Here is a 111,680-nt window from a genome sequence, read left to right on the forward strand (position 1 = left end):
ACCAACTTCTCCATTTCTGTTTTGCGCCGCTGGACGCCATCGGAAATCCGTATTCCGATTTATGTCATGATCATTGCATCGGTGGTCAGCGTCGTGCAAATGCTAATTAACGCCTACGCATTTGGCCTGTACCAGTCGCTCGGGATCTTCATTCCGCTTATCGTGACTAACTGTATTGTCGTGGGACGCGCTGAAGCCTTCGCGGTGAAAAACAACCCGGCAATTTCCGCGCTGGATGGGTTTTCCATCGGCATGGGCGCGACTGCCGCCATGTTCGTCCTCGGCTCTCTGCGTGAAATTCTGGGCAACGGTACGCTCTTCGACGGTGCGGACGCGCTGCTTGGCGGCTGGGCGAAATCGCTGCGTATCGAGGTGTTCCATACGGACACCCCATTCCTGCTGGCCATGCTACCGCCAGGCGCCTTCATTGGCCTTGGGATGATGCTGGCGTTAAAATACCTGATTGATGAAAAACGTAAACGCCGCGCCGCTGAACGCAGCGTACAGGAAGGGATCCCCGAGAAAGCAGTATGAATAAAGAGAAACGCATTGCGATCCTGACGCGCCTGCGCGATGAGAATCCTCATCCAACGACAGAGCTGAATTTTAACTCGCCGTTTGAACTGTTGATCGCGGTGCTGCTCTCTGCGCAGGCCACTGACGTGAGCGTCAACAAAGCCACGGCCCTGCTCTACCCTGTAGCCAATACGCCGCAGGCCATGCTGGGGCTGGGGGTTGAAGGGGTAAAATCCTATATCAAGACCATCGGCCTGTTTAACAGTAAGGCCGAAAACGTCATTAAGACCTGCCGGATCCTGCTTGAGCAGCACGGCGGTGAAGTCCCGGAAGATCGCGCAGCGCTGGAAGCGTTGCCAGGCGTCGGGCGTAAAACGGCAAATGTCGTGCTCAACACGGCGTTTGGCTGGCCGACGATCGCCGTGGACACTCACATCTTCCGCGTTTCTAATCGCACCCGGTTCGCGCCGGGTAAAAACGTGGAAGAGGTGGAAGAAAAGCTATTAAAAGTGGTCCCTGCGGAATTTAAGGTGGATTGCCATCACTGGCTAATCCTTCACGGGCGCTATACCTGTATTGCACGTAAGCCACGCTGCGGCTCCTGCATTATCGAAGATCTCTGTGAATACAAAGAAAAAGTCTATCCCTGAAGGTACATCCACTTGTTACTGTTCAAGCCCTTAGATTAAACAAGGGCTCTGATATCTTCTCCCTTGGCCGTAATTTTCCCTCTCATTGTCCATAAAGTGTTGTCGATTCTGCGGATATTTAACACTCAAACAGGTTAATAGTTTTTTCATCACCAAAAATTTCTATACATCTGTGATCGCGATCACTCTGATAACTTGATGTTGGATTTTTGTTGTTAAAACCCTCTCCACGCCTTTGCCAGACAAGATCTCCTCGTTTACTCACCGCATATAAGACCAGTCATTTTTCAGAATATGGGCTATATCACTGCCTTTCACCCAAAATAGCAGAACATATCGCCATACAGCCATTCATCAGGGTCATTTACAGTGAAAAAAACCACCAATTCTCAACGGATGAAATTTAACGCTACATAACATTTGCGTGAACCGATGATTATACCGCCACAGTTATATGTAACAGATTATTACAAACGTATTGCCAGATGGGGCTGGATAGTGAACATTACCCGCCGTTTCCCCTCCCAATATAACTATAAAGCGGATGGACTACGGTCATCACGCTATGAACACCCCCGTTAATATGGGATGTAAAAAAAGAGGTATATGTGTCTACTGCAAACAATAAACCAACAGATGAGAGCGTAAGTCTTAACGCTTTCAAACAGCCTAAAGCGTTCTATCTCATTTTCTCTATCGAATTATGGGAGCGTTTTGGCTACTACGGCCTGCAAGGGATTATGGCCGTTTACCTGGTTAAGCAACTGGGTATGTCCGAAGCCGATTCCATCACGCTGTTCTCGTCCTTCAGCGCTCTGGTCTATGGCCTGGTCGCCATCGGCGGCTGGTTAGGCGATAAAGTCCTCGGTACGAAACGTGTCATTATGCTGGGCGCCGTGGTTCTGGCGATTGGCTATGGTCTGGTTGCATGGTCCGGGCACGATGCGGGCGTGGTATACATGGGCATGGCTACCATCGCGGTAGGTAACGGCCTCTTTAAGGCTAACCCGTCCTCCCTGCTTTCTACCTGCTACAACAAAGATGATCCGCGTCTGGACGGTGCATTTACCATGTACTACATGTCCATCAACATCGGTTCATTCTTCTCTATGCTGGCAACCCCATGGCTGGCCGCGAAATTCGGCTGGAGCGTAGCGTTTGCGCTGAGCTTCGTGGGTATGCTGATCACCGTTGTGAACTTCCTGTTCTGTCGCAGCTGGGTTAAAGATTATGGTTCTAAACCAGACTTCGAACCCGTGCATATGGGCAAACTGCTGGCAACCATCGTCGGCATTGTGATCCTGGCCGCTGTCGCGACCTGGCTGCTGCACAACCAGGGTATTGCACGTGCCGTACTGGCCGTGGTTGCGCTGGGTATCGTGATTATCTTCGCTAAAGAAGCCTTCGCGATGCAGGGTGCGGCACGTCGTAAGATGATTGTGGCGTTCATCCTGATGCTGGAAGCGATTATCTTCTTCGTCCTGTACAGCCAGATGCCGACGTCTCTGAACTTCTTCGCAATCCGCAACGTTGAGCACTCCATCCTGGGTATCGCGTTCGAGCCGGAGCAGTACCAGGCACTGAACCCGTTCTGGATCATGATTGGTAGCCCGATTCTGGCCGCTATCTATAACAAGATGGGCGACCGTCTGCCGATGCCGCACAAGTTCGCGATCGGTATGGTGCTGTGCTCTGGCGCATTCCTGGTGCTGCCGCTGGGGACGAAATTCGCGACCGACGCGGGTATCGTGTCTGTTAACTGGCTGATCCTGAGCTATGCGCTGCAATCCATCGGTGAACTGATGATCTCCGGTCTGGGCCTGGCGATGGTTGCACAGCTGGTCCCTCAGCGTCTGATGGGCTTCATCATGGGTAGCTGGTTCCTGACGACCGCTGGCGCAGCCATCATTGCAGGTAAGATTGCGAACCTGATGGCGGTACCGGACAACGTTACCGACCCGCTGGTCTCCCTGAACGTCTACGGCACCGTGTTCATGCAAATTGGTATCGCGACAGCCGTAATTGCCGTGCTGATGCTGCTCACCGCACCAAAACTCAATCGTATGACGCAGGACGACGACAAATCCGCTAAAGCGACCAACACCGCGAACGCGTAATGTCATCGGGAAACGACTGAACAGAAGCCGCTAATTGATTAGCGGCTTTTTTTTTATCTGAACGCGCACTAACATAGCGGGAACCTCAGCAAAAAGGAGTTACCGATGAAACTGTTCTATAAACCGGGCGCCTGCTCTCTTGCTTCGCATATCACCCTTCGCGAGAGCGGTAAGGATTTCACGCTGGACGGCGTTGACCTGATGAAAAAGCGCCTGGAAAACGGGGATGACTTTTTTGCGATTAACCCAAAAGGGCAGGTTCCGGCCCTGCTGCTGGATGACGGTACGCTGCTGACCGAAGGCGTGGCGATTATGCAGTACCTGGCCGACAACGTGCCTGATCGTCAGCTGCTGGCACCAACAGGCAGTATCTCTCGCTATAAAACCCTTGAGTGGCTTAACTACATCGCGACCGAGCTGCACAAAGGCTTTACGCCGCTGTTCCGCCCGGATACTCCGGAAGAGTACAAACCGACCGTACGTGCGTTACTTGAGAAAAAGATGCAGTACATTAATGACTCACTGAAAGACGATCAGTGGATCTGCGGTGCGCGTTTCACCATTGCTGATGCGTATCTGTTTACCGTTCTGCGCTGGGCGCGCGCGGTGAAGCTGAACCTGGAAGGATTAGATCATATTGCGTCGTATATGGAACGCGTAGCGGCACGCCCTGCGGTTGCAGCGGCGCTGAAGGCAGAAGGGTTGAATTAATCCGAGCGCGCTGTATTGCCGGGTGGCGCTGCGCTTACCCGGCCTACACTATCCCTGCTCTTACAATTGGGTTGCGCTGAAATAATGCTCGGGCTTCGCGATGCGATCCTGCGCCGCGACCACCTGGAGCTCATATTCCTGCATCGTCTTCGTCGCAATCATGATTTCATAAACGGCTGCGGTGACGTGCTCCAGCGCATCGCGCAGGCTTGCGCCCTGCAATAGCTTCACCAGCAGCAAACCGCTGGTCACATCCCCAACTCCGACAGGCTGACGTGCACCGAAATCCACCAGCGGTCGACTGATGTGCCAGGCTTCGTCCTTGGTCACCAGCAGCATCTCAAAACGGTCCTGGCTCAACCCTGCGCGTGCCAGGTGCTTAACCAGTACAATCTCTGGCCCCTGGGCGATGAGCTCGCGAGAGGCGCGTACAGCCTCTTCTACGCTGTTGACTGGATGCTCGCACAGGATCTCAAGTTCAATCAGGTTGGGCGCAATAATATCGCTGGCAGGCAATGCATGACGGACATGAAACTCCGCAACGCCCGGCGCGACGATGCAGCCTTTTTCCGGATGTCCCATCACCGGATCGCAGAAATATTTCGCCGCGGGGTTTGCCGCTTTCACCTGGCGCACAATGCCGAGGATATGCTCCCCCTGCTCCGCCGAACCCAGATAACCGCTCAGTACGGCATCGCAGCGTTTAAGCTGGTCGATATCCGCAATCCCCTGAACGATCTCCGTCAGATGCGACGGCGGCATCACGCAGCCGGTCCATTTACCGTACTGGGTGTGATTCGAGAACTGAACGGTATTGAGGGGCCAGACGTTGGCCCCGAGGCGGCGCATCGGGAATTCCGCAGCGCTGTTGCCAGCATGTCCAAAAACAACGTGGGACTGAATGGCGAGGATGTTCTTCATGTTGTACTTACCAAACCCTGTCAAAACAAAAGGGGCGTGGTTTCCCACGCCCCTGCGTACTTTTAATTACTTCCAGCAGACCAGGCAGTAATTTTTCTTACCGCGACGCAGCAGCGTGTAGCGACCATAGAGACGGTCGTTCTCGGTAAAGGTGTATTCCGGATCGGCCTGTTTTTCGCCATTAATGGTGATCGCGTTAGAGGCGATGGTTTTACGCGCCTGACCGCGAGACGGCTGGAGCTCGGAGTCCACCAGCGCCTGCATCAGATCGGCGCCTTTTTCCATCTCCACCATCGGCACGCCATCCTGAGCAAGCTGTTCGAAATCCTCTTCGCTTAAATCGCTCAGGGTCCCGTTGAACAGGCTCGCCGTAATGCGTTTCGCCGCTGCCAGACCTTCTTCACCATGAACCAGTTTAGTCACTTCGTCGGCCAGCACATACTGGGCGCGCGGTGCTTTACCGCTGTTCTTGTCTTCTTCTTCCAGCGCATTGATTTCTTCGATATCCATAAAGGTGAAGAATTTCAGGAAGCGATAAACATCGGCATCCGCCGTGTTGATCCAGAACTGGTAGAATTTGTACGGGCTGGTTTTCTTCGGATCAAGCCATACTGCGCCGCCTTCGGTTTTACCAAACTTGGTACCGTCTGCTTTGGTGATCAGCGGCACGGTCAGACCAAACACCTGATTCTGGTGAAGGCGACGGGTCAGATCGATACCGGAGGTGATGTTTCCCCACTGATCAGAACCGCCAATTTGCAGCGACACGCCGTGCAGCTTGTTCAGGCAGGCGAAGTCATACCCCTGCAACAGGTTGTAGGAGAACTCGGTGAAAGAGATACCCTGATCGTCACGGTTAAGACGCTGCTTGACCGCTTCTTTGTTAATCATCTGGTTAACAGAGAAGTGTTTGCCGATGTCACGCAGGAACGTCAGCACGTTCATGCCACCAAACCAGTCGTAGTTGTTCGCCGCAATCGCAGCGTTGTCACCACAGTTGAAATCCAGGAACGGTGCAACCTGTTTACGGATCTTATCCACCCACTCCTGCACGGTGTCTTCGGTATTCAGCTTACGCTCAGCGGCTTTGAAACTTGGGTCGCCAATCAGACCAGTCGCACCGCCAACCAGGGCAACAGGCTTATGACCCGCCATCTGGAAGCGTTTCAGGCATAACAATGGAACAAGATGCCCCAAATGCAAGCTGTCAGCGGTGGGATCGAAGCCGCAATAGAGCGCGATCGGGCCTAGCGCCAGTCGCTCTGCTAACGCTTCCTCGTCCGTCACCTGGGCCACCAGGCCCCGCTCTTGCAATTGTTTAATCAAGTTACTGCTTGCCATCAAATTCTCCATGTATAAACGACTGCACCTTTGCCGGTACACGACTTTTCGCCTGATGCGAAAGGACCATAGAATAAAGCGCCAGCGCGGTGTGCGCTAGCGCTTAAATCAACAAATTTTGGGGATTACGGTGCCAGTCGGTCTATTTTCCAGCCACCGTTGTCGCGCTGGTATAAAAAGCGATCGTGCAGGCGGTGCTCACCGCCCTGCCAGAATTCCATCTGCTCAATGGGGATGCGGAACCCGCCCCAGAAACTCGGCAGCGGCACTTCACCCTGCTGAAACTTCTGTTTGAGTTCGAGGAATTTACTTTCAAGTACGCCGCGGGCCGAGATTCGGCTGGACTGTTTAGAAACCCAGGCGCCAATCTGACTGTCGCGCGGTCGGCTGTGGAAATATTTCACCACTTCGAGCGTAGAGAGGCGCTCTGCCTTGCCGGTAACCATCACCTGGCGCTCAAGCATATGCCACGGGAAGAGCAGGCTAATACGCGGATTATTTTCCAGGTGATGCGCTTTACGACTACCAAGGTTGGTGTAGAACACCAGCCCTTTCTCGTCATAATGCTTAAGAAGAACGATGCGTTGATACGGCTGACCGTTTTCATCAACCGTGGCAACGACCATCGCCGTCGGGTCGGCCAGTTTCGCTTCGCAGGCCTGTTTCAGCCAGCGTTCAAAAAGCACCAGCGGTTCGGCGGGAAGATCCTGGCGGCGCAGACCGCCTTTGGTGTATTCACGGCGCAGATGCGCAATTTGCTGTAGTTCGTCGTTATCTGACATGGCGTTAGCTGAAAGTGAGGTTGGGTGGCGCTATTGTGCGCGCCCCCTTCAAAAATCTCAACGCTTCGGATTTTCCAGCTGACAATTGTTCAGCACAATGCGGTCTCGCTTATAGACGGTGGCGCTGTCACCTTTTGACCAGAAGACGTAGATCCCATCCGTGTAACGCGCCCCGGAGGCGGACATCCCCTGCTTCAGCGTCAACAACTTATTGTCATAAACAAAGCTGGCTTCCTGGCGAGTGTTGTTCAGCTTCACCGTCAGCGGTTTTTCATCACAACGATATTCCAGCTTATCGGTTTGCATACGCTCAACGAACTGGTTATAGACGCTGCATCCGGTCATAAGAAAAGGTACAGCAATGAGAAGAAGTTTTTTCATGGGCAGATTCCGAAGACTATCCTGGTCCTGGAGGGCCTAACCGCCCTCCTGTTTTTCCCTATTTTACGGGTTATGCCTCCCGCTGAATTTCAGTTAACTCTGATTATGGCGCGGATTTGCCGGGAAAATAGCACCGAGGACGCTCGCCTCCCGCGCACCGGTTACGGAGGGTAAATTCCCGGGCAGACCGGCAACCGTACGCCAGGCAAGCCAGGCGAAGGCCAGCGCTTCCATGTCGTCTCCGCTGATCCCGGCTTCGTCAGTGGTCGTGACTTCGGTGCCCGGCAGCAAGGCGGCGAGGCGTGCCATCAGGAGCGGGTTGCGGCTTCCGCCTCCGCATACCAGCAGACGCTCGCACCCGCCGCTGAGCAACACTTGTTCAGAAATCGACACGGCGGTAAGCTCAGTCAGCGTAGCCTGCACATCCTGAGGCGCAAGGCCGGGGAAGCGTGCCAGATGACGTTCAAGCCAGCCGTAGTTGAAATACTCTCGCCCCGTGCTTTTCGGCGCTGGCAGGGCAAAGAATGGATCGCTTAACAGGGCTTGCAGCAAGGGAAGGATCACTTTCCCCTGGCTGGCCCACTGCGCGTCTTTGTCGTAGGGTTTACCGTTCTGACGCCAGATCCAGGCATCCATCAGCATATTACCGGGCCCGGTATCGTATCCACGCACGGGCTGCCCGGGAATGAGCATCGACAGGTTGGCAATCCCGCCAATGTTCAGAACCATTCTGCGCTCCACCGGGTGCGCCAGCAGCGCCTGATGAAATGCCGGAACCAGCGGCGCCCCCTGCCCGCCGAGGGCCATATCGCGACGACGGAAATCCCCCACCACCGTCACGCCGGTTTTTGCCACAATCTGGTTATTATCGCCAATTTGCATCGTGTGCGGCGCCTCGCCGACAGGTTCATGCCAGACGGTCTGTCCATGGCAGCCTATTGCCACGACATCCTGCGGATGAAGTCTTTCTTGCTGCATCAGGGCCAATACCGCATCAGCAAACAGCGCCCCCAGACGCACATCCAGTTGGCCCAGTTGGGAAAGCGTCAGCTGTTGCCCCTGGCAGATGTTCAGGATCTCTTCTTTTAACGAGACCGGAATAGGCCAGGTCAGGCTTGCCTGCTGCGCCACCATGTTTTCATCAATGGCGGCCAGAACGACATCCACACCGTCAAGACTGGTACCAGACATCACACCGATATAGCGACCCGATTTCATGCGCTTTCCTTACGTTACATGGGCTAAGTGCAACCACTCCATCATAAATAACGCTGCTTTGCTATCCGGTGATAATATTTTTTAACAATCTCAGACCTGTAGCACAGACGGTTTTTGTTTATGTCCCGTTAAGCCCCGTTCAGGTAAAATTTATCTATTCGGCATGCAAAGATATGAACTGTGGTCAGGAATGCCATATAATTTAGCCATAACGGATGCCCCAACCGGGCGTTTTTTGGTGAACAGGAGAGTCAAATGATTTTACGTGTACTGGGCGTTTCGCTGATTGGTTTAACACTGGCGGGTTGTGTGAACGACAATTCACTCTCCGGCGACGTATATAGTGCTTCTGAAGCTAAACAGGTACAGAACGTGACCTACGGTACTATCGTTAATGCCCGTCCTGTTCAGATTCAGGGTGGTGATGACACGAACGTCGTGGGCGCAATCGGTGGTGCTGTGCTGGGTGGTTTCCTGGGTAACACCATTGGTGGCGGCACCGGTCGCTCTCTGGCTACCGCAGCAGGCGCAGTTGCAGGCGGCGTAGCGGGTCAGGGCGTTCAGGGTGCGATGAACAAAACTCAGGGCGTTGAGCTGGAAATCCGTAAAGACGATGGCAGCACCATTATGGTTGTGCAGAAACAGGGTAATACTCGCTTCTCTGCAGGCCAGCGTGTTGTACTGGCAAGCAACGGTAGCCATGTCACCGTCTCCCCGCGTTAATATCCCGACGGATGCGGTCCTTTCGGGCCGCATCCATTTACAAAAACTATCATTTTAAAAAATGTATTTAAAAAAATTCATTCACACGGCGTATAATTAATTCCCTCTGATATTGTTCCTGCGCAAAGTATTTTTTATTTCCCTCCTTTAGACTCGTCTGATTCTCTTTTTCCTCTTTTTAATTTTTTAACATTCTATGCTTGCGAACTGTCGATTTGTAATGAACCGCTTTGTGGCCTTTGCACTTGGGTGCATTTTTATCATTGCCGTGTTACAAGGTTGTTTTATAAAACTTGTTGAATGGGTTCCTTCATTCTCTCCGCTATTTTTCCCTACGCTCACTATTTTTCTTCTGGTATTCCATCTGTTTATCGCCTGTTTTATGGCAATGAAATACTGGTGTGATAAAAAACGGCTATATCTCGTTCCGATTGCGTCAGCCTTTGCCGGTTCAGCACTGCTGATGGTGGGTACGCTATCCAGTTTTCCAGGCTGGCTGGATCTCTATCAGTTCAACGAGGCGAACTATAATGACGCGATGATCTTTTATATGTTCCGACACCTCTTAATGGCGGTGCTCATGATGGCCTCAGCCTTACTTTATACGCTTCGCGTTTCCCCCCTTTCACGAAGCACCCACATCGGTATTGTTGTCGGATCGGCTCTCTTTACGGGCTGCATGCTTTGGCTGGCGTGGTTCTATTCCAGCCATTCCACGACGTTAACCCTGGATCTTGTGGATAATGAAACCCGGCAGTTCATGATTCTCTGGAGCCAGACCATCAACATCATTTTGGTCATTCTTTGGGTTGTCACATTAATCACCCTGATGGTCGTGACCCGGATAAAAAATTTGTTCTGGGCGGGCGGCAATTTTTTATGCGTCTGTTATGTCGTCACGCTGTTAATGCTGTTGTTAGGTGGATACGTAGAAGATGTATCATGGTACCGCGCCCGGTTATTCGAAACTGTCGCGACATTAATGATTATTTTCATTTTGCTTTCCGACGTCTTTAATTTGTATCGTGACTCGCACGTCAAATACCAGCAGTCATATCAAAATTCAATCCGCGACCCGCTTACCCGTCTTTATAATCGCAGCTATTTTTATGATTCATTAAACTATGCCCTCAGCTCTGCAACGGAGGCACACCCGGTATCGGTGGTGGTAAGCGACCTTGACCGTTTCAAACGTATCAACGACTGTTACGGGCATTTGCAGGGCGATAAGGTATTACAGTTCGTCTCTAATCTGTTGACGGATTCCGTGCGCCCCCAGGATATCGCGGCCCGAATCGGTGGTGAAGAGTTTGTGTTGATGCTGACAAATACCCCTTCAGACGCCGCGCGGCAGGTGGCCGAGCGCATTCGCCTCAAGCTGAGCGGGTTTGATAAAGCCAGCAGCGGCGGTCATCTGCCGGAACCCATTACCATCAGCATGGGCGTATTCACCGCAACCTCGCCGGAAACCAGTGCGGAAACCTGCGTGGAGAGCGCGGATAAAGCCATGTATGAGGCAAAAGAGACAGGGCGCAACCGGGTGGTGGTGTTCAGATAATAAGAAAGGCCTTGATTTCGCAAGGCCTTTACGTTCGGTCAGTCGCGAGACTGCAGATCGTGGATGTTCTGCTCAAGACGGGCGATGAGTCCTATCAGCATCTCCAGCTCAGCGGGGGAAATACCTTCAAGGATCTCCCCACGCGTTTTACTGATGACAGCTTCCATCTCAGTAATAATCGGGGCCGCTTTTTCCGTCAATTTGATCCGCTTGGCGCGACGGTCGCTGGCGCAGGTTTGTCGGGAGATAAGTCCCTTCTCTTCCAGTTGGTCAAGAGTGCGCACCAGTGACGGCTGCTCAATGCCAATCGCTTTTGCCAGTTGGATCTGTGACTGGTCGGGCGGGAGCTGATGAATGTTATGCAGCGTAACCCAGTGCGTCTGCGTGAGTTCCAGAGGTTTCAGGCGATGGTCAATCAGAGCACGCCAGATGCGTACCAACCTTGCCAGATCAGAACCTAATGGCGATTCCAATTTCATCTCCTTATAATTAGCTTGCTAAGTGATTATAGTGATTTTAGAATAGTTTGCAGTATTTGTATTGCCAAAACAAATGCAATCACGGTATTCATCATTCCTGAAAGGATGATTTACACTGAACGGTAATGCGCCATCGCATTGAAATATGCCATTGTGGCCCTCACCCCACTGCAAAGGATCACTGCTTGTGACGTTCTTTTCCCTCTCCGCAGGGTTGCCCCTCCAGGATCTGATTGTCGGCGCATCGGTCTACTTTCCGCCACTGTTTAAAGCCGTGATGGTCGGTTTTGTGATCTGGCTCATTGCGCATCGTCTGCTGCGCGACTGGATGTATTCCGGTGAAATCTGGCACCCGATGTTAATGGATCTCTCCCTGTTTACCCTTTCCGTCTGTCTTGGCCTTGCCGTGTTAACCGTGTGGTGAGAATAGCATTGAAAACGTTAAAATATTTTTCCACTCTTTTCGTTTTAGCGCTGGCGCTTATGGCCGGCTGGTGGCTCTGGAATTATTACATGCAGTCGCCCTGGACGCGTGACGGCAAGATCCGCGCAGAACAGGTCAGCATCACGCCACAGGTGTCCGGCAGTATCAGCGCGCTGCTGGTGAAGGACAACCAGTTTGTTCATGCGGGCGATGTGTTATTCCGCATCGATGAGACCCCTTTCCACATTGCGGTGCTCAATGCCCAGGCGCAGCTCGCAAAAGCTCAATCAGATCTGGCAAAAGCCAATAACGAAGCCGAACGTCGCCGACATCTGTCGAGGAATTACATCTCTGCGGAAGATCTCGATACCGCCAATATCAATGTAAAAGCCATGCAGGCCAGCCTGAAGGTTGCAGAGGCAACGCTGAAACAGGCCGAGTGGCAACTGACCCAGACCGTGGTCAAAGCTCCGGTGGATGGATGGATCACGAGCCTGTCGACCCGTGTGGGGGATTACGCCACCACAGGCCAGCCGGTCTTTGCCCTGGTAGATAGCCACTCTTTCTATGTTGTAGGTTATTTTGAAGAGACCAAGCTGCGCCATATCCGCGAGGGTGCGCCTGCCCGGATCACGCTTTACAGCGGTGCAGAAAAGTTACAGGGTCACGTTAGTAGCATAGGTCGGGCAATTTACGATCAGAGCGTGGAAACCGATTCTGGTCTGGTGCCTGACATCAAACCCAACGTACCGTGGGTGCGTCTGGCTCAGCGGGTGCCTGTTCGCGTCGAGTTTGAGCAACTGCCGAAAGACATTACTCTGGTCTCTGGCACAACCTGCACCGTCGCCATCGGATCGCGATGATGAACCTGGGGGCTTTCTCCTGGCGCAATACGCCGTGGATAAAAGCGACACGGCCGCAGTGGCGTTACGCGCTGCGTAACGGCATCGCCATGTGCCTTGCGCTTACGGTAGCCTATTATCTGAATCTGGATGAGCCTTACTGGGCGATGACCTCTGCTGCGGTCGTCAGCTTCCCTACCGTCGGGGGCGTTATCAGTAAAAGCCTCGGGCGCGTGGCGGGTAGCCTGCTGGGTGCGACCGCTGCACTGCTTCTTGCCGGCCATACCCTGAACGATCCCTGGCTCTTTCTGTTAAGCATGTCGGCATGGCTGGGGCTGTGCACCTGGGCCTGCGCCCATTTTACCAACAACGTTGCGTACGCGTTTCAACTGGCAGGTTACACCGCAGCCATTATCGCCTTTCCGGTCGTCAACGTGCTGGATACCACCGAGCTATGGGACATCGCCCAGGCACGCGTATGTGAAGTGATGGTCGGCATTCTGTGCGGCGGCGTCATGATGATGATCCTGCCCAGCACCTCGGATGGCACTACGCTTATCACCGCCCTTAAAACGATGCACGCGCGTTTGCTGGAACATGCCAGCCTGCTCTGGCAGCCTGATAGCAGCGATAACATCCGTCTAGCACACGAAAAGGTCATCGGCCAGATCCTGACCATGAACCTGTTACGCATCCAGGCATTCTGGAGCCACTACCGTTTTCGTCGCCAGAACACGCTCCTGAACTATTTACTGCACCAGCAATTGCGGATGACGAGTGCGATCTCGAGCCTTCGCCGGATGTTGCTGAACTGGCCTGCGCCGCCAGCCCATACCCGGGAAGTTATCGAGGCGCTGCTCGCCGCCCTTGCGCGTCCGGATGCCGATATCTATACCGTGGCCCGTATTATCGCGCCGCTCACCCCAACGGATGAATATGATTACCGGCACCGCGCCTTCTGGCAGCGTCTGAACTATTTCTGCCGCCTGTATCTGCGCAGCAGCCGCTGGTTAAAAGCCGTCGAAAATGCCACGCCCGTCACCGAATTTTCCGTTCCCGGTAGCCCAGCTCTGGCGCGCCATACCGACGCAATGGAGGCGCTGTGGAGCGGTTTTCGTACGTTTTGCGCGTTGACGGCCGTGGGCGCATGGGCCATCACCACCCAATGGGATGCGGGCAGTGCAGCCCTGACGCTTGCGGCAATCAGCTGCGTGCTCTATTCCGTCGCAGCTTCCCCGTTTAATTCCCTGACGCTTCTGCTGCGTACGCTGGTACTGCTGTCGCTGTTCAGCTTCGTGGTGAAATTTGGTTTGATGGTGCAGATAACCGACCTCTGGCAATTTCTGCTGTTTCTCTTCCCGCTATTAACCACCATGCAGTTGCTCAAACTGCAAATGCCAAAACTGGCCGGTCTGTGGGGGCAGTTGATTGTTTTTATGGGCTCATTTATCTCTGTAACGAATCCTCCGGTTTACGATTACGCTGATTTTCTCAACGATAACCTGGCGAAGATCCTCGGCGTGGGGCTGGCGTGGCTGGCTTTCGCCGTGCTACGCCCGGGCTCGGATGCGCGTAAAAGCCGCAGGCATATTCGTGAGCTGCGCAGGGGTTTTGTCGATCAACTGAGTCGCAGCCCGCATCTGCGTGAAAGCGAGTATGAATCGCTGGTTTACCATCATGTCAGCCAGCTGAACAACAGCCAGGATTCCCTCTCCCGTCGCTGGCTACTGCGCTGGGGCGTGGTGCTGCTGAACTGTTCGCACGTGGTGTGGCAGCTGCGTGCCTGGGAGACGCGTTCCGACCCGCTTTCGCAGGTCCGCGATAATTGTATTTCCATGCTTCGCGATGTGATGAGCGAGCGCGGAGTTCAGCAACGCCCCCTGAGCGTCACGCTCGCCGAGCTTCAGCGTATTTGCGACGCTCTGGCGCACCACCATCAGCCTGCGGCCCGCGATCTGGCGTCCATTATCTGGCGGCTGCACTGCTCCCTGTCACAGCTTGAACAGGCGCCGCCACCCGGAACAATTGGCGATCAGATCACCCCGCAGGCATAGCGCGCCCCGCCGCCGCCAAGCGGTTTAGGTTGATCGGACATGTTATCGCCGCCCACATGGACCATCAGCGCCTTGCCTTTGACCTCGTCAATCTTTTTCAGCCGGGGCGCAACAACCGGATCGGTGGCTTTACCGTCGTTATTCACCACCAGCACCGGCAGATCGCCGAGGTGCCCCATACCTTCCGGGCCTTCATGCTTACCAGAGTTGTGCGGATCCAGATGCCCCCCAGCGGCCTCAGCGGCTGAAGGTTTCCCCTCTTTCATTGCGGGTTGACAGCTGCCTTTGGCATGAACGTGAAAACCATGTTCACCGGGTGGAAGGGCCTTGAGATCGGGAGCAAATTCCAGCCCTTTATCGGTTTCGGTGATTTTCACCGTCCCGATGGACTGGCCTACCCCCTGAGAAGTGACGAGATTCATTTCAACTTCTTCGCTGGCTGCCTGCGCTCCTGCGCAAACAACCAGCGTGACCACTGCCAGAGCAAAACGCTTCATATGACCTCCACGGGTTATTTTTTGCACCTTAAGTCTATACCAGAGGCGCAGATTTCACCGGAAAGTCAGACTCCACGCACTCAGGGTACGTCGTAGCCCAGAGCCGCCTTGCGGATGCGGAACCACTGCTGACGCGACATATCCAGCTCTTCAGCCACCAGCGCAGCGCGTACGCGCTCAATTTTGCCGGAGCCGATAATTGGCAGCGGTTTAGACGGCAGGCGCAGGATCCAGGCGTAAACCACCTGCTCGATGCTTTCCGCATTCAGTTCGCGGGCCACGGTTTCAAGCTCGTTACGCAGCGGCTGGAAGGCCTCATCGTTAAACAGGCGACCGCCGCCGAGACAAGACCAGGCCATCGGACGAATGCGTAACTGTTGCAGCTGATCGAGCGTTCCGTCCAGCAGCAGCGGCTGGTGAACAGGCGAGATCTCCACCTGATTCGTCGCCAGCGTAAACGGCAGGCGAGACTGCAATAGCGCAAACTGTGCCGGGGTGAAGTTAGACACGCCAAAATGACGCACTTTGCCGCTCTGGTGTAGCGTCAGGAACGCTTCTGCAACCTCGTCCGCATCCATCAATGGATCGGGACGGTGGATAAGTAGCAGGTCGATACGATCGGTGGCCAGGTTGACCAGTGACTGCTCGGCGCTTTTAACGATATGCGCGCTGTCAGTGATGTAATGCCCAAGTGCATGCTCCGGTTTTGCTGTGGTGGCAATACCGCATTTGGTCACAATCTCCATACGTTCACGCAGCGCTGGCGCACGCTTCAGCGCTTCGCCAAAAGCGGCCTCGCACTGATAGCCGCCATAAATATCAGCGTGATCGACGGTGGTGATCCCGAGATCGAGATGCTCTTCTATAAAGTCCGCCAGCTGGACCGGAGACATATTCCAGTCCATAAGGCGCCAGTAGCCCATAACGAATCGGGAGAATTCCGGGCCCTGCGGGGCAAGGGTAATACGCTGAACCATAACATTTTCCTCAAGGAAGTCATGTCACCAGTATACGCAATTACCCTGCTAAAACAGTGAAGGTTGCTGAGGTTCTTCGGTTTCAACCGCTTTGTTTGCACGAATTTTGCGCAGCAGACGTTGTCGGCAGAGCCGTAAGACCTCCTGCTTTTGCGCGTCGCTGAAATTTTGCCAGTTAAAACGTTCATCGCGTGTGCGCATGCAGCCACGGCAGTATCCTCGTTCATCAACCTGGCAAATACCCCGGCACGGGCTCTGGACAGGGAAAAATTCCAGTTGCTCTGCCACACCTACCTCCAGAACGTCATTATTCCCTACAGTGAAGACCCTAAATGGCCTGCATGCAAGGAGTGTCCGTCACAAACAGGGCATTAAGGTTTCGCTAATCTTCCCTTCTTATACTCGCCGCATTGATATAACGAATGGTCTGGTCATCATGTGGCTCACTAAAAAGTTACACTGTAACGATACGAAATTTACCCTCGCCTGTGCGCTTTTCTTCACCGTGTTCAATGTGCTGTTTATCCAGCGCAGCTGGTCAATTATCGCACCTGCCCGTCTGCACGACGTGCTTTTTGCCGCCAGTGTGCCGCTGGTTCTGTTCTGCGGCTGGGTCATTGTTTTTAGCCTGCTGAATATTCCCTTTATTCGCAAGCCGCTCATGATTGCCCTGACCATAGGATGCGCCGCCGCGACCTGGTTTATGTACACCTATGGCGCGGTTATCGATCAAAACATGATTGTGAACGTGTTTGAGACTAACTCCCAGGAAGCGACAGCCCTGGTAACGCCGCAGCTGATCCTGTGGCTGGCCGTCGCGGGTCTGGTCCCTTCCGTCATCTTAGCCCTGACGCGCATTCGAACCGGAAAATGGTGGTATGCCCTGCTAACACGTTTCGCCGCTATACTGGGTGCGCTGCTGGTGATCATTCTCGTCGCGGCAGTGTTCTATAAAGACTATGCTTCGCTGTTCCGCAATAACAAAAGCATCGTCAAAATGGTCACTCCGGCGAACTACGTGAGCGCCGTTGTGAAGTACAGTAAAATGCGCTGGTTTGCCGGCGACCAGACGCTGGTCCGCATTGGCGAGGATGCCCATAAAGGCGCGCTGATTTCCGGCCAGCACAAGAAAACCGTGCTGGTTCTGGTGGTGGGCGAAGCCTCCCGCGCCGCAAATTACTCGTTAAATGGTTACCCGCGTGAAACCAACCCCGAGCTGAAAAAGCGGGATGTCATCAACTTCCCACAGGCCTCTTCCTGTGGCACGGAAACCGCCGTTTCCGTCCCCTGCATGTTCTCCGGCATGACGCGAAAAAAATATGACGCGGACCTCGCCCATCATCAGGAAGGACTGCTCGATGTGCTTAACCACGCCGGGTTCAACCTGCTGTGGCGCGACAATGACGGCGGGTGTAAAGGTGCCTGCGACCGCGTGCCACACACGGACATGACCCAGTGGAAACTGGATCAGTTCTGTAAGGACAAATCCTGTATCGACGACGTCAACCTGTACCGCCTGGACAACGTGCTGGACGGAATAAAGCAGGATACCGTACTGGTGATACACCTGATGGGCAGCCACGGTCCGGCTTATTACAACCGTTACCCGGACCGCTTCCGGAAATTCACCCCAACCTGCGATACCAATGAAATTCAGGATTGCGATCATCAGTCGCTGATCAATACCTATGACAACTCGATTCTGTATACCGATAGCGTGCTCAGCCGAACCATCGACGCGCTAAAAGCCCGGCAGGCCAGTATGAACACAGCGCTCATTTACCTCTCCGATCACGGCGAATCGCTGGGCGAAAGCGGAATTTACCTGCACGGTACGCCGTATATGCTGGCCCCGGAGCAGCAAACGCATATTCCGTTTATGTTCTGGCTCTCCCCGGACTATGCGAAAAACTTCGGCGTAAACACGGATTGCCTGCGTAACCATGCTGCAAAAGAGGCAGTTTCACAGGACAATTTGTTTGCCACGGTTCTGGGCATGATGGACGTGAAATCAGTGGTTTATCAGCCGCAGCTGGATATTTTGTCGCAATGTCGTCGCTAAGCGGGCTTGCATTAGACCGAACGGTCTATTAGAGTAAGAGCATGAGCAGACATACAGAACACGATACACGAGAACATTTGCTGGCTACCGGCGAGCGCCTTTGCATGCATCGCGGGTTTACCGGTATGGGGCTGAGTGAGTTATTAAAAACCGCTGAAGTGCCTAAGGGATCGTTTTATCACTATTTTCGATCCAAAGAGGCGTTTGGCGTAGCCATGCTGGAGCGGCACTACGCCAGCTACCATCAGCGCCTGGCAGCCCACTTCGCCAGCGGCGAAGGTGACTACCGGGATCGTGTTCTGAACTACTATCAGGAAACGCTGACGCAGTTCTGTCAGCAGGGCATCATCAGCGGCTGCCTGACGGTAAAACTGTCTGCCGAAGTGTGCGATCTCTCCGAAGATATGCGCACCGCCATGGATAAAGGGGCCAGCGGCGTAATCGCTCTGCTGGCTCAGGCGCTGGAAAAAGGCCGCGATGAAACAACGCTCTCCTTCTCCGGCGATCCGCTCACGCAGGCACAGGTGCTCTATTCCCTCTGGTTAGGCGCCAACCTGCAGGCAAAAATGTCTCGCAGCGCCGTGCCGCTCGAAAGCGCGCTGGCGCATGTGAAAAACTGTATTACCGCGCCTGGCGTGTAGCCGGCGTTTTTATTTACCCTTTTACTAGTCGACTGGTCTACTCAGGAGCCATTATGTCCGCTGAAAAGCTATTTACCCCACTGAAAGTGGGTGCCGTTACTGCCCCAAACCGCGTGTTTATGGCCCCACTTACCCGTCTGCGCAGCATCGAGCCGGGAGATATCCCAACGCCATTGATGGGTGAGTATTACCGTCAGCGCGCCAGCTCGGGCCTGATTATTTCCGAAGCCACGCAGATTTCTGCCCAGGCTAAAGGCTACGCCGGTGCGCCGGGTCTGCACAGCCCGGAACAGATCGCCGCGTGGAAAAAAATCACCGCAGGCGTTCATGCTGAAGATGGCCGTATTGCGGTTCAGCTGTGGCACACCGGTCGTATCTCGCACAGTAGCATCCAGCCTGGCGGTCAGGCGCCCGTTTCTGCCTCTGCCCTGAATGCGAATACCCGCACTTCCCTGCGCGATGAAAACGGTAATGCTATTCGCGTCGACACCACCACGCCACGCGCGCTTGAGCTGGACGAGATCCCGGGTATCGTGAATGATTTCCGTCAGGCCGTCGCCAACGCCCGTGAAGCGGGCTTCGACCTGGTTGAGCTGCACTCTGCGCACGGCTACCTGCTGCACCAGTTCCTGTCACCGTCTTCCAATCAGCGTACCGACCAGTACGGCGGCAGCGTTGAAAACCGCGCGCGTCTGGTGCTTGAAGTGGTAGATGCCGTGTGTAATGAGTGGAGCGCAGATCGCATTGGTATTCGAGTTTCCCCAATTGGTACCTTCCAGAACGTCGACAACGGTCCGAACGAAGAAGCGGATGCGCTGTATCTGATTGAAGAGCTGGCTAAACGCGGTATCGCGTATCTGCACATGTCCGAGCCGGACTGGGCAGGCGGCAAGCCCTACAGCGAAGCCTTCCGCCAGAAAGTTCGCGAGCGCTTCCACGGCGTGATTATCGGGGCGGGCGCTTATACGGCAGAGAAAGCCGAGGATCTGATCGGTAAAGGTCTGATCGACGCCGTGGCCTTTGGCCGTGATTACATTGCTAACCCGGATCTGGTTGCCCGTTTGCAGAAGAAAGCCGAACTGAACCCGCAGCGCCCTGAAAGCTTCTATGGCGGCGGCGCGGAAGGTTATACCGACTACCCTTCACTGTAATCCCGCTTTGTACATTGATAGCGGCGACCTTTCGCCGCTATACTAAAACATCGTTTCTGTTCAAAAAGATAATCCATTCCACTGTTTAATGAGGAAATTATGCGCCTACTTCACACCATGCTGCGCGTTGGCGACCTGCAACGTTCCATCGATTTCTACACTAACGTTCTGGGCATGAAGCTGCTGCGCACCAGCGAAAATCCGGAATATAAATACTCTCTGGCGTTTGTCGGTTACGGCCCGGAATCTGAAGAAGCGGTCATCGAGCTGACCTACAACTGGGGCGTGGACAGCTACGAGCTGGGTACGGCTTACGGCCACATCGCGCTGGAAGTGGATAATGCGGCTGAAGCCTGCGAACGTATCCGCAGCAATGGCGGTAACGTCACCCGTGAAGCCGGTCCGGTTAAAGGTGGCACCACCGTGATTGCGTTTGTTGAAGATCCGGACGGGTATAAAATCGAACTGATCGAAGCTAAAGACGCTGGTCGCGGTCTGGGCAATTGATCCCGCAGGGCGCACTATGCGCCCGTTGTTTTGCTGCATCCCCTCTCAAAATTTGCCATAATGCGCACTGCTTTTTCCCCCTTGTAAGAGACCCTGATGTCCGATAACGCTCAATTTACCGGTCTGTGCGACCGTTTTCGTGGTTTTTATCCCGTTGTCATTGATGTAGAAACAGCCGGATTTAACGCTAAAACCGATGCGCTGCTTGAGATTGCCGCCATCACGCTGAAGATGGATGAACAGGGCTGGCTTGTACCGGACACCACGCTGCATTTCCACGTTGAACCCTTTGAAGGGGCAAACTTACAGCCAGAGGCGCTGGCCTTTAACGGTATCGATCCGACAAACCCGCTGCGCGGGGCGGTAAGCGAATACGAGGCGCTGCACGCCATTTTCAAAATGGTGCGCAAAGGCATGAAAGAGAATGACTGTAGCCGCGCCATCATGGTGGCCCACAACGCTACGTTCGATCACAGCTTCACCATGGCTGCCGCCGAGCGCGCCTCGCTAAAGCGTAATCCATTCCATCCGTTTGTGACCTTCGACACCGCCGCGCTGAGCGGCCTGGCGCTGGGGCAAACCGTGCTCTCTAAAGCCTGCATCACGGCGGGTATTGCGTTTGACGGCACTCAGGCGCATTCCGCGTTATACGATACCGAGCGTACGGCGGAGCTGTTCTGTGAGATCGTCAACCGCTGGAAACGTCTGGGTGGCTGGCCGCTGCCGATGGGCGACGAGGCCGATCTTCAATCGTAGACTGGGTAATCAACAGCCCCACAGGACAAAAAAAAGCGACCAACATAATGTGGTCGCTTTTTTATATCCGCAGAAAACTTATTCTGCGTCCGGCTCTTCGGTTTTATACTTCGCCGCAGTCTCTTTGATCAGCTGTTGCAGTTCGCCGCGCTGATACATTTCAATCAGAATATCACAGCCGCCAACCAGTTCACCGTCAACCCACAGCTGTGGGAAGGTCGGCCAGTTTGCGTATTTTGGCAGCTCAGCGCGGATGTCCGGGTTTTGCAGGATATCAACGTAAGCAAAACGCTCACCACAGGCGGACAGCGCCTGAACCGCTTGCGCGGAGAAGCCGCAGCTTGGCAGCTTCGGAGAACCTTTCATGTACAGGAGAATCGGGTTTTCAGCGATCTGGCGCTGAATTTTTTCAATAGTGGTGCTCATGTCTTGCTTCCTTTAACTTCTGTTACGGCATCAGTCTGACATTGTAGCGGGTCAGGCCGACATCGGAAAATAACATTTTTGTCACGTCTCATTATTTTATCCGCTATCGCGTAAAGTTGCATTGATAATGACGTTTAAGGCTGCGCGCCGTGCGGTTTTGCTTAAGGAGCGAACAAGAGTGCGACAGTATGGTGAATTTTTTTGCACTTGCTAACGAAACACATTTTTTGAATGAAAAATGCTATTAACTTATTCCGATTTTATGGATTAGAATCGACTGGTTTTGTAAATCTCATGCGGGTATGTATTTTGGCTCGCACTTATCAGGGGACTGCCCAGTGGCGCGGATAACTAAAATCTCGATGACGCTCTGTGCTTTACTGTTTACCACACTCTCATTTACGCCAGCGGCGAACGCCTCCGAACAGGCGCGGCATTCTGCTGTACAAAAAACGCATCTGGCAAAAACCACAGAACGTAAGAAAAAAACCACCAGCAAAACAGTAAAGAAGAAAACCACCGCTCACACCAAAAAGACCGCCTCCAGTAAAACCAAAACTCTCCGTTCCGGCACGCACAAAACCACTCGCACGACCGCCAGCCTGGTGAATGATAAATGCACCGTGCGCAAAGGCCATAAAACGAAATGCGCCAAAGTGACGAAGCTGGCTGACGTGCATAAAGCGCGTATGCAGAAAGCGCAAAAAACGGCGATGAATAAACTGATGGGGCAAATAGGTAAACCATATCGCTGGGGTGGCACCTCTCCGCGCACCGGTTTTGACTGTAGTGGGCTGGTTTATTATGCCTATAAAGATCTGGTGAAGTTTCGCATTCCACGCACCGCCAATGAGATGTACCATCTGCGCGACGCCGCGCCTGTAAACCGTGGCGAACTGCAAAATGGCGACCTGGTGTTCTTCCGCACCCAAGGACGCGGCACGGCCGATCACGTTGGGGTGTATGTGGGTAACGGTAAATTTATCCAGTCACCGCGCAGCGGTCAGGACATTCAGATCACCTCCCTCAGCGAAGATTACTGGGTGCGCCACTATGTGGGTGCGCGCCGAGTGATGACGCCAAAAACCATTCGCTAGACCCTGCCCTGCCGCCTCCGCGGCGGGGTAAGTTCCTCTTTTGCATACCCTTTCAATTTGCTATTCTGTCCTTGTTGTCTGTAGGGTTATTGGCAACGTATAAAACTATAAGGAGAGTAGCAATGTCGTTCGAATTACCTGCACTACCGTATGCAAAAGACGCCCTGGCTCCGCACATTTCTGCGGAAACCCTGGAGTACCATTACGGCAAGCATCACCAGACCTATGTCACCAACCTGAATAACCTGATCAAGGGCACCGATTTTGAAGGCAAAACGCTGGAAGAGATTGTGCGCAGTTCAGACGGTGGCGTATTCAACAACGCCGCTCAGGTGTGGAACCACACCTTCTACTGGCACTGCCTGGCACCGAATGCAGGTGGGGAACCTACCGGTGAGCTGGCCGCAGCGATTAACGCCGCGTTCGGCAGCTTCGCGGATTTCAAAGCGAAGTTTACTGACGCCGCCGTTAAAAACTTTGGCTCCGGCTGGACCTGGCTGGTAAAAGAGGCTGATGGCAAACTGGCTATCGTTTCCACTTCTAATGCGGGTACCCCTCTGACCACCAGCGCAACGCCGCTGATGACCGTGGACGTATGGGAACACGCCTATTACATTGATTACCGTAATGCGCGCCCGAACTACCTGGAACATTTCTGGGCACTGGTTAACTGGGAATTTGTTGCGAAGAACTTCGCCGCATAAGGGACACGCAGAAGGGGCAACCCTTCTGCGTTTTTATTTATTCCGCCGTACACACCGCTTCTGGCTGTTTACGCCCGGACATCAACACCAGCAGCAAGCCGAGTGCGGCAATGATCGCCCCCATCACCGGCACAAAGCTGTAACCCAAACCACTGGAGATCACCGCCCCACCCGCTGCGGCTCCCAGCGCATTTCCCAGGTTAAACGCACCGATATTCACGGATGATGAGAGCCCCGGCGCCTCATGCGCAACACGCATCACGCGCATCTGCAACGGCGGCACCACGGCAAAGGTTGCGGCGCCCCACACCACCATGGCAACCGCGGCGCCCACTTCGTTACGCGCCAGCCACGGGATCGCCACCATGATGACAATCAGCAGCGTTAAAAAACCTTTCAGCGTCCCGCTGACGGAGCGGTCGGCAAATTTCCCGCCGAGATAGTTGCCAATCGAGAACCCGACACCAATTAGCACCAGCATCGCGGTAACAAAGAGTGGCGTTGCGTGGGTTATGTCGTGCAGCACCGGGGAGATATAGGTGTAGAGCGTAAACATCGCCCCTGCCCCCAGCACCGTGGTGAGCAGCGCGGACAACACCTGAGGACGCATCAGTACCGCCAGCTCTTTACGTACTTCCGGACGTTCTCCCGCACTTCCTTTCGGCAGCGAGAAGAACAGCGCGACCATCGCGACCACGCCCAGTCCGGCGGTTGCGAGGAAAGACATACGCCAGCCGATGGCTTCTCCGAGCCAGGTGGCAGCGGGAACGCCGCCGATATTAGCGATAGTGAGGCCCATAAACATAGTGGCTACCGCGCTGGCCTGCTTATGTTTTGGCACTACGCTTGCGGCAACAACCGAGCCCAGCCCGAAGAAAGCGCCGTGGTTCAGGCTGGTCAGAATACGGGAAAGCATCAGCGTGGTATAATCCGGCGAAATCGCGGAAAGCACATTTCCGAGAGTAAAAATTGCCATCAGGAAAATCAGCGCATTGCGTCGCGCGCGGTGCGAAAGCAGCAGCGTCATCAGCGGTGCGCCCACCATCACGCCGATCGCATAGGCGCTAATCAACATACCGGCCGCAGGGATAGAGACGTCCACACCCCGGGCGATAACAGGCAATAACCCCATCGGGGAGAATTCAGTGGTGCCAATCCCAAAGGCGCCAATCGCCAGGGCCAGCAGGGGAAAATTGATTTTCATGAAAAGACTCCGGATACCGTGCCGTTACCCGGCACAGACTAAGAAGGCAAAAGCATGACATCAATCACAAAAAATGAGAAGTTAACATTTTGGCAAAAGATTTTTGCCGGAGAGGTAACAATAGCGGCAAGGGAGGGAGAAGGTTCTCCCCCCTCCTGAATCAGTGCAGCGCAGCGGTTAAACCACCCGCAACAATCAGGGCAAGAACAACAATGGTGGTAAACAGCGAAAACTTCAGATCGGTACTCATCAATTTTTCTCCTTTTATTCACCCTACGAAAAGTGAGCTTGCTCATTTTTACACAGTTCAGGTCAAAAATCTTCCAGGATTTAAACGGATATCCACTTTACCTCTTCCCCTTTTCATCAAGATAGGACAAAATTCCACGCTAAATTTATTAGCGTACCGGCCACTGACCCCCTCCTGACGTCCTGTGTCGTTTTCCCGGCGTGTCGCAACTCATGTTTGCGTAATAAGGGTGAGAGAAGGCAAACGTTTACCTTCATTTTTTTCAGGAGCTTAGGATATGGTCTGGAGTGACATTTAATGGCAACAATTAAAGACGTAGCAAAACGCGCAAACGTTTCCACTACAACCGTATCACATGTTATTAACAAAACGCGTTTCGTCGCAGAAGAGACGCGTAATGCCGTTTGGGCAGCAATCAAAGAACTGCACTACTCGCCAAGTGCGGTCGCCCGTAGCCTGAAGGTTAATCACACCAAATCGATTGGCCTGCTGGCCACCAGCAGTGAAGCGGCTTACTTTGCTGAAATCATCGAAGCCGTTGAAAAAAACTGCTTTCAGAAAGGCTATACCCTGATTCTGGGCAACGCGTGGAACAACATTGAAAAACAGCGCGCTTACCTGTCGATGATGGCGCAAAAGCGCGTCGACGGCCTGCTGGTCATGTGTTCTGAATACCCTGAGTCGGTGCTTTCCATGCTGGAAGAGTATCGCCACATTCCGATGGTAGTGATGGACTGGGGCGAGGCGCGCGCAGACTTCACCGACTCTGTTATTGATAACGCCTTTGAAGGTGGCTACATGGCCGGGCGTTATCTGGTAGAACGCGGGCATCGTGAAATTGGCGTGATCCCGGGCCCGCTGGAGCGTAACACCGGTGCTGGCCGTCTGGCCGGTTTCATGAAAGCGATGGAAGAGGCGCTGATTACCGTGCCAGAAAACTGGATTGTCCAGGGCGATTTCGAGCCGGAGTCGGGCTATCGCGCCATGCAGCAGATCGTCTCCCAGCCGCATCGCCCTACCGCTGTGTTCTGCGGCGGCGATATCATGGCAATGGGCGCGCTCTGCGCGGCGGATGAACTCGGCCTGCGCGTTCCGCAGGACATCTCGGTGATCGGCTATGATAACGTTCGCAACGCCCGTTTCTTTACCCCGGCGCTGACCACCATTCACCAGCCGAAAGATTCGCTGGGTGAAACGGCCTTCAATATGCTGATGGACAGGATCGTCAACAAGCGAGAACAGTCCCAGTCCATTGAGGTCCACCCGCGCCTGATTGAACGCCGTTCCGTTGCCGACGGTCCGTTCCGCGACTACCGACGTTAATCTCTTTACGGGGCCAGCTACGCTGGTCCCCGCAACCACTCCCGGTTCAGCGTTTCGCTGTCTCCCAGATAATCCAGCAGCCAGGCCATGGCGGGCGAGACGTCGTTTTGCTGCCACGTCAGACAGCATGCAGCATCCGGGAAAGGATTTTCCAGCGTCAGAGCCACCCACTCTCCCGCGTCGATGCGCGGGCGCGCAAAATGCACCGGCACCATGCCAACGCACAGCCCCGCGCTCAGACAGGTGGCTGACGACTCCCAGTCCGGCGCAACCACGCGGCGCTGATTATCCAGCAGCCAGGTAATGCGCTTGGGCAGCGAGCGGGAGGTATCTTCCAGCACCAGCGAGGGCCAGTTGCGTAAGGTGTCATCACTCAGCGGCCCGTCCAGCGCCGCCAGCGGGTGATCGCGCGCGACCACGCAGGTCCAGCTCAGCATGCCCATGTCGCGGAACGCGTAGCGCCCGCCAACCGGGATCGCCTGGGTTGCACCAATCGCCATCTCCGCCCTGCCGTCCGCCAGCGCATCCCATACGCCGTTGAACACTTCCTGCGACACACGCAGTTCGACGTCGGAAAAATGACGATAGAAATCGACGATCATCTGCCGGGTCCGTTCCGGCTTAACAATGTTATCCACCGCGATAGCGAGATGCCCGCGCCAGCCGTTGGCGATCTGCTGGCACTGCTCACGGGTGATCTGCATTTTTTTGATAACAGACCGACCTTCCTTCAAAAACCACGCGCCGGCAGGCGTGAGCTCCACGTCGCGATGACGCCGCTCGAACAGCGGGACTGCCAGCCACGCTTCCAGCTGGCGCACCGTATAGCTGATAGCCGAGGGAACGCGGTGCAACTCCTGGGCGGCACCAGTAAAGCTGCCGTTACGCGCCACGGCATCAACCACTTCAAGGGAATAATCTGACCACATCTTTAGCCTGCAAATTTTTTGAATGCACCCACCAAATATTAGCGTTTCACAAGCCGCTTTGCACTCCCTACACTCTGCGCCAACGTACACCTGCCTCCTCAGGAGAAAAAACAGTGCAACCCAGGAAAGGATTTTTAGTCTGGCTCGGCGGCTTAAGCGTGCTGGGCTTTTTGGCGACCGATATGTATCTGCCCGCCTTCGCCGCGATGCAGGAAGATTTGCAAACTCCTGCCGCCGCCATCAGCGCCAGTTTGAGTTTATTCCTTGCAGGTTTTGCTTTTGCGCAACTACTCTGGGGACCGCTCTCTGATCGTTTTGGCCGTAAGCCCGTTCTGTTGCTGGGACTGGCGATTTTTGCCGTAGGCTGTCTGGGCATGCTGTGGGTCCGCGATGCCGCCTGGTTACTGGTGTTGCGCTTTATTCAGGCGGTCGGCGTCTGTGCCGCAGCGGTCACCTGGCAGGCGCTGGTGACCGATTACTACTCCGCCTCACGCACTAACCGCATTTTCGCCACCATCATGCCGCTGGTCGGCCTGTCTCCGGCACTCGCCCCGTTACTGGGCAGCTGGATCCTGGCGCATTTCGACTGGCAGGCCATTTTCGCCACGCTCTTTGCGATCACGCTGGTCCTGATGCTGCCCGCGTTCGGGCTTAAACCTGCGCATAAAAAAGAGACGCATCCGGACGCGAAGCCCATCACCTTTACCTCTTTACTGCGGTCGAAAGCCTATCGCGGTAACGTGCTGATTTATGCCGCCTGCTCTGCCAGCTTCTTTGCCTGGCTGACCGGTTCGCCGTTCATTTTGCATGACATGGGCTACAGCCCGGCGGCTATCGGCCTGAGCTATATACCACAGACCATCGCCTTCCTGGTGGGTGGCTATGGCTGTCGCGCCGCGCTGCAAAAATGGGAAGGCCAGCAGATGCTGCCCTGGCTGCTGGTGCTGTATGCGCTAAGCGTGATTGCGACCTGGGCTGTCGGCTTTATTCCCGGCGCCGGGCTTGCAGAAATTTTGATTCCGTTCTGCGTCATGGCGATCGCTAACGGGGCCATCTACCCTATCGTTGTAGCCCAGGCGCTGCGTCCATTCCCGCAGGCGACAGGCCGCGCTGCCGCGCTGCAAAATACCCTGCAACTTGGCCTGTGCTTCCTGGCAAGTCTCGTGGTCTCTGCGTTGATTGCAACCCCGCTGCTCACCACCACCAGCGTGATGCTGGTCACCGTTGTGCTGGCAGGATTGGGTTATCGCATGCAGTCCTCCGCCCATCGCGAGCAGAGTGAAAACGCGCAGACAGAAACGTCGCACGCCTGATTACGCGGGAAACTATGTTAAAAACCAGTGATTAGGTTGCTAACAATTTTCTGTTGAATCACCAAATTTTGCGGCCTATACTGAATTTGGTTCGATTAAATACGATAAATATTAAGTGTTAACGGGAGCCGGAGCGCTCCCGTTTTACCATGGAAGGCATTTCGGCAAGGGTTATCTCCCTTCCTCTGTTCTACGTCGGATATTAGCCTCGCGGGCATTTACCGTGAGATTTCTCACAAACCAAAAAAGCGTCTACGCTGTTTTAAGGTTCTGATCACAGCAAGGTGATGGAGAAGCTATGAGTTCATCGTGTATAGAAGAAGTCAGCGTTCCGGACGATAACTGGTCCCGGATCGTCAGTGAACTGTTGGGACGTGCGGGCATTACGATTAATGGCTCATCCCCCTCCGATCCCCAGATTAAACATCCCGATTTTTTCAAACGCGTGTTACAGGAGGGATCGTTAGGGCTGGGTGAAAGCTATATGGACGGCTGGTGGGAGTGTGAGCGGCTGGATATGTTCTTCTCCAGCGTTTTACGCGCCGGTCTTGAAAATCAGCTCCCTCGTCATTTCAAAGATACGTTACGTATCGCTTCCGCCCGCCTGTTCAATCTGCAAAGTAAAAAGCGCGCGTGGATCGTCGGTAAAGAGCATTATGACCTGGGCAACGATCTGTTCAGCCGTATGCTCGACCCGTTAATGCAGTACTCCTGCGGATACTGGAAAAAAGCGACAACCCTGGAAGAGGCGCAGCAGGATAAGCTACAGCTGATTTGCGATAAGTTGCAGTTGCAGCCCGGCATGCGCGTGCTGGACATCGGCTGTGGTTGGGGCGGCCTTGCCTGGTTTATGGCGAAACATTACGGTGTCAGCGTAGTCGGCGTCACGATTTCAGCTGAACAGCAGAAGATGGCACAGGAACGGTGTCTGGGTCTGGATGTCGATATTCGGCTTCAGGATTACCGCGACCTGAATGAGCAGTTCGATCGGATTGTTTCCGTGGGTATGTTCGAGCACGTGGGGCCAAAGAACTACAAGACTTATTTCGACGTCGCCGACCATAACCTGAAGCCTGACGGAATTTTCCTGCTACACACCATCGGCTCTAAACGCACCGATAACAATGTGGATCCCTGGATCAACAAATATATCTTCCCGAATGGTTGTTTACCCTCTGTTCGCCAGATAGCGAACGCCAGCGAACCGCATTTTATTGTGGAAGACTGGCATAACTTCGGCGCAGATTACGACACCACGCTGATGGCCTGGCATGAACGTTTCCAGGCTGCATGGCCTGAAATCGCCGACAACTATTCGGAACGATTCAAACGGATGTTTAGCTATTATCTGAATGCCTGCGCGGGTGCGTTCCGCGCGCGGGATATACAGCTGTGGCAGGTGGTGTTTAGTCGTGGGATTGAGCACGGCCTGCGCGTGGCCCGCTGAAAAATAACCCCGGGTAACCGGGGTTATTTTTTATTCTTCTTCCACGGCCTTTATTATCGCCGCCTCTTTCGCCGCCAGCACGCGCTCAACGGTATCCACGACCGCCTGGGTCTGCGGATCAATTTCGATATTTACGCGCTGCCCCAGTTTCTTTGCGCCAAGCGTAGTACGTTGCAGCGTTTCAGGAATTAAATGCACGCAAAAACGCGTCGGCGTCACTTCACCGACGGTCAGACTAATCCCATCGATGCCAATAAATCCTTTATAAAGGATGTATTTCATTAATGACGGATCCTGCACCTTAAACCAGATTTGACGGTTATTTTCCGAGGTCACGATTTTCGCCACTTCTGCGGTGGTCATAATATGGCCCGACATCAGATGCCCGCCAATCTCATCGCTGAATTTCGCCGCGCGTTCAACGTTGACGGTATCCCCCACCACCAGCTCACCCAGGTTAGTGATGCGCAGCGTCTCTTTCATTAAATCAAAGCTTATCTGGTTACCGTTAATTTCGGTCACCGTCAGGCAGCAGCCGTTATGCGCTATCGACGCCCCGGTTTCAATGCCGTCGAGCATATATTCAGGCAGCTCAACTACGTGAGTGCGGAAATTCGGTTTTTCATCAATGGACACCACTTTGGCAGTGCCCTGCACAATACCAGTAAACATGCTTACAGCTCCTGTTCATTCCGAACGGCGATGACACCGTATAATCCCACCACAATAACAGTTGAAAAAACAGGTTGCCAGTGATGCGCAATTTCTGGCGATTTTTTCACTAGATAATTAGTTTAACCCCGCTACAATAGCTGGCATCCCTCTGTTTTTTCTTCTTGCTGCCAGTAACGGCGGCCTTTTTAGTCTCTCAAATAACTACAATACAAAGGTGTTCACGTGCAGAAGTATATGATCGAAGCGCGTCAGTTATTGGCACTGGCCATACCGGTGATCGTCGCGCAGGTAGCCCAAACCGCAATGGGATTTGTGGATACGGTAATGGCCGGTGGTTACAGCGCCACCGATATGGCCGCCGTGGCGATCGGAACCTCAATCTGGCTCCCGGCCATTCTGTTTGGTCACGGCCTGCTGCTGGCGCTGACGCCCGTTATCGCGCAGCTTAACGGCTCCGGTCGACGCGACCGCGTAGCCCATCAGGTGCGCCAGGGCTTCTGGCTGGCCGGGTGTGTCTCCGTCCTGATTATGATCGTCCTGTGGAACGCCGGGTATATTATTCGCGCCATGCATAATATCGACCCGGCGCTGGCAGATAAAGCAGTCGGTTATCTGCGCGCCCTGCTCTGGGGCGCGCCCGGTTATCTCTTCTTCCAGGTGGCTCGTAACCAGTGTGAAGGGCTGGCAAAAACCAAGCCGGGCATGGTGATGGGCTTTATCGGCTTGCTGTTGAACATTCCCGTGAACTACATCTTCATCTACGGTCATTTTGGCATGCCGGAACTCGGCGGCGTGGGTTGTGGCGTGGCGACGGCTGCGGTGTACTGGGTGATGTTCGGCTGTATGCTCACCTACGTTAAACATGCGCGATCCATGCGCGACATTCGTAACGACACCGCCTTTAGCACGCCTGACTGGTCGATGATGAGCCGCCTTACCCAACTGGGTCTGCCCATTGCGCTGGCGCTGTTCTTTGAAGTGACGCTGTTTGCCGTTGTCGCCCTGCTGGTCTCGCCGTTAGGGATTATTGACGTGGCAGGCCACCAGATCGCCCTGAACTTCAGCTCTTTGATGTTCGTCCTGCCGATGTCCCTTGCTGCTGCGGTGACGATTCGCGTGGGGTTCCGTCTGGGGCAAGGCTCGACGCTGGATGCGCAAACGGCAGCCCGCACCGGGCTGGGCGTCGGCGTCTGCATGGCAGTCTGTACCGCGCTCTTTACCGTGCTGTTGCGTGAGCAAATTGCCCTGCTCTATAACGACAACCCGGAAGTAGTGACCCTGGCCTCGCATTTGATGCTGCTTGCGGCCATTTACCAGATCTCTGACTCCATCCAGGTAATTGGCAGCGGCGTGCTGCGTGGGTATAAAGATACGCGTTCCATCTTCTTTATCACCTTTATCGCTTACTGGGTTCTGGGCCTGCCGAGTGGGTATATTCTGGCGCTCACGGATCTGGTGGTGGATCGCATGGGGCCAGCCGGATTCTGGATGGGCTTTATCATCGGCTTAACGTCTGCAGCCATTATGATGATGCTGCGCATGCGCTTCCTGCAACGTCAGTCGTCTGCGGTAATTTTGCAACGCGCTGCGCGTTAATGACCCTGTAGCCGCCGGCTGGCGGCTATTTTCTCTTCACTTTGCGCGGTAATGAAGCAATCGCGTGAAATCAGAGAGAAAAATGCATTTTCCCTCTTGCCACCTTGGGGCTGTGCCGCTAATATTCGTCCCCGTTGTCACCGACAACACAATGCGTTCATAGCTCAGTTGGTTAGAGCACCACCTTGACATGGTGGGGGTCGTTGGTTCGAGTCCAATTGAACGCACCATTCTGCGTCCGTAGCTCAGTTGGTTAGAGCACCACCTTGACATGGTGGGGGTCGGTGGTTCGAGTCCACTCGGACGCACCATTTCAGTCCTGAAATGGTGCAAAAATCCTCTTCTGAACGTCTTAATTTTTCCCTTTATTGAATGACTTAACCTTTCTCCTGCTACGCTTATTCTATGGTTCAGAAACGCAGGAACGCTTTCGATGAAAAAAATCGCCATTATCGGCTCAGGCCCAACAGGGATTTACACCTTCTACTCACTTCTTACCAACGCAGCGCCCCTTTCGATCACCGTGTTTGAGAAAGCAGATCAGCCCGGCGTCGGTATGCCTTACAGCGATGAAGATAACTCCCGACTGATGCTGGCGAATATCGCCAGTATCGAAATCCCGCCCATTTTTATCACCTATCTCGACTGGCTTAAACAGCAAAATGCAGCCCATCTTGCCCGCTATAGCGTCGACAAAGACAAACTGCACGACCGGCAGTTTTTGCCCCGTATTCTGCTGGGTGAATATTTCCACGACCGTTTTCTCGCCGTCGTTGCCGAGGCGAAAAAGGCTGGGTTTCATATCGAGGTTCACCCCAACGCAGAAGTCACTGATATTAAGGCTGATGCAGACGGTGTGGTCCTATCAGTGAACGATGCCCCTTTCTCAAGGCGGTTTGATCTTGCAGTGGTCGCCACCGGTCACGTCTGGCCTGATGAAGATGAATCCACCCGCGACTATTTCCCAAGCCCATGGTCGGGGCTGATGGACGCGGATATCCGAGCCTGTGAGGTGGGGATTATGGGTACCTCCCTCAGCGGACTGGACGCTGCTATGGCGGTAGTAATGCAGCATGGTCGGTTTAGCGGGGAGCAGTTCGTTGTCAATAAAGGTAGTGAGGGGCTAAACATCACGCTGATGTCCCGCTCGGGCGTTCTTCCGGAGGCCGACTTTTACTGCCCTATCCCTTATGAACCGCTGTCGGTGTTAACGGAGTCTGTGGCAGAAAGCGAAATTGCCAAAGGCCCTGACGGGCTGCTTGACCGCATCTTTGCGCTGATGGTGAAAGAGCTTGAGCTGGCCGATCCGCGCTGGTGCCAGGCGATAGCGATCGGCACGCTGAATGCTGACACGCTTCGTGATGTCTGGTTTGAGGATCGTAAAAAGCATGGTCCTTTCACCTGGGCCGAAGCGAATCTGAAAGAAGTGGAGCGCAATAAGTGCGAGAAACGCACCGTTGCCTGGCGCTATACCGTGCTTCGTCTGCATGAAGTAGTTCAGGCCATTGTCCCTTCACTCAATGAACGTGACAGAGAACGGTTTAAATCCGGGCTGGAGCGTGTGTTTATTGATAACTATGCCGCCATTCCACCGCAGTCTATCCGCCGGTTACTGGCACTGCGCGAGGCAGGGAACATTAGCGTAGTCGCACTCGGTGATGATTACGACCTGGATATCGGCAGCGATCAGACCGTCATCACCACGAAAGAAAAGCGTTATCGCTTCGACGTCTTTATCGATGCCCGCGGGCAGAAACCGCTCAGAAATAAGGATATTCCCTTCCCGACGCTGCGCAAACAGCTTGAGGAAACGGGGGATGAAATACCGGACGTGGGGGAAGACTACACGTTGCTGTCACCTGCGTCTCTGCGCGGACGTATCGCTTTTGGGGCGATCCCCTGGCTGATGCACGATCATCCGTTTGTTCAGGGTTTGTCTGAGTGCGCTGAAATTGGTAAAGCGATGGCGAAAGCGGCGGGGAATCCTGCGTCGGGCGTGCGACGAAAATTACCTTTCATGGAGTTTTAACAGGGCTTCCCTGCCCTGCGGTGTCGGATTACTCGAAGAAGACTTCCGGGTTTTCCGACAACGACACGAAGGATTTAGTGTTCTTGTCCAGGGCAAGGATTTTGCCGCTTTCAATATCATACACCCAGCCGTGCAGGCGAATGGCGTTGTTGCGCAGGCCTACCGCCACCGACGGATGGGTCTTGATGTTGCTCAGCTGAGCAAAGACGTTCTCCTGCACCATCGCATTCACTTTATCGATTGGCTGATCCCAGGTTTTCTTCTCAACCACCGCTTTTGCCGCATCAGAATAGCGCAGCCAGTGGGAAACGGCTGGCATCGGCTCCAGATCGGCGTTGTCAGCAATCGCCTTCATCGCGCCGCAGTTGGAGTGGCCGCAAATAACAATATCGGTCACGCCAAGGGCCACTACCGCGTATTCGATGGTTGCAGAGACACCGCCAGGCTCCGGCCCGAACGGTGGCACAATGTTGCCCGCGTTTCGAATGACAAAGAGCTGTCCTGGCTCCTGCTGCGTGACCAGTTCCGGAACCAGACGGCTGTCGGAGCAGGAGATAAACAGCGCTTTGGGATTCTGACTGGACGCTAAACTACGAAAAAGCTCTTTACGTTGCGGGAAAATCTCTTTTTGAAAGCTGAGAAAACCTTCAATGATATGTTGCATAGCCATTTCTCTTTTATCTGTTTTAGTTTAGGTATGATCGCGATCACACTCGTAAAATTTAACCACCGTGCCTTAGCGGAGACAAGCAATATATTTCTGGCCCGACCGCTGCACAATCTCATCTGCGTTCGCCGGGATGTTTTGCCCTTCAAAGGCCCCGTACAGTCGCTGGTACGTTTTCCCGGTCAGTCGACCGATCACCGCCTCAACTGTGCGGGCAGGCAGCGGCAGCATATTCGGATAACTCCACATAAACGACACGGCGTCCTTACCAGGCGTAACCTGCAAAATATCACCGGCCAGCAGCACGCCGTCGCCTGACTGCCAGTGCAGCACCGTGCCGCCTGCAAAATGCCCGCCCAGACGCAGCAGCGTCACCGACGGCATAATCTCCAGGGCGTCCTCCTCCCAGAAGCGTATCGCCGGACTGTCACGCATCACCCACTGCCGATCGCTGGCGTGCAGATAGATCGGCGCGTTAAACGCGGCGGCCCACTCCTGCATGGTGGTGTAGTAATGCGGGTGCGAAATCGCGATCGCGCTGATGCCCCCGAGCGCGTCAACTAACGCTCTGGTCGCCAGGTCAAGATTGGCGATGCAGTCCCACAGAACATTGCCCTGCGGCGTACTCAGCAGAAGCGCCCGCTGGTTGATGGCAAAAGCGGGAACGGTTTTGATGCTGAACAGCTGCGGCTCCAGCTGTTGCCATTTGTTGGTGTGCGTGGTCGTAAGGCTGTCGAAGTCCGTCCATGCCTGGCCCGTCACCGGGACATACTGGCGCTCATCGTCGCAAATCGGGCAGTTTTTGGGCTGTTCATCGTAAGCGGTACCGCAGGTTTTACAGAGTGTAATCATCGGCTTTCCTCAGCAATAAAGCACTGAGTATGGCAGGGATTATCCATATGTGCTGAGGGGTGCCTGGCCCGCTTTTTTTGACTTATACTGTGCCAGTATCAAAAACTGAATAACGCAGGTGGCACATGGAAATTGATCTCGATAACTTAGTCTTTAACGGGCTGGATGAAGCAGAAGAGCGCAACGCGGAACGTCTCGACGATGCGGATAAAAAAGCCCAGGCGATTGTCGCCGATGACGACTGCGGCGATGCCTGCAAGATCTGAATACAGAGCACCGGCCATGCCGGTGCTTTTTTTATGAATTACTGTCCGGCCCCGTTAATGGCCGCCTGGGCACAGGCTTCATCAAGATGACCGCCCGGCGCACCGCCGATGCCAATCGCCCCAATCACCTCATCGCCCTCTTTTACCGGTAAACCACCCGCCAGCAGCAGGAAGCCGGGAACATCACGCATATTCTGCGCGCCCGCGTTAGTCTGTGCAGCTTCCATTACCTTGCCTGACGCGTTTTTCGTACTCAGCGCGGTATATGCCTTCATTTCGCTGGCTTTTACCGTATGTGGACCAGCGTTATCCGTGCGCTGCACCGCCTTAACAACCCCTGCGCGGTCAACCACGGTCACCGTAACCTGATAGTTCTTTGCCATACAGGCCTTAACAGCAGACGTTGCCAGCGCGTTAGCCTGTGCCAGAGAGAGGCTTTTCTGATTCAGCGCATCCGCCCGTGCAGCCAGGCTTACGCTACCTGCAACCAGTGCCGCCACCATCAATACTTTTTTCATTGCACTTCCTCGAGTGTTGGGAGACAACCCGAGATTACTGAAGCGCGCGTTTACACGTAATTCGGTTGATTACGCACTCCACCTGGTAGTTATACGGATTGCAATTTGTCATAATCCCGGCTCGCCTGAACCAGGCTGCTGACGCCAAGCTTGGCAAACGCCGCCGCGCGGTGCGCTTCCACGGTCCTCGGGGAGAGGTTAAGACGCGCAGCCGCCTCTTTATTGCTGCATCCTTCCATCAGCACGGTCAACACCTCGTGCTCCCGCGCGGTTAGCTGTTCGAATCGCGCTTTAATCCGCGAGATATCCTGCCAGGCGGCAGATCGCCGCAGGCTCTCTTCGAAAGCCATGCCAACCGTTTCGATAAGCCTGTCGGCATCCAGGGGTTTGGTGAAGAACTCAAACACGCCGTTGCGAAACGCGCGACGGCAGGCGTCGACCGTTCCGTGCCCGGTCATGATAACGACTGGCAGCAGCGGCCAGGGCCATTCACCCTCCTCCAGCCAGGCAAGCCCGCTCTTGCCCGGCATGCGCATATCCAGAAGCAGACAGCCGACAAGCGCCGTTTCGCCGCCGTGCGCCAGCGTAAAGGCATCGACGCTCTCGAATGCCTTAACCTGCCAGCCCATTCCGGAGAGTAAAAACGTCAATGATTCCCTGATGGACTCATCGTCATCAATGAGCCAGACCACCTTATCCATGCTTTGTCTCCTTACCTTCTGCGAGCTGCAACCGGATCTGCGCCCCACCCTGCGGGGCGTTGCCCAGGGCAATCGAGCCGGTCATGCGGGTTATTAGCGTTTCGGTTAACGTCATCCCCAGCCCCGTTCCGCCGGGGCGTCCACTAAAGAAGGGCATAAAAGCGTTTTGCAGGGCCTCCGGGCTAAATCCCGGTCCGCCGTCAGTAAGCGTGACCAGACTGCCCTTCTCGTTTTTCTGGCTGTCGATTCGCACCCAGCCGTGCGTGCTCTCCTGCTGAGCCTGAATCGCATTGCTGAGCAGGTTGTGCAGTATCTGCTCCAGCCAGAGCCTGTCTGCCAGCACGGTCGTGGCGTCCGCTGCAAACGCGTGGATGACCGCGATACGGTTCGATTTGCGCTCGTGCTCCAGCAGGCTCTCAACCTGCTGCCAGCACTGCACCAGATCGGTTTCGCGCAGAGTCACCTTCTCCTGTACCACATGCTCGCGAAAGCGCGTCAGCAGGGCGCTGATGCGTTGCGTTTGCAGCAGCGCGGCCGCAAGCGCCTGCGGCACGGCCTGCGGATTAGCATCGAGCTGTCGCTGCGCCCCCTGGATCCAGGTTTGCACGGCGGTAAGAGGCTGGTTAATTTCATGGACAATGCCCGCGGTGATCTCCCCCAGCGTGTTAAGCCTGGCATGCTGATAATAGCGGGCGCGCTGCTCGGCCTGCTGCCGCTGTTTGCGCTGCCAGAGCACGCTTCCCACGCCCGCAATCGCTACCCCCCACGTCAGAAAGAGCAGCAGGTAAGGCAGCAGGGAAACGCTGAACCAGTCAGGCTCTGCCTCGGCTGTAAGAACGAAGGGCTGGGTATGCTGCGGGAAAGCGCGCTGCCAGCGCCAGAAAGCGCCGGAGGATGGCGGACCATCGCCGTTCGTGACGTTAAGATGCAGCTGCGCAAAGCTATGGCGCGCGGGAATCAGCGCGCTTAGGTCGACCAGCACGCGTATCTGCCGCCAGGGATTGTATAACCAGTACTGCACCCCGCGAAACGGCTCCACACGCGGGGCGTCCAGCGCACGCCCCGCGGTTTTTTCCAGGGCCAGGACAGAAGGAAACTTTTTGCGTAACGCGGTAATATCTTCATCGCCGCTCAGAAGCGGAAGCACCGATTCGTTTTGCGTCAGCACCGCGCCGATCGCCGAATAGCGTGCCGTAAACTCGCGATCGCGCTCCCAGTACTGGCGACGTATCTGTTCCGCATAAAGCAGCATACCGCTTATCAGGCAGACCGCCACCCATGCAGCGATGCTGCGCTTTATCATCTTATTTAAGCTCATAGCGTTAACGGGCGCAGTCATTCAGGCTGTCGACATTACCAGTTAACGCTGTTGAGAACAAAAAAACGCGGGCGTTATCAGATCTCCGGCGTTTTGCTAAACCCGGTCAGCATCAGGATCAGGCTTTGTTGAGATGACCCCGTCTCAAACTGATAGTGGTTTCCCTGACGATCGCCGCCGATATACCACGAAATTTCGGTTTTCCCTTCTGCCAGCGCCTTGCGCACCGCTTTATCCACGTCCACCATCCGGTATTCGCGGGAGTGGTTCAGGTAAAGCACCGCATCCGAGCGATAGTTGCAGGACGGCCGTGAATGCCAGCTCACAGTGGCCGGATCCCAGTCGTTGCTCGCCGGATAGAAGAAGATTTGATCCGCGCCGTTGGTTTCCACTTTCCCGCCATAAATTCTCACGCGGTATTTAAACTGGGCAGGATCCTGTCCGGCAGGCAGCGGAGGGATGTTGAACTTCACCAGCGACAATGTTTCGCTGTTTTTCGTGCGTCCACCGTTCTTCCAGTTATCCTGCACCAGTAAGACCTGGGGATCGGGTTGTGAAAGTGCGGGTTCCATGCTGCTGAGCCAGACGTTGGCCTTCGCTTTTGAATAACCATACGGCACGGTGGTGCCGCAATCCATTCCGCGGTTCATGCACAGATCGGTCATAAAGCGCGCGGCATCTTCCGTCCAGCCGTTCATGAAGTCAGCATGCGCCGTATACAGGCTCCCCCATCGCTCTTCACGTTCACTGCCATGCATGGTGGGGTCGAGGGAAAGCTGGACTTTGCTGGTATCCAGAGAGCTAATTGTCGGAAGCACGTACGCAATATTCATGTTCACCGTCGGGATCTTCACCGGGAAGGCGGACGGACACTGTCCATTCGTATCGTAGGTGGCGTTAGCCAGGCCGTGGGCGGGCTTCAGGTTGACCCCGTCCCAGCAGTTCGGGAACTGAATGCCGATATTAAACTGCACGGCATCCTTCGCCTTGCGTAAGCCGCAGACTTCACCCGTTCTGGTGGTGTAGCCCTTGCCGTTGGCGCATAAAAAGGTGATATGTGGATTTGGCGCGGTGCCGTGATGATCGCCCGCCAGCAGCGACAGCCCCGCCGGGAACGGGTGCAGCGGCCAGGCGTCAACGTTCGATGCCTGATAATAGGTTTTTTGATAGGCGGGTTTGACCACCGTTCCGTCCGGTAATTTTAGCGACGGAGCCCAGTAGGCCGAGCTGTCTGCTTTGTTATCGCAGGTGGTCTTTTCCTGGGTACGCAGCGATTCACGGCTGGAGTAAGCATCCGTTTGCACGTTACCAAAAAAATCGTGCAGCATGGCCTCGTTGGGCATGCCGTACATCATAATGGCATCATCGCCGAGGGTATGGGAATAACTGCATACAACATGCGCCTGTGGACCAGCGTGTGCCGCCTGCATGGCAAGCAATAGCACGGTGGCAGAAAGCGCGGGGGTTAATACTGTCCGTTTCATTATCATCTCCATCTGAGAAAGGAGATAGTGGTAACAAAACGGCTATCGTTTACCGAGGATTAGCCAGGGCATTTTTCCCTTCATTCTCACTTTACACGCATCACGCACAGCTCATTCCAGTACATTTCGCGCGTCCGGCGAAGTTCAGCGTGACGTTTTAACATAGAACCACTCCGGGTCGATGTTGGCTACGTCCACGCCATAGAGGCTGGCGACAGGCAGTATTGACTCAAGAACACGTTGCGCGCTGTTCTCCGCATTCGCTGGTCGGGGCGCAAAAAACCGCCGTAACGTGCTTATCCATTTTTTCATCGTCATTACCCTTCTCGCTTAACCTGGACTCAGTTAAACACGCCTTCATCATGAAGAGGAAATAACAATAATGACTGTTGATATGCGGGATCTGAAAAACTCGCGAGACGCTTCGTCCTAACCGGCCAGCGCTTTAACCACCGTTTCCATCGCTTTGGTGGTCAACTCACTGCGCTTAACGCGCTGGTTCGCCAGCGCGGTACGCAGTACCCCGGCAATCACGATATGCTTGGGCTCCTGCCCTAAGTCACGCATCTCCAGAACGACCTTGCCTACCACCCGACACATCTCCTGGTACAGCGCTTCGTCTTTGGTCACATTGCCCATTGCCATCACTCCGTTGCCCTAAACCGTCAGCTTAAATCATTCGTCGGCTGGATACAAAAAAGAAGCCCGGCGTGTTGTTCGCCGGGCTTCGTCTGGAAAATCAGGCGATTAGTTGTTTACCGGGATGACCGCGCCTTTGTATTTGGTGCGGATCCAGTCCTGAATCTCTTTGGAGTGCAGCACGTTCACCAGCGCGACGATATCCTTCTTCTTCTCATCACCGCGATGAACGGTAATGATGTTGGCGTACGGGTTATTCTCACCGCTTTCAACCGCAATTGGATCGTGGACCGGATCCAGACCGGCATCAATTGCGTAGTTGGCGTTGATCACCACCGCAGCACCTTCGTCGTTGTTGTACATCTGCGGCAGCAGAGATGCCTCGACGTTAGGGGTGAATTGCAGCTTTTTCGGGTTCTCCACAATATCGCTGATGCGCGCGGTCACTTTATCGATGCCTGGCTTCAGCTTGATCACGCCCTCTTTTTCGAAGATGGAGAGAATACGCCCTTCCTCGGAAACCGCATCACGCATGATGATTTTGCCGCCTTCCGGCAGATCCTTCAGCGATTTGTATTTTTTTGAATAGATACCGATCGGCTCAATGTGGATTGCGCCTGCACTGACAAAATCATAATCCTTATCGCCCGCATGATCTTTAAGCACGCTGTTCAGGTAAGGGATGTGCTGGAAATAGTTGGCATCAATGTCATGCCCTGCCAGCGCCGTGTTTGGCAGAATGTAGTCCTGGAACGGTTTAATCTCCAGTTCAATACCCTGCTTCGCCAGAATCGGCTTAGCCTGCTCCAGAATTTCCGCGTGCGGGGTGTTGGACGCCCCCACGGTGAGCGTGTCCGCCCAGGAGGCAAAGCTCAGGGCGCTCAGGGTGGCTGCGGCGATCAGTGTCAGTGTCTTTTTCATGATGTGGTTCCTGTGTGTATTTATTAGCGTTTATCTAACAGTGAAGTAATGGCATCGCCGCAGAACTGGATAATGAACACGATGATCAGAATGGTCACCGTTGCCACCAGCGTGACGTCACCATGGTTGCGCTGGAATCCTTCCAGATAAGCCAGATTTCCCAAACCGCCGGCACCTATCACCCCCGCCATTGCGCTGTAGCTCACCAGCGCAATCAGCGTCACCGTCATACCTGAAACCAGTGCGGGTGAAGATTCCGGCAGTAAAACCCGAAACACTAACGTGCTCAGCCGCGCGCCCATCGAACGCGTGGCTTCAATTACCCCTTTATCCACTTCCCGCAGGGCAATCTCGACCAGACGGGCGTAGAACGGCGCGGCGCCCACAATCAGGGCGGGCAGCGCAGCGTTAGCGCCGAGAATGGTCCCCACAACGGTCTTGGTGAACGGGATCAGCAGAACAATGAGAATGATGAACGGAATCGAGCGGAACACGTTCACCACAATCGACATCACGCTGTAGACCGTGCGGTTGTGGAATAACCCGCCGCGGGCGGTTAAAAACAGCGCCAGACCGAGCGCGATCCCCAGAACAAACGTCGCCACGCCGGAAAGCGCGGTCATGTAGAGCGTCTCCTGGGTTGCAGCCCAAAGCTGATCCCACTTCAGGTGCGGAAAGAGTTCTTCAGCCATGCTTGATTACCTCGCCTTCAATATCGCTTTGCTTCAGGTCGGCGAGGATATTGTTCAGTTGTTCATCCGATGCCACCACGTGCACCCAGAGCTGCCCGAAAACACCGTGAGCGGTTTGCGTCATTTTGCCGTGCAGGATGTTAAACGGCAGGCCGTAGCGCAGGGTCAGTTCACCGACGATCGGCCTGTGCGTGCTGTGCCCGGTGAAGGTGAGCTTGATGACCGCGCCCTCCAGCTCATTTGCCAGTTCGGTATTGAAGGTCTCTTCCTCCGCGTACTGGCTCACCTGGCGGACAAACTGCCGGGTGATCGGCTGCTGAGGATGCGTAAACACGCTCAGCACCTCCCCCTCTTCCACCACCTTGCCGTTCTCCATTACCGCCACGCGGTCGCAGATTTTGCGCACCACGTGCATCTCATGCGTAATGAGTACGATGGTCAGGTTAAAACGACGGTTAATGTCCAGGAGCAGATCGAGGATCTGATCGGTGGTCTGCGGATCCAGCGCCGAGGTGGCTTCGTCACACAGCAGTACGTCCGGATGATTGGCCAGCGCGCGGGCAATGCCCACACGCTGTTTTTGCCCGCCGCTCAGCTGCGACGGGTAGGCATTCTCGCGCCCCTTCAGGCCGACCAGCTCCACCAGCTCGGCAACGCGAGCCTGAATTTGCGCTTTTGGCACACCGGCAATTTGCATTGAAAAGGCGATGTTTTCCTTCACCGTGCGCGACCAGAGCAGATTAAAGTGCTGGAACACCATGCTGATTTTCAGGCGTGCCTGACGCAGCGCTTCTCCCTTCGCGGCGGAGATATCCTGACCGTTAATAGTGACGCTGCCGGCGCTGGGCTTTTCCAGACCGTTCAGCAGACGGATAAGCGTACTTTTCCCGGCCCCGCTGTAACCAATGATCCCGTAAATCTGTCCCTGCTCTATCGTCAAATTGACGTTATCAACGGCTGTCAGCGCCAGCTTCCCGTTGTCAAAAACCTTCGAAATATTACTGAGTACGATCATTCTTATTCGTTATCCGTTACGCATATAGCGGTTTAGCAGTATGGATGTCCAAAAGATAGTAAACAGCCGTTATCAGCTTTTAAATGACCAAAAAAGAATTTCTTATAACGCGGCGGAATAAGCAGCGAACTGGCGGGTGAAAAGCATTTAGATGAATATCTGCAATAATTATCTGCCCTTTGCATATCAGGTCTCATTCATCCGACGAAATTGGTTAATTTTGCAGCACTATGTACTGATATAGCCATCCTCACATCCGGACAACTTTACGTCTTGCTGTCTTTCCACCCAAAAACATAAGGATTATTCCTTTATGTTCTAAAACACAGTGAAACGTTCTTTATTGAGAAAATTTCATGGTCCTATTATCTGGTCATCACCTCTTCACAGGACATGACCATGACGCTTTACCACTCCGTCACCGAACTAATTGGCCATACGCCACTCATCCAGCTGCACAAGCTGGATACCGGCCCCTGCTCGCTGTTTCTGAAGCTGGAAAATCAGAATCCAGGCGGCTCGATTAAAGACCGCGTCGCGCTGTCGATGATTAACGAGGCCGAGCGTATGGGGCAGCTACGGCCCGGCGGCACCATTATTGAAGCCACGGCGGGGAACACCGGCCTGGGGCTGGCGTTGATTGCGGCGCAAAAGGGATACTCGCTGATCCTGGTGGTGCCGGACAAAATGAGCCGCGAGAAGATTTTCCACCTGCGCGCGTTAGGGGCGCAGGTCGTGCTGACCCGTTCAGATGTGAATAAAGGGCATCCGGCCTACTACCAGGATTATGCCCGGCGGTTGGCGAACGAACTGCCAGGCGCGTTTTATATCGATCAGTTCAATAACGCGGCCAATCCGCTGGCGCACCGGACCACTACCGCACCGGAACTGTTTGAACAGCTTGACGGCCATATCGATACCATCGTCGTCGGCGTGGGGTCCGGCGGTACGCTGGGTGGCTTACAGGCGTGGTTTGCAGAACATTCGCCGCAGACGAAATTTGTGCTTGCCGATCCGGCCGGGTCGGTACTGGCGGACCAGGTTGAGACCGGACGCTATCACGATGCCGGATCGTGGCTGGTTGAGGGGATTGGCGAAGACTTTATTCCTCCGCTGGCGCACATCGAAGGGGTTAAACGCGCCTGGCGCATTACCGATCGCGAGGCGTTCACCACCGCCCGCGATCTGCTAAAAACGGAAGGGATCCTGGCAGGCTCCTCCACCGGCACGCTGCTGGCGGCGGCGCTGAAATATTGCCAGGCGCAGACTACGCCAAAACGTGTGGTCACCTTCGCCTGCGACAGCGGCAATAAATACCTCTCGAAGATGTTCAACGACGACTGGATGCGCCAGCAGGGGTTGATTTCGCGTCCGCAGGCAGGCGATCTCTCGGACTATATTGCCCTGCGCCACGATGAAGGCGCGACGGTGACTGCCGCCCCGGACGACACGCTTTCCACCGTGCTGGCCCGCATGCGCCTGTACGACATCTCCCAGCTGCCGGTGCTCGATAACAACAAGGTCGTCGGCATCATCGACGAGTGGGACCTGCTGCGACACATTGAGGGAGATGCCGATCGCTTCTCTCTCCCCGTGACGGCGGCCATGACGCGTCAGGTCGAATATCTGGATAAGCAGGCCCCGGAGAGCGCCCTGTACACCATCTTTGACCGTGGCCTGGTGGCGATTATTTATGACGAAGACCGCTTTCTGGGTCTGATCACACGCAGTGACGTACTCACCACCTGGCGTAACCGCCTGACGAAATAAAAGGAGCAAAAGATGAAAAACCTGGCCACCCTCAGCGTTCACAGCGGTGAGTATCACGACACGCACGGCGCCGTGATGCCGCCAATTTACGCCACGTCGACGTTTGCGCAACCGGCACCGGGTGAACATACCGGCTACGAATACTCCCGGAGCGGCAACCCAACCCGCCATGCGCTGGAGACCGCCATCGCCGAACTGGAAGGCGGCACGCGCGGGTACGCCTTCGCGTCAGGGCTGGCGGCCATTTCCACCGTGCTCGAACTGCTGGATAAAGACAGCCATATCGTTGCCATTGACGACGTGTATGGCGGTACGTATCGCCTGATCGAAAACGTGCGCAAGCGCAGCACCGGGTTACAGGTGAGCTGGGTTAAGCCGGACGATGTAGCCGGACTTGAGGCCGCCATTCGCCCGGACACCCGCATGATCTGGGTGGAAACGCCGACGAACCCGCTGCTGAAACTGGCCGACCTGGAGGCCATCGCAGACATTGCCCGGCGCCATAATGCGATCAGCGTGGCGGATAATACCTTCGCCTCCCCGGTCATTCACCGGCCGCTGGAGGCGGGGTTCGACATTGTGGTTCACTCCGCCACCAAATATCTCAACGGTCATTCAGACGTGGTTGCCGGGCTGGCTGTTGTCGGGGCAAATAAGGATCTCGCGGAGCGTCTGGGCTATCTGCAAAACGCGGTTGGCGGCGTTCTGGATCCGTTCAGCAGCTTCCTGACGCTACGGGGGATTCGCACCCTCTCCCTGCGCGTTGAGAAGCACAGTGCCAACGCGCTGGCGATTGCGCAATGGCTGGAGCAGCATCCGCAGATAGAGAGCGTGCTCTATCCCGGGCTGGAGTCACACCCCCAGTATGCGCTTGCCCGCAGACAAATGGCGCTGCCGGGCGGCATGATCTCCGTTGTGATTAAAGGCGATGCGCAACGCGCGACAGAGGTGATTCGTCATCTTACGCTCTTTACCCTGGCGGAAAGCCTGGGCGGGGTGGAGAGTCTGGTGAGCCAGCCCTACAGCATGACCCACGCCTCCATTCCACTGGCGCAGCGTCTTGCAAACGGCATTGTGCCGCAGCTGATACGCCTGTCGGTGGGGATTGAGGATGCGAAGGATCTGATCGCCGACCTTCAACATGCGCTGGAAAAGTGAGCAAAAAACGGCGGGCGTTGCGCCTGCCGTCATAAGATGACATTAGGCCTTAACGCCTTGATAACAAACTTATGTGAATCTGCACAGAATGTTTTTGAAACACTGTTTCCATTTTCCTTTTTACTGTGAATCAGCGTATAATGCGCGCCAAATCCCTGGTGAATGGTTTCAGCGCTTGGAATACAAAAAACAACGTACAACTTCTCCTCTCATTCGTTGGGCTGGCACTCAGGCACACTTTCTTCTGCACGCTCATTTGATGTCACCTATTCTTAGTGCGTGTCATATACTCTTTCGCAACACAGGTTTGACTCCGCGGCGGTGCGCCCCCGGAGCGAGATTTCCATATCCTTCCCAACTTAAAGACTAAGACTGTCATGAAAAAGACGAAAATTGTTTGTACTATCGGCCCGAAAACCGAATCCGAAGAGATGCTGAGCAAAATGCTGGATGCCGGCATGAACGTGATGCGTCTGAACTTCTCCCACGGCGACTATGCTGAACACGGTCAGCGTATTCAGAACTTGCGCAACGTGATGAGCAAGACCGGGAAAAAAGCGGCAATCCTGCTCGACACCAAAGGTCCTGAAATCCGCACCATCAAACTGGAAGGCGGTAACGACGTTTCCCTGAAAGCGGGCCAGACCTTCACCTTCACCACCGACAAATCCGTTGTAGGTAATAACGAAATCGTTGCCGTGACCTACGAAGGCTTCACCAGCGATCTGTCCGTTGGCAACACCGTGCTGGTAGATGACGGCCTGATCGGCATGGAAGTGACCGCGATTGAAGGTAACAAGGTTATCTGTAAAGTGCTGAACAACGGCGATCTGGGCGAAAACAAAGGCGTTAACCTGCCGGGTGTGTCCATTGCTCTGCCAGCGCTGGCTGAAAAAGACAAACAAGACCTGATCTTCGGCTGCGAACAAGGTGTGGACTTCGTTGCGGCGTCCTTCATCCGTAAACGTTCTGACGTGGTTGAGATCCGTGAGCACCTGAAAGCGCACGGCGGTGAGAACATTCAGATCATCTCCAAGATCGAAAACCAGGAAGGCCTGAACAACTTCGACGAAATCCTTGAAGCGTCTGACGGTATCATGGTAGCGCGTGGCGACCTGGGCGTAGAAATCCCGGTTGAAGAAGTGATCTTCGCGCAGAAGATGATGATCGAGAAATGCGTTCGCGCGCGTAAAGTGGTTATCACCGCAACGCAGATGCTGGACTCCATGATCAAAAACCCACGCCCTACCCGCGCTGAAGCCGGCGACGTGGCGAACGCCATCCTCGACGGTACCGATGCCGTTATGCTGTCTGGCGAATCTGCAAAAGGGAAATACCCTCTGGAAGCGGTCGGCATCATGGCGACCATCTGTGAGCGTACCGACCGCGTGATGAAAAGCCGTCTGGATTACAACAACGACAGCCGTAAACTGCGCATCACCGAAGCCGTGTGCCGTGGTGCGGTAGAAACCGCCGAGAAACTGGAAGCCCCACTGATTGTCGTGGCGACCCAGGGCGGTAAATCTGCGCGTGCCGTGCGTAAATACTTCCCGGATGCGACCATTCTGGCGCTGACCACCAACGAAACCACTGCGCGTCAGCTGGTGCTGAGCAAAGGCGTGATCCCACACCTGGTGAAAGAGATTGCCTCTACCGATGATTTCTATCGTCTGGGTAAAGAAGTGGCTCTGGAACTGGTTGATTGTGGCCTGGCTCAGAAAGGCGACGTGGTGGTTATGGTTTCTGGTGCACTGGTACCAAGCGGTACAACCAACACTGCATCTGTCCACGTACTGTAATATTTCACGAACAAATTATTGTTTTGTTAAAAAGCGTCCTTCGGGGCGCTTTTTTTATTCCCGCCATTAACCAGAACTATTCAAAAAGCAAATCGGGTTTTTCTATTTAATCGCGATTTATCTAAGATGAATCCGATGAAAAATGCCTTTTTTAACATAGCTTTTTCGTCAAAATTGCCGATTTCGTTGCTTCTTTGAGCGAACGATCAAAAATAGGCGTAATCCCATCAAAAAAATATTCTCAACCCAAAAAAGTTTGTGTAATACTTGTAACGCTACATGGAGATTAACTCAATCTAGAGGGTATTAATAATGAATCGTACTAAACTGGTACTGGGCGCGGTAATCCTGGGTTCTACTCTGCTGGCAGGTTGCTCCAGCAACGCTAAAATCGATCAGCTGTCTTCTGACGTTCAGACTCTGAACGCTAAAGTTGACCAGCTGAGCAACGACGTGAACGCAATGCGTTCCGACGTTCAGGCTGCTAAAGACGACGCAGCTCGCGCTAACCAGCGTCTGGACAACCAGGCTACTAAATACCGTAAGTAATAGTACCTGTTAATAAAATGGCGCACATTGTGCGCCATTTTTTTTGCCTTCGTCAAACCTCTACTGAAGCGCTTTCTCTCCCTCGCCTTCCGTCACCGCCGCTGAGACACGACTGTTCTGAACCGACAGGACAGAATTGCCGGCTGACGAACCATTGCCTGCTGAAACGGCAACCGGGATCCCGGCTCTGCGCGCCAGAGCTTTGTCGATTAGCGTTTTATCGCTACCTGATTCCGCTGCGAAGGCGGTAAACGCCGCCGAGTGCGTGAACGGCACCGTCTGTGGGTTTTCGCCCTCAGCCTGCGCCAGCGGCCTGTGCACCTCGATATAACGTTTGCCGTCCGGCTCGACGGAGAACTTAACCGGCTCATTGATAATCTGCACCCGCGTGCCGACGCGCACTTGTTCAAACAACGCTTTGATATCCGGCGCGTTCATTCGCATACAGCCCGAGCTGACCCGTAGCCCTACGCTGTCCGGCGCGCTGGTGCCATGAATAAGATATTCCCCATTCCCGATGCCCAGACGCAGCGCAAAGCGCCCCAGCGGGTTATTTGGCCCTGCGGGTACCACAGGCGGCAGTTTAATGCCCTGTGCCAGTGAGCGCGCTCTGATGCCCGCTGTGGGGGTCCAGGTAGGGTTAGGGATTTTCTGACTCACACGGGTGGTGCTGACCGGTGTTTCCAGCCCAAGCTGACCAATACCCAGCGGATAGACCTGCACGATATTTTCGCCAGGCGGATAGAAGTAAAGACGCAGCTCCGCCAGATTCACCACAATGCCCTCACGCTCGGTGTCCGGGAGCAGCATCTGGGAAGGAATGGTAATGACCGTTCCTGGCGCAGGGTTTACCGGTGCAATGGTATTATTGGTTTCAAGGATAAGCTGTGCGGCGGTATTAAACCGACGAGCGATAGCCTGGAGCTTATTGTCGCCTTCCTGAATGGTGTATGTCTGATTTTGCCCAATCAGGCGGCTGCCTGCGGGCGGTAAAGGATAATCAACCGCCCTGGCTGAATTAACAGCACTGAGCGAACCAAGGAGTAATAGAGTTATTAGAGACGCGCGCTTCATGCTGAGATTCCTTATTCACTGACCAAACGTCAGAAAGCTGAAAAACCAGCGAGGTGGAAACCACCCCGCGAAACAGAATGAATGCTGTTCTGTCAGTTTAGCTAAGGATTGTGGCTTTGGCGCGTATGGCGCGGTTCATCGCTTCCAGTCCCTGGGAGCGGGACGGGGTGAGGTGTTGGGTTAAGGCCATTTTTTCAAACCACGAGCGAACGTCAAAGGCGACAATATCCTGCGCCGACATCTGGTGATAAAGAATAAATACGACGGCAATAAGCCCCTTCACAATGGCGGCATCGCTGTCACCCTGTAAATCGATTACGCCATCATCCGTCTGCTGCATCTGGATCCAGACCTGGCTCTGGCAGCCCTGAATGATGTTGTCCCGGTTATGCGCCTCTTCGCTGAGCGGCGGCAGGCGCTGACCTAGCTCGATAATATAAAGGTATTTCTCTTCCCAGTTTGCGCAACGCCCAAAGTTACGCAGCAATTTATCTCTGTCCGGCAAATCTGCCATCTCTCGCCTCTCCGTTAGCCAAGCAGCTGATGAATACGTTTTAGTCCCGCCACCAGTCTGTCGACCTCTTCCGTTGTGTTGTACATCACCAGCGATGCGCGGCACATGGCCGGTACCTGATAATACGCCATCAGTGGCATCGCGCAGTGATGCCCGGTACGTACGGCGACGCCGTAATTATCCAGGAAACTGCCCACATCATAAGCGTGATGCTTGCCGAGGTTGAAGGCTATCACACCCAGACGGTCAGCAGGGCCATATAAGGTCAGATCCGGGACGCCGGCAAGCTCCTGCAAGGCATATTGCATCAGCAGCTGTTCGTACTCCTGAATCGCCGCCAGCCCCGTTTCAGAGACGTAGCTAATGGCCGCGCCCAGCCCGATTATCCCGCCCGTGTTTGGCGTACCCGCCTCGAAGCGCCAGGGCGCCCGGGCGTAGGTTGTGCCTTCCGTCAGGCTGACGGTGGCAATCATTGACCCGCCCCCTTCCCACGGCGGCATGGCCTGGAGAATATCCTCCTTCACATACAGCACGCCGATGCCCGTCGGACCATACAGCTTGTGCCCGGAGAAGACGTAGAAATCGCAGTCCAGGGCCTGAACGTCAACCGCATGGTGCATCACCGCCTGGGCACCATCAATCAACACTTTCGCACCGGCCTGATGGGCTTTGTCGACGATCAGCGCCACCGGATTTTCCGTCCCCAGCACGTTTGAAACGTGGGTCACCGCTACCAGCCGCGTTCTGTCGTCAAGCAGGGCGTCCAGCTGTTCAAGCTGAAGCGTACCGTCTTCGTTTAGCGGGATCACCCGCAGTTGCGCCCCCATACGCTCACAGAGCATCTGCCAGGGCACGATGTTAGCGTGGTGCTCCATCTGGGTGATGATGATGTTATCCCCCGCGTGCACCTGCGCATTGCCCCAGCTGTTAGCCACCAGGTTGATCCCTTCGGTGGTGCCACGCACGAACACCAGCTCTTCCGGCGAACGCGCGTTGAGAAACGCCGCAACCTGCGTGCGCACGTTTTCCATGCGCTGGGTCGCCTCGGCGCTCAGAGTGTGGATCCCGCGATGGACCGCCGCATAACCGTGGCGGTAAAACTCGGCTTCCGCATCCACCACCTGATTCGGTTTTTGCGCGCTGGCCGCACTGTCGAGATAGGCCAGCGGCAGACCGTTCACTTCACGGGTCAGTACCGGAAAATCTGCCCGGATTTTCTCTACGGGAAATGTCATGCTTCGCCTCCAGGCAGCCGCTGACCGATACGGGCCAGCACCTGCTGTTTAAGTCCGCCATCGGGCAGCGCTTCCGTCAGCTCAGCCGCAAAGGCGTAAATAATCATCTTTTGCGCGGCCTGCTGGTCTATTCCGCGAGAGCGCAGGTAGAACATCTGCTCATCGTCAATACGCCCGACCGTTGCGCCGTGGCTGCATTTCACGTCGTCCGCATAAATTTCCAGCTGTGGTTTGGTGTCCACCTCTGCCAGACGTCCCAGCAAAAGGTTGTTGTTGGTCATCTGCCCGTCAGTTTTGATGGCGTGCTGCGCCACATTGATCAGGCCGTTAAACACCGCACGTCCTTTGTCGCTGACGATGGTTTTGTGCAGCTGACGGCTGTTGCAGTAGCCTTTGTTATGCTCAAGCCAGGTGCGCGTGTCGCATACTTCTGACTTCACCGGCATTGCCAGGCTGTTAATACGCAGCGTAGTGTTCTCACCGTTCAGCTGGGTGCTGGTATTGTGGCGCAGCACCGCGCCGCCAAGCAGGAAGCTGTGGCTGTACGCCGCGGCATCCTGGCCCAGCAGAATATCGTTGTGGGCGAAGTGGTGACTGAGCGGATTCTCAAACGCCAGCTTGATATGGTGCAGCTGGGCGTTGGCCGCCACGTTCATCGTCAGACGCGAGCCGGTAAAATGGCGGGTGTCGTTCAGACTAACGTAATGCTCAATTACCGTCGCTTCTGCCCCTTCTGCCAGCTCGAGATGGTGGCGATAGTGGGCGGTGTTGATCTCGCCGCCCTCAACACCCTGGGTGATATGCATCAGCAGCAGCGGTTTCGCCGGGCGCTGGTTACGCTTAACGTGAATATGGGTTAAAGACTGAGACAGGCTCTCTGTCAGATGCAGGAAGACTTCAGGCTGAACGGGCGCGTTCAGCGACTGACGCTCATCGTTAATGGCGATATCGAACCCGCTCTCCTGTACGCTGTCGCTGAGTTCCTCACGAAACTGCCCGTCTACAAACACCAGACGCACGGCATCCACGCTCAGCGCCAGCACATCGCGCTGACCGGGGCTAACCTGCGCCAGACGGGTGACAAACTCGCCGTTCAGCAGGCCGTCCAGCGGGGTATATTTCCAGTTCTCATGCTTACGCGTCGGTAAACCGAGACGCAGCATCTGCTGGAGATGGTGCTGAGCCTGTTCAGAGCGCGCTCCACCCTGCGCTTCAAACAGCCGGTGCCACTGCTGGAGTGCATTACTGCTGTTCGGTAAGCCAGCCATAACCCTGCTCCTCCAGTTGTTTAACCAGCGTAAAGTCACCGGATTTCACAATGCGCCCCTGATAAAGCACGTGGACATAGTCCGGTTTGATGTAGTCCAGAATACGCTGGTAGTGAGTCACGATAATAAATGAGCGGTTACCGTCACGCAGAGAGTTTACGCCGTCGGCAACGATCTTCAGGGCATCAATATCCAGGCCTGAATCGGTTTCATCGAGAATGCACAGCTCCGGCTCAAGAACCGCCATTTGCAGAATATCGTTACGTTTTTTCTCACCGCCGGAGAAACCCACGTTCACCGAGCGGGTGAGCAGATCTTCGGGCATTTTCAGCAGCTTGATTTTCTCTTCCATCAGATCCTGGAAGTCAAAGCGATCCAGCGCCTCAAGCCCGCGATACTTGCGCACCGCGTTCAGCGCGGTTTGCAGGAAGAACTGGTTGCTGACGCCCGGGATTTCCACCGGATACTGGAAGGCCATAAAGATGCCCTCACCGGCACGCTCTTCAGGCGACATCTCCAGCAGATCCTTGCCGTTAAACTCAACGGAGCCGCTGGTGACCTCATAATCTTCGCGTCCTGCCAGCGTCGCTGAAAGCGTACTTTTCCCGGAGCCGTTTGGCCCCATGATGGCGTGAACTTCACCCGGTTTGACGTCAAAATTGAGCCCACGAAGGATCTCTTTCTCTTCCACGCTAACCTGTAAATCTTTAATGCTTAACATGTGCTTTCCTTAACCGACGCTGTGTTCAAGACTAATGGCGAGGAGTTTCTGGGCTTCAACGGCAAATTCCAGCGGCAGTTCAGAGAACACGTCCTTACAGAAGCCGTTAACAATCATTGAAATCGCATCTTCTTCACTGATCCCGCGTTGCAGGCAGTAGAACAGCTGATCTTCACCGATACGTGACGTAGTCGCCTCATGCTCGAGCTGGGCGCTGTTATTGCGGCATTCGACATAGGGGAAGGTATGCGCCCCGCAGTCCGCACCAATCAGCATGGAGTCGCACTGGGTAAAGTTACGTGCGTTGGTGGCTGTCGGCATGATTTTCACCAGCCCGCGATAGCTGTTCTGGCTGTGACCGGCAGAGATCCCTTTGGAGATGATGGTCGATTTGGTGTTTTTACCGATGTGGATCATCTTGGTGCCGGTATCGGCCTGCTGATGACCGCTGGTCAGTGCCACGGAGTAAAACTCACCGATGGAGTTGTCGCCGCGCAGAATACAGCTCGGGTATTTCCAGGTAATGGCGGAGCCGGTTTCTGACTGCGTCCAGGACATCTTACTGTTTTCACCTTCGCACAGCGCACGCTTGGTGACGAAGTTCAGAATACCACCGGTGTTGCCATCGCCCGGGAACCAGTTCTGTACCGTAGAGTATTTCACTTCCGCGTCTTTATGGATGATCACCTCTACCACCGCCGCGTGCAGCTGGTAGCTGTCGCGCACCGGCGCCGAACAGCCTTCGATATAGCTGACGTAGCTGCCTTCATCGGCCACCAGGATGGTGCGTTCAAACTGGCCGGTTTTTTCCGCGTTGATGCGGAAATAGGTCGAGAGCTCCATCGGGCAGCGCACACCTTTAGGCACGTAGATAAAGGTGCCGTCTGACGCCACCGCCGCATTCAGTGCCGCGAAGAAGTTATCGTTACTGGGTACCACGGTGCCAATGTACTTTTTCACCAGCTCCGGGTGATCGTGAATGGCTTCCCCAAAGGAGCAGAAAATTATCCCCTGCTCCGCCAGCTTTTCACGGTAGGTGGTTGCCACCGAGACGGAGTCAAAAATGGCGTCCACCGCCACCTCTTTACCTTCGCGCACGGGCACGCCGAGCTGATTGAAGGCCTCTTCCACCTCTTTACTCAGGAAGCTGTTCTCGGCACCGGTTTGCTGTACCGCGCCGGGCTGCGAGGCACAGGTATCATCGCAGCTGCCGCATGAGGGCGCGGAGTAATAGCTGTAATCCTGATAGTTCAGCTTATCGTAATGCGCTTTCAGCCAGTGGGGTTCTTCCATCTCCAGCCACGCGCGGAATGCGCTCAGGCGAAACTCCAGCATCCACTCCGGCTCGTTACGTTTCGCCGAAATGGCGCGCACGACCTCTTCGTTGATGCCTTTCGCCAGCTCATCGGTTTGCAGCTGCGTGAAGAAACCCTCTTTATAGTTGAGGTGTCCGCCGCTCCAGGTGTTTACATCACTCGTTGCTTCAGTATTACGAGACATAGTACCGCCTATACCCCAAAGCTTTCGCCGCAGCCGCATTCGTTCTGGGCTTTCGGGTTATGAAATTTGAATAACTGGTTTAAACCTTCCCGAACGTAGTCGACTTCGGTTCCATCGATAAACGGCATAGCCTGTAGCGCGACGTATAACTTTGCACCGTCGGTTTCAAAGACCAGATCGTCCTTTTTGGGTTCGGTTACGGTATCCAGCACGTAGCCAAATCCCGCGCAGCCCGTCTGCTTAACGCCTAAGCGTACGCCGAGGATGTCGGGATTTTTTGCCACCAGCTCATGAATATGCGCCGCCGCCGCGGGCGTCAGCGTTAAGCCACGCCAGGCAAAATCGGCCGGATTGAAGGTTTCTGAATGCAGTTCCATAGGTCCACCTCATCTGATAAGCCACCAGGGCATAACACCATGTTAGTGATAACGATTATCACTTCAACCCCCTGCGAGCAGGGGCTTTGGGCTAAACCGCCCTTTTTGGCTACTTTCATTAAGCATAGACCCTGTGACGGGATGCGGATGGGTGGGTTAGTTTTGTTCAATGCATTGATAAATAATGCATTTCATAAGAAAGGCGGTAAGGTGGCGGGCAATAATAAAAATTGTATTGAAAATACCTATTTTTGAGATAGCTAAAGTACGCCCAGGCATCATATACATTTTTTACGTATGCCTCCCCCTTAAGCCAGGTTCTTTTTAATTCTTTTTTGCCTTACCTGGGCGCGCATAAAGACGTTTGATGGATAAGTTAACCATTATTTATCAGTCTGATAGTGGTTAAATTCCGATCATGATTAATTACATAAACTCGTCCCTTTTCGGCGTAATGTTTCCCTTGTTAACCATTTATTCAGTAAGGGATTAAATTATGTGGAGTGCCCATAAAGCCGCAGTTCATGCTCGCCAGCATGCAGGTCAGTATAGCCAGAAAAGATGTGCAGAATTTGTTTCAAAATCCATTCGCGCCGGCGGTGCTAATCTACAGAACACACATTATGCTAAGGATATGAAAAGCAATTTAATTCTGGCGGGCTTCCACCAAGTTTACGGTGAGCCTGTTGAGGGCGATGTGGCGGTGATCCAGCCCACAGCGCACCACCCCTATGGCCACGCTTGCATCTATGGTGGGAACGGCGTCTGGTACTCTGATTTTGTTCAGCGAACAATGTATCCGGGAAAAGAATACCGGGAAGTAAAGCCAGCATATGCAATTTACAGGCATGACTGACATGAAAAAAATAATTCTGGCGATCCTGCTTCTGCCCACTCTCGCATCAGCTGCACAGAAGTTACCCCCTGAGGTATCCGCTGCCCTTCAGTTTAATAAGTGGTACATCTCGCAAATTATTATCGGGAAAGAGCCCCTGAAAAACTATGAAGCGCTGAGGCCATATGTAACCCGTGAAACCATCAGCAAACTCAAAGACATGGATAAGCTGGATCCAGATGAATATGACGTGCCTGACGTCGATATGTTCATCAAGGCTCAGGGATATGAAGATGACTGGGGCATCGTCAGTGCGCGGGCGCTGGATTACGATGCCGCCTGTATGCAGGTTTATATCTCATTCGGCAAAAAGCGGGATCACACCGTAATTGACTGCATGGTCAAGGAAGATGGCGTGTGGAAAGTTGAATCCGTGGCCAGTATGAATATTTCAGACAACCTGATGATGGAATAAACCGACGATATGACAGGGGTACTGATGCTATGCATCTTCGCGGATACCCCTGTCGTATCGCCAGAAGGCTAAAAACCCGCGCTGGCGGTTTACCGTTGGCCCCCTTAACATCAGTGATGGAACGAGACGGCGAAACCCTGTTCACGCCAGTGGTCGAGCTGCTCCTGTTGACGAGGCGTAGGTGCTTTACCGGTCCAGACGAAAATTTTTTGTCCAGGGAAAAGTTCCGGACGTGGAGAATCAATCGGTTCAGCCAGCACGTCGATATGCCAGCCCTTGTAGGCAAGACGGGCCGCTTCCAGCCACAAATGCGTACGGTCGTCGCACTCCCACCCAATCAGCAGCGCATCTTTACCTGCTTTTTTTCGCGACTCACCCAGGCTTGCAACGGCAAACTCAATCAGGACACCGTCCAGCAGGCTCGCCATGTGACGCACCGTATTCTGGTCCTGGTTCATTCGCTGCCGCACAGGGGTGATGATGTTATCTATCAGAACATCCATCGCATGGTCACGGCGGAACTCACTGATTTTGGCGCGCAGTTTTGCCGGATTGGCATAGCGCAGAACGGTTAACATCTCTTCCTGAAACGATGCCCAGTTCCCATGCGTCATCACTTCTGTATTTTCAAGAAGCGCTTTTACTTTACCGACCGAAACACCCGTTTTCATCAGGCGTTTGATCTCTTCGATACGCAGGATATCTTCATCGTCAAACTGACGATGACCCCCTTCACTTCGCTGCGGCTTCAACAATCCATAACGGCGCTGCCAGGCACGCAGCGTAACGGGGTTGATACCGCATCGTTCGGCCACTTCGCCGATACTGTAATAGGCCATTAACTCCCTCACGCACAATACTTCCATACCTAACCAAACCAACCTTATCAGATTGTACAAATCATTTGTATAACTAACTCCTCGTTCTGAGACAAGTGAATGGCTCAAAGAACCCCTCACTCGTTAATGTATTGTTGTATAAATTTAGCCGTACGTACAGGTCACTATTAAGAGTTACGTACAGGTTTTTATAAATCGTACTTTTTCTCGGGCCAGGCAATCGCCGGAATGCCCCCCAGACGCGGGCTGGCGAAAAGGTGACCCTGGAACTGAGAAATCCCGGCAGATTCCAGCCACATCCACTCTTCAGCCAGCTCTACGCCTACCGCACAGAACAGAATTTCCAGGGAGGCGCAGCATTTAATGATTGACTGAATGATTGCCTGACGCGGGCCGCTCTTGTGCACGTTAGCAATCAAATCACGGTTGATCTTGATTCTGTCCGGCTGGAACTGAGCCAGCAGTTGCAGACCGGCGAATCCCGCGCCAAAGTGATCGATGGCCACGCTGATCCCGGCGCTTTTAAGCTGTCTGACCGCGCTGGTGAACTCTTCGAAGCGCGAGATCGCCTCGCTCTCGGTGAACTCGACCACAATTTGCTCCGGCACAAAACCGTTCGCCTCAATTGCCGTCAGTAAAAAATCGACGGCGCCAGGAACATTGACCAGCGTCATCGGCAGCAGATTAATGGACAACGTTTGAGTCTGTAGGCCCAGCGCGCTGGCCATCGACAAAGCCACCTGTTTACTCTTCAGATCCGATTCGTACAGCGCCTCACGCGACAGGTTGGCAAAATAGCTTTCCGGGGACGCACCGGACGGCGTGCGGATCAGGGCTTCCCAGGAAACTACCTGCTGCATAAACGGATCGACGATAGGTTGAAACGCGAAACTACAGTCCGCGCCCTTTGCCACTACTGTCGGCTGGGAGGATAACGGCGTATTTTCGGTGACAAACTCCCAGGCGTCAGCCGGAGGCAGCTCAAAGTAGTTGGCTTTTTCAGTGGCCTCAACGAAGGTGCGGAAAAATTGCAGGGCGCGATCGTTATAGGTTAGCTGATAGCGGCTTGTGCCTTTATCAAGAACCTGTTGCAGCACTTCGTTGGTGTCGTACTGACGAAGGTCGAAGAGCTCCATACCCACATTGCCAAAACGTCTTGAAGGCCCGTGATCGCTAAACAATTCGACCACGTTGTGATGCCGTGGGTCACGGCAAATGAGCTCATAGATCTCCTTAACGTTATCAGCGGGCCCTTCAAGTAACTGAAAAAAGTGTGTGCCGTTAAACAGCAAAATCCCCGTCACATCGAACTGGCGATTTCTACAATTTGCAGCAGCGACCATGTCTTCCAGCGCTTTCACTGGAACGTCCTCGCAGATATGACTGCGGTAAATGATGGTTGTGAGCATGCTAATCCTGAAGATTGAGGGGGTGACCACGAAAACACGTGGGGAAAACTCTGTTATAGCACATTAATTGCCCAACAAATAATTTACATCTCAACGATTTACACGGCTTTTTTGCGTCATTTACGGGCTTGTACAACTCTGCGACGCCGCTTCGAATTGTACAATATATCTTGTGAATACCGCAGTAAATCGTATAAGAATAAGCATCTGATAAATAATGATTTTATAAAATATATTATAAAATATTTAAAAAATTGTACATTTTAAATGTACAGATTTGAAAATTATGTATACCTTAAATGTAACGTTACTGATTACGAAAATTTACAGGAGCGAAACATGCAGCAGAACGGACACCTCGCAGACTCGGCAACAGCGATTGCGCAGTATTTCGAAAAAGCCGCGCTTCCAACCCAACAGGAAACATTGGGTCAGGTTGTTGTTGAAATCCTTAGCGACGGGCGAAATCTGAATCGCAAATCGCTCTGCACAAAACTGTTGAGTCGCCTTGAAAAGGCCAATGGCCCGGAAGAGGAACATCATTATCACATGCTTCTTGGCCTGCTCTTCGAACGTTAATGTCATGAACAGCAGTGATGCGGACAGACTGATCGACAAGCTTATTGGAGAAGCCGCTCTTTCACTTTTGAAGGAGCGCGGTCCCGTGACGACCGAGGGATTGGTTCAGCGTCTGCGTAACATGCAAGCCTGTGAGACGGATCCCCAGCGGCGGGAGACATTAGCGAGGGTGATAGCTGAAATCAGCTCAGGCACGGTCGCTTTTAAAGGTCGCAGAACCGCACAAGGACGAATACAGAGAGAGGGATCTCTCAAAAATAATCGAGACAATGTAGTGCCGTTATTTGGAAATGGAAAACCGTCCGATCCCAAAAAGATGCATTGACTACAACTTTACAGCAACGGTGAGAACAAATGAGACAAAATATTCAGCTTCAACCCGAATACCACTCCGCCTTTTTAGATAGCGCGTTGTCGGAGTATTTCCGTCACGCAGGCGATCGCTTTGCTGAAGAGTCTGCCATTTTTTCGACTGCGGTTCGTTGTGTTCTCGCTTCTGAAGGTCATCTGACCAACAAAGCGATCATTCTCTGGCTGATCCAGACGCTGGAAACCACCGACGATGTCGTTAAGGCAGATGTGATCCGCAAGACGCTGGAAATTGTTGTCGGTTATACCATGGACGATCTTTAACGCCTCTCCCTTCCCATCCCTACGGATAGCGTGTCATCGTCAATTCTGACGAACAGACTGACGATGACACACCCTCTCTTCCCTGACGCCCTGTTAATCAAGCACGCTGAATGTGGCATGGATCCTGCTTAGTCCGCTAAGGGACTGGGCTTTCCAGTAAACATTGCTTCATTTCTTAACAGGTCTGTTATTGATGAAAAAAATCGCCAGCGTCTGCCCTTACTGCGGTGCAGGCTGCAAACTAAACCTCGTCGTTAAAAATAACCGGATTATCCGTGCCGAAGCCGCTGATGGCGTAACCAATCAGGGCACGCTTTGCCTGAAAGGATTCTACGGCTGGGACTTTCTTAACGACACACGGCTGCTTACCCCCCGTCTGACGCAGCCCATGATCCGCTACAGCAAAGGCGAGTCCTTTACCCCTGTTACCTGGGAAGAGGCCATTCGCTATACTGCTCACAGGCTTAAAAGCATCAAAGATCAGTACGGCCCTCGATCCATTATGACCACGGGGTCCTCGCGGGGAACGGGCAATGAGACCAACTATGTGATGCAAAAATTTGCCCGTGCGGTGCTGAACACTAACAACGTCGACTGCTGCGCCCGCGTCTGTCACGGTCCGTCCGTTGCCGGTTTACAGGAGACCCTCGGCAACGGTGCCATGAGCAATTCCATTAACGATATTGAAAACTCAAAATGCCTGCTGGTGTTCGGCTATAACTGCGCCGACTCTCACCCCATCGTCGCCCGACGCGTGCTTAAAGCACGTGAAAATGGCGCAAAAATCATCGTCTGCGATCCGCGTCATATTGAAACGGCACGCATTGCCGATCTTCATCTTCAGTTGAAAAACGGCAGTAACATGGCGCTGGTCAATGCCTTTGGCTATGTCCTGCTTGAAGAGGAACTGTACGACAAAAACTACGTTGCCCGCTTCACAGAAGGGCTTGAGGCTTACCGACTGACGGTAAAAGATTACGCACCCGAGCAGGTTGAACATCTGACGGGCATTCCCGCGCGGGATGTTCGTCAGGCAATGCGCATGTTCGCGGCGGCGCCTTCAGCAACGGTAATGTGGGGAATGGGCGTTACGCAGTTTGGTCAGGCGGTTGATGTGGTGAAAGGTCTCTCCAGCCTGGCGCTGCTCACCGGCAACCTGGGCCGCCCTGCCGTCGGCGTAGGTCCGGTTCGCGGGCAAAATAACGTTCAGGGTGCCTGCGATATGGGCGTTTTGCCCAATATGTTCCCCGGCTACCAGGATGTCACTGACCCGGCAGTCAGACTGAAATTTGCCGATGCGTGGAAAATCAATGTCAGCCGGATGGACGATCGCGTCGGGACGCGTATCACCGAAGTGCCGCATCTCGCGCTGGAAGGTAAGATCAAAGCCTATTACATCATGGGGGAAGATCCGCTTCAGACAGAAGCCGATCTGGGCCTGGTCCGCCGCGGCTTTGAGTCCCTCGATTTTGTGGTGGTTCAGGACATCTTTATGACCAAAACGGCAGAGGTGGCTGACGTACTGCTCCCTGCCACGTCATGGGGAGAACATGCTGGCGTGTTCACCTGTGCCGATCGCGGCTTCCAGCGTTTTGGCAAGGCCATTGAGGCCAGCGGCAACGTCAAGCGCGACTGGGAGATCATCAGCCTGCTGGCCACGGAGATGGGCTATCCCATGCATTACGAGAATAACCAGCAGATCTGGGACGAAATGCGCGAGCTGTGCCCCCTCTTCTACGGCGTGACTTACGAAAAAATGGGCGAGATGGGCCATGTCCAGTGGCCCTGCCCAACCCTTGATCATCCCGGCACACCCTATCTGTACAGGGATAATCAGTTCGACACCCCCACTGGCAAAGGCCAGCTGTTTGCTGCCCCCTGGCGCGCTCCGGCCGAGACACCGGATACGGATTACCCGCTGGTACTTTGCACGGTGCGCGAAGTCGGTCACTACTCCTGTCGCTCAATGACCGGGAACTGCGCGGCGCTGCAAAGCCTGGCCGACGAGCCGGGCCGGGTGCAAATGAACCCGGCCGACGCGGATGAGCGTGGGATCGCCGACGGCCAATTGGTCTGGGTACGTTCACGCCGGGGTAAAGTGATCACGCGCGCCAGCATCAGCGAGCGCATCAATGCGGGAGCAATCTATATGACCTACCAGTGGTGGATTGGCGCCTGTAATGAGCTGACGCAGGATAATCTAGACCCGATCTCCAGAACGCCTGAAACGAAATATTGCGCCGTGCAGATGGAGGCGATCGAGGACCAGCGCTGGGCGGAGGATTTTGCGGCTTCTGCATACCAGACCATGAAGACGCGGTTGATCGCTGCGGTTAACGTTTAAATACATTGCCGGGTGGTGGCTATTACTGCCCGGCCAGCTATCCGCTGACGTTTTACGCTATCTGTTCTGCATAATTATTTTCCAGGTAATCGCGAAGCAGGTTCGGACGGCTCTTTTTCTCCATCAACCTTCTCAACAGTACGATCAGCTCGTAATCGCTTCGCAGATTAAATTTTTGCATCAGCATATATTTATGGGTAAAGACCGTTTTCTGACTCATCTCCAGCGCCTGAGCGGTCTGCACTACCGACAGCCCTCGGTAAAAATTGACCAGAATACGAATTTGTTGCCGGGATAACCCTTTATGCTGGCAGTCGAAGCAGTTATGTTTAGTCCATGTGTAACCCGGTAATTGCGTCCTGAACCACGCGATAAACAGTACGCCACTGATACGATCAAGCGATGCACGGCGAGGGAGAAAAATAATGTCCTGAAAGCAGGAGGGCAACGCCGAAAAGCGCAGTTCATCGTCGACAAACCCTAGCACAATCCCTTTTTGCCGGGCGAGTAACTCGGGAAAACAGGTCAGTGTTTCACCCTGGCATAATGACAGGACAATAATATCGGCCTGACTGACGTTTTCATGGGTCAGCGCCAGGTTAAATGTGATGGCACGATGAAAGTTATGTTTAAAAAAATCCTCGAAAAATTCATGTAGCCCAGCCTGAAAAAATAGATCGGTTTCCTGAATCAGAATATTTAACATAGCTCATACCAACGTCTTTAAAAAAGGCATATCACCGGCGCTCAGTTGTACTGCATCGTCATCACCACAACTGCACTGATGCTTCCCGGCGTGACGCCACCCGACATGGATTTAACCGAGGCCTGCATAGCCATTGTCGCGGTTCTGTCGGCACCAATAGTTTGAGTCATGCCAGAGCCTGTTCCTTTAAGCGTACCCGTTTGGGCATCGCGCATGGCTATCGCCACGTGCGTGGCCGAACCGCTGTTCATAAAATAGTCCGCGCCCGCCGCGGGATCGGGGCTGCCGGTAAAAGAGACGGTCACACTTTGCGTTCCCGTTGGGCACTGGGTGAACAGCAGACTAAATGGCACCGGATCCGATGTTGAGCCCGGCGTCGCCATATTGGTTGCCTGAATATTGCCCAGATTGACATCGAGGCTGTTACTCCCGCCATTAAATATGCACGGCGACGCAACGATATTTCCCGTCACACCGATGTTGACGCTATCAGCGGTGAAAGCCTTCCCGCTGAGTAAAGCCAGTAACAGCAGTGTCCCGTATATTATTTTCATCTTCGTACCTGCTACTGATAGGTCAAATTAAGGGTGGCGGAGGCATTTGCTGAACCTGACTCCACGCGGTTCAACGTCTGGTAATATCGGGCCGTTAACGGCAATGTCTCTTGCCCGCCGGCAGACTGCCGCAAGAATAGTCGGCTGTTCATCACCAGCGGCACACCGTTATAGATAAGCTGCACCCCAACCCCTTTTGCGGTGCCGGCATTTCCCTGCCCGGTTAAGGCCATCACGCTGGTATTGGCGCTGTCCGGATTCTGTATTCCACTGAGCGAGACCGTAATATTGGTTCCGGCGGCGCAGGTTAAGCCCAGGTTTTGCGTGTTTTGTGCTCCCGCTGGCGTGGTGCCCACCACGGTGCCGAACGCCGAGGCGGGGATATCCCCGATCGGAAACGTCAGCTGTGACGTATTCACCGTGCACGCCATGGCATTAATGGTTCCGGCGGTGAGCTGCGTGGTCAGGCCGTCACGATAGATGCCGTCGCTCCCCTGAAGCGTCACGACGCCGATCGCCCCCGGGGTTAACGCCCCCGATGAGACCGGGCCAGTCACCACCAGCTCAATCCTCCCGCCATACCAGTCGACATAGGAGGTCTGCGCATTGTACGAGAACGTATTGCTCGGGTTTTCAAAATAGGCGTTGGAGGAAAAGCGTATGCCTATCCCGCTGACGTTAGTGTTGTAAACATGATTGCCGTAGCTGCTCAACGTGGCGCTGTTGTAGCGCATGCTGAATCCCAGCATCAGCGGATTAGCACATCCAGTAAGATAGGAACCGGTGGCTGTCGCCGCGCCGGAAAAGACCACCGTGCCGACAGGCGCATCACGCTGCACGTTAATCGTCCCCACGGACAGGGTTGACAGCTGCGGCGTGATGGTGGTGCACGTACCGGCACGGGCGAGGTTTCCCGCCGCGAGCAAACAGAGAAGCAAAATCACGATAAGCCATTTCATGTTAACGTTCCTGACGGCAGGAGGCGCGCATGTCAGCGATCCCACCGAATGTTGAGTGTGTCGGCAGGCTGAAATCAGCGCGGCATTGCTGGCTGGACTGACTCCCCCATGTCGCGACTAACGTCCCCTCCTCGCGCATACCGGTTAAATAAACCTGACCGCGATCGCCCACAATAAAACTGCTGCTCTCATCACCGACAAGGGTGACCACCGCCCCAAACGGAACGGCGCGTTCGTTGTCGGTCAAGGTCATCAGCACCCGGCGACCTGACTTCGGCAAATAATGGGCTCTCACCACCGCTCCCCGCGTCGGCGTCACCGTGCGGGTGTTGATCTCCAGTTCGACATCCTCCGGCATATTTTCCGGATCGAGAGTGAGATCGTTTTTTCGGTAGACCGAAAGGTTGCTCACGACCGTATAACCGCGAACATCTGTCCGTACACCGGGCTGATTGCGGATATCCACGCCGTGGGCGCCAGGGGCTTTAATTAAGGCGTTGGTCTCCCCCAGCGGCTGAGAAAGCGTGATGCCATCAGCATGGGCGAGAATGCCGCCTTGTAGCCCGTAATTCAGGCGTTCACTGTTTTTGTCATAACCATACCCCGCCGTGGCTTCGCCATAGGTGCCTCTGTAGTCCGCGTTAACGCTGCCGGTATAGCCCACGCCCTCTGTGCCGTATCCCTGCTGCGCGTTCCAGTTCAGGGCTCGGTTTTCGAGTGCCACCCCGTTCAGACCGATGCTGTGTGTCGTCCCGTTATTCCTGCTGGCGTTCATGCCATAGTTCGCCCATGTCTGCGGCAAAAATTTATCCAGCGGAATGCTGATGTTGAACGCCAGAAGCTGGTCGTGATCAGCGTTTTTTTGGTTGTCGCGGGTTTCTGACGCTGAGCGGACATTTTTGCTGTAGGTCCATGTCAGGCCATAGCTGATGTTGTGCCAGTAGTTGCTATAGCCGACGCTCCACGAAGCCATCGACTTACCGTCATTCCAGTAATCTTCCTGCGCCGCACTGAGGGTAAGCGCGCCCAGGTTGTCCCCCAGCGTCTGGCTCATTGTCAGCTCGGCACGGTTACGTCGCCTGTCCTGAAGCGCGCTGCTGTCGCCGTACGAATCGAGGACCTCCTGCATCCCGTAATAGCCGCGGGTCGAGTAGCGATACCCGGCAATCGAAAAGTTCGTCCCGGTATTAATAAAATTCTTGCTGTATCGGGCCCGCCACGACTGACCGCTTGTTTTCGCGGCATGCTCCGGCGTTGACCAGCCCTGGGTGAGGTCTGCGGATATCGCCCCGAAATCGCCCATGTTCTTGCCCACCCCCAGAGCCGCCGACTGGTACTTATCTGCCCCCTGAACGCCGCCATAGAGCGTGAGGCCGTAAGGGAGGCCGTAGAATCCGGTCAGTTGCCCGAAGGGGGTTTTCTCCACGCTACGGTTATACGATCGATACTGCCCGGCGGTAAGGGCATATTTCAGGCGCCCCTCCCGTTGCAGGACCGGCAGCGAAGCGTACGGCAGGGTGAAATGTTGCTCACTGCCATCAGCTTCGACGATCGTGACATCAAGATCGCCCGCGCCGCCGGTGGGATACATATCCGCGATCTCAAACGCGCCCGGCGCCACATAGCTTTGGTAGATTTGATAGCCATTCTGACGCACCACGACCTGCGCGTTAGTTCGCGCAATACCGCGCACCACCGGCGCATAGCCTTTCAGGGAATCCGGTAGCATGTCGTCGTCGGACGCCAGCTGGACGCCGCGAAAAGGCATGCTGTCAAAGACATCGGCAGGGGCGGAACTGTCTCCGAGCGTAAGCTGGGCTTGCAGGGGAATAATCGCGCGCTGCATCAAGGTATAGACATTGTCCCACTTATCCTGGCCGGACGCATCGCGGGACCAGGTGGTGTAGTTGCGTAACCGCCAGGGACCGACGTTGATCCCCGGTCGCAGGTTTGCATACTGACTGTCGCTGCGGATGCCTGCCCCGCTTCTTGCCCGGCTGTTCGCGCCGCTCAGGCTGTAGTTGAGCATGGCCGCGGTAATGCCTTCATCCCACATCTCCGGCGGAACGTAACCTCTCGCTGGCAGATCTATGGCCGCCTGTGGGATGCTGATTGCCAGACGCTGGGCGCCAAACTGGAAGTCCGCGCTGGCCTGTGGAATCGCCTTGAGATCGGCGCATTCTCCTTGCCCGGCGTCGAGCTGCGGGAAAAGCGCCGTTTTCACGCCCCACGCTTTTAACTGCCTGATACTCAGGCACGGCTGCAACGTTTCACTGCCGTTAGCATCCTTCACTGCCATGAAACGAATATCCCGCGTTTCCAGCAGCCGCTCGTCAAGAATAATATCCACGTGGTACGTCCCGGGTGCCTGCGAGCCGGATTCAAAGGCAGATAAATCCGCTTTTCCCATTCCGGGATTATCCAGTTCTACCAGTTCCGTATTAAACGTCTCACTGGCATACAGCGTGGGAGAGAAACCCGCAAGCGCGAGGGCAATGAATATTGCCAGGCGCGCAGGCTGCACTGTATTAAATGCCGTTGTCATGACGAGCACCCGATTAATGCAAAGGGATCACAAACTGGCCCGGTGTAATTCGCCAGGATTGCCATAATCGTTAATGACTTTAAACGTCAGCGTATTGCCATTGGTCCCATTCGGTAACGGGAAACGAACTGAGCCTGAAGGCATTACGTACGTGACATCGTCAAGTTTTTTACCCCCGACCGTTATTTCATTGAAATTGATAACGTACGGCGTAGGGTTATTTACCTGCAGAGCATTTCCCGCACGATGCCAGGTTAATTTGTTGGTTTGTTCCTCAGGGGTAGACGCACGAAGGCTCTCTGGCCGATAAATAAGTTTAATCCGCGTTTTGACGGCAATTTGCAGCGAGTTCATCTGCTTTGAGGCTGATGGAATAGCTTTAATGTTCAGCCAGAATAAACTCTCCTGCCCCTGAGGCAGCGAGCCTGTCATGACAATACGCTCAAGGTTTTTTTGCCCGCCATCCAGCCGATACAGCGGAGGCGTAATAATAAAAGGCGCTTTACCGGATTGCCCATCCTGAACATCAATCCACGACTGGATTAAATAAGGAACGTCATCAGGATTGGTGATACTTATTGACGCTTCTTTTTTTGCCCCATCGAAAATAATGCGGGTGCCGCCAATAACTACTCCAGCACTGGCGGATGTTAACGTCAGCGATAACAGCGCCATCGCCAGGCCAGTTGTCGTTATAAAACGCATTTCAATACCTCATAAAACAAGGGGCCGGGATGCCCCCTGCTAATTACTGCCAATGACTTAGTTGTAAACCACTGAGAAGTTCGCGACCGAGTTAGCCGGGCCCGCGGTCACGGACGCTGCGGTGGAGATATACTGCGCGTAGAAGTTCAGCGTATTATCAGCCGTACTGCTGAGCGCGTAGGTATAGCTGTTGCTGCCGTACAGCGGCAGATCGGCTTTATCTGCAGTCATCAGGTTAATCGCTACCCCTGTGGCCGCCCCCGCCACGGACGTATCAATCGCCAGCAGGCTGGCGTTGGTTAAATCCGGCGTACCGTCAAAACGGACTTTTGCATTAGTGACCGTCACAGGACAGTTTTTCAAAATAATATTAAACTGCGTCGCAGCCGTTCTGGCTCCCGCCGTCGGGAATTCCGTTTTATAATAATCGCCCAATACCACCACCTGGTTCTGAGATGCCACATCTACGTCGCAGGCAGAATCCAGAATATTTCCGTTAAAATTAACGGTACCTGCTGCTGCAAATGCATTGGTCATGGTGAGTACAGAACCTGCCGCTAACATTGCCATCATCAATTTTTTATTCATAATTCTCTTTCCTGTATTACTTTATTTATTACCGATATTCAGTTGCAGAAATAAAACCCCTTTCGACGAATCAAAATTTATACAACTCCTTTTCTACGCACAATCGATTTTAGGGTCTAGCTGTAGACTCTCTTTTAACAAAAACAAAACAAATTATTTTGGAAATATCTTAACAATAAAGTCCCCGGTCTACTTTTAGACCTAAGTCAAAAATGTTTCAAATTCAACCAATTAACTCTCATTAATAGGCAAGTCTATAATTAGACTCGACGAAAATATTCCCTGACTAACTGTTTTTTAAGATAATTCTTTATGTCGATCAAAAAATGATCGCATCAGTGTATGAGGCCTCTTATGAACACCCGTATTGCGCCCGTTTCAGGCAATGAAATAACAACTGTGCTTGGCGCTAAGCCTCTTAAGCACATTGAAAAAATAATCGATAATGTTTTGCCGCATACCGAAAGATGCATCATGGCTAAAGGTGAAGTCATCCATTATTATTCCGGTGATATCCGCCAGTGCTTTTTACTGTTACATGGCAGCGTGGCATTGCATCGCCGAGGTGACGGTATCGTCTTAAATTCCGAATCCGCACCTTTTATACTCGGCGTGAGCAGCCAGTTTTCTTCTGAGCACCTCTACGTCAGAGCGCTGGAAACTTCAGAGGTGGCTAGCGTTACGCTGGAGCGTTTTAATCACGTAGTCGCACAACAGAATTTATGGGAGTCCTTCTCGAACCTGCTGATCTATACCGCATCGCGCGTTTACGAACATTCTGCCCAGATATCGCAGATGTCGGCTTACGACATTATCCGCTTTCAGCTGGTAGAACTGATGCAGGAGCCGGAAGCCATAAGACAAAGCATTACCGCCGCAGCCTATATCAAAAGCCGCACCTATCTTTCACGCAGCGGCATTATGCGGATCCTGGCGGAGTTGCGGACGGGGAAATACATCACTATGGAGCGCGGCGTGCTAATCGAGATCCATCACTTACCCCGCAAGTACTGAGGCTGTTTTTATCTCTGGAGAAGGTGGAAAATAAGAGCGACACTATAGAAAGTACAGTCTCTTTCCAGGTTAACGCTATGTCTTCTGACAAACCATCGCATCGCGGCTCTCCCTATGCCCAGGAACTGATTTCCCACTTACAGCCGCACTGCGCCACGTATAAAACCGATCCCGGTGAGCAACTTGATCTCCAGGTTAACGGGCAGAGTATGTGTTATTTAATTCTCGAGGGCACAATCGCGATATACAGAAGAAGCGACGACATGATGCTTACCACCGCGCGCAGTCCCGCCCTGTTTGGCCTCGCTAACCTGACGGACATATATTTTAACGATTATCTCAAAACGGTGACGCCATGCCTGATCGGCGTGCTAGCAACCGATCGGGTGGCAGAAGTTATCAAAGAGAAGGCGTTATGGGGGCTGCTTTCTAATCATCTGATGTTTGTCTATAACCGCCTTTATCACAACGTCATGCCGAAAGGTGCGCCAACGGCTTACGAGATGATTCGTCAGCAGCTCATGATGCTGATGCAGGAAGATGACAACTACCGACGCAGCGTGACGGCGGAAAGGTACATCCGGGATAAAACCCGGCTTTCCCGCAGCGGCGTAATGCGGATACTGGCTGACCTGAAAACGGGCGGGTTCATCGAAATGGAAGAAGGCCGGCTCATTAAAATTAACAAGCTGCCTGCCAAATACTGATTTTCAGACACAAAAAAGGCCGCGCGGGCGGCCTTTTCTTCACTGCTCAATGGACGTGAACGCCCAACCGCCAGGCAAAGTAGATCTCTTCTTTCAGCTCGTTTGAAGAGAGCGCCAGCAAATCCGTAAATTCCAGCTCAAGTTGTTTCAGCTTTTTCAGGTACTGCGCCGGAGACAGATTGCTTTTATCGCGACGTAAATATTCAATTGCCAGCTGTGTTGGGGTTATTTCAGTATCCATGATGTCCTCGCTTATGTTCAAAACGTGACCAGTATATCACAATCAGGCGGCTAATTTTTGACCAAAAGCAAGACATTCGGAAACTTTACACAACGGCCGTCGTCAGTCTGGATGAACAACACAGGCGATCCTGCTCGTCCAGAATATCAATCTGCCATACCTGATGACGACTTCCGGCGTGCAGTGCGCGGCAAACACCGCGCACGCGCCCGCTGCGAACGGAGCGGATGTGGTTGGCATTGACCTCCAGCCCGACCACCTTCTGCTCCCCTTCCGTACACAGGTAACCTGCGACCGACCCCAGCGTTTCGGCCAGCACGACGGACGCGCCGCCGTGCAGCAGGCCAAACGGTTGATGAGTACGGCTGTCTACTGGCATCGTCGCTTCAAGTTCGTTATCGCCAATGCGCGTAAACTGGATATCCAGTAAACCGACCATGTTTTCTGCACCCATGGCATTTAAGGCCTGCAGAGTGACCGCACGTTTCCAGATCATCCGATAATCTCCAGTAAAGCCTGCAAGGGATGGCGAACGCCGTTACCTTCCACCCGTTTCACCTGGCTGCGGCAGGAGTAGCCCGTCGCCAGACAGCGGTTACGCGGCAGGCGCTGCATTGCCTGGTGCCACGACAGCTCGTAAATGCCGAGCGAGTTAGCGTGGTTTTTGACTTCATGACCGTAGGTTCCGGCCATACCGCAGCAGCCCACGCTGACGCTTTCCAGCTTCGCGCCAAAGCGGGCGAAGATAGAAGCCCACTGGGCAGGCGCCGTCGGCAGCGCGGTCACTTCAGTGCAGTGCCCAAACAGGTACCAGGATTCTCCGCTGACCTCCTGAGGGGCCGTTTGCTTCAGCACCGAAGGCAGCCACTCATGCACCAGTAAGACCTGAAAATCACCGCGCTTATCGCCGAGCGTCTGCTTATATTCATCCCGGTAACAGAGCACCAGCGCCGGATCGACGCCCACCATTGGCATATCGAGCTGCGCCACGCGATTCAGGAAATCTGAAGTTTTCTGCGCGGTTTTCGCGAAGCGGGTCAGGAAACCTTTAATGTGCTGCGCCTTGCCGTTCGGCGAGAACGGCAGTACCACCGGCTGGTAGCCAATTTTCTCTGCCAGACGGACAAAATCAGCCACCACCTGCGCATCGTAATAGCTGGTAAACGGATCCTGCACCACCAGCACCACCTTCGCTTTCTGCTCAGGGCTTAATGCTTCCAGTTGTTCCAGGGTCATGTTCGCCGAGCGGTGCCCCACCAGCCGACGCTGGAGCGATGGCACCGACAGCAGCGGCAGATCCACCATGCCGATATGTTTTTCAGACAGTTTGCGCACCAGCGGCTGATTGATAAAGAAGTTAAAGGTTTTTGGCGCACGAGCCATTAGCGGCGCGTAACTCTCCACCGTTGCCACCAGATGATCGCGCATCGGGCGCAGATAACGCGTGTGGTACAGCTGGAGGAAGCGGGAACGGAATTCCGGCACATCAATTTTAATCGGGCACTGGGTTGAACACGCCTTGCACGCCAGGCATCCGGACATCGCCTCTTTCACCTCATGCGAGAAATCGTATTCGCCTTTATTCGCATGCCAGCTGTTGCGGGTCCGTTCGATGAGCCCGCGCAGGCTGGCGCGTTTTTCCGGCAGCTCCTGTTCCAGCTTGAGCGGGTCAATGCCGCGATCGGCCAGCAGGCGCAGCCATTCGCGCACCAGCGTCGCACGTCCTTTTGGGGAGTGGATGCGGTTGCTGGTGATTTTCATCGACGGACACATCGGGCTTTTCACATCGAAGTTGAAGCACAGCCCGTTGCCGTTGCACTCCATCGCGCCGCGCCAGGAAGCGCGAACCGCAATCGGAATTTGTCGGTCATAGGTGCCGCGCTTGACGGCGTCTACCTGCAACATCGGCGCATCAACGCCCTCTGGCGGGCAGATTTTACCCGGGTTAAGACGGTTATCAGGATCAAAAGCGGCTTTCACCTTACGCAGCTCGGCGTAGAGTTGTTCGCCAAAAAACGCCGGGCTGTACTCGGCGCGGAATCCTTTGCCATGCTCTCCCCATAACAAACCGCCATATTTGGCCGTAAGGGCCACGACCTCGTCGGAGATCTCCTTCATCAGGATCTCCTGCTGCGGATCGCACATGTCCAGCGCCGGGCGCACGTGTAGCACACCCGCGTCAACGTGCCCGAACATGCCATAGCTCAGACCATGGCTGTCGAGCAGCGCACGAAACTCCACAATATAATCCGCCAGATGCTCCGGCGGCACGCAGGTATCTTCCGCAAACGGAATCGGCTTCGCCGCCCCTTTCGCGTTACCGAGCAGCCCCACCGCCTTTTTACGCATCGCGTAGATTCGCTCGATGCCGGAGAGGTCGTTACACAGCTGCCAGCCAATGACGCCGCCTTCCCCCTGTGCAATCAGCTCATCCAGACGCTGGCAGAGCGTGCTCACCTGGCTCTCAATCAGCTCTGCGTCATCCCCGGCGAACTCGACGATGTTCAGACCGAGCATCTCTTTATCCGGCACGTCGGTAATCAGTTCGCTCACCGAATGCCAGACAATATCTTCCCGGGCCAGGTTCAGTACTTTTGAATCAACGGTTTCCACCGACAGCGCCCGCGCCTCCACCATAAACGGGGCATTACGCAGCGCGGAGTCAAAGGAGTTGTATTTGACGTTCACCAGACGGCGCACCTTCGGCAGCGGGGTGATATCCAGACGCGCTTCGGTGATAAAGGCCAGCGTACCTTCTGACCCGGTCAGTACGCGGGTAAGATCGAACTGGCTCAGATCGTCATTAAAGACATGGCGCAGATCGTAGCCCGTCAGGAAGCGATTGAGCTTCGGGAATTTGTCGAGGATCAGTTCGCGATTTTCGCGGCAGCGCTCCAGCACGGTGCGATAAATCCGTCCGCTGGTGGTGCTCTCTTTTGCCAGCGTTTCAGCCAGTTCGACCGGCAACGGCTGGGTATCGAGAATATCGCCCCCCAGCAGCACCGCCCGCACACCCATGACGTGATCGGAGGTTTTGCCGTAGACCAGCGAGCCCTGCCCTGAGGCATCGGTGTTGATCATCCCGCCAAGGGTTGCGCGGTTACTGGTGGAAAGCTCGGGCGCAAAAAAATAGCCATACGGTTTTAAAAACTGATTCAGCTGATCTTTGATTACCCCCGCTTCCACACGCACCCACCCCTCTTCCGGGTTGATCTCAATGATGCGATTCATATAGCGGGACATATCAACGATGATGCCCTGGTTCAGCGCCTGCCCATTGGTGCCCGTCCCGCCGCCGCGCGGGGTAAAGACCAGGGAGCTGAAACGCTCCTGCGACGCCAGACGGGCGATGAGGGCCACATCGGCGGTAGAGCGCGGGAAAACGACGGCATCGGGAAGAAGCTGGTAAATACTGTTATCGGTTGCCATCGTCAGCCTGTCGGCATAATCGGTGGCGGTATCACCTGTAAAACCCTGTTGCTCCAGTGCCTGCAAAAAATTAAGCACCAGTTGAACGACGCCCGGTGCCTGAGAAATCTGTGGGATCATTGCTGTCGACCCTAATGAGAATAGTGTGAAATCGTTTGCGTTGTGTCTGGAAAGTTTTATCACATTTTTTTCTTATGTGCTTCGTAGAATTACGGGCAAAATCCGCCTGTCAAAAATCGCTGAAATCACTAATGATTAGAGAGATGCGGTTTATATTCCCATCAGCCTTGCTGGTGTTCATTTAAGGAAAGTTTCGTTTATGGTCAATCTTCGTCAGCCCAGGGATGTCGCACAGATACTGCTGTCGGTGCTGTTCTTAGCCATTATGATTATTGCGTGTCTGTGGATTGTTCGTCCTTTCGTGCTCGGATTTGCCTGGGCCGCGACCGTCGTGGTCGCAACCTGGCCTTTACTCTTACGTTTGCAGAAACTGCTGTTTGGTCGCCGCGGCCTTGCCGTGCTGGTGATGACGCTGCTGCTGTTCCTGCTGTTTATTATTCCCATTGCGCTGCTGGTTAACAGCCTGGTTGACAGCAGCGGCCCGGTTATTCGCGCGGTCACCAGCGGTGACATGACGCTGCCGGATCTCGCGTGGCTGAACAGCATTCCTGTTGTGGGCGCAAAACTATACAGCGGCTGGCACAGCCTGCTGGAGATGGGCGGTAGCGCCCTGATGGCCAAAGTGCGCCCGTACATCGGCACAACCACCACCTGGTTTGTCGGGCAGGCTGCGCATATTGGTCGCTTCATGATGCACTGTACGTTGATGCTGGTCTTCAGCGCCCTGCTGTACTGGCGCGGCGAGCAGGTTGCGCTGGGGGTACGCCATTTCGCCACCCGACTGGCAGGTAAACGCGGCGATGCGGCCGTGCTGCTGGCAGCCCAGGCCGTTCGCGCGGTGGCGCTCGGCGTGGTGGTCACAGCGCTGGTGCAGGCGGTGCTTGGCGGTATCGGGCTGGCGGTTTCCGGCGTACCTTATGCCACCATTTTCACCGTTGTCATGCTGATGACCTGTCTGGCACAGCTTGGTCCGCTGCTGGTGCTGGTTCCCTGCATTATCTGGCTTTACTGGACGGGGGACACAACCTGGGGCACGGTGCTGCTGGTCTGGAGTTGCGTGGTGGGCACCATGGATAACGTGATTCGTCCTCTCCTCATCCGCATGGGCGCTGATCTGCCGCTGATTCTGATCCTGTCCGGGGTGATCGGGGGGTTGATTGCCTTCGGCATGATTGGCCTGTTTATCGGTCCGGTGCTACTTGCGGTAACCTGGCGTCTCTTCTCTGCCTGGGTGCATGAAGTGCCGCCACCCGGAACCGATCCGGACCTCATCTTAAGCGAACTTGAAGAGCTGGAAGATAAGAACGCGCAGTAATAACCTTTGCCGGGTGGCGCTAACGCTTACCCGGCCTACACTCTTCGCAGGAATACTTAAACGTTGCTAAACTATTTATTCTCTGCGCACTGGTCAGACCCGCCTTTTCATGCCTAAAACCGTCATTCTCTTCAAGAAATCTTTACCTCCCTTTAACTATTGAGACGAATCCGATCGACTCATAAAGTTGGCATGCCTACTATTAAGACACGGTTATAAATCAACACCTTGATTTATAAGCATGGAAATCCCCTGAGTGAAACAACGAATTGCTGTGTGTAGTCTTTGCCCATCTCCCACGATGGGCTTTTTTTTATTTAACTTATGCTGAGCGCACAGGATTTAGGCGTGTTTTAAACGAAAAAACCGTTCATTACAGACGAATGAATAGCGATGAAAGAGTTTTACTGTTTAGTTCCATTCGTCATAAGCATATGCCATTTCACTATCTTCTGAATATCTTTCTCGTACCGCCAGCTGTTCCTTTTGCTCTGAATTATTAGTAGCCTCTGCCCGTTCATCAGCGCGACCACGTTCACGTTGTAATGAGCATCACCACGTTTAAGGCGGCTGACCACTGCAGGAGCAGCGCCTGCACCTTTTTCTTCTGTCAATAATAGTTATGTGGATTATTTTCCCGCCATAAGAAAAAAGATAAACGTCAAGGCAAGCACAGTAAATGATATAACAGCCAAACTGGCGTTCCTAAAAACGCCATCATTTAGCTTTATCTTTTATACTTTTTTCAACCTGAGCATGAAGATTCATGCAGTTTATATACCCTTCTCTACGCGCTGCGTTGACTTCCGTAGCGTGTCTTAACTCCATTGCTAACAACTTATCTTCCATGACAGAAAGGCGATAAATCAGGGCGCACACAATCATTAAAAGAATAATGAATAACACCGAAATATCTACAACCACTTAACCTCTCCAGTTACTTATTGAATCCTGAGTTCTGACGCTATGCACTGTAGGTCTTCGTTTTCCCTGCATTGCGTTGTCATGTAGCCGTTGCACAGGGAACTTAAATCAGACAGAGTCCGTATCTTCATTTAAATTTCATCTTTTATAGCTCATCAAACCTATCAGGCTATCTGGCGCAGTCCTGCAATCAGCAGACGGTGAGGAGTAGCTATATCAGTTCCAGGCTCAGAGCAAGGCGGCTAAGACTATTCTTATGCGAACTATTTTTTTAAGTTATTAGTGCTTTGTAAGTTCATTTTCTTCTTTTAATTGCTTGAAAGAGGACTCGCCTTTGTGGCCAGGCGAGTCCTGAATATTAATTTTTACAAATTTCACTCCTACTCAACATCTGCCATTCCCCCTCCAGCACCCGCGTCTCCCCGGTCACCTGCACGTTCACCACCTCGCGAATATCCGCCGAGGACGCGCCAACCTGTAGCTCAAATTCCCCTGACTCGACAATCCGCTTCCCGTCCCGGCGGGTGAAATTAAACATCTCCACCGGCAAGGTAAAGGTCAGGGTGGCGGTTTCTCCCGGTGAAAGCGTAACGCGTTGAAACGCTTTCAGCTCCTGAAGCGGACGAACCTGCGTCGCGACTTTGTCACGCACGTATACCTGTATTACTTCGCTGCCGCTGCGCTCCCCGATGTTACTGACATCGACGCTTAACACCACCTCTCCGTCGACCGGGACGTGGCTTTCAGCGAGACGCGCCGCACTCCAGCGAAACTGCGTCCAGCCAAGACCGTAACCGAATGGGTAAAGTGCGCCGAAATGGAACGCAAACGGCGTGCCGCCGCTTTTCAGCTTGTGGTTATAGTAGTACGGCATCGCCCCGGCGTTTTTCGGCACGCTGACTACCAGCCTGCCCTGCGGCTCCGCGCGGCCGGTTAAGATATCGGCAATCGCCCAGCCCCCTTCCTGCCCCGGCGCCCAGGCCATCATCAGCGCGGCCACCTTCTCTTCCAGCCCCTGAAGGTTATAAGGACGCCCGCCCGTCATGACGACAATTACCGGCTTGCCGGTTGCCACCAGCTCCTCCAGCAGCTGTTGCTGCACGCCCGGCAGATTCAGCGAATCGGTATCCGATCCTTCCCCCACGGTGCCGCTCTGGAATAGCCCGGCGAGGTCGCCCACGCAGGCCACCACCACGTCACTCTCTTTTGCCGCGCTCACGGCTTCGGGGATCAAATCCGTGCGTTGTGAAACCGGCGATTGCTGCATCGGTTTACCGCCGCTGTCGCCCGGGAACACCGGCGCACCCGCCATCCGTTTTTCGATAATGTGGCACCCTTTGGCGTAACGTATCTGCGATGCACCAAGGTACTGTTCCAGCGCCGCGCGCGGGGTTGTCACCTGCGAGGTCTCTTCAACCATATCGCTGATGATCAGGTGAACCGGGAAGCTGTAGCCGCTCAGCAACGCCAGCGGATCGTCCGCCGTCGGCCCCACTACCGCTACACGGGGTTTTCCGCCGAGGGGCAAAATGCCGTTATTTTCCAGCAGCGTGATCGATTTTGTTGCCACCTCGCGCGCCACCTGCCGGGTCGCCTCATTCTGCAAATCGATACCTTCTTCGTCGGCGTACGGTTTTTCAAACAGCCCGAGACGGAATTTTTCACTTAGCACGCGCGCCACAATCTCATCCACTTTCGCCATTGAGATAAGCCCACGCTCTACCGCTTCCGCCAGATGACGCGCGCAGTCATCCTTCGGCAATTCCACGTCCAGCCCGGCGTTAAACGCCAGCGCCGCCGATTCTGCTGGATCGTGAGAAATCCCGTGGTGCTGGTGCAGCAGGCTGACGCCGCCGTAATCCGCGACAATAATGCCGTCGAAGCCCCACTGTTCACGCAGCACGGTGGTGAGCAGGAAATGGTCGCTGTGCCCTGGCTGATTATCGATGTCATGATAGGCTGGCATCACCGAACCGGCGTTGGCCAGCTTCACCGCCATCTCAAACGGCAGCAGGAAGGTATCGTTTAGCTCGCTGAAACCCAGATGGACCGGCGCATGGTTGCGCGCCCCTTCGCTGAAGGAGTGCCCCACGTAATGTTTCAGGGTCGCCAGCAGATCGCGCTTATCGCCCTGCAACCCCTTCACGTACGCCGTCGCCATCACCCCTACCAGCCACGGATCTTCCCCAAAGGTCTCTTCCGTCCGTCCCCAGCGCACATCGCGCGAGACATCCAGCACCGGGGCCAGCCCCTGCTGGCACCCGACAGACCGGGCCTCGTTGCCAATCTGCTCCGCCGCGCGCTGCACCAGCGCCGGGTCCCAGGTGGAACCGTAGTTCAGCGACGACGGGAACAGGGTTGCATCTTTGCACAGCAGCCCAACCAGACACTCCTCATGAAACAGCGCCGGAATGCCGAGCCGGGTCTCCTCCATCATCATACGTTGCAGGCGGTTAGCGGCACGCACGCCGGTTTTTGCATCAACAATGTGCGTGCCGAGCGGACGGGTGATCTGCCCGACGCCCAGCTTCAGCCTTTCGCTGAGGGACGCCTGTTCGCTCACGCCGGCGAACTCATCGCTCAAATCGCTGCGCTCGCGGTGGCTGCCGTGTTCATCGAGGATCAGCCAGTACGCGTGCATCTGGGCAAATTTCTCTTCCGGCGTCATACGCGCCAGTAAATCAGCGACACGCTCGTGTACGGGACGTCCCGCGTCCTTGTAGATCACAGTCATGGTTTACTCCTGTAGTGCGGATTGGGTTACCGGGCTGAGCTGCCCCGCATCGTTTCGAATGTCTCGCTTGCTGGCCAGCTCACGGGCAATGGAATCCACCAGTCGGCTGTTGAGTTTGTAGATAGCAAGGAGCGCCACCATGCAGAGGAACAGCGCGCAGGGGATCAGGGTGAACAGGGCATTGATGGTTGCGAGGACGTGAGGCGCCTGGTTTGCCTGTCCGGGCGCGTAATCCACCATGCCCAGCACCCAACCGACTACCGCCCCACCCAGCGCCAACCCAAACTTGATGGCAAACAGGGCGGTAGAAAAGACCAGCCCGTCCAGACGGCGGCCGCTGCGGTGTTCTTCGTAGTCCACCACATCGGAGAACATGGTCCATTGCAGCGGCGTGGTCAGGTTCTGAATAAAACTAAACACAATATTCAGACCGAATATCAGCCACACCTGCGAAGGAGGAATGAAGAAAATCAACGTGCCAAAAATAACGAAAGAAATAATGGTCCACTGATAGGCACGTACGCGATCAAATTTCCCCAGCAGGCGTTCAGATAATAATGCGCCGCTTAAGGATGCCACCATGCCGGAAACAATAAAGGCAAAGACCAGTTCAGGACGTAACAGAACATAGTTAACGTAATACATGGTCGCAGAGCCACGCGTCACGACGGCGGTTAACAGTAAAATATTAAACAGAAAAACAATTCGCCACTGGCTGTTGGCGGCCAGCAGTTTTAAATCCGTCAGCATCGAGCCGGAGGTGTCATTGCGTGGCGAGTAACGCTCCCGGGTCATAAAGAAGCAGCAGAAGAATAAAACAATACCCAGCAGCCCCATCAGGCTCATGGCATAGAAATAACCTTTTTGCACATTCCCCTGACCTAATAATGAGACCAGCGGCAGCGCGATGACCGTTACAATCAACCCGCCGATAAACGACAGGCCAAAGCGCCAGGATTGCAGCGAGTGGCGCTCGCGCGGGTCGAGCGTCAGCGCGCCGGGCATGGCGCAGTATGGAACGTTAATCGCGGAGTAGATCAGGCTCAGGATGGCATAGGTTACGCAGGCATAGACAATTTTCGCCGTCTGCCCGGCATCCGGTACGTAGAAGGTAATCAGGCAGCTCACGCCAAACGGAATGGCAAACCAGAGCAGCCAGGGACGAAAACGACCGTGGCGGGTCTGAGTGCGGTCCACCAGCGCGCCAATGCACGGATCGACAAACGCATCGATCACGCGCACCACTAAAAACATGGTGCCCATAATGGCCGCCGGCAAACCGAATACGTCCGTATAGAAATACGCGAGAAATAACGTTGCCGTTTGCCAGACCAGCGCGCTGGCCATATCACCGAGGCCATAACCTATTTTATCTTTGGTACGTAATACAGAGGAGATTGTCATTGTTATTTGCCTTTTTATCAGGTTAAAACGTATTTCAACCAGTCGCGCATCATCCCGACGGATGTACGCGGTAAGGCTCAAGTATTAGCAACGCCCTGCCCACTAACAATTGTCTAAATTAACAGATAAATTATGATATTTGGTTTTTTGCTTTATTTGTGATGGTGAGCATATTCGCAGGAAAATAAAAAAGGCGAGGACAGATATCCTCGCCTTTTTCAGGTTATGCAGGTTTTACTTGTTCAGCTCTGCCAGGCTCAGCCAGGTTTGCACTACGGTGTCCGGGTTCAGGGAGAGGCTATCAATCCCCTCATCCATCAGCCAGGCCGCAAAGTCTTCATGGTCAGAAGGACCCTGCCCGCAGATCCCGACATATTTACCCTGTTTCTTCGCCGCACGGATGGCCATGGAGAGCAGCGCTTTCACCGCCTCGTTACGCTCATCAAACAGCTCAGAGACGACGCCGGAGTCGCGGTCCAGGCCGAGCGCCAGCTGCGTCATATCATTCGAACCAATGGAGAAGCCGTCGAAGTGCTCCAGGAACTGCTCGGCCAGCAGGGCGTTGGACGGAATTTCACACATCATGATGATCTTCAGCCCATTCTCGCCGCGCTTCAGCCCCTGACGCGCCAGCTCATCCACCACCGCTTTCGCTTGATCCACGGTACGGACGAACGGGATCATGATTTCCACGTTGGTCAGCCCCATGTCGTTGCGCACGCGTTTTACCGCTTCGCACTCCAGCGCGAAGCAGTCGCGGAAGCTTTCCGACACGTAGCGTCCGGCGCCGCGGAAGCCCAGCATCGGGTTCTCTTCTTCCGGCTCGTAGCGTTCGCCGCCCACCAGGTTGGCATATTCGTTGGACTTAAAGTCCGACAGACGCACGATCACGCGTTTCGGGTAGAAGGCCGCGCCGAGCGTGGCGATGCCTTCCGTCAGGCGGCCGACATAGAACTCTCTCGGCGAGTCGTAACCCTTCATCATCTCGCGGATTTCGTTTTGCAGCTTCGCGTCCTGGTCGTCAAACTCCAGCAGCGCGCGCGGGTGAACGCCGATCATGCGGTTGATGATGAATTCCAGACGCGCCAGGCCCACGCCTTCGTTCGGCAGGCAGGCGAAGTCAAACGCGCGATCCGGGTTACCGACGTTCATCATGATTTTCAGCGGCAGGTCCGGCATGGTATCCACGCTGGAGCTCTTCACGCTGAAGTCGAGGATATCGGCATACACGTAACCGGTATCGCCTTCGGCACAGGAGACCGTCACGTTCTGGTCGTCCTTCATGCGTTCGGTCGCGTCACCGCAGCCGACCACCGCCGGGATCCCCAGCTCACGGGCGATAATAGCCGCGTGGCAGGTACGGCCACCGCGGTTGGTGACGATAGCAGCCGCTTTCTTCATGATCGGCTCCCAGTCCGGGTCGGTCATGTCGGTCACCAGCACGTCGCCAGGCTGAATGCGATTCATCTCGCTGATGTCGTGGATCACTTTCACCGGACCGGCACCGATGCGGTGGCCGATTGCGCGGCCTTCCGCGACAATTTTGCCCTGCGCGTGCAGGGTGTAGCGCTCCATGACCTGACCGCGCGAACGGACGGTTTCCGGACGCGCCTGCACGATAAACAGCTTGCCGGTGTGGCCGTCTTTGGCCCACTCGATGTCCATCGGACGGCCATAGTGTTTTTCAATCTGCACCGCCTGCTTCGCCAGCTCTTCCACTTCGGCGTCGGTGAGCGAGAAGCGATCCCGCTGCTCCTGCGGCACATCTTCAATGGTGACCTGCTTGCCATGCTCTTGCGTCGGGGCATAGATCATGCGGATTTTTTTCGAGCCCATGGTGCGGCGTACCACTGCCGGACGGTTAGCCGCCAGCGTAGGCTTGTGCACGTAGAATTCGTCAGGGTTCACCGCCCCCTGCACCACCATCTCGCCCAGACCCCACGCGGAGGTGATAAACACCACCTGGTCGAAGCCGGATTCCGTGTCGATAGAGAACATCACGCCGGAAGAGCCTACGTCGGAGCGCACCATGCGCTGTACGCCTGCGGAGAGCGCGACGCCGCGGTGGTCATAGCCCTGATGCACGCGATAGGAGATGGCGCGGTCGTTGAACAGGGAAGCAAACACATGCTTCACCGCCACCAGTACCGCCTCGTAACCCTGGACGTTGAGGAAGGTTTCCTGCTGTCCGGCGAAAGAGGCATCCGGCATATCTTCCGCGGTAGCGGAAGAGCGCACGGCAAAGGAGGCCTGCGCGTCGTCAGCGGAGAGCTGGTTGTAGGCGTCATGGATGGCTTTTTCCAGTTCCGGCTGGAAAGGTGTGTCGATAATCCACTGGCGGATTTGCGCGCCGGCTTTGGCAAGCTCGGTGACATCATCAATATCCGTTTTATCCAGCAGGTCGTAAATGCGCTGGTTTACACCGCTCTGGTCTAAAAACAGGTTAAACGCATCGGCGGTTGTGGCAAACCCGTTTGGTACGGAGACACCCATACCGGACAGATTTGTAATCATTTCACCCAGGGAGGCATTTTTGCCCCCAACTCTGTCTACATCATTCATGCCGAGTTGGTTATACCAAAGCACCAGCGGTGACGAGCCATTGTTGGACATCGAAACAATCCTTTTGTGATATTTGATCGGAGTAAGAAACACCTGACTACGTATTTATACTGGCATATTTATTTCCGCTAAAAAAACGGTGAATCGTGTAAGCAATTTAAATTTTCAACTTTTCGGACAGTTTCCCCGCACTCGCTAACCCGATGATTCCTATAGATTCCGGCAAAAACCATAGAAATAACGCCGCTAATCAGAAAATGAAATCCACTTTTCAGGAAAATCAAAAACACCATTTCATTTTAAATTCAGATAAGTTCTTTGCTGTGCAATTAACTTTTTTAATTTATGCTTTCAGGCAATTACGTACGCTATTCTGGGTGGATAAAATGGATAATGCTGTCGATCGTCACGTTTTTTATATTTCTGATGGGACGGCGATTACCGCCGAGGTGCTGGGACACGCGGTGATGTCGCAGTTTCCCGTGTCGATAAACAGCATCACGCTGCCGTTCGTGGAAAACGAGAGCCGGGCCAAAGCGGTCAAGGACCAGATCGACGCCATTTACCAGCAGACCGGTGTTCGTCCGCTGGTGTTCTATTCCATTGTGATCCCTGAGATCCGCAACATCATTCTGCAAAGCGAGGGCTTCTGTCAGGATATCGTGCAGGCACTGGTTGCACCCTTGCAAAGCGAGCTGAAGCTCGACCCGACGCCGATCGCTCACCGTACCCACGGGCTGAACCCCGGCAACCTGACCAAATACGATGCGCGTATTGCCGCCATTGACTACACTCTGGCGCACGACGACGGGATCTCGCTGCGCAATCTGGACCAGGCGCAGGTCATTTTGCTAGGCGTGTCGCGCTGCGGTAAAACCCCCACCAGCCTTTACCTGGCAATGCAGTTTGGCATTCGCGCCGCCAACTACCCCTTTATTGCCGATGATATGGACAACCTGGTGCTGCCTGCCGCGCTCAAGCCGCTTCAGCATAAGCTATTTGGGCTGACCATCAACCCGGAACGACTGGCGGCGATCCGCGAAGAACGTCGCGAGAACAGCCGCTACGCCTCAATGCGCCAGTGCCGAATGGAAGTCTCCGAAGTCGAAGCGCTGTACCGGAAAAATCAGATCCCCTGGCTGAACAGTACCAACTATTCAGTAGAAGAAATTGCCACCAAGATCCTCGATATCATGGGACTGAATCGCCGCATGTACTAATATGCTAGTACATTAATCCTGTTTCAGTTATTATCATGCCATCCTCGGGGCGACGTGCCCCGAACTTGAAATCAGCAGGGATTGGTTTAAGGTGATGCCCATCACTTCCCGGTAGTCTGCCGATGAAGCAAAAAATTTCTGAGACATTCCATGAACAAAACCGACGAACTGCGCACCGCGCGCATTGATAGCCTGGTCACCCCGGCTGAGCTGGCCCGGCTGCACCCCGTTTCCGCCGAGGTGGCGGACCATGTGACGGCCTCCCGTCGCCGCATCGAAAAAATTCTCAATGGTGAAGACAAACGTCTTCTGGTAGTAATTGGCCCCTGCTCCATCCACGACCTGGACGCGGCGATGGATTATGCACAACGCCTTCAGACGCTGCGCGGCACGTATCAGGATCGCCTGGAGATCGTGATGCGTACCTACTTTGAAAAACCGCGTACTGTCGTGGGCTGGAAAGGATTGATATCCGATCCCGATCTGAACGGTAGTTACCGGGTGAATCACGGCATTGCGCTGGCGCGCAAGCTGCTGTTACAGGTTAACGAGCTGGGCGTGCCGACCGCTACCGAATTTCTGGATATGGTGACCGGACAGTTTATTGCCGACCTCATTAGCTGGGGCGCGATTGGCGCGCGTACCACCGAAAGCCAGATCCACCGTGAAATGGCGTCGGCGCTCTCCTGCCCGGTGGGCTTCAAAAACGGAACGGACGGCAATACCCGCATCGCCGTTGATGCCATCCGCGCGTCACGCGCCAGCCATATGTTCCTCTCCCCGGATAAAAACGGCCAGATGACCATCTACCAGACCAGCGGCAACCCGTTCGGACATATCATTATGCGTGGCGGTAAAAAACCGAATTACCATGCAGAAGATATTGCCGCCGCCTGCGAAACGCTGGCGGAATTTGACCTGCCGGAGCATCTGGTGGTGGATTTCAGCCACGGCAACTGTCAGAAACAGCACCGCCGCCAGCTGGACGTCTGCGAGGAAGTTTGCCAGCAGATCCGCAGCGGCTCGACCGCCATTGCAGGAATTATGGCGGAGAGCTTTATCAAAGAAGGCACGCAGAAGATCGTCGCCGGACAGCAAATGGTGTACGGCCAGTCGATCACCGACCCGTGCCTGAGCTGGGAAGACAGCGAGCTGCTGCTGGAGAAGCTGGCTTCAGCCGTGGACACGCGCTTTTAAAATCCTGCCGGGTGACGCTGCGCTTACCCGGCCTACGGTACGTGCCCTTCTCCCTCTCCCCGTGGGAGAGGGTCGGGGTGAGGGCATCAGACCGCACCTCTCCCCCAAATTTGATCCCCTCACACAATTTTCATAAAAACGCTTGCCGTGAATTTGCAGTTTATTGATAATGATTATCATTGTTACATTGATTGTTATTTATAAACATTATGTCACCGACCGATAACAGCGCGGCAACGCCAGTAAAAACACACACAGCGCCGTCCCCTGCTCCCACCGATCGCCGAATCGACAGCAAAAGCCTGTTGGGTGAGGAGGGACGGGTCATTATCGAGCATGACGGCCAGCACTACCTGCTGCGCCAGACCAATGCCGGAAAACTGATCCTGACTAAATAATCCAGACAACACATTCGCCAGCCACCCAGGTGATCCCCAGGCAGCCAGCGCTTTTCAATTCTTATGGAGAGTTGCTATGCCACACCTGCAATCCGTGTCTTTACGCCCGTCTCTTCTGGCGCTGGCAATTGTCAGCACCCTGCCGGGCGTTGCGTTTGCCGCCACAGACGATATCACCGTTACCGCCACCGGCAACGCCCGCAGCGCCTTCGAAGCCCCCATGATGGTAAGCGTGATTGACGCCACCGCGCCGGAAAACCAGACCGCCAGCTCCGCCGCCGACCTGCTGCGCAAGGTGCCCGGCCTGACGCTGGACGGCACCGGGCGCACCAACGGTCAGGACGTTAACCTGCGCGGTTACGACCGACGTGGCGTGCTGGTGCTGGTGGATGGCGTACGTCAGGGCACCGATACCGGACACCTGAATAGCACGTTCCTCGATCCGGCGCTGATCAAACGTATCGAAGTGGTACGTGGCCCTTCCGCCTTGCTGTACGGCAGCGGCGCGCTGGGCGGCGTAATTTCATATGACACCGTCGACGCCAGCGATCTGCTGGACGCAGGTAAAAATAGCGGCTATCGCGTATTTGCTACCGGTGCAACGGGCGATCACAGCATCGGGATGGGCGCCAGCGCCTATGGCCGCACCGATACCCTGGACGGTGTGGTCTCCTGGTCCAGTCGCGATCGCGGCGACATTCGCCAGAGTGACGGCGCGAGGGCGCCAAACGACGAATCGATCAACAATATGCTGGCGAAAGGCAGCTGGAAAATTGATCCGGCTCAGACGCTGAGCGGTTCCCTGCGCTACTACAACAACGACGCGCAGGAGCCGAAAAATCCGCAGACCACGGATGCCAGCAGCAGTAACCCGATGACCGATCGTTCCACCATTCAGCGCGATGCCCAGCTTGGCTACCGCATTGCGCCAGCCGGAAACGACTGGCTGAACGCCGATGCGAAAATTTACTGGTCCGAAGCGCGGATCAACGCCCAGAACATCGACGCCAGCGGCGAGTTACGTAAGCAGACCACCAAAGGCGGCAAAGTGGAAAACCGCACCCGCCTGTTCAGCGACTCCTTCGCCTCGCACATGCTGACCTACGGCGGGGAATACTACCGTCAGGAGCAACACCCTGGCGGCGCGACCACCGGCTTCCCGGACGCTAAAATCGACTTCAGCTCCGGCTGGTTGCAGGATGAGATCACCCTGCGCGACCTGCCGGTAACGCTTCTCGGCGGGACGCGTTACGACAACTACCGCGGCAGCAGCGACGGTTACGACGACGTGGATGCGGATAAATGGTCATCACGCGCCGGGTTAACCGTGAGTCCAACCGACTGGCTGATGCTCTTCGGCTCTTACGCCCAGGCCTTCCGCGCGCCAACGATGGGCGAGATGTATAACGACTCAAAGCACTTCTCTATCGGCAGCTTCTACACTAACTACTGGGTGCCGAACCCGAACCTGCGTCCGGAGACCAACGAAACCCAGGAGTTCGGTTTTGGGCTGCGTTTTGACGATCTGCTACTCGCCAACGACGCGCTGGAGTTCAAAGCCAGCTACTTCGACACCAAAGCAAAAGATTACATCTCTACCACCGTCGATTTTGCGGCGGCCACTACCATGTCCTATAACGTACCAAATGCCAAAATCTGGGGCTGGGACATGATGGCGACCTACTCGACCAGCCTATTCAACCTCGACGTGGCCTACAACCGCACGCGCGGGAAAGATACCGACACGGGTGAATATATCTCCAGCATCAACCCGGACACCGTCACCAGCAAGCTGGATATCCCGGTGACGCAAAGCGGCTTCTCCGTGGGCTGGATCGGCACCTTCGTCGAACGTTCAACGCACATCAGCAGCAGCTACAGCGAGCAGCCTGGCTACGCAGTAAATGATTTCTACGTCAGCTATAAAGGCCAGCAGCAGTTCAAAGGCGTCACCACCACCCTCGTGCTGGGGAACGCCTTCGACAAAGCCTACTGGTCACCGCAGGGCATCCCGCAGGATGGCCGCAACGGCAAGATCTTCGTCAGTTATCAATGGTAATTCCCTTCGGGGCAACGATTCAGAAGGATAAGATTATGGGTCACTACACACGCTGGCTTGAGCTTAAAGAAGAACATCCGGGTAAGTACGCCCGTGATATCGCCGGATTAATGCACATCAGCGAAGCAGAGCTGGCATTTGCGCGCGTTGGACACGACGCCTGGCGGCTGCGCGGTGAAATCCGCGAGATTCTGGCAGCGCTGGAGTCCGTGGGGGAAACCAAATGCATCTGCCGTAACGAATACGCCGTTCACGAACAGGTTGGAGCGTTTACTCACCAGCACCTCGGCGGTCATGCCGGGCTGGTGCTGAATCCGCGCGCGCTGGATCTGCGTTTGTTCCTCAACCAGTGGGCGAGCGCGTTTCACATTAGCGAGGCGACCCCGCGCGGCGAACGTCAGAGCATTCAGTTCTTCGATCATCAGGGCGACGCTTTACTGAAGGTCTACACCACGGATCACACCGACTTTGCCGCCTGGGGCGACGTGCTGACCCGTTTTATCATTGCCGATAACCCCGCTCTGGCGCTGAAGGCTGTCGAAGCCCCCGCGCATTCCGACGGTGCAGATGCAGGCTCGGTGGAGAAAGAGTGGCGCGCCATGACCGACGTGCATCAATTCTTTAGCTTATTGAAGCGCCATAACCTGAGCCGCCAGCAGGCGTTTCGTCTGGTGAGTGACGATCTGGCCTGTAAGGTGGATAACAGCGCGCTGGCACAACTGCTGGAGAGGGCGCAACAGGACGGAAACGAAATCATGATCTTCGTCGGCAACCGCGGTTGCGTGCAGATCTTCACCGGTGTGGTGGAAAAACTGACGCCCATGAAGGGCTGGCTGAACATCTTCAACCCAACCTTTACCCTGCATCTGCTGGAGGAGACTATCGCGGAGACGTGGGTTACGCGTAAGCCCACGGCAGACGGACACGTTACCAGCCTGGAGCTGTTTGCTGCGGATGGAACTCAGATCGCCCAGCTCTACGGGCAGCGTACCGAAGGCGAGCCGGAGCAGAGCCAGTGGCGCCGCCAGATTGACGCTCTGACGCCAGAAGGGCTGGCCGCATGAAAAACTGGTTTGCCCTGCTCTGCGCCCTGCCGCTGGTCGCCGTCGCCGCGCCGGAGAGAATTGTCGCCCTCAGCAGCGACGTGACGGAGATCGTCTACGCTCTCGGCGCGGAGTCTTCTCTGGTTGCGCGCGACAGTACCAGCCAGTGGCCGCAGGCGACAAACGCGCTGCCTGACGTGGGGTATCTCCGCCAGCTGAATGCGGAGGGAATTCTGTCCGTACGCCCGACGCTGGTGCTGGCAAGCGACCGGGCGCAACCCTCTCTGGCGCTGAAACAGGTTGAACAGAGCCACGTCCGGGTGGTTACCGTTCCCGGCACGCCTGACCTGCGCACGATTGACGAAAAAGTGCGGGTGATAGCTCAGGCGACGCATCATGAGGTGCAAGGGGAAACCCTGCGCAACTCGCTGCGTCAGGCGCTGGCGGCTCTGCCCTCAACACCGCTCAACAAGCGGGTGCTGTTTATCCTCAGCCACGGCGGAATGACCGCAATGGCGGCCGGGCAACAGACCGGCGCGGATGCGGCAATACGCGCCGCCGGGTTGCAGAACGCCATGCAGGGCTTTACCCGCTATCAGCCGCTCTCCCAGGAGGGGGTAATGGCCAGCCAGCCGGATCTGGTGGTGATTTCGCAGGACGGCCTTAACGCGCTGGGCGGCGAACAAAATCTGTGGAAACTGCCCGGTCTGGCGCAAACGCCAGCGGGACGAAGCAAGCAGGTGCTGGCTATTGATGACATGGCCCTGCTGGGCTTCAGCGTCCGCACGCCGAAAGCCATACAACAGCTGCGTGCCAGAGCGGAGCAACTGCCCTGATGTCCCGGCGCATCACGTTATCGTTATGGCTTCTGGCGGGGTTGCTTACCGTCATGACGTTCATGGCTACCGGTTTTGGGGCGTTACGCCTGCCGGTGAACGTGCTGTGGAGCGGCAGCGATGAGACGCTACGCCAGATCTGGCTCACCATCCGTCTGCCCCGCGTGCTGCTGGCGCTGGTGATTGGCGGGTCGCTGGCGCTCGCCGGCTGCGTCATGCAGGGGCTGTTCCGCAATCCGCTGGCCGACCCGGGCCTGCTCGGGATCAGCAGCGGTGCGGCGCTGGCCGTCGCCCTGTGGGTGGTGCTCCCGCTCTCGCTGCCCGCGCTGGTGATGCTTTATGCCCCGATGCTGGCGGCATTTTTTGGGGCGCTGGCAGCCACAGGCGTGATCTTCCTGCTCAGCAAGCAGCGTGACACCTCTCTGTCACGTCTGTTGCTGGTGGGTATCGCCATCAATGCCCTGTGCGGTGCGGCAGTGGGTGTGCTTTCGTGGGTCAGCAATGACGCCCAGTTGCGTCAGCTTTCACTCTGGGGAATGGGAAGTCTCGGTCAGGCGCAGTGGTCAACGCTGCTCGCCGTGATCTCGCTGATGGTGCCTGCCGCTCTGGCGATCTGGCGTTGTGCCAGCGCGTTAAATTTACTGCAACTGGGTGAAGAGGAAGCGCATTATCTCGGCGTGGACGTTGCCCTTGTACAGCGAATATTACTGTTATGCAGCGCTCTGCTGGTCGCTGCGGCTGTCGCCGTCAGCGGCGTGATTGGCTTTGTCGGACTCGTGGTGCCGCACCTGATGCGCATGTGGCTGGGCGCCGATCACCGGGCAACCCTCCCCGGCACGGTTCTCGCGGGCGCTTTTCTGCTGCTGGTGGCGGATACGGTAGCCCGCACTCTGGTCGCCCCGGCAGAAATGCCGGTCGGGTTGCTCACCAGCATCCTTGGCGCCCCCTGGTTCTTATGGCTCATTTTTCGTCGTGGAGAACAGCATGGCTGAACGTTATACGGCTGAAAATCTGACTTTTACCCGGTCTGGCCGCACGCTGACAGATAACGTTTCGCTGTCACTGTCGAAGGGAGAGCTGGTTACATTGATCGGTCCTAACGGCGCGGGGAAATCCACGCTGCTGCGGCTGCTGACCGGCTACCTGAAACCCGACAGCGGCGGCTGTTCGCTGGCGGGGAAAGCGCTGGATGAATGGCACCCGGAGACGCTGTCCCGCTATCGGGCAGTGATGCGTCAGCATACTCAGCCTGGATTTGACTGGCTGGTGGAGGAGATCGTTGGAATGGGGCGTGCGCCCTGGTCGCGTCAACCTGAACCGTCGATTGTGCGTGAGGTGATGCAGCTGACCGGTTGCCTGCCGCTGGCTGGCAGACGTTATCATTCCCTCTCGGGCGGCGAGAAGCAGCGCGTTCAGCTCGCCCGCGCGCTGGCGCAGCTGTGGCGTGAGGGAACGCCGCGCGGCTGGCTGTTTCTCGACGAACCCACTTCAGCGCTGGATCTCTACCACCAGCAGCATCTGCTGCGCCTGTTGAAATCGCTGACCCGTCTGGGTCATCTTCACGCCTGCGTGGTGCTGCACGATCTTAATCTCGCCGCGTTATGGTCGGACCGGATCCTGCTGTTACACAACGGCAGGATTGTTTCTCAGGGCATACCGGAGACGGTATTGCAGGCCGACGCGCTGGCGCGCTGGTACGGTGCGCAGGTGCACGTCGGCAGACATCCGGCGCACGCCGCGCCGCAGGTTTTTCTCGCCCCTTAGCTTGAGCAGCTCACTTCCAGTCGCTTGCCCCAGTCCGGCGGGCGGCTGACATAGTCATCCTCCCGGTCAGCAAACGGCGTGCGCAGGGCGATATGCAGCCGATGCAGCTCGGCATAATCCCCCTGCTCTGCCTGCTCAATAGCCCGCTGCGCCAGCCAGTTGCGCAACACCATCGCCGGGTTAACCGCCTTCATCCGCGCCTGGCGGGTATCGTCATCAATCTGTTCCTGCTGTAAACGCGCCCGGTAAGTGGCAAACCAGTCATCAAACGCCTGTCGATCGATGAACTCGTCACGCAGCGGTGAAGCGGCGCTCTGTTGCGCAGTCTGGCTTAGCATACGGAAGGTTCGGGTATAGTCGCTGCCTTCACGCGCCATGATGGCAAACAGCCCATTCAGCAGCGCGTTATCGCCTTTTTCCTGCGTCATCAGCCCCAGCTTGTTGCGCATTAACACACCATATTCCCGCAGCAAAACCTCCTGATAGGTATCGAGCGCATCGTTCAGGGCATCGACGTCGATAAACGGCGACAGGCTTTGCGCAAGCCGCTGAAGGTTCCACAGCCCCACCGCAGGCTGGTTGTCGAAACGGTAACGCCCCTGATAGTCCGAATGGTTACAGATGTAACCCGGTTGATAGTCATCAAGGAAGCCGTACGGACCGTAGTCAAACGTCAGCCCTAACAGGGACATGTTGTCGGTATTCATCACCCCGTGGGCAAAGCCAACGGCCTGCCAGCGGGCAATCATTGAGGCGGTGCGCGCGACAATATCACGGAACCAGAGAACATAGCGGTCCGGTTCGTTTTGCAGGTGCGGCCAGTGACGTCGAAGGGCGTAATCGGCAAGCTGGCGGACTTTATCCGGCTCGCGGCGATAGTAGAAGTGTTCAAAATGACCGAAACGCAGATGGCTTTCCGCCACGCGGATAAGCATCGCCCCCTGCTCTATCGTCTCGCGGGCCACCGGCGTGTCGCTGGTGACAATGGACAGCGCGCGTGAGGTGGGGATCCCCAGGGCATGCATCGCCTCGGAAGCCAGACTTTCACGAATGGTTGAACGCAGCACCGCGCGGCCATCCCCCATGCGTGAGTACGGTGTTAACCCTGCCCCTTTCAGGTGCCAGTCGAGCGTTTCGCCATTCGGCAGAACCTGTTCACCCAGCAGGATGCCGCGACCATCGCCGAGCTGTCCCGCCCAGACGCCAAACTGATGTCCGCTGTAGACCTGAGCCAGAGGCTTCATGCCCGGAAGCAGCGTTTCGCCGCCCCAGACACCGGCGCCCTTTTCTGGCTGAAAAAGTGTCGAAGGGATGCCAAGCGAATCCGCTAATGCATCGTTATGCCAGATAAGACGCGCGTTCTGTAAAGGCGTGGGCTTAAGCGCGGTGTAAAAGCCGGGTAATTCATCGTGCCAGTGAGCAGTAAAAGACAGGGTCATAAGTCCTCCTGCTTTAAGTGTAGAGGGTTTCCCTTGACGTAAACACGGGGGAAGAAAGGGGTTATTGCTGAACGAGGGTCGTTACGCGTTCTGCCGGGACGGCAGGCCACAGGGTTCCCTGCATTGCGCCAAAATTGAAGGGCAGCACGCGTTGTAAGATGCCGTGATCGTCAATTCCCGAGACCATGACCGACTGACAATGCGGCGCGATCTGCCAGAGGATGGCGCGCATAAATGGCTCGAAAGAGAGCGCCGAGACGCGCTGATGAATAAAGTTTTTATCCAGAATCACCCGTTTGAACAGACCATCATAAACCGGTTTAAGGGATGCAGCCCCTGCACCAAAGTTAGCCAGCACTAAGGGGAAATGGATCGCCATTCTTGCAAGCGTCAGATCGTCTTTCCCGTTATTTAAACCTGGATAGTTCTCATTAACAGTAAACTCAAGAAACGGATAACGATCAAGGATTGAAACAGCGTTCTCATTAGTTAATAAAAACTCAACAATTGCAGGTGTAATATTGATCCATGCAATTAACTGATGCTGAATAAAAAATAGCTTACAGGTATCGAGTAATTGCAGTTTTTCCTGAAACAGCACTAATTCATCTTCCTGAGAAAGATGAGGGATAACCAGTTCAGTCGGGATTCGTACGTCCGTACCCACGCCAGTAAAGTTAACCAAAATCTCTAAACCTTTAAGCAAACCTGCACTATCACGCGCCGGAAGGAGTAAAAGTTCAGACTTGTAAGCATTATCTAGCGTAATAATCATCGCCCTTGTCCTGCATTAAAGATGAGAGAGAACATCCTGGAGCAATTGCAGGCACAATTCCACTGTCTTGATTTTAATAAGATTAATTTCATTCTTTCCGTATTAATTTTCAGATTTTTCCCTGAATCTAAAATAATCTTATCCTGGTTATTGAATAATAGCCAGTTTTAGATAAAACAGGCACATGCTGACAAAAATAAGTGGGCAAAAATTTTACTTTAATCCACCCGCAAGAAAAGCCTGACGGCTATTTTCACCGCCAGGCCTTCCGCACTGCATCTTTATGCAGCGGTTAAATACGCCTGGCCTGCCAGAAATTTTTACGCCAGTAAACATTATCGAGAGAGGAGCGCATCACGCCGCGGCTGGTCGAGGCATGAATGAACTGATTATCGGTGTCATAAATGCCGACATGAAGGCCGCTTTCACCGGAACCTGTTTTAAAAAAGACCAGATCGCCGGGCAGGAGCTCGTCTTTATCAATTTCAGTGCCGATTTTCGCCTGCATACGCGTTTCACGCGGAAGCTGTAGGTCAAATTTATCGCGGAAAGTCATCAGCACAAATCCCGAGCAATCCACCCCGCCCCGGCTCATCCCGCCGTAGCGATAAGGGGTGCCGCGCCAGTTGCTGAGCTGATCGTTCAGGCTGGCAATGACCGTAATGGAATCGGAAAGCCGTGGGTTAGGCGGAGGTGCACGATGGCTGCTGCATCCTGCAAGAAATAGCGCCGCAACAAGGAGAAACCAGAATCGCATTTCAGACGAATCCTCTGCTTTTTTTGTTCTTTCGGTAATTTAGCGTGCATCTATGCGGCTGTGCAAGAAAGGTTATTCCTGCGCCGTGGAAATGAGCATCTTGTGGCCTTCAATATCCAGCCTCCGGAACGACATGTGGTAAGCACTCGCAAGATTGGGGGCCGTCAGCACGCTGTCGCGCGTTCCGCTGGCAATCAGTTTGCCACGCGCCAGCAACCACACCCGATGCGCGTGGCGCAACGTATGGTTTAAATCATGGCTGCTCATCACAATGGCGATGCCCTTGCGACACAGCGCGCTGAGCAGAGTATCCAGCGCTGCCTGCTGGGCAACGTCCAGTCCGCTCATCGGCTCGTCCAGCAGCAGCAACCGCCCGTGAGGATTTCCCACCGGATGAACCTGAAGGATGACGGCGGCCAGACGCACGCGCTGCCATTCGCCACCGGAAAGCTGGCTGGCCTGTCGGGTGAGCTTATCGTCTAACCCGAGCGCCGCAGCAACGTCATGGAGCAATGCTACCTGATTTTTATCAGGCAGGTGCAGCGTCAGGTAGTGCCAGACGGGCATTGCAAAGGGCGGAATCTGCTGCTGAACCAGATAGCTTCGACGGGAGGCGAGTGTAGAGGGTAGCCAGTTGACGAGCGATTGCCCGAGAAAGGTAATCTCCCCTTCCCCGCGGGTCAGCCCCGCCATGCGCGCCAGCAGCGTGCTTTTTCCGGCGCCGTTAGGCCCAACCAGGTGAAGGATTTCACCTGCGTTGACTGCGGCGGTAACAGGCTCAAGACGTCCCTTCCCGGCAACGCCTGTGAGCTGCATCAGCAGCGTCATTATTTCGCCAGCGCCAGTTTGATTGATTCCATCACGATAGGATCTTCAGGCGTCATGTCAGGCGAGAAACGCTGCACGACCTGACCGTCACGGCCAATCAGGAATTTTTCGAAGTTCCACAGAATATCGTCCGGATAGAGCGGCGCGCGACCTTTGCTCGCCATACGCTCATAGAAACCACTCTCTTCAGGCGCAACGGCGGTCGGCGCCGCAGCCACCAGTTTGGCATACAGCGGATGACGATTTTCCCCGTTCACATCAATTTTGCTGAACATCGGGAACGTCACACCATAGGTTGTGCTGCAAAAGGTCTTAATCTCCTCTTCGCTGCCCGGCTCCTGGCCCAGGAACTGGTTGCACGGGAAGCCGAGTACGGTAAAGCCGTCTTTTTCCCAGGCTTTATGAATGTTTTCCAGCTGTTCATACTGCGGCGTAAGGCCACATTTCGATGCCACGTTCACGATGAGCAGTACCTTGCCCTTGTAGCCTTCCAGCGTGGTTTTCTCGCCGTCAATGGTAGTCACTTCGGTATTCAGAATATCAGACTGCATAGCATTCCCTCAGGTTGACTTACAGGTTGTGTTTTAACGTCCAGCTTTTAATAGTAGCCAGATAAAGACCGGTGCGCCCAGCGTTGCGGTCACCACGCCTATCGGCAACTCAGCGGCCGTCAGCGCAAGCCGGGCGATGATATCGGCAATCAGCAGCGTTGCCGCCCCGGCAACCGCCGAGGCCGGAAGCAGAGTTCGGTGGTCCGTAATACCGCACAGGCGCAGCATATGCGGGATCACCAGCCCAATAAAGCCAATCGCCCCCGCCAGCGCCACGCTTACGCCCACCATCCAGCCGATGGCGATTACCAGCACGTTGCGCCAGAAGCCAATCGGCATCCCGAGCTGGCGAGCAGACGTTTCGCCCAGCGCGAGAATATTAAGCGGCTGCGCCTGGAACGCCGTCCACAGGATGACCGGGATCAGGAGCACCATCAGCCACCCCTGACGCCAGTCAACGCCACCAAATCCCCCCATCATCCAGTACATTAACTGGCGCAGATCGAAAGAGGTGGAGAAGTAGACGGCCCATGTCATCAGCGCGCTACAGATGATCCCCAACGCTACCCCGGCAAGCAGCAGCCGGCTGGTGGATAAATGGCGACGAGCAAAGCGCAGAAGGATGAGGGTTATCAACAGCGCGCCAAGGATGGCGCTGAGGCTAATCCCCCAGGCGGAGAGCTCGCCTCCCCCCAGCATCACGGCGGCGATAAGCCCGACGCCTGCGCCATTCGACACCCCGAGAAGTCCGGGTTCCGCCAGAGGGTTTTCAAATAATGCCTGCATGATCGTGCCGCACAGCGCCAGCGCAGCGCCGACTAAAAGCACAGCCAGCGTCCGTGGCAGGCGGATCTGCCAGACAAAGAGCTGTCCCTCAGGCGTAAACCAGCTTTCCGGTCCCAGCCACCGATCGCCCGCACACAGGCTGACGGTGGTGGCGACAATCATCAGCACCCCGAGCAGACACAGGCGGCGGAGATCGGAGCGGTGCTGAAGACGGGCAAGATCAAGCATAGACGATAGGTTATCCGGTTGAGATATCATTGATTTTACGGCGGGTTTAGCAAATAGCGCAAAGAAAAAAGGCCGCGTGAGCGGCCTTTTTAGTTAGTTCATATTACTCTGCTTTGGGCGTTGCGTTTTCGACACGGCTTTTTAACTTCTGTCCGGGTCTGAAGGTCACCACGCGGCGGGCTGTAATGGGAATATCTTCCCCCGTCTTCGGGTTACGGCCCGGACGTTGGTTTTTGTCTCGCAAATCAAAATTGCCAAAGCCGGAGAGTTTAACCTGCTCACCATTTTCCAGAGCACGACGGATCTCTTCGAAAAACAGCTCTACCAGCTCTTTGGCATCCCGTTTGCTAAGCCCAAGCTTATCAAACAGATATTCTGACATTTCAGCTTTTGTAAGCGCCATAGGTTCAATCCCTCAATGATGCCTGGAATCGCTCTTTTAATGCCTCTACACATTTGGCGACGGTAGCGGCAATCTCCTCTTCTTCGAGTGTACGGCTGGTATCCTGAAGGATAAGGCTAATAGCGAGGCTCTTGAAACCTTCTGCTACGCCCTTGCCGCGGTACACGTCAAATAAGTTTACGCCAACTACCTGATTTACGCCAACTTTCTTACATTCGGCCAAAATATCTGCTGCGGGCACATTTTCAGCGACCACAACCGCGATATCACGGCGGTTTGCCGGGAAGCGTGAGACGTCCTTTGCCTGAGGAATGACGCGGTCTGCAACCGGGCTCCACTCCAGCTCGAATACGATGGTACGGCCATTCAGATCCAGCTTACGTTCCAGCTCTGGGTGAACAACCCCAATAAAACCAACACGTTTGCCGTCTAAATAGATCGCCGCACTCTGGCCCGGATGCAGGGCTGGAATCGCTTCTGCGCGGAATTCAATTTCGGATAATTTACCGGTCAGATCGAGAATCGCTTCCAGATCGCCCTTCATATCGTAGAAATCAACCGTCCCTTTTGCCAGGTCCCAGTGCTCTTCATAGCGGTTACCGCTGATGGCGCCGGCCAGCATGAGATCCTGACGGATGCCTAAATTGGCCTGAGTATCCGGTACAAAGCGCAAACCGCTTTCGAAAATACGCACGCGGTTCTGCTGACGGTTCTGGTTATAAACGATAGTACCCAGCAGTCCCGTCCACAGGGACAGACGCATCGCTGACATCTCGCTGGAGATCGGGCTTGGCAGGATCAGCGCTTCCTGACCCGGGTGGATCAGCTGTTGCAGCTTAGGATCAACGAAGCTGTAGGTGATCACTTCCTGGTAGCCTTTGTCGTTCAGCATGGTTTTCACACGCTTCAGTGACAGATCGGCTTCGCGATGGCTGCCCATCACCAGACCCGCCTGCACCGGCTCGTCAGGGATATTGTTGTAGCCGTAAACGCGGGCCACTTCTTCCACCAGATCTTCTTCGATCTCCATGTCGAAACGCCAGGATGGTGCAACGGCTTTCCACTCGTCCTGACCTTCAGTGACTTCGCAGCCCAGACGCGTCAGAATGTCGGTCACCTGCGCATCGGCAACGTGGTGACCAATCAGGCGATCCAGCTTGCTGCGGCGCAGGGTAATGGTCGCACGCTTCGGCAGTGTCGCTTCGTTGGTCACATCAATTACCGGACCCGCTTCACCGCCGCAGATATCGATCAGCAGGCGAGTCGCACGCTCCATCGCTTTGTATTGCAGCGCAGGATCCACGCCACGCTCATAGCGGTGAGAAGCGTCAGTGTGCAGACCGTGACGGCGTGCGCGGCCGGTGATGGAGAGCGGGCTGAAGAACGCGCATTCCAGCAGGACGTTTTGCGTTTCGTCGTTGACGCCAGAGTGCTCGCCGCCGAAGATCCCGCCCATCGCCAGCGCTTTGTTGTGATCGGCAATTACCAGAGTGTCGGCGTTCAGTTTCGCTTCGCTGCCGTCCAGCAGAACCAGGGTTTCGCCCTCTTTCGCCATGCGCACAATAATACCCCCTTCGATACGATCTTTATCGAAGGCGTGCATTGGCTGGCCCAGCTCCAGCAGAACATAGTTGGTCACGTCAACCACAGCGTCGATAGAACGGATACCACAGCGACGCAGTTTCTCTTTCATCCACAGCGGGGTTGGCGCTTTAACGTTAATACCTTTCACCACACGACCGAGGTAGCGCGGGCAGGCCTCAGGCGCGTCAACCTGAATCGGCAGCACATCACTGATGGTTGCCTCAACCGGAGCGATCTCCGGCTCGTTCAGTTCGGTCTGGTTCAGCACGGCCACGTCGCGGGCTACACCGATGATACCTAAGCAGTCGGCACGGTTTGGCGTCACGCTGATTTCGATGGTGTTGTCATCAAGCTTCAGGTATTCGCGGATATCGGTACCCACTGGTGCATCCTGCGGCAGCTCGATAATCCCGGAGTGATCGTCGGAAATGCCCAGCTCGGAGAAGGAGCACAGCATGCCTTCAGACGGCTCACCGCGCAGCTTAGCCGCTTTGATTTTGAAATCGCCCGGCAGTACCGCGCCGACGGTCGCCACGGCTACCCTCAGGCCCTGTCGGCAGTTTGGCGCACCGCAGACGATATCCAGCAGACGGTCACCGCCCACATTGACTTTTGTTACGCGCAGTTTGTCGGCGTTAGGGTGCTGACCACACTCAACCACTTCACCTACCACGACGCCGGTAAAGGCGCCAGAAACAGGATCCACGCCATCAACTTCCAGACCCGCCATGGTGATCTGGTTAGAAAGCGCGTCGCTGTCCAGCGTGGTATTAACCCATTCGCGTAACCACAGTTCACTGAATTTCATTGTTCTTTCCTGCCCTTATTTAAACTGTTTGAGGAAACGCAGATCGTTTTCGAAGAACGCACGTAAGTCGGTTACGCCGTAGCGCAGCATGGTAAGACGCTCCATGCCCATACCGAACGCAAAGCCGGAGTATACTTCCGGATCGATACCTACGTTGCGCAGTACGTTTGGATGTACCATGCCGCAGCCCAGCACTTCCAGCCATTTACCGTTTTTACCCATCACGTCAACTTCCGCAGAAGGTTCAGTGAACGGGAAGTAGGACGGACGGAAACGAACCTGCAAATCTTCCTCAAAGAAGTTGTTCAGGAAATCGTGCAGTGTGCCTTTCAGGTTGGTGAAGCTGATGTTTTTATCAACAATCAGACCTTCCATCTGGTGGAACATTGGGGTGTGGGTCTGATCGTAGTCGTTACGGTATACGCGACCCGGCGCGATGATGCGGATCGGTGGAGCCTGCTCCTTCATGGTACGGATCTGAACGCCAGAAGTCTGAGTACGCAGCAGACGGGTGGCGTCAAACCAGAAAGTGTCGTGGTCAGCGCGTGCCGGATGATGGCCAGGAATGTTAAGGGCATCGAAGTTGTGGTAGTCATCTTCAATTTCCGGGCCAGTCGCCACGGTAAAGCCGAGCTCACCGAAGAAACTTTCAATACGATCGATAGTACGGGTAACCGGATGCAGACCGCCGTTTTCGATACGGCGACCCGGCAGAGAAACGTCAATCGTTTCTGCCGCCAGACGCGCATTCAGTACTGCGCTTTCCAGCTCGGCTTTACGTGCGTTCAGCGCCTGTTGTACCTGCTCTTTGGCTTCGTTAATCACTGCACCTGCTGCCGGGCGCTCCTCTGCTGGCAGTTCACGCAGGGTAGTCATCTGAAGGGTCAGATGCCCTTTCTTGCCCAGATATTCGACGCGGACATTGTCTAACGCGGCAACATCTGAGGCCTGGTTAATGGCGGCCGTTGCACTGGCAACCAGCTCTGCGAGATGTGACATGGTTTTCCTCATTATGTCGGTGCAGACACCGAATTGTTGGACGTAATCTCTCAAATTCAGGCACAAAAAAAGCCTCCATCGGGAGGCTTATCTGGCGCTGTTTTTCGTTTCATCTTTCACGCGCTAGCCTCCTGAAGTCAGGTGCTAAAGTAAAAGAAGAAGCGGAAAATAGCAGCATTCATGCTTGCGTTACCTTGTAGGGTAAAAACCGTTAAGACCTTATTGAAAAGCCTGGACGGGTAAATGTCAATCTTCTGATAAGGCGATATGAAAAGAGGGAGCAAAGCCCCCTCTTTCAACTGGCTTATGCCAGTGCTGCTTTCGCTTTTTCGACCAGAGCGGTGAACGCTACTTTGTCGAATACTGCGATGTCAGCCAGGATCTTACGGTCGATTTCAACAGAGGCTTTTTTCAGGCCGTTGATGAATTTGCTGTAAGAAATACCGTTCTGACGTGCTGCTGCGTTGATACGCGCAATCCACAGTTGACGGAACTGACGCTTACGCTGACGACGGTCACGGTAAGCGTACTGACCTGCTTTGATAACAGCCTGGAAGGCAACGCGGTATACGCGTGAACGCGCACCGTAGTAGCCTTTAGCTTGTTTCAAAATTTTCTTGTGACGTGCACGTGCAATTACACCACGTTTTACGCGAGCCATGTGTGCTCTCCTGTATCTATTCTAAGTTAAAAAAGTTAAACGTTAACGACTTATGCGTACGGCAGGCACGCGATGACCAGGCCCAGATCGCCTTTAGAAACCATGGCTTTTGGACGCAGGTGACGTTTACGCTTGGTAGCTTTCTTAGTCAGAATGTGACGCAGGTTAGCGTGCTTGTGCTTAAAACCACCTTTACCGGTTTTTTTGAAGCGCTTAGCAGCACCGCGTACGGTCTTAATTTTTGGCATTTTAATAACTTCCACTTCGCATTGTTAAATAAACGAAACATAGGCGAACAAAACCTATGGGGCCCGAAGGCTCCACAGATTTTGCTGCTTGAAGGCCTTACTGTTTCTTCTTAGGAGCGAGCACCATGATCATCTGGCGGCCTTCGATCTTCGTTGGGAAGGATTCGACTACTGCCAGTTCACTCAGATCTTCACGGACGCGGTTAAGCACTTCCATACCAATCTGTTGGTGGGCCATCTCACGACCGCGGAAACGCAGCGTGATCTTGGCCTTATCGCCATCTTCCAGAAAGCGAATCAGGCTGCGGAGTTTTACCTGATAATCGCCATCGTCGGTACCAGGACGGAATTTGATTTCCTTAACCTGGATAACTTTTTGCTTCTTCTTCTGTTCCTTAGAAGATTTACTCTTTTCATAAAGGAACTTGCCGTAGTCCATAATACGACAAACTGGCGGTTCGGCGTTAGGGCTGATTTCAACTAAATCTACTCCAGCTTCTTCAGCTTTTTCGATCGCTTCTCTCAGACTCACAATCCCCAGTGGTTCACCTTCAAGATCTGTTAAGCGAACTTCCTGGGCGCGAATCTCGCCATTGATACGATTCGGACGTGCCGTTTGAACTCGTTTTCCGCCTTTAATACCTTATTCCTCCAGTTGTTGAAGACTGCGGCTGCGAATCTCTTGTTGCAGCTTCTCAATCACTTCACTTACGTCCAGGCTCCCCAGGTCTTTACCACGGCGGGTGCGAACGGCAACTTTGCCTGCTTCCACCTCTTTATCACCACAGACCAACATATACGGGACACGACGTAAAGTGTGCTCGCGGATTTTAAAGCCAATCTTCTCATTTCTCAAGTCTGCTTTTACGCGAATGCCCGCATTTTGTAGTTTCTGCGTCAATTCTTTAACGTAATCCGCCTGAGAATCGGTAATGTTCATCACAACTACCTGCACTGGCGCAAGCCAGGTTGGGAAGAAGCCCGCGAACTCTTCAGTCAGGATGCCGATGAAGCGCTCCAGTGAACCGAGAATCGCACGGTGAATCATAACCGGCACCTGACGCTCGTTGTCTTCGCCAACATAAGAGGCGCTTAAACGCTGCGGCAGGGAGAAGTCCAGCTGTACCGTTCCGCACTGCCATGCGCGATCGAGGCAGTCATACAGGGTAAATTCAATTTTTGGACCGTAGAATGCGCCCTCGCCCAGCTGGTATTCGAACGGAATACCGTTCTCTTCCAGCGCCACGGCGAGATCCGCCTCTGCGCGATCCCATGTCTCATCGCTACCGATACGTTTTTCCGGACGCGTTGAGAGTTTGACCACGATCTTCTCGAAGCCAAAGGTGCTGTACATATCGTAGACCATACGAATACAGGCGTTAACTTCATCACGTACCTGATCTTCAGTACAGAAGATATGCGCATCATCCTGAGTAAAGCCACGAACACGCATCAGACCGTGCAGCGCACCTGATGGCTCGTTACGGTGGCAGCTACCGAACTCCGCCATACGCAGCGGTAGATCGCGGTAGGATTTCAGACCCTGGTTGAAGATCTGAACGTGGCCCGGACAGTTCATTGGCTTGATGCAGTATTCACGGTTCTCAGACGAAGTGGTGAACATCGCATCTTTGTAGTTGTCCCAGTGGCCGGTTTTTTCCCACAGCACACGGTCCATCATGAACGGGCCTTTCACTTCCTGATACTGGTACTCTTTCAGCTTGGAGCGCACGAACGTTTCCAGTTCACGGAAGATTGTCCAGCCGTCGTTATGCCAGAACACCATCCCCGGCGCTTCTTCCTGCATATGATACAGGTCAAGCTGCTTACCGATTTTACGGTGGTCACGCTTAGCCGCCTCTTCCAGGCGTTGCAGGTACGCGTTCAGGGCTTTCTTATCGGCCCATGCGGTACCATAGATACGCTGCAACATTTTATTGTTGCTGTCGCCACGCCAGTAGGCGCCTGCGATTTTCATCAGTTTGAAGTGATGACAGAAGCGCATATTCGGCACGTGCGGTCCACGGCACATGTCGACATATTCTTCGTGATGGTACAAGCCAGGCTTGTCATCATGAGCGATGTTTTCATCAAGAATCGAGACTTTATAGCTCTCGCCGCGCTTCACGAAGGTTTCACGCGCTTCATGCCAGCTGACTTTCTTCTTGATGACGTCATAGTTCGTTTCGGCGAGCTCATGCATACGTTTTTCGAGCGCGTCGATATCTTCCTGTGTCAGGGTGTGGTCAAGGTCAACGTCGTAGTAGAAGCCGTTGTCGATAACCGGGCCGATCGCCATTTTGGTGTTGGGCCACAGCTGCTTAATAGCATGACCTAACAGGTGCGCACAGGAGTGACGAATGATCTCCAGACCTTCTTCGTCTTTCGCGGTGATGATCGCAAGCGTTGCATCGCTTTCAATCAGATCGGACGCGTCTACCAGCTCACCGTTTACGCGGCCTGCAATGGTTGCTTTTGCGAGTCCAGGACCGATATCCAGGGCAACATCCATTGGGCTTACAGCGTGGTCGAAATGGCGTTGGCTGCCATCAGGAAGAGTAATTACAGGCATTTTATATCCTTATTTGCAGTGATGCCCCACACATAAGAGCATATACAAAGAAAATAATCGTGATTAAACAGTAGATTACGAAACCATCTGACCAACAATCGTCAAATTGGTTCGTCATCATGCACCTGCCGATTCAGATAAATGCGGATTTACGGCAAGCAGCGTAATGGTAACACTATTAACAGGGCGAATGCACCTTCCCGCGACCGATTTGAACCGCTCATCCTTATGTCTGCGTTCATGAACTTTTGTTGACGGGGGCTCGCAATCCGAAAGTGCTGAGCTATTCTTGATCTGGTCCTTAAACATCGAAGGGGTATCACATGAATGTATCGAGCAGAACCGTTGTGATATTGAATCTACTTTCCGCTGCTGGTCTGGTATTGATACTGGCCGACAGATTCCACTGGTTTTAAGCCGAACCGCTGTTCTGGCATAACCTGTTGTCCCGGGTAAAGCGCTTTCTGGCGCAGACTTTGGTAGACTAAGGGTATCAACTGACAAGGATTGGGTTATGCCAACAAAAAGATTTGCCGTTAAGCACTGGAAAATGGTCGTGGTGTTAATCGCTATTTGCGGCGCGATGTTGCTGCTGCGTTGGGCCGCGATGATCTGGGGCTAATATTATGTCAGCGAAAACGTGCCGTGAATTTACTGAATAAATCTTAACTATCTTTACGATAATTTATGGTCCAAAACCGGTACGTCATAATCCGGTTTTCGCCAGGCTGGGACAGCGTATATATTCCATCACATGTGGCAATTGAAATATCAGGACCACTCACCCGCCACCAGCTTGTGTACATCAAATGCATCATTCATTGACTGGCCGGTAGACTGGGAGCCAGGGGCAATGTTGGAGCCTGCTTCAACATCAGAGGCTTTAGCGATCCCGACTGGGCTGTTAACGTCACTGGCAGGTTGCGTCATATTATCAGCAGCAAATACGCCAAATGAAAGTGCGGAAAGCACCATCGCTGCTGTAGCGGTTTTGATTTTTTTCATAATTCTGTTCTCATACTTAATTAATGCAGAAATGCCTGAGGCGAGTTTTTTGCCTGTGCCGTAAGTGTAGATCTGGATCACACTTTTGCCTAGTCAAATTATTTATCAAATCGTGTCAAATAAACTGAATAAGGCCTGGTCGCCTAATTATGGAGAAATTATGAAGACGAAAGCATGCCTATTATTTCAAAACGCCGTTTAATATAAATAAGCACAGTTTCAAAAAATAAAAAACAGGCCGAGAATAGTCCCGGCCCGAAGAAATTACATTTTATAACCTAAAGAAATCGTGGTTCGGCGATCGGTATGTTCCGGCGCGGAATCAGGCGGTGATGAGTTCCAGGTTACGTTGTACGCCACCTTGAGTCCAAAGTGTTCGTTGATAGCCACGTTCAACGCACTTTCAGAGTTCAGCGTTGTATCTTCAGCACCAAACACCGACACACCCTGGGTGAATTTCGCGTTGTCAGTCATTTGCCATGCGTAGGTGCCCGATGCATAACCCAGCGGCTGGGTTTCATCTTCGCCGTTGGTGTACTCGTCGTAACGGACACCCGGACCGAATTCAAAACGGAGGCTGTGCACTGGTCCATTCAGGAACTGACGACCATAACCCGCAGTCATGACATCGCGCTGGCGATAGCCGTTGTAGCGGTCAGTAAGCCAACTCGCCTGCCCAAACAGGTAGTCATAATCTGTCATGTTGTAACGGCTACGCCCACCTACCGCGTATTTCTCAGAGGAGCGTTCATCGTTAGCAGACGTGTTGCTGGCATTGCCCCACAGCGACCAGGCCGTGGTGTTGCCGTACCAGGTCAGGGTGCTGTCTGCGGTCATGGAGGAGCTTTTCGTGTTACCGGATTGCGCCAGATACCCGGCATTCACGTTACCTTCAAAGGGTTTTTTGGCAGTGGAGGGATCGTCCATGACAGTAAAAACGGTATCATCGGCGGTTGCATTCAGTGACGCAAATACGCCACCCGCCAGCATCAGTGCTGCGGGTACTGTCTTCAAAAGCTTCATTTATTTTAGGAGTCCGTACAACATAAAAAGAGACCGTCACGGTCTCGGAAACTTTCTTGCGGATCAATGACAAGGCGACCATAGAAAGGTAACAAATTATAAAAAGCCGCAAATAACATAGCAATAATTTCTTCTTTCATTTTTTGAATAAGAACGATCCCAAAACGCGATTTAATGTATATACCCGGCCAAGGTTTTTTGTCAGCATTCATTTTTAAAATCATACTGTTATTTACGTTGCCTTCCTGCCAAACGGTGCCAGGCTTAAAATAACCCATGATAAAAGGAGGTCATGATGGCTTCGATTTACACGCTGACGCTCTCCCCTTCCCTCGACTCTGCGACCATGACGCCGCAAATCTATCCGGAAGGTAAGCTGCGCTGTAGCGCGCCGGTGTTTGAGCCGGGCGGCGGCGGCATTAACGTGGCGCGCGCAATTACCCATCTCGGCGGAAAAGCAACCGCCATCTTCCCCGCTGGCGGCGCCACGGGTGAGCATCTGGTTGCGTTGCTGGCAGATGAACAGGTTGCCGTAGATACCGTTGACGCCAGAGACTGGACCCGGCAAAACCTGCATGTCCATGTTGAATCCAGCGGCGAGCAATATCGTTTTGTGATGCCAGGGGCGAAGTTGAGCGATGATGAGTTTCGTCAACTGGAAGAGAAAGTGCTGACCATTGAAAGCGGCTCATTGCTGGTGATCAGCGGTAGCCTGCCGCCGGGCGTCAAAACAGAAAAGCTGACGGCACTGGTTCAGGCGGTGCTCCAGCGCGGCATCCGCTGCATTGTCGATAGCTCAGGCGATGCCCTGAAGGCGGCGTTAGAGCCCGGACAACTTGAACTTGTCAAACCTAACCAGAAAGAGCTCAGTGCGCTTGTCAATCGCGAGCTCAACCAGCCTGATGACGTGCGTACTGCCGCAGAAGAGCTGGTACGCACGGGCAAAGCGCATCGCGTTGTAGTCTCTCTCGGTCCTCAGGGTGCGCTGGCCGTCGACAAGACGGGCTGCGTGCAGGTTGTTCCACCGCCGATGAAAAGTCAGAGTACCGTGGGTGCCGGTGACAGTATGGTTGGCGCGATGGTGCTGAAGCTGGCGCAGGGCGCTTCGCTTCTGGAGATGGCACGCTATGGCGTCGCGGCAGGGAGCGCTGCCACCATCAATCAGGGAACCCGTCTGTGTTCGCTTGCGGATACCCAGAAAATTGTCGATTACCTGGCGAGAAGCTGAACGTGCTTCCCCTTCCCGTGGAGGGGGAAGTCGCCAAATATGGCTTATCGACTATGCTAAGAAAACTTTCAGGATAACAACGAGGTGAATTATGAGCAGTGGTGATATCACCCGCTACGTCGTAACCGTCAATATTCATGAAGCATCGCTGACCGAACTGAATGAACTCAACAACGCTTTCACGCGGGCGAATTTTCTGCTCACGCTGACGGACGATGAGGGCAATATTCACGATCTCGGCTCGCTGGCCTTTGGCCTGATAAGCCCGCTGAGTCAGGAGGAGGTGAAGGCGCTGGCCAGTGGCCTGGTGGAAAGCGTGACTGACAAAGCCACGGAAATTGATGTGGATAGCTGGGAAAACTGGCATAAAAAAGAACAATAAGTGCCCTGTACAAAATTAAACCGCTCAGTTGTGCGTTAGTTCCTGTTTTTTTATAGCCGTTTTGCGCTAACTTTATGATCTGGCAGACAACATGGGAGAGACATCATGTGGCAGGCTATCAGTCATCTTTTAAGTGAGCAGCTGGGTGAAGGTGAAATTGAACTGCGTAACGAACTGCCAGGCGGAGAGATCCATGCCGCATGGCATTTACGTTACGCCGGGCGCGATCTCTTCGTGAAATGTGATGAGCGCGAATTGCTCCCCATTTTTACGGCCGAAGCCGATCAGCTTGAGTTGTTATCGCGCAGTAAAACAGTCAACGTTCCACAGGTTTTAGCCGTTGGCAGCGATCGTGACTACAGCTTTCTGGTGATGAACTATCTTCCGGCGCGCCCTCTGGATGCGCACAATGCCTTTATTCTCGGCCAACAGATCGCCCGTTTGCACCAGTGGAGCGATCAACCTCAGTTTGGGCTCGATTTCGATAACGACCTCTCTACCACCCCACAGCCAAACGCGTGGCAACGCCGCTGGTCGACTTTTTTCGCCGAGCAGCGCATAGGCTGGCAGCTGGAGCTGGCCGCTGAAAAGGGACTAGCGTTCGGCAACATCGACGCGATTGTTGAACACATTCAGCAGCGTCTGGCTTCGCATCAGCCTCAGGCTTCCCTTCTGCACGGTGATTTATGGTCGAACAACTGCGCGCTTGGGCCTGATGGTCCCTATATATTTGACCCGGCCTGCTACTGGGGCGACAGAGAATGTGACCTGGCGATGCTGCCGTTGCACCCTGAACAGCCGCCGCAAATTTATGATGGCTATCAGTCTGTCTCGCCGTTACCTGCGGGTTTCCTTGAACGTCAGCCGGTTTATCAGCTGTACACCTTGCTAAACCGGGCGATTTTGTTTGGCGGGAGTCATCTGGTTAATGCCCAGCGGGCGCTGGACCGTATCCTGGCGGCATAGCGGGAGGGGGCGGCAATTCGCCCCCTTTGACATTACAGGAAGCCGAGCAGCGTAAAGAAGAAATACCCGGCCACAATGATAATAACCGGCAGGATATAGAGCGGGAAAAACTGCACAAAAATGGTATGACGCGGAACGACAATGCGCGATTCGATCTGCTCGCGGCTCATCCCGTCAGGGCCTTTCGCCTTCTCAAGTATCAGCTGATCTTCTACCCCTTCGCGTAAAAAGCGGGTCTGGCGGCTCATGCGTGCGCCGGAGGCCTGCAACGCCATCGCGATAAAGATCAAGGCATAGATTATCCAGAACCCGACATTCAGCTGGTGGTGAAAATCCGGGGTGGGCGAGTTGAACCAGAAGACGTTCAGGAATGGGGTGTTAAACCGCATCATCTCAATCATGACGTGGGCAAAATCGAGCATGACGGCATTAATGCCCGGCTGTTTTTCGCTGTGATCGTACATAAATTTAAGTACGGAGATCAGCGTTGAAATCAGGGCGGGAATGAAAATAACCCAACCAGCAATACGTTTTAAGACTGCGATGCGTCCAGCTTGTTGATACGTCATTAGTTCCTCTTCATAAAGACGCGTTATTTGTGCCTAAGTCTACCTGCTGTCGGTCATTTTCGCCCGATCTTTGAATGCAATATGCTAAATTGCTTGTGCTTAGCACCGTTCGTCTTACCCCCAAGATAAGGAGATGTTGTAATGTCGACACCGCGCCAGATACTTGCCGCTATTTTTGACATGGATGGATTGTTGATTGATTCCGAACCCCTGTGGGATCGGGCTGAACTGGACGTGATGGCCAGCCTCGGCGTCGATATCAGTCGTCGTAATGAGCTTTCCGATACCCTGGGGCTGCGCATCGATATGGTGGTTGACCTTTGGTATGCCCACCAGCCATGGGTTGGCCCGGATCGCGACGAAGTTACGGCGCGCATTATCAACCGTGCTATCTCCCTTGTAGAAGAGAATAAGCCTCTGTTACCGGGCGTACGCGACGCTATCGCCCTGTGCAAGGCGCAAGGGCTGAAAGTGGGGCTTGCCTCTGCCTCACCTCTGCATATGCTGGAAAAAGTGCTGACGATGTTCGGGCTGCGCGACAGCTTCGACGCGCTGGCCTCGGCCGAAAAGCTTCCTTACAGCAAGCCACATCCGCAGGTGTATATGGACTGCGCCGCGAAACTGGGGCTGGATCCGCTTACCTGTGTGGCGCTGGAAGATTCGGTTAACGGCATGGTGGCGTCCAAAGCCGCACGTATGCGCTCCATCGTTGTGCCGGCTGAAGAAGGCCGACACGATCCCCGCTTTGCCCTCGCGGATGTCAGGCTGACGTCTCTTGAAGAATTGACTGCCCGCCATCTGCGCGGAGAGTAACGCTCTTTCAGGCAGCTTCGGCTGCCTGTATCACAAAATCAAAACAACGTTTTACTTTATTTGCTTTTCTCATTCCAGACTCCTATCCTTACGTGCAGAATGACAATAACCTGACTTCTGAGGCGCGTATGATACTGGATGCTTTTACTCTGGCAGGAAAAGTGGCGATGGTGACCGGGTGCGATACCGGTCTGGGGCAAGGCATGGCCATTGCCCTCGCCCAGGCAGGATGCGATATCGTGGGGGTAAACCGCAAGGTTCCTGACGAAACGGCAGCGCGCGTCACGGCGCTGGGACGGCGCTTTATCGCAATTCGCGCCGATCTCGGCAAGCATGAGAGTATTCAGAGCGTCGTGGATACCGCCGTCACAGAGATGGGCCGCATCGATATTCTGGTTAACAATGCCGGCACCATTCGTCGGTGCGATGCGCTGGAATTTAGCGAGAAGGACTGGGACGAGGTTATCGATCTCAATCTGAAATCGGTCTTTTTCCTCTCTCAGGCAGTAGCGAAACAGTTTATCGTGCAGGGTCAGGGCGGCAAGATCATTAACATTGCCTCCATGCTCTCCTTCCAGGGCGGCATTCGGGTGCCGTCCTATACGGCTTCGAAAAGCGGCGTCCTCGGGCTCACCCGCCTGCTGGCAAACGAATGGGCGCCGCTAGGTATTAACGTGAACGCTATCGCGCCGGGTTATATGGCGACAAATAACACCCAACAACTTCGCGATGATGAGCAGCGCAGCCAGGCGATCCTCGACCGTATTCCGGCGGGCCGCTGGGGACTTCCGGAGGATTTACAGGGTCCGGTGGTGTTTCTGGCCTCGGCGGCGTCGGATTACGTTAACGGCCATACCCTTGCCGTAGACGGTGGCTGGCTGGCGCGCTAACCGCCGGTTTGTGACAAAGAGTTACACCGTCACCTCTTTCACACACTGTATAAAAACCCTATACTGTATGAATTGACAGTTTACCGGGTTTTATCATGACGGCGGAAGGCCACCTGCTTTTTTCACTTGCCTGTGCAGTGTTTGCTAAAAACGCTGAACTGACCCCTGTGCTGGCCCAGGGGGACTGGTGGCATATTGTCCCTTCTGCCGTGCTGACCTGCCTGCTGCCGGACATCGATCATCCAAAATCATTCCTTGGTCAGCGGCTGAAGTGGATTTCAAAACCCATCGCCAGAGCCTTTGGTCATCGCGGGTTTACCCACAGCCTGCTGGCCGTATTTGGCCTGCTTACACTCTTCTATTTGAAGGTTCCCGAGAGTTGGATAGTCCCGGCGGATGCCATTCAGGGCATGGTGCTCGGCTACTTAAGCCATATCCTCGCCGATATGCTGACGCCAGCGGGCGTTCCGCTGCTCTGGCCCTGCCGCTGGCGTTTCCGCCTGCCAATCCTCGTGCCGCAAAAAGGCAACCAGCTGGAGCGCGTTCTGTGCATGGCGCTGTTTGCCTATGCCGTCTGGATGCCGCAGACATTGCCCGAAAATGGTGCAGTGCGCTGGTCATCGCAGATGATCAACTCGCTGCAATTTCAGTTCAATCGTTTTATTAATCACCAGATTGAGCATTAAAC

The 111,680-nt window shown here is 54.5% G+C and carries 117 protein-coding genes, 2 tRNA genes, 1 other RNA gene and 1 other annotated feature (1 of these 121 cut by a window edge); of the genes, 55 read left to right on the top strand and 65 right to left on the bottom strand.

Annotated features, from left to right (window positions below):
- The 4 genes from SK51_RS16920 to gstA all read left to right on the top strand — a co-directional run.
- Positions 1-534, top strand: the 3' portion of a protein-coding gene (locus SK51_RS16920; RefSeq protein ID WP_003857592.1) for an electron transport complex subunit E. It extends 153 nt beyond the left edge of the window; only the last 534 of its 687 coding nucleotides appear in the window; the start codon falls outside the window, past its left edge; its stop codon occupies positions 532-534.
- Entirely contained in the window at positions 531-1,166 is a 636-nt protein-coding gene (nth, locus tag SK51_RS16925; RefSeq protein ID WP_023306010.1) for an endonuclease III, read from the top strand. The genes SK51_RS16920 and nth overlap by 4 nt, the downstream gene beginning before the upstream one ends.
- Positions 1,167-1,774: 608 nt before the next feature.
- Entirely contained in the window at positions 1,775-3,283 is a 1,509-nt protein-coding gene (dtpA, locus tag SK51_RS16930) for a dipeptide/tripeptide permease DtpA (RefSeq protein ID WP_023299961.1), read from the top strand.
- Between the two features lie 105 nt (positions 3,284-3,388).
- A complete protein-coding gene (gene gstA, locus SK51_RS16935; protein ID WP_023306009.1) occupies positions 3,389-3,994 on the top strand; it encodes a glutathione transferase GstA in 606 nt (201 codons plus the stop codon).
- A gap of 60 nt (positions 3,995-4,054) precedes the next feature.
- Here gstA and pdxY read toward each other — a convergent pair whose 3' ends face one another.
- The 5 genes from pdxY to anmK all read right to left on the bottom strand — a co-directional run bounded on the left by pdxY (position 4,055) and on the right by anmK (position 8,637).
- Positions 4,055-4,915: a pyridoxal kinase PdxY gene (pdxY, locus tag SK51_RS16940; protein ID WP_023299959.1), complete on the bottom strand. Its 861-nt coding sequence runs from the start codon at positions 4,913-4,915 to the stop codon at positions 4,055-4,057.
- Positions 4,916-4,981: 66 nt separating this feature from the next.
- Positions 4,982-6,256, bottom strand: coding sequence for a tyrosine--tRNA ligase (tyrS, locus tag SK51_RS16945; RefSeq protein WP_023306008.1), 1,275 nt, complete (start codon positions 6,254-6,256; stop codon positions 4,982-4,984).
- 125 nt (positions 6,257-6,381) lie between these two features.
- Entirely contained in the window at positions 6,382-7,038 is a 657-nt protein-coding gene (pdxH, locus tag SK51_RS16950) for a pyridoxamine 5'-phosphate oxidase (protein ID WP_003857601.1), read from the bottom strand.
- A gap of 57 nt (positions 7,039-7,095) precedes the next feature.
- Positions 7,096-7,425, bottom strand: coding sequence for a C-type lysozyme inhibitor (gene mliC, locus SK51_RS16955; RefSeq protein ID WP_100248986.1), 330 nt, complete (start codon positions 7,423-7,425; stop codon positions 7,096-7,098).
- An 87-nt stretch (positions 7,426-7,512) separates the two neighbouring features.
- Positions 7,513-8,637 (bottom strand): anhydro-N-acetylmuramic acid kinase, encoded by a 1,125-nt coding sequence (gene anmK / locus SK51_RS16960; RefSeq protein WP_023306005.1) that lies wholly within the window; start codon positions 8,635-8,637, stop codon positions 7,513-7,515.
- Between the two features lie 255 nt (positions 8,638-8,892).
- Here anmK and slyB point away from each other — a divergent pair, with 255 nt between their 5' ends.
- Positions 8,893-9,360, top strand: a complete 468-nt coding sequence (gene slyB / locus SK51_RS16965; protein WP_048206852.1) for an outer membrane lipoprotein SlyB — start codon at positions 8,893-8,895, stop codon at positions 9,358-9,360.
- Between the two features lie 196 nt (positions 9,361-9,556).
- Positions 9,557-10,918: a sensor domain-containing diguanylate cyclase gene (locus tag SK51_RS16970; RefSeq protein ID WP_032671098.1), complete on the top strand. Its 1,362-nt coding sequence runs from the start codon at positions 9,557-9,559 to the stop codon at positions 10,916-10,918.
- A gap of 38 nt (positions 10,919-10,956) precedes the next feature.
- On the opposite strand, the gene slyA is transcribed toward SK51_RS16970, so the two are convergent.
- Positions 10,957-11,397: a transcriptional regulator SlyA gene (slyA, locus tag SK51_RS16975; RefSeq protein ID WP_032623345.1), complete on the bottom strand. Its 441-nt coding sequence runs from the start codon at positions 11,395-11,397 to the stop codon at positions 10,957-10,959.
- Between the two features lie 187 nt (positions 11,398-11,584).
- Between slyA and SK51_RS16980 the strand changes: the two genes are divergently transcribed.
- From SK51_RS16980 to SK51_RS16990, 3 genes are read left to right on the top strand one after another with little or no spacing between them, the layout of a single operon-like run.
- The gene (locus SK51_RS16980; protein WP_022647907.1) at positions 11,585-11,821 is read left to right on the top strand and encodes a DUF1656 domain-containing protein; all 237 of its coding nucleotides are present in this window, start codon (positions 11,585-11,587) and stop codon (positions 11,819-11,821) included.
- A 2-nt stretch (positions 11,822-11,823) separates the two neighbouring features.
- Positions 11,824-12,684: an efflux RND transporter periplasmic adaptor subunit gene (locus SK51_RS16985; protein ID WP_032671576.1), complete on the top strand. Its 861-nt coding sequence runs from the start codon at positions 11,824-11,826 to the stop codon at positions 12,682-12,684.
- Positions 12,684-14,717 carry an FUSC family protein gene (locus SK51_RS16990; protein WP_032676447.1) on the top strand — a complete coding sequence of 678 codons (2,034 nt, stop codon included), beginning with the start codon at positions 12,684-12,686 and terminating at the stop codon, positions 14,715-14,717. Before SK51_RS16985 ends, SK51_RS16990 begins: the two co-directional genes overlap by 1 nt.
- On the opposite strand, the gene sodC is transcribed toward SK51_RS16990, so the two are convergent.
- The 3 genes from sodC to SK51_RS17005 all read right to left on the bottom strand — a co-directional run bounded on the left by sodC (position 14,696) and on the right by SK51_RS17005 (position 16,479).
- Complete coding sequence (sodC, locus tag SK51_RS16995; protein ID WP_022647904.1) at positions 14,696-15,214, bottom strand: superoxide dismutase [Cu-Zn] SodC; 519 nt, start codon at positions 15,212-15,214, stop codon at positions 14,696-14,698. The two genes, SK51_RS16990 and sodC, sit on opposite strands and share 22 nt — an antisense overlap.
- A gap of 80 nt (positions 15,215-15,294) precedes the next feature.
- Entirely contained in the window at positions 15,295-16,191 is an 897-nt protein-coding gene (locus SK51_RS17000; RefSeq protein ID WP_023299952.1) for an aldo/keto reductase, read from the bottom strand.
- Between the two features lie 48 nt (positions 16,192-16,239).
- Positions 16,240-16,479, bottom strand: coding sequence for a DUF1289 domain-containing protein (locus SK51_RS17005; protein WP_023299951.1), 240 nt, complete (start codon positions 16,477-16,479; stop codon positions 16,240-16,242).
- Positions 16,480-16,627: 148 nt separating this feature from the next.
- Here SK51_RS17005 and eptA point away from each other — a divergent pair, with 148 nt between their 5' ends.
- The 5 genes from eptA to rnt all read left to right on the top strand — a co-directional run bounded on the left by eptA (position 16,628) and on the right by rnt (position 21,308).
- A complete protein-coding gene (gene eptA / locus SK51_RS17010; protein WP_023306001.1) occupies positions 16,628-18,253 on the top strand; it encodes a phosphoethanolamine transferase EptA in 1,626 nt (541 codons plus the stop codon).
- Between the two features lie 41 nt (positions 18,254-18,294).
- Positions 18,295-18,894, top strand: a complete 600-nt coding sequence (locus SK51_RS17015) for a TetR/AcrR family transcriptional regulator (protein ID WP_022647900.1) — start codon at positions 18,295-18,297, stop codon at positions 18,892-18,894.
- A gap of 53 nt (positions 18,895-18,947) precedes the next feature.
- The gene (locus SK51_RS17020; protein WP_023299948.1) at positions 18,948-20,045 is read left to right on the top strand and encodes an alkene reductase; all 1,098 of its coding nucleotides are present in this window, start codon (positions 18,948-18,950) and stop codon (positions 20,043-20,045) included.
- Between the two features lie 99 nt (positions 20,046-20,144).
- Entirely contained in the window at positions 20,145-20,552 is a 408-nt protein-coding gene (gloA, locus tag SK51_RS17025; RefSeq protein ID WP_022647898.1) for a lactoylglutathione lyase, read from the top strand.
- Positions 20,553-20,648: 96 nt separating this feature from the next.
- On the top strand, positions 20,649-21,308 hold the full coding sequence (rnt, locus tag SK51_RS17030; protein WP_003857625.1) for a ribonuclease T: 660 nt from the start codon (positions 20,649-20,651) through the stop codon (positions 21,306-21,308).
- 78 nt (positions 21,309-21,386) lie between these two features.
- On the opposite strand, the gene grxD is transcribed toward rnt, so the two are convergent.
- Complete coding sequence (grxD, locus tag SK51_RS17035) at positions 21,387-21,734, bottom strand: monothiol glutaredoxin 4 (protein WP_003832760.1); 348 nt, start codon at positions 21,732-21,734, stop codon at positions 21,387-21,389.
- 338 nt (positions 21,735-22,072) lie between these two features.
- Between grxD and SK51_RS17040 the strand changes: the two genes are divergently transcribed.
- The gene (locus tag SK51_RS17040; protein WP_023299947.1) at positions 22,073-22,831 is read left to right on the top strand and encodes a C40 family peptidase; all 759 of its coding nucleotides are present in this window, start codon (positions 22,073-22,075) and stop codon (positions 22,829-22,831) included.
- 122 nt (positions 22,832-22,953) lie between these two features.
- On the top strand, positions 22,954-23,535 hold the full coding sequence (gene sodB / locus SK51_RS17045; RefSeq protein WP_017693553.1) for a superoxide dismutase [Fe]: 582 nt from the start codon (positions 22,954-22,956) through the stop codon (positions 23,533-23,535).
- A 37-nt stretch (positions 23,536-23,572) separates the two neighbouring features.
- Here sodB and SK51_RS17050 read toward each other — a convergent pair whose 3' ends face one another.
- Together SK51_RS17050 and cydH are read right to left on the bottom strand one after the other, a co-directional pair.
- Positions 23,573-24,739, bottom strand: a complete 1,167-nt coding sequence (locus SK51_RS17050) for an MFS transporter (protein WP_023299945.1) — start codon at positions 24,737-24,739, stop codon at positions 23,573-23,575.
- 160 nt (positions 24,740-24,899) lie between these two features.
- Complete coding sequence (gene cydH / locus SK51_RS25335; RefSeq protein WP_003857632.1) at positions 24,900-24,989, bottom strand: cytochrome bd-I oxidase subunit CydH; 90 nt, start codon at positions 24,987-24,989, stop codon at positions 24,900-24,902.
- 297 nt (positions 24,990-25,286) lie between these two features.
- Between cydH and purR the strand changes: the two genes are divergently transcribed.
- The gene (gene purR / locus SK51_RS17060) at positions 25,287-26,312 is read left to right on the top strand and encodes an HTH-type transcriptional repressor PurR (protein ID WP_006809011.1); all 1,026 of its coding nucleotides are present in this window, start codon (positions 25,287-25,289) and stop codon (positions 26,310-26,312) included.
- A gap of 17 nt (positions 26,313-26,329) precedes the next feature.
- On the opposite strand, the gene punR is transcribed toward purR, so the two are convergent.
- Positions 26,330-27,241, bottom strand: a complete 912-nt coding sequence (gene punR, locus SK51_RS17065; protein WP_022647895.1) for a DNA-binding transcriptional activator PunR — start codon at positions 27,239-27,241, stop codon at positions 26,330-26,332.
- 113 nt (positions 27,242-27,354) lie between these two features.
- Between punR and punC the strand changes: the two genes are divergently transcribed.
- Both punC and cfa read left to right on the top strand, forming a co-directional pair.
- Complete coding sequence (gene punC, locus SK51_RS17070) at positions 27,355-28,554, top strand: purine nucleoside transporter PunC (protein WP_023306000.1); 1,200 nt, start codon at positions 27,355-27,357, stop codon at positions 28,552-28,554.
- Positions 28,555-28,852: 298 nt separating this feature from the next.
- A complete protein-coding gene (gene cfa, locus SK51_RS17075; RefSeq protein ID WP_022647893.1) occupies positions 28,853-30,001 on the top strand; it encodes a cyclopropane fatty acyl phospholipid synthase in 1,149 nt (382 codons plus the stop codon).
- A 30-nt stretch (positions 30,002-30,031) separates the two neighbouring features.
- On the opposite strand, the gene SK51_RS17080 is transcribed toward cfa, so the two are convergent.
- The gene (locus SK51_RS17080; protein WP_022647892.1) at positions 30,032-30,673 is read right to left on the bottom strand and encodes a riboflavin synthase; all 642 of its coding nucleotides are present in this window, start codon (positions 30,671-30,673) and stop codon (positions 30,032-30,034) included.
- A gap of 225 nt (positions 30,674-30,898) precedes the next feature.
- On the opposite strand from SK51_RS17080, the gene mdtK reads away from it, so the two are divergent.
- From mdtK to SK51_RS17100, 4 genes are all read left to right on the top strand, one after another.
- The gene (gene mdtK / locus SK51_RS17085; RefSeq protein ID WP_048206856.1) at positions 30,899-32,272 is read left to right on the top strand and encodes an MdtK family multidrug efflux MATE transporter; all 1,374 of its coding nucleotides are present in this window, start codon (positions 30,899-30,901) and stop codon (positions 32,270-32,272) included.
- Positions 32,273-32,425: 153 nt separating this feature from the next.
- A tRNA-Val gene (locus SK51_RS17090) sits at positions 32,426-32,502 on the top strand.
- 4 nt (positions 32,503-32,506) lie between these two features.
- Positions 32,507-32,583: transfer RNA gene (locus SK51_RS17095), tRNA-Val, on the top strand.
- 122 nt (positions 32,584-32,705) lie between these two features.
- Positions 32,706-34,301 (top strand): FAD-NAD(P)-binding protein, encoded by a 1,596-nt coding sequence (locus SK51_RS17100; RefSeq protein ID WP_023305999.1) that lies wholly within the window; start codon positions 32,706-32,708, stop codon positions 34,299-34,301.
- Between the two features lie 28 nt (positions 34,302-34,329).
- Here the strand turns inward: SK51_RS17100 and SK51_RS17105 are convergent, their stop codons facing one another.
- Together SK51_RS17105 and SK51_RS17110 are read right to left on the bottom strand one after the other, a co-directional pair.
- Positions 34,330-34,965: a carbonic anhydrase gene (locus SK51_RS17105; protein WP_022647889.1), complete on the bottom strand. Its 636-nt coding sequence runs from the start codon at positions 34,963-34,965 to the stop codon at positions 34,330-34,332.
- 72 nt (positions 34,966-35,037) lie between these two features.
- The gene (locus tag SK51_RS17110; RefSeq protein ID WP_023305998.1) at positions 35,038-35,820 is read right to left on the bottom strand and encodes an MBL fold metallo-hydrolase; all 783 of its coding nucleotides are present in this window, start codon (positions 35,818-35,820) and stop codon (positions 35,038-35,040) included.
- A 125-nt stretch (positions 35,821-35,945) separates the two neighbouring features.
- On the opposite strand from SK51_RS17110, the gene SK51_RS25340 reads away from it, so the two are divergent.
- Positions 35,946-36,086 (top strand): hypothetical protein, encoded by a 141-nt coding sequence (locus tag SK51_RS25340; protein WP_003857665.1) that lies wholly within the window; start codon positions 35,946-35,948, stop codon positions 36,084-36,086.
- Between the two features lie 38 nt (positions 36,087-36,124).
- Here the strand turns inward: SK51_RS25340 and SK51_RS17120 are convergent, their stop codons facing one another.
- From SK51_RS17120 to SK51_RS17160, 9 genes are all read right to left on the bottom strand, one after another.
- The gene (locus SK51_RS17120) at positions 36,125-36,604 is read right to left on the bottom strand and encodes a GlcG/HbpS family heme-binding protein (RefSeq protein ID WP_022647887.1); all 480 of its coding nucleotides are present in this window, start codon (positions 36,602-36,604) and stop codon (positions 36,125-36,127) included.
- An 89-nt stretch (positions 36,605-36,693) separates the two neighbouring features.
- Positions 36,694-37,305, bottom strand: coding sequence for a response regulator transcription factor (locus SK51_RS17125; protein ID WP_022647886.1), 612 nt, complete (start codon positions 37,303-37,305; stop codon positions 36,694-36,696).
- On the bottom strand, positions 37,298-38,608 hold the full coding sequence (locus SK51_RS17130; protein ID WP_226876767.1) for a sensor histidine kinase: 1,311 nt from the start codon (positions 38,606-38,608) through the stop codon (positions 37,298-37,300). The genes SK51_RS17125 and SK51_RS17130 overlap by 8 nt, the downstream gene beginning before the upstream one ends.
- 92 nt (positions 38,609-38,700) lie before the next feature.
- Positions 38,701-40,107 carry a DUF1996 domain-containing protein gene (locus tag SK51_RS17135; protein ID WP_032676311.1) on the bottom strand — a complete coding sequence of 469 codons (1,407 nt, stop codon included), beginning with the start codon at positions 40,105-40,107 and terminating at the stop codon, positions 38,701-38,703.
- Positions 40,108-40,251: 144 nt separating this feature from the next.
- Positions 40,252-40,419, bottom strand: a complete 168-nt coding sequence (locus tag SK51_RS25460) for a hypothetical protein (protein ID WP_022647883.1) — start codon at positions 40,417-40,419, stop codon at positions 40,252-40,254.
- A 117-nt stretch (positions 40,420-40,536) separates the two neighbouring features.
- Positions 40,537-40,746 (bottom strand): fumarate hydratase FumD, encoded by a 210-nt coding sequence (gene fumD / locus SK51_RS17145; protein ID WP_003857676.1) that lies wholly within the window; start codon positions 40,744-40,746, stop codon positions 40,537-40,539.
- A 108-nt stretch (positions 40,747-40,854) separates the two neighbouring features.
- The gene (locus SK51_RS17150) at positions 40,855-41,667 is read right to left on the bottom strand and encodes a MetQ/NlpA family ABC transporter substrate-binding protein (RefSeq protein ID WP_023305994.1); all 813 of its coding nucleotides are present in this window, start codon (positions 41,665-41,667) and stop codon (positions 40,855-40,857) included.
- Positions 41,668-41,690: 23 nt separating this feature from the next.
- Positions 41,691-42,359, bottom strand: coding sequence for a methionine ABC transporter permease (locus SK51_RS17155; protein ID WP_017384621.1), 669 nt, complete (start codon positions 42,357-42,359; stop codon positions 41,691-41,693).
- Entirely contained in the window at positions 42,352-43,374 is a 1,023-nt protein-coding gene (locus SK51_RS17160) for a methionine ABC transporter ATP-binding protein (RefSeq protein WP_023299939.1), read from the bottom strand. The genes SK51_RS17155 and SK51_RS17160 overlap by 8 nt, the downstream gene beginning before the upstream one ends.
- A gap of 399 nt (positions 43,375-43,773) precedes the next feature.
- Here SK51_RS17160 and SK51_RS17165 point away from each other — a divergent pair, with 399 nt between their 5' ends.
- The 5 genes from SK51_RS17165 (at position 43,774) to lpp (ending at position 48,650) form a co-directional block, all read left to right on the top strand.
- Positions 43,774-45,144 carry a pyridoxal-phosphate dependent enzyme gene (locus tag SK51_RS17165; RefSeq protein ID WP_023305993.1) on the top strand — a complete coding sequence of 457 codons (1,371 nt, stop codon included), beginning with the start codon at positions 43,774-43,776 and terminating at the stop codon, positions 45,142-45,144.
- Positions 45,145-45,156: 12 nt separating this feature from the next.
- On the top strand, positions 45,157-46,302 hold the full coding sequence (locus SK51_RS17170; protein WP_023305992.1) for a trans-sulfuration enzyme family protein: 1,146 nt from the start codon (positions 45,157-45,159) through the stop codon (positions 46,300-46,302).
- 88 nt (positions 46,303-46,390) lie between these two features.
- A complete protein-coding gene (gene ynhH / locus SK51_RS25905) occupies positions 46,391-46,672 on the top strand; it encodes a protein YnhH (protein ID WP_419879693.1) in 282 nt (93 codons plus the stop codon).
- A gap of 7 nt (positions 46,673-46,679) precedes the next feature.
- Entirely contained in the window at positions 46,680-48,101 is a 1,422-nt protein-coding gene (gene pykF, locus SK51_RS17175; RefSeq protein WP_015570703.1) for a pyruvate kinase PykF, read from the top strand.
- Between the two features lie 312 nt (positions 48,102-48,413).
- Positions 48,414-48,650: a murein lipoprotein Lpp gene (lpp, locus tag SK51_RS17180; protein WP_001082307.1), complete on the top strand. Its 237-nt coding sequence runs from the start codon at positions 48,414-48,416 to the stop codon at positions 48,648-48,650.
- A gap of 60 nt (positions 48,651-48,710) precedes the next feature.
- Here the strand turns inward: lpp and ldtE are convergent, their stop codons facing one another.
- From ldtE to sufA, 7 genes are all read right to left on the bottom strand, one after another.
- Positions 48,711-49,724, bottom strand: coding sequence for a L,D-transpeptidase LdtE (gene ldtE, locus SK51_RS17185; protein WP_023305991.1), 1,014 nt, complete (start codon positions 49,722-49,724; stop codon positions 48,711-48,713).
- Between the two features lie 97 nt (positions 49,725-49,821).
- The gene (sufE, locus tag SK51_RS17190) at positions 49,822-50,238 is read right to left on the bottom strand and encodes a cysteine desulfuration protein SufE (RefSeq protein WP_023305990.1); all 417 of its coding nucleotides are present in this window, start codon (positions 50,236-50,238) and stop codon (positions 49,822-49,824) included.
- Positions 50,239-50,252: 14 nt separating this feature from the next.
- Positions 50,253-51,473: a cysteine desulfurase SufS gene (sufS, locus tag SK51_RS17195; RefSeq protein WP_023305989.1), complete on the bottom strand. Its 1,221-nt coding sequence runs from the start codon at positions 51,471-51,473 to the stop codon at positions 50,253-50,255.
- Positions 51,470-52,741 carry a Fe-S cluster assembly protein SufD gene (gene sufD / locus SK51_RS17200; RefSeq protein WP_023305988.1) on the bottom strand — a complete coding sequence of 424 codons (1,272 nt, stop codon included), beginning with the start codon at positions 52,739-52,741 and terminating at the stop codon, positions 51,470-51,472. The genes sufS and sufD overlap by 4 nt, the downstream gene beginning before the upstream one ends.
- Entirely contained in the window at positions 52,716-53,462 is a 747-nt protein-coding gene (gene sufC / locus SK51_RS17205) for a Fe-S cluster assembly ATPase SufC (RefSeq protein WP_022647874.1), read from the bottom strand. The genes sufD and sufC overlap by 26 nt, the downstream gene beginning before the upstream one ends.
- A gap of 9 nt (positions 53,463-53,471) precedes the next feature.
- The gene (sufB, locus tag SK51_RS17210) at positions 53,472-54,962 is read right to left on the bottom strand and encodes a Fe-S cluster assembly protein SufB (protein ID WP_003857739.1); all 1,491 of its coding nucleotides are present in this window, start codon (positions 54,960-54,962) and stop codon (positions 53,472-53,474) included.
- A gap of 8 nt (positions 54,963-54,970) precedes the next feature.
- A complete protein-coding gene (gene sufA / locus SK51_RS17215; protein WP_022647873.1) occupies positions 54,971-55,339 on the bottom strand; it encodes a Fe-S cluster assembly scaffold SufA in 369 nt (122 codons plus the stop codon).
- Between the two features lie 496 nt (positions 55,340-55,835).
- On the opposite strand from sufA, the gene SK51_RS17225 reads away from it, so the two are divergent.
- Entirely contained in the window at positions 55,836-56,195 is a 360-nt protein-coding gene (locus SK51_RS17225; RefSeq protein WP_023305987.1) for a hypothetical protein, read from the top strand.
- Position 56,196: 1 nt separating this feature from the next.
- Complete coding sequence (locus SK51_RS17230; RefSeq protein ID WP_023305986.1) at positions 56,197-56,649, top strand: DUF3828 domain-containing protein; 453 nt, start codon at positions 56,197-56,199, stop codon at positions 56,647-56,649.
- 110 nt (positions 56,650-56,759) lie between these two features.
- Here SK51_RS17230 and SK51_RS17235 read toward each other — a convergent pair whose 3' ends face one another.
- Positions 56,760-57,488: a MerR family transcriptional regulator gene (locus tag SK51_RS17235; RefSeq protein WP_023305985.1), complete on the bottom strand. Its 729-nt coding sequence runs from the start codon at positions 57,486-57,488 to the stop codon at positions 56,760-56,762.
- A gap of 188 nt (positions 57,489-57,676) precedes the next feature.
- Entirely contained in the window at positions 57,677-58,897 is a 1,221-nt protein-coding gene (locus SK51_RS17240) for a diguanylate phosphodiesterase (RefSeq protein ID WP_048206858.1), read from the bottom strand.
- A 339-nt stretch (positions 58,898-59,236) separates the two neighbouring features.
- Here SK51_RS17240 and ycgZ point away from each other — a divergent pair, with 339 nt between their 5' ends.
- The 4 genes from ycgZ to fdhF all read left to right on the top strand — a co-directional run bounded on the left by ycgZ (position 59,237) and on the right by fdhF (position 62,453).
- Positions 59,237-59,476, top strand: a complete 240-nt coding sequence (ycgZ, locus tag SK51_RS17245) for a regulatory protein YcgZ (protein ID WP_017384632.1) — start codon at positions 59,237-59,239, stop codon at positions 59,474-59,476.
- 4 nt (positions 59,477-59,480) lie between these two features.
- Positions 59,481-59,801: a hypothetical protein gene (locus tag SK51_RS17250; protein WP_032671092.1), complete on the top strand. Its 321-nt coding sequence runs from the start codon at positions 59,481-59,483 to the stop codon at positions 59,799-59,801.
- Positions 59,802-59,830: 29 nt separating this feature from the next.
- Entirely contained in the window at positions 59,831-60,109 is a 279-nt protein-coding gene (locus SK51_RS17255; RefSeq protein WP_022647868.1) for a biofilm/acid-resistance regulator YmgB/AriR, read from the top strand.
- Between the two features lie 193 nt (positions 60,110-60,302).
- Complete coding sequence (gene fdhF / locus SK51_RS17260) at positions 60,303-62,453, top strand: formate dehydrogenase subunit alpha (RefSeq protein WP_023305983.1); 2,151 nt, start codon at positions 60,303-60,305, stop codon at positions 62,451-62,453.
- Between the two features lie 52 nt (positions 62,454-62,505).
- On the opposite strand, the gene SK51_RS17265 is transcribed toward fdhF, so the two are convergent.
- From SK51_RS17265 to SK51_RS17290, 6 genes are read right to left on the bottom strand one after another with little or no spacing between them, the layout of a single operon-like run.
- The gene (locus tag SK51_RS17265) at positions 62,506-63,159 is read right to left on the bottom strand and encodes a helix-turn-helix transcriptional regulator (RefSeq protein ID WP_022647866.1); all 654 of its coding nucleotides are present in this window, start codon (positions 63,157-63,159) and stop codon (positions 62,506-62,508) included.
- Positions 63,160-63,200: 41 nt separating this feature from the next.
- On the bottom strand, positions 63,201-63,713 hold the full coding sequence (locus tag SK51_RS17270; RefSeq protein WP_048206860.1) for a fimbrial protein: 513 nt from the start codon (positions 63,711-63,713) through the stop codon (positions 63,201-63,203).
- Positions 63,714-63,724: 11 nt separating this feature from the next.
- Entirely contained in the window at positions 63,725-64,672 is a 948-nt protein-coding gene (locus tag SK51_RS17275; protein ID WP_032676314.1) for a fimbrial protein, read from the bottom strand.
- Position 64,673: 1 nt separating this feature from the next.
- Positions 64,674-67,217, bottom strand: a complete 2,544-nt coding sequence (locus SK51_RS17280; RefSeq protein WP_032676315.1) for a fimbria/pilus outer membrane usher protein — start codon at positions 67,215-67,217, stop codon at positions 64,674-64,676.
- Between the two features lie 27 nt (positions 67,218-67,244).
- Positions 67,245-67,922 (bottom strand): fimbrial biogenesis chaperone, encoded by a 678-nt coding sequence (locus tag SK51_RS17285; protein ID WP_022647862.1) that lies wholly within the window; start codon positions 67,920-67,922, stop codon positions 67,245-67,247.
- Positions 67,923-67,979: 57 nt separating this feature from the next.
- Positions 67,980-68,510, bottom strand: a complete 531-nt coding sequence (locus tag SK51_RS17290) for a fimbrial protein (protein ID WP_022647861.1) — start codon at positions 68,508-68,510, stop codon at positions 67,980-67,982.
- Positions 68,511-68,864: 354 nt separating this feature from the next.
- Here SK51_RS17290 and SK51_RS17295 point away from each other — a divergent pair, with 354 nt between their 5' ends.
- A complete protein-coding gene (locus SK51_RS17295; protein WP_048206861.1) occupies positions 68,865-69,524 on the top strand; it encodes a winged helix-turn-helix transcriptional regulator in 660 nt (219 codons plus the stop codon).
- Positions 69,525-69,601: 77 nt separating this feature from the next.
- The gene (locus SK51_RS17300) at positions 69,602-70,231 is read left to right on the top strand and encodes a helix-turn-helix domain-containing protein (RefSeq protein ID WP_023299922.1); all 630 of its coding nucleotides are present in this window, start codon (positions 69,602-69,604) and stop codon (positions 70,229-70,231) included.
- Between the two features lie 46 nt (positions 70,232-70,277).
- Here the strand turns inward: SK51_RS17300 and SK51_RS17305 are convergent, their stop codons facing one another.
- From SK51_RS17305 to ydiJ, 3 genes are all read right to left on the bottom strand, one after another.
- Positions 70,278-70,472, bottom strand: a complete 195-nt coding sequence (locus tag SK51_RS17305; protein ID WP_003857766.1) for a YdiH family protein — start codon at positions 70,470-70,472, stop codon at positions 70,278-70,280.
- 85 nt (positions 70,473-70,557) lie between these two features.
- Positions 70,558-70,968, bottom strand: coding sequence for a 1,4-dihydroxy-2-naphthoyl-CoA hydrolase (gene menI / locus SK51_RS17310; RefSeq protein ID WP_023305978.1), 411 nt, complete (start codon positions 70,966-70,968; stop codon positions 70,558-70,560).
- Positions 70,965-74,021: a D-2-hydroxyglutarate dehydrogenase YdiJ gene (gene ydiJ / locus SK51_RS25020; protein ID WP_023305977.1), complete on the bottom strand. Its 3,057-nt coding sequence runs from the start codon at positions 74,019-74,021 to the stop codon at positions 70,965-70,967. The genes menI and ydiJ overlap by 4 nt, the downstream gene beginning before the upstream one ends.
- A 199-nt stretch (positions 74,022-74,220) precedes the next feature.
- On the opposite strand from ydiJ, the gene ydiK reads away from it, so the two are divergent.
- Positions 74,221-75,336, top strand: a complete 1,116-nt coding sequence (gene ydiK, locus SK51_RS17320) for an AI-2E family transporter YdiK (RefSeq protein ID WP_022647856.1) — start codon at positions 74,221-74,223, stop codon at positions 75,334-75,336.
- Between the two features lie 209 nt (positions 75,337-75,545).
- Positions 75,546-75,653: antisense sRNA RprA (gene rprA / locus SK51_RS24430), an RNA gene on the top strand.
- A 400-nt stretch (positions 75,654-76,053) separates the two neighbouring features.
- On the opposite strand, the gene SK51_RS17325 is transcribed toward rprA, so the two are convergent.
- The 4 genes from SK51_RS17325 to ppsA form a co-directional block, all read right to left on the bottom strand.
- Positions 76,054-76,260: a hypothetical protein gene (locus tag SK51_RS17325; protein WP_022647855.1), complete on the bottom strand. Its 207-nt coding sequence runs from the start codon at positions 76,258-76,260 to the stop codon at positions 76,054-76,056.
- Between the two features lie 358 nt (positions 76,261-76,618).
- A complete protein-coding gene (locus tag SK51_RS17330) occupies positions 76,619-78,994 on the bottom strand; it encodes a glycoside hydrolase family 3 N-terminal domain-containing protein (RefSeq protein ID WP_023305976.1) in 2,376 nt (791 codons plus the stop codon).
- Positions 78,995-78,997: 3 nt separating this feature from the next.
- Positions 78,998-80,398 carry an MFS transporter gene (locus SK51_RS17335; protein WP_032676316.1) on the bottom strand — a complete coding sequence of 467 codons (1,401 nt, stop codon included), beginning with the start codon at positions 80,396-80,398 and terminating at the stop codon, positions 78,998-79,000.
- A gap of 234 nt (positions 80,399-80,632) precedes the next feature.
- Complete coding sequence (gene ppsA / locus SK51_RS17340; RefSeq protein WP_023305974.1) at positions 80,633-83,011, bottom strand: phosphoenolpyruvate synthase; 2,379 nt, start codon at positions 83,009-83,011, stop codon at positions 80,633-80,635.
- Positions 83,012-83,346: 335 nt separating this feature from the next.
- On the opposite strand from ppsA, the gene ppsR reads away from it, so the two are divergent.
- The 8 genes from ppsR to SK51_RS17380 all read left to right on the top strand — a co-directional run bounded on the left by ppsR (position 83,347) and on the right by SK51_RS17380 (position 91,477).
- Positions 83,347-84,180 carry a posphoenolpyruvate synthetase regulatory kinase/phosphorylase PpsR gene (ppsR, locus tag SK51_RS17345; protein WP_017384644.1) on the top strand — a complete coding sequence of 278 codons (834 nt, stop codon included), beginning with the start codon at positions 83,347-83,349 and terminating at the stop codon, positions 84,178-84,180.
- Between the two features lie 150 nt (positions 84,181-84,330).
- Positions 84,331-85,377 carry a 3-deoxy-7-phosphoheptulonate synthase AroH gene (aroH, locus tag SK51_RS17350; protein ID WP_023305972.1) on the top strand — a complete coding sequence of 349 codons (1,047 nt, stop codon included), beginning with the start codon at positions 84,331-84,333 and terminating at the stop codon, positions 85,375-85,377.
- 209 nt (positions 85,378-85,586) lie between these two features.
- Positions 85,587-85,775 carry a hemin uptake protein HemP gene (gene hemP / locus SK51_RS17355; protein WP_022647850.1) on the top strand — a complete coding sequence of 63 codons (189 nt, stop codon included), beginning with the start codon at positions 85,587-85,589 and terminating at the stop codon, positions 85,773-85,775.
- Between the two features lie 76 nt (positions 85,776-85,851).
- The gene (locus SK51_RS17360; RefSeq protein ID WP_032676317.1) at positions 85,852-87,834 is read left to right on the top strand and encodes a TonB-dependent hemoglobin/transferrin/lactoferrin family receptor; all 1,983 of its coding nucleotides are present in this window, start codon (positions 85,852-85,854) and stop codon (positions 87,832-87,834) included.
- A 35-nt stretch (positions 87,835-87,869) separates the two neighbouring features.
- Positions 87,870-88,898: a hematinate-forming heme oxygenase ChuS gene (chuS, locus tag SK51_RS17365; RefSeq protein WP_023305970.1), complete on the top strand. Its 1,029-nt coding sequence runs from the start codon at positions 87,870-87,872 to the stop codon at positions 88,896-88,898.
- On the top strand, positions 88,895-89,713 hold the full coding sequence (locus SK51_RS17370) for a heme/hemin ABC transporter substrate-binding protein (RefSeq protein WP_032676318.1): 819 nt from the start codon (positions 88,895-88,897) through the stop codon (positions 89,711-89,713). The genes chuS and SK51_RS17370 overlap by 4 nt, the downstream gene beginning before the upstream one ends.
- On the top strand, positions 89,713-90,705 hold the full coding sequence (locus SK51_RS17375) for a FecCD family ABC transporter permease (protein ID WP_023299913.1): 993 nt from the start codon (positions 89,713-89,715) through the stop codon (positions 90,703-90,705). The genes SK51_RS17370 and SK51_RS17375 overlap by 1 nt, the downstream gene beginning before the upstream one ends.
- Positions 90,698-91,477, top strand: coding sequence for a heme ABC transporter ATP-binding protein (locus SK51_RS17380; RefSeq protein WP_023305968.1), 780 nt, complete (start codon positions 90,698-90,700; stop codon positions 91,475-91,477). The genes SK51_RS17375 and SK51_RS17380 overlap by 8 nt, the downstream gene beginning before the upstream one ends.
- On the opposite strand, the gene selO is transcribed toward SK51_RS17380, so the two are convergent.
- From selO to thrS, 14 genes are all read right to left on the bottom strand, one after another.
- A complete protein-coding gene (gene selO, locus SK51_RS17385) occupies positions 91,474-92,916 on the bottom strand; it encodes a protein adenylyltransferase SelO (RefSeq protein WP_023305967.1) in 1,443 nt (480 codons plus the stop codon). The genes SK51_RS17380 and selO overlap by 4 nt on opposite strands.
- A gap of 61 nt (positions 92,917-92,977) precedes the next feature.
- A complete protein-coding gene (locus SK51_RS17390) occupies positions 92,978-93,691 on the bottom strand; it encodes an EAL domain-containing protein (protein ID WP_048206864.1) in 714 nt (237 codons plus the stop codon).
- A gap of 292 nt (positions 93,692-93,983) precedes the next feature.
- Complete coding sequence (locus SK51_RS17395) at positions 93,984-94,448, bottom strand: NlpC/P60 family protein (protein WP_015570730.1); 465 nt, start codon at positions 94,446-94,448, stop codon at positions 93,984-93,986.
- A gap of 72 nt (positions 94,449-94,520) precedes the next feature.
- On the bottom strand, positions 94,521-95,276 hold the full coding sequence (gene btuD / locus SK51_RS17400; protein WP_023305966.1) for a vitamin B12 ABC transporter ATP-binding protein BtuD: 756 nt from the start codon (positions 95,274-95,276) through the stop codon (positions 94,521-94,523).
- Positions 95,276-95,827: a glutathione peroxidase gene (locus tag SK51_RS17405; RefSeq protein WP_022650905.1), complete on the bottom strand. Its 552-nt coding sequence runs from the start codon at positions 95,825-95,827 to the stop codon at positions 95,276-95,278. Before SK51_RS17405 ends, btuD begins: the two co-directional genes overlap by 1 nt.
- 33 nt (positions 95,828-95,860) lie before the next feature.
- Positions 95,861-96,841, bottom strand: a complete 981-nt coding sequence (btuC, locus tag SK51_RS17410; protein WP_023305965.1) for a vitamin B12 ABC transporter permease BtuC — start codon at positions 96,839-96,841, stop codon at positions 95,861-95,863.
- Positions 96,842-96,944: 103 nt separating this feature from the next.
- Complete coding sequence (gene ihfA, locus SK51_RS17415) at positions 96,945-97,244, bottom strand: integration host factor subunit alpha (protein ID WP_003857805.1); 300 nt, start codon at positions 97,242-97,244, stop codon at positions 96,945-96,947.
- Between the two features lie 4 nt (positions 97,245-97,248).
- Positions 97,249-99,636, bottom strand: a complete 2,388-nt coding sequence (gene pheT / locus SK51_RS17420) for a phenylalanine--tRNA ligase subunit beta (protein ID WP_023305964.1) — start codon at positions 99,634-99,636, stop codon at positions 97,249-97,251.
- Between the two features lie 15 nt (positions 99,637-99,651).
- Positions 99,652-100,635, bottom strand: coding sequence for a phenylalanine--tRNA ligase subunit alpha (gene pheS / locus SK51_RS17425; protein ID WP_022647837.1), 984 nt, complete (start codon positions 100,633-100,635; stop codon positions 99,652-99,654).
- A 62-nt stretch (positions 100,636-100,697) separates the two neighbouring features.
- Positions 100,698-100,822 (bottom strand) — a sequence feature (Phe leader region).
- Positions 100,773-100,817, bottom strand: coding sequence for a pheST operon leader peptide PheM (pheM, locus tag SK51_RS25465; protein WP_001386830.1), 45 nt, complete (start codon positions 100,815-100,817; stop codon positions 100,773-100,775). (Overlaps the previous feature by 45 nt.)
- A 117-nt stretch (positions 100,823-100,939) precedes the next feature.
- Positions 100,940-101,296 carry a 50S ribosomal protein L20 gene (rplT, locus tag SK51_RS17430; protein ID WP_000124850.1) on the bottom strand — a complete coding sequence of 119 codons (357 nt, stop codon included), beginning with the start codon at positions 101,294-101,296 and terminating at the stop codon, positions 100,940-100,942.
- A 50-nt stretch (positions 101,297-101,346) separates the two neighbouring features.
- Positions 101,347-101,544: a 50S ribosomal protein L35 gene (rpmI, locus tag SK51_RS17435; protein WP_001124225.1), complete on the bottom strand. Its 198-nt coding sequence runs from the start codon at positions 101,542-101,544 to the stop codon at positions 101,347-101,349.
- A gap of 97 nt (positions 101,545-101,641) precedes the next feature.
- A complete protein-coding gene (gene infC / locus SK51_RS17440) occupies positions 101,642-102,184 on the bottom strand; it encodes a translation initiation factor IF-3 (protein WP_059443439.1) in 543 nt (180 codons plus the stop codon).
- 3 nt (positions 102,185-102,187) lie between these two features.
- Entirely contained in the window at positions 102,188-104,116 is a 1,929-nt protein-coding gene (thrS, locus tag SK51_RS17445; RefSeq protein WP_006809077.1) for a threonine--tRNA ligase, read from the bottom strand.
- A 323-nt stretch (positions 104,117-104,439) separates the two neighbouring features.
- Between thrS and yncL the strand changes: the two genes are divergently transcribed.
- Complete coding sequence (gene yncL / locus SK51_RS24440) at positions 104,440-104,532, top strand: stress response membrane protein YncL (RefSeq protein ID WP_071785204.1); 93 nt, start codon at positions 104,440-104,442, stop codon at positions 104,530-104,532.
- Between the two features lie 98 nt (positions 104,533-104,630).
- Positions 104,631-104,738, top strand: coding sequence for a small membrane protein YniD (gene yniD / locus SK51_RS25350; RefSeq protein ID WP_003857815.1), 108 nt, complete (start codon positions 104,631-104,633; stop codon positions 104,736-104,738).
- 149 nt (positions 104,739-104,887) lie between these two features.
- Here the strand turns inward: yniD and SK51_RS17450 are convergent, their stop codons facing one another.
- From SK51_RS17450 to SK51_RS17460, 3 genes are all read right to left on the bottom strand, one after another.
- Positions 104,888-105,121, bottom strand: a complete 234-nt coding sequence (locus tag SK51_RS17450; RefSeq protein WP_032622263.1) for a YdgH/BhsA/McbA family protein — start codon at positions 105,119-105,121, stop codon at positions 104,888-104,890.
- Positions 105,122-105,385: 264 nt separating this feature from the next.
- Complete coding sequence (locus tag SK51_RS17455) at positions 105,386-106,144, bottom strand: DUF481 domain-containing protein (RefSeq protein WP_022647833.1); 759 nt, start codon at positions 106,142-106,144, stop codon at positions 105,386-105,388.
- Positions 106,145-106,149: 5 nt separating this feature from the next.
- Positions 106,150-106,422 (bottom strand): hypothetical protein, encoded by a 273-nt coding sequence (locus tag SK51_RS17460; RefSeq protein WP_022647832.1) that lies wholly within the window; start codon positions 106,420-106,422, stop codon positions 106,150-106,152.
- Positions 106,423-106,439: 17 nt separating this feature from the next.
- Here SK51_RS17460 and pfkB point away from each other — a divergent pair, with 17 nt between their 5' ends.
- The 3 genes from pfkB to SK51_RS17475 all read left to right on the top strand — a co-directional run bounded on the left by pfkB (position 106,440) and on the right by SK51_RS17475 (position 108,720).
- Entirely contained in the window at positions 106,440-107,372 is a 933-nt protein-coding gene (gene pfkB / locus SK51_RS17465) for a 6-phosphofructokinase II (RefSeq protein WP_022647831.1), read from the top strand.
- A 91-nt stretch (positions 107,373-107,463) separates the two neighbouring features.
- Complete coding sequence (gene ghoS / locus SK51_RS17470; RefSeq protein ID WP_023305963.1) at positions 107,464-107,754, top strand: type V toxin-antitoxin system endoribonuclease antitoxin GhoS; 291 nt, start codon at positions 107,464-107,466, stop codon at positions 107,752-107,754.
- Between the two features lie 105 nt (positions 107,755-107,859).
- On the top strand, positions 107,860-108,720 hold the full coding sequence (locus tag SK51_RS17475; protein WP_022647830.1) for a fructosamine kinase family protein: 861 nt from the start codon (positions 107,860-107,862) through the stop codon (positions 108,718-108,720).
- Positions 108,721-108,752: 32 nt separating this feature from the next.
- Here SK51_RS17475 and SK51_RS17480 read toward each other — a convergent pair whose 3' ends face one another.
- The gene (locus SK51_RS17480; RefSeq protein WP_015570741.1) at positions 108,753-109,289 is read right to left on the bottom strand and encodes a YniB family protein; all 537 of its coding nucleotides are present in this window, start codon (positions 109,287-109,289) and stop codon (positions 108,753-108,755) included.
- Positions 109,290-109,430: 141 nt separating this feature from the next.
- Between SK51_RS17480 and hxpB the strand changes: the two genes are divergently transcribed.
- The 3 genes from hxpB to SK51_RS17495 all read left to right on the top strand — a co-directional run bounded on the left by hxpB (position 109,431) and on the right by SK51_RS17495 (position 111,678).
- Positions 109,431-110,102: a hexitol phosphatase HxpB gene (gene hxpB, locus SK51_RS17485; protein ID WP_023305962.1), complete on the top strand. Its 672-nt coding sequence runs from the start codon at positions 109,431-109,433 to the stop codon at positions 110,100-110,102.
- Between the two features lie 128 nt (positions 110,103-110,230).
- Positions 110,231-110,992 (top strand): 2-dehydro-3-deoxy-D-gluconate 5-dehydrogenase KduD, encoded by a 762-nt coding sequence (kduD, locus tag SK51_RS17490; protein WP_023299906.1) that lies wholly within the window; start codon positions 110,231-110,233, stop codon positions 110,990-110,992.
- Between the two features lie 95 nt (positions 110,993-111,087).
- Positions 111,088-111,678 (top strand): metal-dependent hydrolase, encoded by a 591-nt coding sequence (locus SK51_RS17495; RefSeq protein ID WP_015570742.1) that lies wholly within the window; start codon positions 111,088-111,090, stop codon positions 111,676-111,678.
- Positions 111,679-111,680: the final 2 nt, after the last annotated feature.

This window comes from Enterobacter sp. MGH85, from assembly GCF_001037655.1.
In the GTDB taxonomy this organism is placed as follows: domain Bacteria; phylum Pseudomonadota; class Gammaproteobacteria; order Enterobacterales; family Enterobacteriaceae; genus Enterobacter; species Enterobacter intestinihominis.

What these genes read in the sequence shown, in the direction of transcription:
- ydiK (WP_022647856.1), top strand. Translation starts at nt 74,221, where the DNA reads ATGGTCAATCTTCGTCAGCCCAGGGATGTCGCACAGATACTGCTGTCG.
- pheS (WP_022647837.1), bottom strand. Translation starts at nt 100,635, where the DNA reads ATGTCACATCTCGCAGAGCTGGTTGCCAGTGCAACGGCCGCCATTAAC.
- SK51_RS17475 (WP_022647830.1), top strand. Translation starts at nt 107,860, where the DNA reads ATGTGGCAGGCTATCAGTCATCTTTTAAGTGAGCAGCTGGGTGAAGGT.
- SK51_RS17235 (WP_023305985.1), bottom strand. Translation starts at nt 57,488, where the DNA reads ATGGCCTATTACAGTATCGGCGAAGTGGCCGAACGATGCGGTATCAAC.
- hemP (WP_022647850.1), top strand. Translation starts at nt 85,587, where the DNA reads ATGTCACCGACCGATAACAGCGCGGCAACGCCAGTAAAAACACACACA.
- sufB (WP_003857739.1), bottom strand. Translation starts at nt 54,962, where the DNA reads ATGTCTCGTAATACTGAAGCAACGAGTGATGTAAACACCTGGAGCGGC.
- ycgZ (WP_017384632.1), top strand. Translation starts at nt 59,237, where the DNA reads ATGCAGCAGAACGGACACCTCGCAGACTCGGCAACAGCGATTGCGCAG.
- SK51_RS17370 (WP_032676318.1), top strand. Translation starts at nt 88,895, where the DNA reads ATGAAAAACTGGTTTGCCCTGCTCTGCGCCCTGCCGCTGGTCGCCGTC.
- SK51_RS17000 (WP_023299952.1), bottom strand. Translation starts at nt 16,191, where the DNA reads ATGGTTCAGCGTATTACCCTTGCCCCGCAGGGCCCGGAATTCTCCCGA.
- ldtE (WP_023305991.1), bottom strand. Translation starts at nt 49,724, where the DNA reads ATGAAGCGCGCGTCTCTAATAACTCTATTACTCCTTGGTTCGCTCAGT.
- kduD (WP_023299906.1), top strand. Translation starts at nt 110,231, where the DNA reads ATGATACTGGATGCTTTTACTCTGGCAGGAAAAGTGGCGATGGTGACC.
- SK51_RS17460 (WP_022647832.1), bottom strand. Translation starts at nt 106,422, where the DNA reads ATGGGTTATTTTAAGCCTGGCACCGTTTGGCAGGAAGGCAACGTAAAT.
- SK51_RS17100 (WP_023305999.1), top strand. Translation starts at nt 32,706, where the DNA reads ATGAAAAAAATCGCCATTATCGGCTCAGGCCCAACAGGGATTTACACC.
- SK51_RS17135 (WP_032676311.1), bottom strand. Translation starts at nt 40,107, where the DNA reads ATGAAACGGACAGTATTAACCCCCGCGCTTTCTGCCACCGTGCTATTG.
- pfkB (WP_022647831.1), top strand. Translation starts at nt 106,440, where the DNA reads ATGGCTTCGATTTACACGCTGACGCTCTCCCCTTCCCTCGACTCTGCG.
- SK51_RS17240 (WP_048206858.1), bottom strand. Translation starts at nt 58,897, where the DNA reads ATGCTCACAACCATCATTTACCGCAGTCATATCTGCGAGGACGTTCCA.
- SK51_RS17405 (WP_022650905.1), bottom strand. Translation starts at nt 95,827, where the DNA reads ATGCAGTCTGATATTCTGAATACCGAAGTGACTACCATTGACGGCGAG.
- sufE (WP_023305990.1), bottom strand. Translation starts at nt 50,238, where the DNA reads ATGGCAGATTTGCCGGACAGAGATAAATTGCTGCGTAACTTTGGGCGT.
- btuD (WP_023305966.1), bottom strand. Translation starts at nt 95,276, where the DNA reads ATGACGCTGCTGATGCAGCTCACAGGCGTTGCCGGGAAGGGACGTCTT.
- SK51_RS17330 (WP_023305976.1), bottom strand. Translation starts at nt 78,994, where the DNA reads ATGACTGTGATCTACAAGGACGCGGGACGTCCCGTACACGAGCGTGTC.
- SK51_RS17285 (WP_022647862.1), bottom strand. Translation starts at nt 67,922, where the DNA reads ATGCGTTTTATAACGACAACTGGCCTGGCGATGGCGCTGTTATCGCTG.
- ppsA (WP_023305974.1), bottom strand. Translation starts at nt 83,011, where the DNA reads ATGTCCAACAATGGCTCGTCACCGCTGGTGCTTTGGTATAACCAACTC.
- SK51_RS17495 (WP_015570742.1), top strand. Translation starts at nt 111,088, where the DNA reads ATGACGGCGGAAGGCCACCTGCTTTTTTCACTTGCCTGTGCAGTGTTT.
- SK51_RS17375 (WP_023299913.1), top strand. Translation starts at nt 89,713, where the DNA reads ATGTCCCGGCGCATCACGTTATCGTTATGGCTTCTGGCGGGGTTGCTT.
- ghoS (WP_023305963.1), top strand. Translation starts at nt 107,464, where the DNA reads ATGAGCAGTGGTGATATCACCCGCTACGTCGTAACCGTCAATATTCAT.
- pdxH (WP_003857601.1), bottom strand. Translation starts at nt 7,038, where the DNA reads ATGTCAGATAACGACGAACTACAGCAAATTGCGCATCTGCGCCGTGAA.
- cydH (WP_003857632.1), bottom strand. Translation starts at nt 24,989, where the DNA reads ATGAGTACCGATCTGAAGTTTTCGCTGTTTACCACCATTGTTGTTCTT.
- SK51_RS17150 (WP_023305994.1), bottom strand. Translation starts at nt 41,667, where the DNA reads ATGAAAAAGACACTGACACTGATCGCCGCAGCCACCCTGAGCGCCCTG.
- pdxY (WP_023299959.1), bottom strand. Translation starts at nt 4,915, where the DNA reads ATGAAGAACATCCTCGCCATTCAGTCCCACGTTGTTTTTGGACATGCT.
- ihfA (WP_003857805.1), bottom strand. Translation starts at nt 97,244, where the DNA reads ATGGCGCTTACAAAAGCTGAAATGTCAGAATATCTGTTTGATAAGCTT.
- SK51_RS17020 (WP_023299948.1), top strand. Translation starts at nt 18,948, where the DNA reads ATGTCCGCTGAAAAGCTATTTACCCCACTGAAAGTGGGTGCCGTTACT.
- SK51_RS17165 (WP_023305993.1), top strand. Translation starts at nt 43,774, where the DNA reads ATGACGCTTTACCACTCCGTCACCGAACTAATTGGCCATACGCCACTC.
- SK51_RS17170 (WP_023305992.1), top strand. Translation starts at nt 45,157, where the DNA reads ATGAAAAACCTGGCCACCCTCAGCGTTCACAGCGGTGAGTATCACGAC.
- purR (WP_006809011.1), top strand. Translation starts at nt 25,287, where the DNA reads ATGGCAACAATTAAAGACGTAGCAAAACGCGCAAACGTTTCCACTACA.
- SK51_RS17280 (WP_032676315.1), bottom strand. Translation starts at nt 67,217, where the DNA reads ATGACAACGGCATTTAATACAGTGCAGCCTGCGCGCCTGGCAATATTC.
- SK51_RS17480 (WP_015570741.1), bottom strand. Translation starts at nt 109,289, where the DNA reads ATGACGTATCAACAAGCTGGACGCATCGCAGTCTTAAAACGTATTGCT.
- SK51_RS17130 (WP_226876767.1), bottom strand. Translation starts at nt 38,608, where the DNA reads ATGATAAAGCGCAGCATCGCTGCATGGGTGGCGGTCTGCCTGATAAGC.
- btuC (WP_023305965.1), bottom strand. Translation starts at nt 96,841, where the DNA reads ATGCTTGATCTTGCCCGTCTTCAGCACCGCTCCGATCTCCGCCGCCTG.
- ynhH (WP_419879693.1), top strand. Translation starts at nt 46,391, where the DNA reads ATGTTTTTGAAACACTGTTTCCATTTTCCTTTTTACTGTGAATCAGCG.
- sodB (WP_017693553.1), top strand. Translation starts at nt 22,954, where the DNA reads ATGTCGTTCGAATTACCTGCACTACCGTATGCAAAAGACGCCCTGGCT.
- SK51_RS17295 (WP_048206861.1), top strand. Translation starts at nt 68,865, where the DNA reads ATGAACACCCGTATTGCGCCCGTTTCAGGCAATGAAATAACAACTGTG.
- yncL (WP_071785204.1), top strand. Translation starts at nt 104,440, where the DNA reads ATGAATGTATCGAGCAGAACCGTTGTGATATTGAATCTACTTTCCGCT.
- SK51_RS17250 (WP_032671092.1), top strand. Translation starts at nt 59,481, where the DNA reads ATGAACAGCAGTGATGCGGACAGACTGATCGACAAGCTTATTGGAGAA.
- lpp (WP_001082307.1), top strand. Translation starts at nt 48,414, where the DNA reads ATGAATCGTACTAAACTGGTACTGGGCGCGGTAATCCTGGGTTCTACT.
- anmK (WP_023306005.1), bottom strand. Translation starts at nt 8,637, where the DNA reads ATGAAATCGGGTCGCTATATCGGTGTGATGTCTGGTACCAGTCTTGAC.
- SK51_RS17105 (WP_022647889.1), bottom strand. Translation starts at nt 34,965, where the DNA reads ATGCAACATATCATTGAAGGTTTTCTCAGCTTTCAAAAAGAGATTTTC.
- pykF (WP_015570703.1), top strand. Translation starts at nt 46,680, where the DNA reads ATGAAAAAGACGAAAATTGTTTGTACTATCGGCCCGAAAACCGAATCC.
- SK51_RS17290 (WP_022647861.1), bottom strand. Translation starts at nt 68,510, where the DNA reads ATGAATAAAAAATTGATGATGGCAATGTTAGCGGCAGGTTCTGTACTC.
- SK51_RS17265 (WP_022647866.1), bottom strand. Translation starts at nt 63,159, where the DNA reads ATGTTAAATATTCTGATTCAGGAAACCGATCTATTTTTTCAGGCTGGG.
- SK51_RS17050 (WP_023299945.1), bottom strand. Translation starts at nt 24,739, where the DNA reads ATGAAAATCAATTTTCCCCTGCTGGCCCTGGCGATTGGCGCCTTTGGG.
- SK51_RS17110 (WP_023305998.1), bottom strand. Translation starts at nt 35,820, where the DNA reads ATGATTACACTCTGTAAAACCTGCGGTACCGCTTACGATGAACAGCCC.
- SK51_RS17015 (WP_022647900.1), top strand. Translation starts at nt 18,295, where the DNA reads ATGAGCAGACATACAGAACACGATACACGAGAACATTTGCTGGCTACC.
- gstA (WP_023306009.1), top strand. Translation starts at nt 3,389, where the DNA reads ATGAAACTGTTCTATAAACCGGGCGCCTGCTCTCTTGCTTCGCATATC.
- SK51_RS16970 (WP_032671098.1), top strand. Translation starts at nt 9,557, where the DNA reads ATGCTTGCGAACTGTCGATTTGTAATGAACCGCTTTGTGGCCTTTGCA.
- cfa (WP_022647893.1), top strand. Translation starts at nt 28,853, where the DNA reads ATGAGTTCATCGTGTATAGAAGAAGTCAGCGTTCCGGACGATAACTGG.
- SK51_RS17230 (WP_023305986.1), top strand. Translation starts at nt 56,197, where the DNA reads ATGAAAAAAATAATTCTGGCGATCCTGCTTCTGCCCACTCTCGCATCA.
- thrS (WP_006809077.1), bottom strand. Translation starts at nt 104,116, where the DNA reads ATGCCTGTAATTACTCTTCCTGATGGCAGCCAACGCCATTTCGACCAC.
- SK51_RS17455 (WP_022647833.1), bottom strand. Translation starts at nt 106,144, where the DNA reads ATGAAGCTTTTGAAGACAGTACCCGCAGCACTGATGCTGGCGGGTGGC.
- menI (WP_023305978.1), bottom strand. Translation starts at nt 70,968, where the DNA reads ATGATCTGGAAACGTGCGGTCACTCTGCAGGCCTTAAATGCCATGGGT.
- gloA (WP_022647898.1), top strand. Translation starts at nt 20,145, where the DNA reads ATGCGCCTACTTCACACCATGCTGCGCGTTGGCGACCTGCAACGTTCC.
- pheT (WP_023305964.1), bottom strand. Translation starts at nt 99,636, where the DNA reads ATGAAATTCAGTGAACTGTGGTTACGCGAATGGGTTAATACCACGCTG.
- eptA (WP_023306001.1), top strand. Translation starts at nt 16,628, where the DNA reads ATGTGGCTCACTAAAAAGTTACACTGTAACGATACGAAATTTACCCTC.
- SK51_RS17225 (WP_023305987.1), top strand. Translation starts at nt 55,836, where the DNA reads ATGTGGAGTGCCCATAAAGCCGCAGTTCATGCTCGCCAGCATGCAGGT.
- rnt (WP_003857625.1), top strand. Translation starts at nt 20,649, where the DNA reads ATGTCCGATAACGCTCAATTTACCGGTCTGTGCGACCGTTTTCGTGGT.
- sufD (WP_023305988.1), bottom strand. Translation starts at nt 52,741, where the DNA reads ATGGCTGGCTTACCGAACAGCAGTAATGCACTCCAGCAGTGGCACCGG.
- ydiJ (WP_023305977.1), bottom strand. Translation starts at nt 74,021, where the DNA reads ATGATCCCACAGATTTCTCAGGCACCGGGCGTCGTTCAACTGGTGCTT.
- SK51_RS17380 (WP_023305968.1), top strand. Translation starts at nt 90,698, where the DNA reads ATGGCTGAACGTTATACGGCTGAAAATCTGACTTTTACCCGGTCTGGC.
- SK51_RS17270 (WP_048206860.1), bottom strand. Translation starts at nt 63,713, where the DNA reads ATGAAAATAATATACGGGACACTGCTGTTACTGGCTTTACTCAGCGGG.
- SK51_RS17300 (WP_023299922.1), top strand. Translation starts at nt 69,602, where the DNA reads ATGTCTTCTGACAAACCATCGCATCGCGGCTCTCCCTATGCCCAGGAA.
- SK51_RS17275 (WP_032676314.1), bottom strand. Translation starts at nt 64,672, where the DNA reads ATGAAATGGCTTATCGTGATTTTGCTTCTCTGTTTGCTCGCGGCGGGA.
- hxpB (WP_023305962.1), top strand. Translation starts at nt 109,431, where the DNA reads ATGTCGACACCGCGCCAGATACTTGCCGCTATTTTTGACATGGATGGA.
- ppsR (WP_017384644.1), top strand. Translation starts at nt 83,347, where the DNA reads ATGGATAATGCTGTCGATCGTCACGTTTTTTATATTTCTGATGGGACG.
- SK51_RS25460 (WP_022647883.1), bottom strand. Translation starts at nt 40,419, where the DNA reads ATGAAAAAATGGATAAGCACGTTACGGCGGTTTTTTGCGCCCCGACCA.
- rplT (WP_000124850.1), bottom strand. Translation starts at nt 101,296, where the DNA reads ATGGCTCGCGTAAAACGTGGTGTAATTGCACGTGCACGTCACAAGAAA.
- SK51_RS17125 (WP_022647886.1), bottom strand. Translation starts at nt 37,305, where the DNA reads ATGGATAAGGTGGTCTGGCTCATTGATGACGATGAGTCCATCAGGGAA.
- SK51_RS17390 (WP_048206864.1), bottom strand. Translation starts at nt 93,691, where the DNA reads ATGATTATTACGCTAGATAATGCTTACAAGTCTGAACTTTTACTCCTT.
- rpmI (WP_001124225.1), bottom strand. Translation starts at nt 101,544, where the DNA reads ATGCCAAAAATTAAGACCGTACGCGGTGCTGCTAAGCGCTTCAAAAAA.
- grxD (WP_003832760.1), bottom strand. Translation starts at nt 21,734, where the DNA reads ATGAGCACCACTATTGAAAAAATTCAGCGCCAGATCGCTGAAAACCCG.
- SK51_RS17360 (WP_032676317.1), top strand. Translation starts at nt 85,852, where the DNA reads ATGCCACACCTGCAATCCGTGTCTTTACGCCCGTCTCTTCTGGCGCTG.
- punR (WP_022647895.1), bottom strand. Translation starts at nt 27,241, where the DNA reads ATGTGGTCAGATTATTCCCTTGAAGTGGTTGATGCCGTGGCGCGTAAC.
- SK51_RS17305 (WP_003857766.1), bottom strand. Translation starts at nt 70,472, where the DNA reads ATGGATACTGAAATAACCCCAACACAGCTGGCAATTGAATATTTACGT.
- fdhF (WP_023305983.1), top strand. Translation starts at nt 60,303, where the DNA reads ATGAAAAAAATCGCCAGCGTCTGCCCTTACTGCGGTGCAGGCTGCAAA.
- SK51_RS17255 (WP_022647868.1), top strand. Translation starts at nt 59,831, where the DNA reads ATGAGACAAAATATTCAGCTTCAACCCGAATACCACTCCGCCTTTTTA.
- SK51_RS17335 (WP_032676316.1), bottom strand. Translation starts at nt 80,398, where the DNA reads ATGACAATCTCCTCTGTATTACGTACCAAAGATAAAATAGGTTATGGC.
- SK51_RS17155 (WP_017384621.1), bottom strand. Translation starts at nt 42,359, where the DNA reads ATGGCTGAAGAACTCTTTCCGCACCTGAAGTGGGATCAGCTTTGGGCT.
- tyrS (WP_023306008.1), bottom strand. Translation starts at nt 6,256, where the DNA reads ATGGCAAGCAGTAACTTGATTAAACAATTGCAAGAGCGGGGCCTGGTG.
- SK51_RS17080 (WP_022647892.1), bottom strand. Translation starts at nt 30,673, where the DNA reads ATGTTTACTGGTATTGTGCAGGGCACTGCCAAAGTGGTGTCCATTGAT.
- yniD (WP_003857815.1), top strand. Translation starts at nt 104,631, where the DNA reads ATGCCAACAAAAAGATTTGCCGTTAAGCACTGGAAAATGGTCGTGGTG.
- SK51_RS17160 (WP_023299939.1), bottom strand. Translation starts at nt 43,374, where the DNA reads ATGATCGTACTCAGTAATATTTCGAAGGTTTTTGACAACGGGAAGCTG.
- SK51_RS25340 (WP_003857665.1), top strand. Translation starts at nt 35,946, where the DNA reads ATGGAAATTGATCTCGATAACTTAGTCTTTAACGGGCTGGATGAAGCA.
- SK51_RS17120 (WP_022647887.1), bottom strand. Translation starts at nt 36,604, where the DNA reads ATGAAAAAAGTATTGATGGTGGCGGCACTGGTTGCAGGTAGCGTAAGC.
- SK51_RS17395 (WP_015570730.1), bottom strand. Translation starts at nt 94,448, where the DNA reads ATGCGATTCTGGTTTCTCCTTGTTGCGGCGCTATTTCTTGCAGGATGC.
- slyA (WP_032623345.1), bottom strand. Translation starts at nt 11,397, where the DNA reads ATGAAATTGGAATCGCCATTAGGTTCTGATCTGGCAAGGTTGGTACGC.
- SK51_RS17450 (WP_032622263.1), bottom strand. Translation starts at nt 105,121, where the DNA reads ATGAAAAAAATCAAAACCGCTACAGCAGCGATGGTGCTTTCCGCACTT.
- slyB (WP_048206852.1), top strand. Translation starts at nt 8,893, where the DNA reads ATGATTTTACGTGTACTGGGCGTTTCGCTGATTGGTTTAACACTGGCG.
- selO (WP_023305967.1), bottom strand. Translation starts at nt 92,916, where the DNA reads ATGACCCTGTCTTTTACTGCTCACTGGCACGATGAATTACCCGGCTTT.
- sufC (WP_022647874.1), bottom strand. Translation starts at nt 53,462, where the DNA reads ATGTTAAGCATTAAAGATTTACAGGTTAGCGTGGAAGAGAAAGAGATC.
- nth (WP_023306010.1), top strand. Translation starts at nt 531, where the DNA reads ATGAATAAAGAGAAACGCATTGCGATCCTGACGCGCCTGCGCGATGAG.
- SK51_RS16990 (WP_032676447.1), top strand. Translation starts at nt 12,684, where the DNA reads ATGAACCTGGGGGCTTTCTCCTGGCGCAATACGCCGTGGATAAAAGCG.
- fumD (WP_003857676.1), bottom strand. Translation starts at nt 40,746, where the DNA reads ATGGGCAATGTGACCAAAGACGAAGCGCTGTACCAGGAGATGTGTCGG.
- sufS (WP_023305989.1), bottom strand. Translation starts at nt 51,473, where the DNA reads ATGACATTTCCCGTAGAGAAAATCCGGGCAGATTTTCCGGTACTGACC.
- aroH (WP_023305972.1), top strand. Translation starts at nt 84,331, where the DNA reads ATGAACAAAACCGACGAACTGCGCACCGCGCGCATTGATAGCCTGGTC.
- sodC (WP_022647904.1), bottom strand. Translation starts at nt 15,214, where the DNA reads ATGAAGCGTTTTGCTCTGGCAGTGGTCACGCTGGTTGTTTGCGCAGGA.
- sufA (WP_022647873.1), bottom strand. Translation starts at nt 55,339, where the DNA reads ATGGAACTGCATTCAGAAACCTTCAATCCGGCCGATTTTGCCTGGCGT.
- chuS (WP_023305970.1), top strand. Translation starts at nt 87,870, where the DNA reads ATGGGTCACTACACACGCTGGCTTGAGCTTAAAGAAGAACATCCGGGT.